The 93,432-nt window shown below is 36.4% G+C and carries 79 protein-coding genes, 3 tRNA genes, 2 rRNA genes and 1 other RNA gene (1 of these 85 cut by a window edge); 21 read left to right on the forward strand and 64 right to left on the reverse strand.

Annotated elements, in window-relative coordinates; all coding sequences use genetic code 11:
• From F3D3_RS01515 to F3D3_RS01540, 6 genes are all read right to left on the reverse strand, one after another.
• Positions 1-395: the 5' portion of an L-threonylcarbamoyladenylate synthase gene (locus F3D3_RS01515; protein ID WP_069870523.1), read on the reverse strand. It extends 709 nt beyond the left edge of the window; 395 of the gene's 1,104 nt are visible here — the first part of the coding sequence; its start codon is at positions 393-395; its stop codon lies off the left edge, out of view.
• 301 nt (positions 396-696) lie between these two features.
• Entirely contained in the window at positions 697-1,869 is a 1,173-nt protein-coding gene (locus tag F3D3_RS01520; protein ID WP_084388751.1) for a cation:proton antiporter, read from the reverse strand.
• Positions 1,870-1,978: 109 nt separating this feature from the next.
• Complete coding sequence (gene prfA, locus F3D3_RS01525) at positions 1,979-3,049, reverse strand: peptide chain release factor 1 (protein WP_069870525.1); 1,071 nt, start codon at positions 3,047-3,049, stop codon at positions 1,979-1,981.
• Positions 3,050-3,061: 12 nt separating this feature from the next.
• The gene (gene prmC / locus F3D3_RS01530; protein ID WP_069870527.1) at positions 3,062-3,925 is read right to left on the reverse strand and encodes a peptide chain release factor N(5)-glutamine methyltransferase; all 864 of its coding nucleotides are present in this window, start codon (positions 3,923-3,925) and stop codon (positions 3,062-3,064) included.
• Positions 3,926-3,935: 10 nt separating this feature from the next.
• The gene (locus F3D3_RS01535; RefSeq protein ID WP_069870529.1) at positions 3,936-4,868 is read right to left on the reverse strand and encodes a DUF1385 domain-containing protein; all 933 of its coding nucleotides are present in this window, start codon (positions 4,866-4,868) and stop codon (positions 3,936-3,938) included.
• A 182-nt stretch (positions 4,869-5,050) separates the two neighbouring features.
• Positions 5,051-5,647 (reverse strand): thymidine kinase, encoded by a 597-nt coding sequence (locus tag F3D3_RS01540; protein ID WP_069870530.1) that lies wholly within the window; start codon positions 5,645-5,647, stop codon positions 5,051-5,053.
• A gap of 102 nt (positions 5,648-5,749) precedes the next feature.
• Here F3D3_RS01540 and F3D3_RS01545 point away from each other — a divergent pair, with 102 nt between their 5' ends.
• Positions 5,750-6,703: a helix-turn-helix transcriptional regulator gene (locus tag F3D3_RS01545; RefSeq protein ID WP_175438257.1), complete on the forward strand. Its 954-nt coding sequence runs from the start codon at positions 5,750-5,752 to the stop codon at positions 6,701-6,703.
• Between the two features lie 49 nt (positions 6,704-6,752).
• On the opposite strand, the gene uxaC is transcribed toward F3D3_RS01545, so the two are convergent.
• From uxaC to rho, 21 genes are all read right to left on the reverse strand, one after another.
• Positions 6,753-8,180, reverse strand: a complete 1,428-nt coding sequence (gene uxaC, locus F3D3_RS01550) for a glucuronate isomerase (RefSeq protein WP_069870534.1) — start codon at positions 8,178-8,180, stop codon at positions 6,753-6,755.
• A gap of 18 nt (positions 8,181-8,198) precedes the next feature.
• The gene (locus F3D3_RS01555; RefSeq protein WP_069870536.1) at positions 8,199-9,689 is read right to left on the reverse strand and encodes a UxaA family hydrolase; all 1,491 of its coding nucleotides are present in this window, start codon (positions 9,687-9,689) and stop codon (positions 8,199-8,201) included.
• A gap of 25 nt (positions 9,690-9,714) precedes the next feature.
• Positions 9,715-11,166 (reverse strand): tagaturonate reductase, encoded by a 1,452-nt coding sequence (locus F3D3_RS01560; protein ID WP_069870538.1) that lies wholly within the window; start codon positions 11,164-11,166, stop codon positions 9,715-9,717.
• 61 nt (positions 11,167-11,227) lie between these two features.
• Positions 11,228-12,202, reverse strand: coding sequence for a LacI family DNA-binding transcriptional regulator (locus tag F3D3_RS01565; protein ID WP_069870540.1), 975 nt, complete (start codon positions 12,200-12,202; stop codon positions 11,228-11,230).
• 64 nt (positions 12,203-12,266) lie between these two features.
• Positions 12,267-13,646: an MATE family efflux transporter gene (locus F3D3_RS01570; protein ID WP_069870542.1), complete on the reverse strand. Its 1,380-nt coding sequence runs from the start codon at positions 13,644-13,646 to the stop codon at positions 12,267-12,269.
• A gap of 12 nt (positions 13,647-13,658) precedes the next feature.
• Positions 13,659-14,318 (reverse strand): rhamnogalacturonan acetylesterase, encoded by a 660-nt coding sequence (locus F3D3_RS01575; protein WP_069870544.1) that lies wholly within the window; start codon positions 14,316-14,318, stop codon positions 13,659-13,661.
• Positions 14,315-16,228, reverse strand: a complete 1,914-nt coding sequence (locus F3D3_RS01580) for a family 43 glycosylhydrolase (protein ID WP_069870547.1) — start codon at positions 16,226-16,228, stop codon at positions 14,315-14,317. Before F3D3_RS01580 ends, F3D3_RS01575 begins: the two co-directional genes overlap by 4 nt.
• A gap of 24 nt (positions 16,229-16,252) precedes the next feature.
• A complete protein-coding gene (locus tag F3D3_RS01585) occupies positions 16,253-17,374 on the reverse strand; it encodes a glycoside hydrolase family 105 protein (RefSeq protein ID WP_069870549.1) in 1,122 nt (373 codons plus the stop codon).
• A 29-nt stretch (positions 17,375-17,403) separates the two neighbouring features.
• Positions 17,404-18,969: a glycoside hydrolase family 28 protein gene (locus F3D3_RS01590; protein WP_069870551.1), complete on the reverse strand. Its 1,566-nt coding sequence runs from the start codon at positions 18,967-18,969 to the stop codon at positions 17,404-17,406.
• Positions 18,959-19,519 carry a hypothetical protein gene (locus F3D3_RS01595; protein WP_069870553.1) on the reverse strand — a complete coding sequence of 187 codons (561 nt, stop codon included), beginning with the start codon at positions 19,517-19,519 and terminating at the stop codon, positions 18,959-18,961. The genes F3D3_RS01590 and F3D3_RS01595 overlap by 11 nt, the downstream gene beginning before the upstream one ends.
• A 91-nt stretch (positions 19,520-19,610) precedes the next feature.
• Complete coding sequence (locus F3D3_RS01600; RefSeq protein WP_069870555.1) at positions 19,611-21,695, reverse strand: hypothetical protein; 2,085 nt, start codon at positions 21,693-21,695, stop codon at positions 19,611-19,613.
• Positions 21,696-21,726: 31 nt separating this feature from the next.
• A complete protein-coding gene (locus tag F3D3_RS01605) occupies positions 21,727-22,248 on the reverse strand; it encodes a hypothetical protein (protein WP_069870557.1) in 522 nt (173 codons plus the stop codon).
• Between the two features lie 10 nt (positions 22,249-22,258).
• Positions 22,259-22,696 (reverse strand): hypothetical protein, encoded by a 438-nt coding sequence (locus tag F3D3_RS01610; protein ID WP_069870559.1) that lies wholly within the window; start codon positions 22,694-22,696, stop codon positions 22,259-22,261.
• 17 nt (positions 22,697-22,713) lie between these two features.
• Positions 22,714-23,811, reverse strand: a complete 1,098-nt coding sequence (locus F3D3_RS01615) for an ABC transporter ATP-binding protein (RefSeq protein ID WP_069870561.1) — start codon at positions 23,809-23,811, stop codon at positions 22,714-22,716.
• Between the two features lie 14 nt (positions 23,812-23,825).
• Positions 23,826-24,296, reverse strand: a complete 471-nt coding sequence (locus F3D3_RS01620; RefSeq protein WP_069870563.1) for a hypothetical protein — start codon at positions 24,294-24,296, stop codon at positions 23,826-23,828.
• A gap of 3 nt (positions 24,297-24,299) precedes the next feature.
• Positions 24,300-24,785: a hypothetical protein gene (locus tag F3D3_RS01625; RefSeq protein ID WP_069870565.1), complete on the reverse strand. Its 486-nt coding sequence runs from the start codon at positions 24,783-24,785 to the stop codon at positions 24,300-24,302.
• Between the two features lie 27 nt (positions 24,786-24,812).
• Positions 24,813-25,679: a carbohydrate ABC transporter permease gene (locus F3D3_RS01630; RefSeq protein WP_069870567.1), complete on the reverse strand. Its 867-nt coding sequence runs from the start codon at positions 25,677-25,679 to the stop codon at positions 24,813-24,815.
• A 10-nt stretch (positions 25,680-25,689) separates the two neighbouring features.
• The gene (locus tag F3D3_RS01635; RefSeq protein WP_069870569.1) at positions 25,690-26,655 is read right to left on the reverse strand and encodes a sugar ABC transporter permease; all 966 of its coding nucleotides are present in this window, start codon (positions 26,653-26,655) and stop codon (positions 25,690-25,692) included.
• A 575-nt stretch (positions 26,656-27,230) separates the two neighbouring features.
• Positions 27,231-27,842 carry a copper homeostasis protein CutC gene (locus tag F3D3_RS01640; RefSeq protein WP_069870571.1) on the reverse strand — a complete coding sequence of 204 codons (612 nt, stop codon included), beginning with the start codon at positions 27,840-27,842 and terminating at the stop codon, positions 27,231-27,233.
• A 71-nt stretch (positions 27,843-27,913) separates the two neighbouring features.
• Positions 27,914-28,114 carry a 50S ribosomal protein L31 gene (gene rpmE, locus F3D3_RS01645; RefSeq protein WP_069870574.1) on the reverse strand — a complete coding sequence of 67 codons (201 nt, stop codon included), beginning with the start codon at positions 28,112-28,114 and terminating at the stop codon, positions 27,914-27,916.
• 101 nt (positions 28,115-28,215) lie between these two features.
• The gene (gene rho / locus F3D3_RS01650; RefSeq protein ID WP_069870576.1) at positions 28,216-29,703 is read right to left on the reverse strand and encodes a transcription termination factor Rho; all 1,488 of its coding nucleotides are present in this window, start codon (positions 29,701-29,703) and stop codon (positions 28,216-28,218) included.
• A gap of 267 nt (positions 29,704-29,970) precedes the next feature.
• Here rho and F3D3_RS01655 point away from each other — a divergent pair, with 267 nt between their 5' ends.
• Complete coding sequence (locus tag F3D3_RS01655; RefSeq protein ID WP_069870578.1) at positions 29,971-31,782, forward strand: stalk domain-containing protein; 1,812 nt, start codon at positions 29,971-29,973, stop codon at positions 31,780-31,782.
• Positions 31,783-32,079: 297 nt separating this feature from the next.
• Here the strand turns inward: F3D3_RS01655 and F3D3_RS01660 are convergent, their stop codons facing one another.
• The 7 genes from F3D3_RS01660 to F3D3_RS01690 form a co-directional block, all read right to left on the reverse strand.
• Positions 32,080-32,892 (reverse strand): 3-keto-5-aminohexanoate cleavage protein, encoded by an 813-nt coding sequence (locus tag F3D3_RS01660; protein ID WP_069870580.1) that lies wholly within the window; start codon positions 32,890-32,892, stop codon positions 32,080-32,082.
• An 8-nt stretch (positions 32,893-32,900) separates the two neighbouring features.
• Positions 32,901-33,290, reverse strand: coding sequence for a hotdog domain-containing protein (locus F3D3_RS01665; protein ID WP_069870583.1), 390 nt, complete (start codon positions 33,288-33,290; stop codon positions 32,901-32,903).
• Between the two features lie 51 nt (positions 33,291-33,341).
• Entirely contained in the window at positions 33,342-34,769 is a 1,428-nt protein-coding gene (locus F3D3_RS01670) for a glycosyltransferase family 39 protein (RefSeq protein ID WP_069870585.1), read from the reverse strand.
• Positions 34,747-35,172 (reverse strand): GtrA family protein, encoded by a 426-nt coding sequence (locus F3D3_RS01675; RefSeq protein ID WP_069870587.1) that lies wholly within the window; start codon positions 35,170-35,172, stop codon positions 34,747-34,749. The genes F3D3_RS01670 and F3D3_RS01675 overlap by 23 nt, the downstream gene beginning before the upstream one ends.
• Complete coding sequence (locus tag F3D3_RS01680; RefSeq protein ID WP_069870589.1) at positions 35,162-36,154, reverse strand: glycosyltransferase family 2 protein; 993 nt, start codon at positions 36,152-36,154, stop codon at positions 35,162-35,164. The genes F3D3_RS01675 and F3D3_RS01680 overlap by 11 nt, the downstream gene beginning before the upstream one ends.
• Positions 36,155-36,340: 186 nt before the next feature.
• On the reverse strand, positions 36,341-37,945 hold the full coding sequence (locus F3D3_RS01685; RefSeq protein ID WP_069870591.1) for a CTP synthase: 1,605 nt from the start codon (positions 37,943-37,945) through the stop codon (positions 36,341-36,343).
• 261 nt (positions 37,946-38,206) lie between these two features.
• Entirely contained in the window at positions 38,207-40,123 is a 1,917-nt protein-coding gene (locus F3D3_RS01690) for an S-layer homology domain-containing protein (RefSeq protein ID WP_069870593.1), read from the reverse strand.
• A gap of 242 nt (positions 40,124-40,365) precedes the next feature.
• Here F3D3_RS01690 and F3D3_RS01695 point away from each other — a divergent pair, with 242 nt between their 5' ends.
• From F3D3_RS01695 to F3D3_RS01725, 7 genes are all read left to right on the forward strand, one after another.
• The gene (locus F3D3_RS01695; RefSeq protein ID WP_069870595.1) at positions 40,366-41,124 is read left to right on the forward strand and encodes an alpha/beta fold hydrolase; all 759 of its coding nucleotides are present in this window, start codon (positions 40,366-40,368) and stop codon (positions 41,122-41,124) included.
• 3 nt (positions 41,125-41,127) lie between these two features.
• Positions 41,128-42,729, forward strand: coding sequence for a UDP-N-acetylmuramoyl-tripeptide--D-alanyl-D-alanine ligase (locus F3D3_RS01700; RefSeq protein ID WP_069870597.1), 1,602 nt, complete (start codon positions 41,128-41,130; stop codon positions 42,727-42,729).
• Between the two features lie 67 nt (positions 42,730-42,796).
• Positions 42,797-43,963 carry a D-alanine--D-alanine ligase family protein gene (locus F3D3_RS01705; protein WP_069870598.1) on the forward strand — a complete coding sequence of 389 codons (1,167 nt, stop codon included), beginning with the start codon at positions 42,797-42,799 and terminating at the stop codon, positions 43,961-43,963.
• 37 nt (positions 43,964-44,000) lie between these two features.
• Positions 44,001-44,684: a response regulator transcription factor gene (locus F3D3_RS01710; protein ID WP_069870601.1), complete on the forward strand. Its 684-nt coding sequence runs from the start codon at positions 44,001-44,003 to the stop codon at positions 44,682-44,684.
• 65 nt (positions 44,685-44,749) lie between these two features.
• Positions 44,750-45,760, forward strand: a complete 1,011-nt coding sequence (locus F3D3_RS01715; protein ID WP_175438258.1) for a HAMP domain-containing sensor histidine kinase — start codon at positions 44,750-44,752, stop codon at positions 45,758-45,760.
• Between the two features lie 15 nt (positions 45,761-45,775).
• Positions 45,776-47,437 (forward strand): hypothetical protein, encoded by a 1,662-nt coding sequence (locus F3D3_RS01720; protein ID WP_069870605.1) that lies wholly within the window; start codon positions 45,776-45,778, stop codon positions 47,435-47,437.
• A gap of 115 nt (positions 47,438-47,552) precedes the next feature.
• Positions 47,553-48,014, forward strand: coding sequence for a hypothetical protein (locus tag F3D3_RS01725; RefSeq protein WP_069870607.1), 462 nt, complete (start codon positions 47,553-47,555; stop codon positions 48,012-48,014).
• A gap of 188 nt (positions 48,015-48,202) precedes the next feature.
• On the opposite strand, the gene F3D3_RS01730 is transcribed toward F3D3_RS01725, so the two are convergent.
• From F3D3_RS01730 to rpmH, 28 genes are all read right to left on the reverse strand, one after another.
• Complete coding sequence (locus F3D3_RS01730) at positions 48,203-49,885, reverse strand: IS1634 family transposase (RefSeq protein ID WP_069870609.1); 1,683 nt, start codon at positions 49,883-49,885, stop codon at positions 48,203-48,205.
• 278 nt (positions 49,886-50,163) lie between these two features.
• A complete protein-coding gene (locus F3D3_RS01735) occupies positions 50,164-51,354 on the reverse strand; it encodes an ROK family transcriptional regulator (RefSeq protein ID WP_069870611.1) in 1,191 nt (396 codons plus the stop codon).
• 129 nt (positions 51,355-51,483) lie between these two features.
• A complete protein-coding gene (gene recR, locus F3D3_RS01740; RefSeq protein WP_069870613.1) occupies positions 51,484-52,083 on the reverse strand; it encodes a recombination mediator RecR in 600 nt (199 codons plus the stop codon).
• Entirely contained in the window at positions 52,084-52,422 is a 339-nt protein-coding gene (locus F3D3_RS01745; RefSeq protein WP_069870615.1) for a YbaB/EbfC family nucleoid-associated protein, read from the reverse strand.
• A 22-nt stretch (positions 52,423-52,444) separates the two neighbouring features.
• Complete coding sequence (dnaX, locus tag F3D3_RS01750; RefSeq protein WP_069870617.1) at positions 52,445-54,085, reverse strand: DNA polymerase III subunit gamma/tau; 1,641 nt, start codon at positions 54,083-54,085, stop codon at positions 52,445-52,447.
• 76 nt (positions 54,086-54,161) lie between these two features.
• The gene (locus tag F3D3_RS01755; protein WP_069870619.1) at positions 54,162-56,456 is read right to left on the reverse strand and encodes an HD-GYP domain-containing protein; all 2,295 of its coding nucleotides are present in this window, start codon (positions 56,454-56,456) and stop codon (positions 54,162-54,164) included.
• Entirely contained in the window at positions 56,446-58,824 is a 2,379-nt protein-coding gene (locus F3D3_RS01760; RefSeq protein ID WP_069870621.1) for an HD domain-containing protein, read from the reverse strand. The genes F3D3_RS01755 and F3D3_RS01760 overlap by 11 nt, the downstream gene beginning before the upstream one ends.
• Positions 58,825-59,017: 193 nt before the next feature.
• Positions 59,018-59,281: signal recognition particle sRNA large type (ffs, locus tag F3D3_RS01765), an RNA gene on the reverse strand.
• A gap of 12 nt (positions 59,282-59,293) precedes the next feature.
• A tRNA-Ser gene (locus tag F3D3_RS01770) sits at positions 59,294-59,383 on the reverse strand.
• 1 nt (position 59,384) lies between these two features.
• Complete coding sequence (gene tadA, locus F3D3_RS01775; RefSeq protein WP_306455899.1) at positions 59,385-59,840, reverse strand: tRNA adenosine(34) deaminase TadA; 456 nt, start codon at positions 59,838-59,840, stop codon at positions 59,385-59,387.
• 18 nt (positions 59,841-59,858) lie between these two features.
• On the reverse strand, positions 59,859-60,644 hold the full coding sequence (locus tag F3D3_RS01780) for a bifunctional 2-polyprenyl-6-hydroxyphenol methylase/3-demethylubiquinol 3-O-methyltransferase UbiG (RefSeq protein ID WP_069870623.1): 786 nt from the start codon (positions 60,642-60,644) through the stop codon (positions 59,859-59,861).
• A 90-nt stretch (positions 60,645-60,734) separates the two neighbouring features.
• A tRNA-Arg gene (locus F3D3_RS01785) sits at positions 60,735-60,810 on the reverse strand.
• A 2-nt stretch (positions 60,811-60,812) separates the two neighbouring features.
• Positions 60,813-61,544 carry an OmpA family protein gene (locus tag F3D3_RS01790; protein WP_069870625.1) on the reverse strand — a complete coding sequence of 244 codons (732 nt, stop codon included), beginning with the start codon at positions 61,542-61,544 and terminating at the stop codon, positions 60,813-60,815.
• A gap of 6 nt (positions 61,545-61,550) precedes the next feature.
• Positions 61,551-62,288 (reverse strand): hypothetical protein, encoded by a 738-nt coding sequence (locus F3D3_RS01795; protein ID WP_139131983.1) that lies wholly within the window; start codon positions 62,286-62,288, stop codon positions 61,551-61,553.
• A gap of 19 nt (positions 62,289-62,307) precedes the next feature.
• Entirely contained in the window at positions 62,308-62,703 is a 396-nt protein-coding gene (locus F3D3_RS01800; RefSeq protein ID WP_139131984.1) for a hypothetical protein, read from the reverse strand.
• Positions 62,696-63,136 (reverse strand): hypothetical protein, encoded by a 441-nt coding sequence (locus F3D3_RS01805; protein WP_069870631.1) that lies wholly within the window; start codon positions 63,134-63,136, stop codon positions 62,696-62,698. Before F3D3_RS01805 ends, F3D3_RS01800 begins: the two co-directional genes overlap by 8 nt.
• 436 nt (positions 63,137-63,572) lie before the next feature.
• Positions 63,573-64,997, reverse strand: coding sequence for a helix-turn-helix domain-containing protein (locus tag F3D3_RS01810; protein ID WP_069870632.1), 1,425 nt, complete (start codon positions 64,995-64,997; stop codon positions 63,573-63,575).
• Between the two features lie 140 nt (positions 64,998-65,137).
• The gene (locus F3D3_RS01815; RefSeq protein ID WP_069870634.1) at positions 65,138-66,031 is read right to left on the reverse strand and encodes a diacylglycerol kinase family protein; all 894 of its coding nucleotides are present in this window, start codon (positions 66,029-66,031) and stop codon (positions 65,138-65,140) included.
• 798 nt (positions 66,032-66,829) lie between these two features.
• A complete protein-coding gene (locus F3D3_RS01820) occupies positions 66,830-67,714 on the reverse strand; it encodes a ParB/RepB/Spo0J family partition protein (protein ID WP_069870636.1) in 885 nt (294 codons plus the stop codon).
• Positions 67,707-68,483, reverse strand: a complete 777-nt coding sequence (locus tag F3D3_RS01825) for a ParA family protein (RefSeq protein WP_069870638.1) — start codon at positions 68,481-68,483, stop codon at positions 67,707-67,709. Before F3D3_RS01825 ends, F3D3_RS01820 begins: the two co-directional genes overlap by 8 nt.
• A 163-nt stretch (positions 68,484-68,646) precedes the next feature.
• The gene (gene rsmG, locus F3D3_RS01830; protein WP_069870640.1) at positions 68,647-69,348 is read right to left on the reverse strand and encodes a 16S rRNA (guanine(527)-N(7))-methyltransferase RsmG; all 702 of its coding nucleotides are present in this window, start codon (positions 69,346-69,348) and stop codon (positions 68,647-68,649) included.
• Entirely contained in the window at positions 69,345-71,231 is a 1,887-nt protein-coding gene (gene mnmG / locus F3D3_RS01835; protein WP_069870642.1) for a tRNA uridine-5-carboxymethylaminomethyl(34) synthesis enzyme MnmG, read from the reverse strand. The genes rsmG and mnmG overlap by 4 nt, the downstream gene beginning before the upstream one ends.
• A 10-nt stretch (positions 71,232-71,241) precedes the next feature.
• Complete coding sequence (gene mnmE, locus F3D3_RS01840) at positions 71,242-72,615, reverse strand: tRNA uridine-5-carboxymethylaminomethyl(34) synthesis GTPase MnmE (protein ID WP_139131985.1); 1,374 nt, start codon at positions 72,613-72,615, stop codon at positions 71,242-71,244.
• A gap of 59 nt (positions 72,616-72,674) precedes the next feature.
• Positions 72,675-73,310 (reverse strand): RNA-binding cell elongation regulator Jag/EloR, encoded by a 636-nt coding sequence (gene jag / locus F3D3_RS01845; protein ID WP_069870646.1) that lies wholly within the window; start codon positions 73,308-73,310, stop codon positions 72,675-72,677.
• Between the two features lie 3 nt (positions 73,311-73,313).
• A complete protein-coding gene (locus F3D3_RS01850; RefSeq protein WP_069870648.1) occupies positions 73,314-74,030 on the reverse strand; it encodes a YidC/Oxa1 family membrane protein insertase in 717 nt (238 codons plus the stop codon).
• A gap of 19 nt (positions 74,031-74,049) precedes the next feature.
• Entirely contained in the window at positions 74,050-74,259 is a 210-nt protein-coding gene (yidD, locus tag F3D3_RS01855) for a membrane protein insertion efficiency factor YidD (RefSeq protein WP_069870650.1), read from the reverse strand.
• 1 nt (position 74,260) lies between these two features.
• On the reverse strand, positions 74,261-74,593 hold the full coding sequence (gene rnpA / locus F3D3_RS01860) for a ribonuclease P protein component (protein WP_069870652.1): 333 nt from the start codon (positions 74,591-74,593) through the stop codon (positions 74,261-74,263).
• A 105-nt stretch (positions 74,594-74,698) separates the two neighbouring features.
• On the reverse strand, positions 74,699-74,833 hold the full coding sequence (rpmH, locus tag F3D3_RS01865; protein ID WP_069870654.1) for a 50S ribosomal protein L34: 135 nt from the start codon (positions 74,831-74,833) through the stop codon (positions 74,699-74,701).
• A gap of 617 nt (positions 74,834-75,450) precedes the next feature.
• Between rpmH and dnaA the strand changes: the two genes are divergently transcribed.
• The 6 genes from dnaA (at position 75,451) to gyrA (ending at position 83,974) form a co-directional block, all read left to right on the forward strand.
• Positions 75,451-76,785: a chromosomal replication initiator protein DnaA gene (gene dnaA, locus F3D3_RS01870; protein WP_069870656.1), complete on the forward strand. Its 1,335-nt coding sequence runs from the start codon at positions 75,451-75,453 to the stop codon at positions 76,783-76,785.
• 226 nt (positions 76,786-77,011) lie between these two features.
• A complete protein-coding gene (gene dnaN / locus F3D3_RS01875) occupies positions 77,012-78,118 on the forward strand; it encodes a DNA polymerase III subunit beta (RefSeq protein ID WP_069870657.1) in 1,107 nt (368 codons plus the stop codon).
• Positions 78,119-78,128: 10 nt separating this feature from the next.
• Positions 78,129-78,374 (forward strand): RNA-binding S4 domain-containing protein, encoded by a 246-nt coding sequence (locus F3D3_RS01880; RefSeq protein ID WP_069870659.1) that lies wholly within the window; start codon positions 78,129-78,131, stop codon positions 78,372-78,374.
• 10 nt (positions 78,375-78,384) lie between these two features.
• Entirely contained in the window at positions 78,385-79,491 is a 1,107-nt protein-coding gene (gene recF / locus F3D3_RS01885) for a DNA replication/repair protein RecF (RefSeq protein WP_069870661.1), read from the forward strand.
• A 12-nt stretch (positions 79,492-79,503) separates the two neighbouring features.
• Complete coding sequence (gyrB, locus tag F3D3_RS01890; RefSeq protein ID WP_069870663.1) at positions 79,504-81,417, forward strand: DNA topoisomerase (ATP-hydrolyzing) subunit B; 1,914 nt, start codon at positions 79,504-79,506, stop codon at positions 81,415-81,417.
• Positions 81,418-81,478: 61 nt separating this feature from the next.
• Positions 81,479-83,974 (forward strand): DNA gyrase subunit A, encoded by a 2,496-nt coding sequence (gene gyrA / locus F3D3_RS01895; RefSeq protein WP_084388762.1) that lies wholly within the window; start codon positions 81,479-81,481, stop codon positions 83,972-83,974.
• 61 nt (positions 83,975-84,035) lie between these two features.
• On the opposite strand, the gene F3D3_RS01900 is transcribed toward gyrA, so the two are convergent.
• The gene (locus F3D3_RS01900; protein ID WP_069870665.1) at positions 84,036-85,679 is read right to left on the reverse strand and encodes a hypothetical protein; all 1,644 of its coding nucleotides are present in this window, start codon (positions 85,677-85,679) and stop codon (positions 84,036-84,038) included.
• Between the two features lie 371 nt (positions 85,680-86,050).
• Here F3D3_RS01900 and F3D3_RS01905 point away from each other — a divergent pair, with 371 nt between their 5' ends.
• From F3D3_RS01905 to F3D3_RS01915, 3 genes are read left to right on the forward strand one after another with little or no spacing between them, the layout of a single operon-like run.
• Positions 86,051-86,368 carry an STAS domain-containing protein gene (locus F3D3_RS01905; protein WP_069870667.1) on the forward strand — a complete coding sequence of 106 codons (318 nt, stop codon included), beginning with the start codon at positions 86,051-86,053 and terminating at the stop codon, positions 86,366-86,368.
• A gap of 22 nt (positions 86,369-86,390) precedes the next feature.
• A complete protein-coding gene (locus tag F3D3_RS01910) occupies positions 86,391-86,789 on the forward strand; it encodes an ATP-binding protein (RefSeq protein ID WP_069870669.1) in 399 nt (132 codons plus the stop codon).
• A gap of 28 nt (positions 86,790-86,817) precedes the next feature.
• Entirely contained in the window at positions 86,818-87,621 is an 804-nt protein-coding gene (locus F3D3_RS01915; RefSeq protein WP_069870671.1) for a SigB/SigF/SigG family RNA polymerase sigma factor, read from the forward strand.
• 153 nt (positions 87,622-87,774) lie between these two features.
• Here F3D3_RS01915 and trpS read toward each other — a convergent pair whose 3' ends face one another.
• Entirely contained in the window at positions 87,775-88,761 is a 987-nt protein-coding gene (trpS, locus tag F3D3_RS01920) for a tryptophan--tRNA ligase (protein WP_069870672.1), read from the reverse strand.
• Positions 88,762-89,615: 854 nt separating this feature from the next.
• Between trpS and F3D3_RS01925 the strand changes: the two genes are divergently transcribed.
• The 3 genes from F3D3_RS01925 to F3D3_RS01935 form a co-directional block, all read left to right on the forward strand.
• A 16S ribosomal RNA gene (locus F3D3_RS01925) occupies positions 89,616-91,150 on the forward strand.
• A gap of 159 nt (positions 91,151-91,309) precedes the next feature.
• Positions 91,310-91,385 (forward strand) — tRNA-Ala (locus F3D3_RS01930).
• Positions 91,386-91,962: 577 nt separating this feature from the next.
• Positions 91,963-93,432: ribosomal RNA gene (locus F3D3_RS01935) — 23S ribosomal RNA — on the forward strand; the annotation flags it as partial.

Raw genomic sequence — 93,432 nt, forward strand, 5'->3', positions numbered from 1 at the left:
ATAACATGGTCTGGCATTCTAATGGCAACTGTATCCAGTCCTCCCGTGACCTTACTTGGCACAAGCGCATTTTTACGAAAAACAAACGTGATTGGCCCAGGCCAAAATGCTGACATCAACTCTAATGCATACGGCTTTATATCCAAAACGAGTTCATTGAGTTGAGCTATTTTTGAAATATGAACAATCAAAGGATTATCTGAGGGTCTACCCTTTGCTTCATATATTTTAAAAACCGCCTCCTCACTGAGTGCGTTGGCGCCTAAACCATAGACTGTCTCAGTTGGAAATGCCACCGTTCCGTTTGCACTCAATACTTGAGCTGGGTCAAGTAACAAACGATCCAGCTCACTCGAATCCATATTCATATCTTCTATTTTTATCAATCTAGTCATGAAACACTCCACTTTTCAATATTCTAATCATTGTCCATCTAAACGCAAGGCGCAGGCTACACATTCCTGCTCTTTGCTGGACGAAAACTAATGATTCTAATCATTGTCCGTCAAAACTCCGTTTTGCCCGATACGTTCTCGTCTAAACGCAAAGCGCAGGTTGAACATTCCTGCTCTTTGCTGGACGAAAACTAATGATTTATCTAAGAAAAAGCAGTTCCTTGATGAGAACTGCTTCAGCGTATATTTGAGTTAAATCGTCGTTAGAGTGTCCCGAGTTGAGAAACCCTCTAACCCTTTATTAATCGGCATTAATTTCATGCAATTTTTCATTCCTATGAAAAGTCCACTTTAAGAGTGATGGTGTGATCAAAGTGGTCACAAGTACCATCAGGATCGTCGCTGCCATATCCTTCTGTGTCAAAATCGACATTTTAAGACCGAGATTGGCCACAATAATGGCAACCTCTGCTCTTGGCACCATTCCGACACCGATTTGAAGTGACTCCGCACTATTAAACCCAGTGAGTTTCGCCCCAACACCACAGCCGATGATTTTCCCAATAGATCCTAATACGATGAGAATCGAACCGACGCCCATGGCTGAAAGTGCTTCCATAATGTTGATATCCATGCCTATACCTACAAAGAATACCGGTGTAAACATGAAACCAGAAATCTTGCCAACTTCATGCGCGATTTGATGTTGATGTTTAGTCATCGAGAATATAAGACCTGCAAAATAGGCCCCTGTAATCGCTGCAACACCAAACTCTTCAGATAAAAAGGCCAAAATCAAGCAAATGACAATTGCCCATATAATCACTTTATCTTCAACTATGAATTTAGCATCCATTTTCTTTAATATTTTTACGACGGCAAATCCCACGCCGTATACAACAACAAAAAAAGCAACAATTTTAAAAATGACAACAAAGATAGAACTCGTGGCATTTGGACTCACCATACCCACTAAAAGGGTCAAAAGAACAATGCCCACCACATCATCTATAATCGCTGCACCTAAGATCATAACCCCTTGTTTCGTCCGAAGCTTCCCAATTTCTCTCAGAGTCTGTACAGATATACTCACTGATGTTGCCGTGGCAACGATTCCTAAAAAGAGGGCTACCGTTTTATCATGTGAGGGGATAATCAACATCATGCCGACAAAAACAAGTACAGCAGGGACCACGATACCCCCAAAGGCAATAATCGACGAAGATTTCCCAGACTCTAAAAGTTCTTTTACATCTGTTTCCAGTCCCGCAATGAACATTAAAAACACGACCCCAATTTCTGCAAATTGGTTGATAAGTTCTGTCTTTTCCATGAGACCAGCACCTAGGATTAACCCAATAATAATCTGTCCAAGTACTGCTGGTTGCTTTAGTCTTTCACTAATAAGGCCCGCCACATGTGCTGCCAAAAGAATTGCCGCTAATTGAAGTAAAAACATATATTTCGATTCCATACTAACCCACCCCATTGGATTTTGTCCACTGAATTAGTATACTCCTTAAAAAAAGACACTTCAAGGGATTTAACGGAACTTTAAAGTTTGGCATAAATGAATGTAAAACTTATTCCTCTAACGATTTCATCGCTTCTGCTTGGAAAAAGGTCACGAGTTCATCGATCATCTCATCAATTTCACCTTGCATATAACTGTCGAGTTTATACATCGTCACAGGAACTCTATGATCTGTAATGCGACCTTGTGGGAAGTTGTAAGTTCTGATCTTCGCACTCCTGTCTCCAGTGCCCACTTGACTTCTTCTCTCTTCTGCAATTTCCTCATTTTGTTTGTTTTGCTCAATTTCAAAGAGTCTCGCTTTCAAGACTTGCATAGCCTTCTCTTTATTGCTGAGCTGTGACTTGCCATCTTGGCAACTCACCACTAGCCCAGAAGGCATATGCGTGATCCTAACCGCAGAGTCTGTAGTATTAACACTCTGTCCACCATTTCCAGAAGATCTAAAGACATCTACTCTGATATCGTTTAGTTTAATTTCAACTTCTACATCATCCACTTCGGCAAGGACTGCGATCGTCGCTGTTGAAGTATGAATTCTCCCACCCGACTCTGTTTGGGGAATTCTCTGTACACGATGTGTACCGCTTTCAAATTTAAGTCTAGAGTATGCACCCTGTCCCTTAATCATAACAGAAGCTTCTTTGATGCCTCCCACGCCAGTTTCATTTGTGTTGAGTAGTTCAACCTTCCAGCGACGCCTCTCAGCATACCGGATGTAAAGTCTTAAGAGTTCAGCTGCAAACAAACCCGCTTCATCACCACCCGCGCCAGCTCTCACCTCTAAAATAACATTTCGATCATCATTAGGGTCCTTTGGTAAAAGAAGTTTTTTAAGGTCTACCTCAATTGCTTCAATTGAGACTTCCAGTTCAGAGAGTTCCATCTTTGCAAGCTCTCTCATCTCTTCATCATTGCTCTCTTGAAGCATTTCTTTGGCTTCATCAATCCCCTGTTTTGCTTCTTTGTATTCTTTATACTTCTCAACGATTTGAGCCATTTCCGAATGCTCTTTCATGAGTTTTTGCCAAAGCGTCTGATCATTGATTACTTCTGGATCGGATATTTTTAGTCCCAACTCTTCAAATCGCTCTTCAATAAATTCTAACTTGTCAAACATAACTTCCTCCAATTATCCGTTCGTTTTATCTGCGTCATTTACAAAATGACCATATATAAATCGTGGTATCCCACGTAAATCACTAAATACGCCAATATCATCATAACCCTGTGCCTCGAAGAGCTTTATTATTTCTACAGATTGGTCGTAACCCGCCTCAAAAATTAATAATCCCTTTGCTTTTAAATAAGGCTTTGCCTGAGGTATAATACGTCTGTAAAAATCTAGGCCATCAAGTCCACCAAGGAGTGCAAGCTCTGGTTCATGATCTTTAACTTCAGGCTCAAGTGCTCTTAAATCCTTTTCTGAAATATAGGGCGGATTCGAAACAATAATATCAAACACCTCTGACCCAACACTTTCAAATAAATCACTTTTTAAAAGCGTCACGCGTGCTTCAACACCGTTGAGTCTTACATTCTCTCCTGCAATTTCGAGTGCGTCTTCTGAAATATCCACAGTGGTCACTTCAGCGTATTTTAAAAAACGTGCCAAAGAAACAGCTATGGCACCACTTCCAGTCCCAATATCCAATATTTTTGTAGGTTGTCCTGCGACATACTGAATGATGTATTCCACAAGTGACTCCGTATCTTGTCTTGGGATGAGGACACCTCTCCCCACTTTAAAAGGTAACCCCATAAATTCATGAACGCCCAATATATATTGTATAGGTTCTCTTAGGATACGTCTTCTCACCATTTCTAAAAGTTCATTATATGCTTTTTCTGTAATATCCTGTTGCTTATAAATAATCAAATCCAACACAGAGCAATCCAACACCTGACAAAGCATCCACTTAGATTCAATTTCCCATTCTGAAGTAATAGGTTCCAATTTTTCTTTTAACCAAACTTGAATCTCTTGCAGTGTCATAAGACCTCCGTTATAAATCTGAACCCATGCGCTCTAAAACGCTTTTAAAAGCAACAATTGCCACCTCAAGTTGTTGGTCATCTGGTTCCTTGGTGGTTAACTTTTGCATCCATAAACCCGGCTGATTAATCACTTTAACCCAACCCGCTTGAGACTTGCCTGCTATTTTTATAAACTCATACGAAAGTCCTGCCACAAGCGGCAATAATATGATTTTCGTCAATATTCGAATCATTAAATTGGACCAGCCAATAAAAGTAAATAGGATAATACTGATCATCAAAACTAAAAATATGAAGCTGGTGCCACATCTTGGGTGTAAAGTTGTAAATTTACGTGCATTTTCAACAGTAACCTCTTCACCACTTTCAAAACAATGTATCGTCTTATGCTCTGCCCCATGATATTGAAAGACTCTTTTAATATCTTTCATTTGAGAAATAATGACAATGTAGGCCACAAACACCACAATTTTTAAAACACCTTCGATGGCACTCAGAATAATCTGATTGGATATAACACCTTTTAAAAGCCCCACCGAAAAAGTAGGCACAATGCCGAAGAGCACCAGCGCAAAGGCAAAAGCCGTCAAAATTGAAAATCCCATCATAATATCATCTGCATGCTTACCAAGCTTTGAATACATAAACTTCTCAAATTTTGATTGCTCATAATTTTCGTCTGTTTCAGCATAAAACTCTGCTGAATACGTCAGTGCCTTTATTCCCACCATCATTGAGGCCACAAGATTGAACACCCCTCTAAGAATTGGCGTTCTAGCAATCTTCCACTTTTCAATCGGACTGCCTTTTTCCATTTTGACGACGATACTGCCATCTTGCTTTCTCACTGCAATGGCAATGTCCTCTTTGCCACGCATCATGACCCCTTCAATTAGAGCTTGTCCACCAATGCTTGTATATTTAACGTTTTTATCTGACATACGACTTCCTTTCAAGCGTAAAATTTTAAAAAGTTCTTTTTTTATCATAGCATAACATTATGTCTATTCCATTAAACGACTGTTAACTATTTTATCATATTTGCAAGTAAAATTATAGTCATTAATTCCCACACTCAAGCAGTGTGTGGAAAGACTTTCCGAAGGTGGAAAATGTCCAATACTCACGACTGCTGTATTCCATCTCTAAACTCAAAATAGCAAGTCGCGCAGAGTGATTCATACTCCACTTGATTCTCACCATCAATTGCCACTTGATCCCCTTCAAAGACAAACTTACCATTGACCTTTCGACCATTTAAAATAGCTTTTCGACCACACCTACAGATCGTTTTAAGTTCTTCTAAACTATGTGCAAGTAACAACAAGCGCTCCGAGCCTTCAAAACCCTTCATGGAGAAATCCGTCCTAAGCCCATAACAAATCACAGGGATATCGCGCTTAACAGCAATTTCAAAAAAATGATCTATATGATGACGCTTAAAAAACTGCGCTTCATCCACTAAGATACAATCTACTTTGCCCTGAGCACTGAGATAGTGATCTACACACCTGTTGACATCGTCCTCTGGTCTGATTAAAATATCCACAGTCTTAGAGATCCCCAGCCTTGAAACGACTTGATCGCCTCCTTTTGTATCCGTATACGGCTTGATAATAATGGCTTGCATCCCGCGTTCTTCATAATTATACACCACTTGCATCAACGCTGTTGACTTTCCACAATTCATTGCGCCATATCTAAAATAGAGTTTTGCCATATTGATTGCCTCCAGTTTACTTCATCTTCATCTTTATCTTCATTTTCATTTTACCATTGATCAACATGAAATTGAATGTCTAATTATAGGCTAACCCCTTCTTTGAAATTCTGTTTCACAATGCAAAACGATGTTTCAAATTCGTTTTTATCTGCTATAATAGACTTAAGATATGGCGGTGAATTTATGAACTCAAAAGAGGGTATCCAAGTTAATAATTGTCTCAATATTGTTTACATGAAAAAAGATGACTTCAATAAAGTCAAAAATAAACCTAAAAAAAAGGGATATGAATTAATCTATCTCATTACCGGAGAACGTAAGTACTTGGTTAACGATACCCTCTATAAGATATCGCCAGGAACTGTGGTTCTATTTGATAATGCCACAAATGTGAAAACGGTTATCTATGATACAGCCTATTATGAACAAATTGTATTACATTTTTATCAAAGTGATTTAGATGATTTAAATGACATCATCGTCAAATATAATCTGCTCCATTGTTTTAACGATGGTATAAAAATGGTCACATTGGATTATCAACACAAAGAAATTATAGAGAATAACTTTACTGCCCTTATGAATTACATTCCAACGAAGTCACTTTTTGACGAATCCACTGCTAAACTGACAATCGTTCAAATATTGTCTTTACTCAACACTCAAATCCAAAATTCAACGCTCAATGAGGGGGCAATGCTCGGTGCCATCAATTCAAAAATTGCAGAAGTCATTATGTACATCAATAAAAATTTTCACGAAGACCTCACCCTCAATGATATGGCCCAAAAGTTCTACATCAGCCCTTTTTATTTGGCTAAGAAATTTAAGCAGGCGACCAATGCCACTTTCGTTCAATACATTAACGCTTTAAGGATAAAAAAATCCAAACAGCTTTTGGTTCAATCCGATTTCAAGATCATTGATATCGCCTATACCGTTGGATTTAATAGTCACACACACTTCACTCGGATATTCACTCAATTTTGTAACGAAACCCCAACTCAGTTTAGAAAAGAACACCTTGGCAATGATCACTCTAATGCGCTATAACACGCTCAAAAATGACCCTCCGATTACTGGAGGGTCATTTTATTGGGGTCTATACATTGAGTTGATTTTGAACGTCGCCCATGTTAAAGTATCTCACTGCATTGTAGTATGCAATGTTTTGAACTGTCATTTTTAACAGATCCCAATCTTGTGGAATTAAACCCCCTTCGACCATCTCACCGATCACTTTAGCGACTATTCTTCTAAAGTAGTCATGACGCGTGTAAGATAAGAAACTTCTTGAATCTGTGGTCATGCCCACAAAACGCCCTAAAAGACCTAAATTCGCAAGATCTTTGATTTGTCTCTCCATGCCCTCAATGTGATCATTGAACCACCATGCACTCCCAAATTGAATCTTACCCGCACAGTCATCCCCTTGAAAACAGCCCATAATTGTTCCAAGAGAGAAATTGTCCTTTGGATTTAAGTTGTAGAGCATTATTTTAGGGAGACCTGAGTTTGAATTCATCGCATTGAGTACCGCCACTAAATCGTTCGCAAATTGCCAATCCCCCACGGCATCAAATCCTGTATCACTTCCAAGCTTTTTAAACAGCTCTTGGTTTACATTGCGAATGGTGCCAATGTGAAGTTGCATAACCCAATTTCTCTTTCGATATTGCTCTGCGTAGAACACAAGCATCGCACATATAAACGCATTTGCTTCTAGGGACGAGATTTCAACCGCACTAATGGCTTTTGTAAAAGTGGCTTCTAAACTGGCTTCAGTTGCATCCACATAGCAAATAGGATCCAGTGCGTGATCTGAAAGCCGACAACCCATGCTGTGGAAGAAGTCAATTCTGGATTCAATCGCTTTTTTATATTCGGCGAACGTCTTGATTTCCATACCCGTCACTTTTTTAAGTTCTGTAAACCAGCTTACGAATGTGTCTTTGTGAATTAAAAACGATTTATCGGGTCTAAACGCTGGTAACACATCTACGCCCTCTACTGGATTTGCGTTTATTTTTTCGTGGTATTCTAAACGATCGATTGGATCGTCCGTCGTGCAGATTAATTTAACGTAAGAACTCTTGATAATATCCTGTGGTGCCATTTGGGTATCTGCGAAATGCTTTTCAGTTGTTTTCCAGATTACTTCTGCATTTTTTGGAGAAAGGATCAAATCCGTGTGGAAATACTTTTTAAGCTCTAAATGACTCCAATGATAAAGCGGGTTACCAAGTGCATACGGCATCGTATCACACCATTTTTCAAACTTTTCATAAGGTGATTTGTCCCCTGTGATATAGGCTTCTGGAACACCATTTGAACGCATTTGACGCCACTTGTAATGGTCTCCCCCAAGCCATACCTCAGTAATGTTATTGTAGGGCTTATTTTCATAAATTTCTTTAGGATTGATATGACAATGATAATCATACACTGGCAAATCCGCCATGTATTCATGATAGAGCTTTTTGGATGTTTCATTATTTAATAGATAATCTTTATTTAAAAACATTTCGATTCTCCTTACTTCTTGACATTAAAGTGTAACACCTGTTTTGAATATGGCGATTTCTGCATAGCCACTTACTTCATTTTTAGATTTCTCACCATTTGCGATCTCTACAATTAAATCCACAAATGAGGGCAACACTGTTTCTAATGTTTCCACTTCATCCATTAGTAATTTGCCTGCGTCAAAATCAATCCAGTGCGGTTTATTGTTTGCAAGTTCTGAATTGCTGGAGATTTTAAGCGTCGGTACAAACGTCCCAAACGGTGTGCCTCTTCCCGTTGTGAACAGCACCATGTGACAGCCAGAAGCTGCCAGTGCAGTGGATGCCACGAGATCATTCCCAGGACCTTCTAGTAAAGACAAGCCTTTAACTTTTAATCTTTCTCCATATTTTAGAACATCTTGAATTTCAGAATGCCCTCCTTTTTGGATACAGCCCAAGGATTTATCTTCAAGCGTGGTAATCCCCCCTTCTTTGTTACCCGGTGAAGGATTTTCATAGATCGGTTGATGATGCGATTCATAATAGCCCTTAAAATCTTCGATTAGATTTACGATGTTATCGAAAACCCCTTTATCTCTTGCTCGTGCCATCAATACGGTTTCCGCACCGAACATCTCCGGCACCTCTGTTAAGATCGTAGAGGCGCCTTGTGCCACCATATAATCTGAAAAAATCCCCACAAGCGGATTTGCCGTGATGCCAGAGAGCCCATCCGACCCCCCACATTTCAATCCAATATTGAGTGCGGATAAGGGTAATTCTATTCTTTGATCTCCACTTGCAATTTTCACAAGTTTATCTAGTAAAGCAATCCCTTCATGGATCTCATTTGAAACTTTTTGCGCTTCAAGGAAGAGGATTCTCGTTTCATCAATTTCACCTAAACGCTCTTTTAATTGGCTGATGTGATTGTTCTCACAGCCTAGTCCAAGAACCAAAACACCACCTGCATTGGGATGCTTAATCATATCTGCAATGATGGTTTGTGTGTTTAAATGATCTTCTCCAAGTTGAGAGCATCCAAAAGGATGTGTCCAAACTTTGATTTCAACAGGTGTCAATGGATTTGAGAAACGGTAAGAATTCATAATACTTGTTGCTGTACCATTCACACATCCCACTGTGGGAATAATCCAAACTTCATTTCGAATCCCCACTTCACCTGTCGCTCTTTTATAGCCCATAAAGGTTCTATTTTCATTTTTAAAAACGGGTGCAGGTATACTTGGATTGTATGCGTAAGATTCATGCGCACCTAGAGAGGTTCTCGTATTGTGTACATGCACGCGTTCTCCTAGAGCAATCGCTTCTTTAGCAATACCGAAGGTATGACCATACTTTGTAATAGTTGCCCCTTCTTCAATCGACTTAAGGGCAAATTTGTGGCCTCTTGGTATCTCTTCTTTAATAAGCACTGCCTTAGTGTCAACGATTACGGTTTCACCCTTCTCAAGGTTATCAAGTGCAACAGCAACGTCGTCTTTACTGTGGATTTTGATCCATCTTTTCATTTCTATCACTCCTTAAAGGTGTCCACTATTTAAAATCATCTGACATTAACTTTTTGAGGATTTCTGGATAATCGCCACCTGCAATTAATTCGAAATAGGCTATAACTTGCGTTTTTATAGCATCGTTAGCGCTGAGATCTAGACCCCATAATTTTTGATTGGAAAGGATGGCGGTGATCATCTGAGCTGCGGACACCTGACCTGAGTTGTACGCTGCCCATTGCGCTGCAAAGTATTCAAGAACATCCTTATCGTCACTGATTTCAATTGTCTTACCTTCATATAGCTTAATCAAACTCGCTAGCGAAAAGAGCATTCTCTTCGGTAATATCGATTTACACTCAATACAAGTTAAAAGCGATGGCAATACTCTCGTCTTAAATTTCGAAGTTGAATTGAGTGAAATACTCTTAAGATAATGCTTGACATACGGATTTCTAAAGCGCTCAAGCACGTCATCTCTAAACTGATTGAGTTCTGCAACATCCATATCAATCGTCGGTATGACCTCTTCATTTAAGGCATCGAATATAAACTTTCCAACAACACCATCTTCTATACTCTCTCTCACTTGGTCAATGCCATAGAGCAAGCCAACGGGTACAAGCAAAGTATGCGCGCCATTTAAAATTCTAACTTTTCTTGTTCTGTACGGCGTCATATCCTCTGTAACGATGACGTTTAATCCCGCTTGTTTGAAAGGTAATTTAGTTTCAATTACCTTTGGACCTTCAATAACCCAAAGATGAAATCGCTCTGATTCACAGACCACTTGGTCTTCACATTGAATGCGATCATAAACTTCGTCGATGATCGCTCTTGGGAAACCTGGAACAATTCTATCCACTAATGTGTTCGTAAAAGTATTGGCATTTTCAATCCATCCCTCAAACGCTGATCCCAATGACCACAGTTTAGAATACTGAACCACCGTTTCTTTGAGTTTTTCGCCATTTTTATCGATGAGTTCACACGGTAAAATAATCGTCCCTTTTTGAGGATTGCCATTAAAATGCTGGAATCTTTTATAGAGCCATGCCGTCAATTTGCCTGGAAAACTGTTTTGTGGCACTTCTAGAGTATCACTTCCGTCAAATGCGATCCCCGCTTCCGTTGTATTTGAAACGATGTATTCTATGGTATCAAGTTCGGCCAGTTTGAGATATGCCTCGTAATCTTCAAACGGATTCACAAATTGCTTTAATACATCAATTAAAGTCACATCGCTTTTGGGTTCACCCTTTTCAAGACCGTTCATAATGTGATGGTATAGTCCATCTTGTTCAATAAACATGTCGATCATGCCTTGCGGCATTGGCTGAACAACGGCAACAGCTGTTTCAAAGTTTGCTTTTTCATTCATTGAATAAACCATCCAGTCAACAAATGCTCTTAAAAAATTGCCTTCTCCAAACTGAAGTATTCTAATGGGATAATCTTTTATTGCCTTCAAATGTTTGTTGCTTAATCTTTCCATAACAACCTCCTGTTAACGTTAACATTTCCTGTTTAATAAAAAACCCAAATTGGGTTTTTGGTTACAATGACTCTCGTTCAATAATAACTTGGTCATATAAATATGTTTTATGATCCGTTTGAACCCCTTCAATCATCATGAGGAGTAACTCAATTGACTTTTCAGCGATAATCTTGATGGGCCGTTTTACCGTGGTCAAACTTGGATTGACATACTCTGTCATAATGGACCCATCGAAACCCATTACCTTAATCTCCGTTAAGCCTTGGCTTATTAAATAACGCTGTAATGCGATGGCCATATCATCATTATAGCAAAATACAGCGGTGGGCTTATCCACGAGGTTTTCAATTTGAAGACCTGCTTTATAGCCACTATCAAAAGAATAATCTCCCATCAAAAATTCAGAAAACTCAACTTGATTTTTGAATTCATCGAGTGCCGTTTTAATGCCTTTTCGGCGTAGTGCTGTGGCAACATTTTTGGCGCTACCCTCTACAAAAGCCAATTTGCGATGTCCTTTTTCGATCATATATCGGCAAGCTTTGTATGCGCCAATAACATCATTACTGGAAACACTCATAAGGCCCTTGTACTGCCGATTCATAATGACAATTGGAATGCCTTTATGCTTAACACTTTCTATAAAAAGATCATCCTCTTTAGATTGACTGACGATGATCATCCCATCAAAATTTTGATGATTTAAGCTCTCGAAATTAGGTGAATCTTGTATGGACCCAATGATTAAACTGTAATTTCCTCTAATCGAAGAATAGATACAAGTGATGACCTCATTTAAAAATTGTGGTGATGTGCCTTCTACTAAAGAAGTGATATAGAGCCCTATATTAAAAAATCGATTCAGTGCTAAGTTTCTACCGTTTATATTCTTTGTATAATTAAGTTCCTGTGCAATTGCCTGAATTTTTTCTCTCGTTTCTGGTTTGACCGCTTCATTGTTATTTAACGCTCTAGAGACAGTCATATGAGAAACACCGGCAATTCTTGCAATATCTTTAATGGTTACGCTCATATTACCGCCCTCCTATAGCATAAGATTACAATAAAACATTGCATTCGTCAATTACTTCGCACTTCTAAATAAAATCTGCATGATAACCTTTGTTTTTAACTTTATAGACGATATAAAAAGCCATTGCGGAAGCCGCGATACCCACGAGCCCGTTACTGATCATCATCGCAATACCCACGCTTTCACTGCCTAAATTTGTAAAGGTTTTCATCACGTAAAGCGAGGGAATTCTGAAAGCAAACAATCTCATTATGCTTAAGTAAAGCGCCATTTTAGTGTAACCAAAACCATAAAGCAGCCCATTTACAGACGAGGTAATCGCCAAAGTAATCGCCGCTATACGCTCATAATAGTAAATACTGTGAATATTCGCTGCAAACGCAGCATTGTCTTTTGCAAAAATACTGATGATTTGATCCATAAAGAGCGTCATCAAGATAAAGCCCACCGATCCAATGATCAGATTGACCATAAGTGTTTTCCTAAAGGCATCTAAGGCCCGATCCACGTTTTTATTGCCTAAGTTTTGACTGATGATTGAAGCTTCACCATCGCCAAACCCGTTAGTCGGATTGGTAATAATACCCCCTAAGGTATTTGAAATGCCTAACGCTCCGACTACATTCGCACCGTAACTGGCACTCATGGAATTGACAATAACCTTTCCGAAGCTGAATAAAAATTTCTCCATAAAAATAGGAAATGACAACGTCCCCACTGGCATAATAAAGCTTTTATTAAAGCGCACATCCTTTAGAGCAAAGCGCATTTCATTATTTTTATTAAACAAAACCCTTACGGCATAAATCGTAATGATCAGATGCGAGCAAAGCGAGGCTATCGCCATCATCTCTATCCCAAAGTGCATCACTTCAACAAATACTAGCGTCATACAAAGTTTAACACTCAACACGACAAAGTTTAGATAAAAGATACTCTTTGTGTTCCCTTTAGCCTTTTCAGTTGCGATGAAAACATTGTTGATAAAAATAACAACAATCATAACAATCTGTATCATAAAATATATTTTGCCGACACCTATTAACGATTCTGGCGTCTTAGAAAATCTCAATATTTGCTCTGCAAATGGCACCACAGCAACGATGATGACCATTCCCAATAAGAAAACCGTCGCAAATAAGGTGCTGATAAATCGCCTAGCCGTTTCAATATTATTGGCCCCGATAAATCTGGCAATTAAAATACTGCCCCCGATTGCAAGTGCACTTCCAATAGAATTCACCATGATCTGAATCTGGTTGAGATAAGCAATTGCAGACACCGAATCGCTACTTATTCGAGATGCAATAACGGTATCAAACACCCCAAAGAGTTGTCCAAAACTGTTGTAAAGTGCTAACGGCAGTGAAATTAAGATAACGACTCTCCACATGTTGCCTTCTAATATAAATTGTCTACGTTCTTGCTCACCCGTCATTTTCATTTATGCCTCTTCTCAAATTACAAAATCATATCCTATCCGCTTTAACCCATTTGCAATAATGCCTGCAAACTCAACAGCACCTTTCATACTCAGATGCGAATTGTCTTCAAGTCCCTCAGGCGCCCTTTCATATTGCTTCGGTGATAGGTGTAAATACAATGCTTTTGAATCTTCTTCTCCATAGTATTCAATCCGCTGACGACTCTCAACATACAAATCAATAAGCGGCACTTCCAATGCTTTCGAAAGTTCAATCATCGCCTCTGGAAAGTCCAAATGAATGCCTACCTTTAACGCACCCTCCTTAAAATGTCGCCTGCAAAGAGGCGTGATCAAAATGGGGATCGCCCCTTTAGAGCGCGCTACTTCAATATAATGCGTTAAAAAAATCTTGTACGTGGTATGCGCATCGGTCTTTCTCGCTTCATCTTCTTTTTGATCATTGTGTCCAAATTGGATGAGCAGCAAATCGCCTGATGTCATGCTTTCTGCCACGGGTTCGAATAAACCTGTTTCAAAAAAACTTTTGCTACTCGTCCCATTTTTTGCATGATTACAAATTTCAATTTGAGGTTCCACATAAAGGTGCAGAACTTGACCCCAACCCATTTGAGGATATGTTTTAATGTTGTTGTATTGTAAGGTTGAATCACCAATTAGGTAAATCTTCATAGCCACTCCATTTCAAGCAAATCATAAGAAAAATCCACATTAGATTTTGTGCCTTTGCCATATATCCCAAAAGTCGCTCCAGTGAATCTCTTGCCAAACTTAATGCCTTCATCACATAAATAATAGACATTTTCAAGTTCAAACGCTTTAATCCACTTAGACTCTACACTTCTTACATAGAAAACCCGATTAAGGCATTCTGTCTTCATTCTCATATCAATAATTTCAGGGGCTATTTCAATGGGCGAGACTTTTTTCACTTCAGTTTCACCGATTCTCTCTTCTATGAATACATGCAATTTTGCATCTTGCATTTCAACCGCAAACTTCACATAGGTATTTGTATCATAGTACCCCGTAATACCAAATTCACAGCCATCCGTCATATGCTGATGTCTAAATGAAAAATACACATCAAAATTGAATTCATCTTGTCTCATGACCATTGTATTGCATTTTTGACGCTCACAAAGCGCATGCGCATCTGGATAGAATCTAATAAATTGATTGTGATGATTATTGATGATTTTCGCCATATCTGGCGTTCTTACAAAGATCCAATCTTGATTGAAGATGTCATTTTCTTTCACTTTAGGCAATACTACTTTACAAAAATCTGGTGTTTTCTGAATGCTACTTGGGCCTCTATTTTCGTTGACAATCGGCCATCCTTCTAAGGTCCACTGAACAGGATCCAAGCAAGTTTCCCTGCCTAAAATCGTATACTGATCCTTATAAATTCTACCGCACAGATACACCAGCCACCAATTGTCTTGATGATCTTTTACAAATTTAGCATGTCCAGATCTTTGAATTGGATCCAATGGATTATTTTGCTTTAATATCGGATTCATCGGGCATGGTTCATATGGGCCGAGCAATGCTTTTGATCTGGCAATACTCACTTGATGATTGGTCCCTGTGCCCCCTTCCGCCAAGAGACAATAATAGTAACCCTTGCGCTTAAAAAGATGTGGCGCTTCTGGTGCACGTTTATTGGAGCCATACCAAATCAATTTAGAGTCTGAAAGTTTCTCCGAACCCTCTGCGTTGATTTCAAAAATCCGCGCACCTCTGTTGAGCAACATGTACCGTCTGCCGTCATCATCTGTAAAAATAGAGGGATCTATACCATCCTCTTCAATATAAGTAGGTCTTGAATAAGGGCCTGATGGGCAACCGGAATGTACCACGAGTTGTTTTCTCAAGAGAGGCGCATCATCATTCATTCTCAGGGTTGCCGTGATGTAAAATTGACCCTCATTATAAGAAATATCGGGCGCCCAAATGCCTCTGCCGTCATCAATTTCACTTAAATCTAAATACTCGGGATTGCTCACCGCATGACCGATCAACTTCCAGTTCACCAAATCTTTAGAGTGAAAAATCGGAATGGCAGGGAAAAATACGAAAGTTGACGTTACCATGTAGTAGTCTTCACCCACACAGACTATAGAGGGATCTGGATGAAACCCTTCTAAGATCGGGTTTCTGTAGTATTGTCCTGACTTAAAGCCATAGCGCTCCTCATAAAATGCCACTAAATTCTGGTTGCCCCGCTTTAGGGCGATATCAAACGGAATCTCCCCCGCTTTATTCGCTCTAAAAGGATCTTCTGTCACGTAGTCGATCAGGTATTCTGTAAGTGCTACAGCATCTGATTGAGCTGCATAGTGCAATACCGTTTGATTATGGCTGTCCGAAATATTCATACTGCATCTTGAATATTCTACAAAATACTTTACCATTTCAAAATACCCATGACTTGCCGCTATAAAAACAGGGTAGCGGTCTTCATCTATCTTTTTTTCAGCCCAAGTTGGATCTAAAACCAATTGAGCGATTAACGTTTCCATATTGCCTGTTTGAACTGCATCAACTGCTTTTTCAAACGAAAATTTATCTGCCATCATTTTTCTCTCACTTTTATTTTTTTAATCTCTCAGTGTCTCTGTATATGCAAATAAAAACGGTCCCACACCCTTAGCGTCATTTTCAACTACGGGCTCTGAAATATAGTATTCAAAACTCCCATCTCTCATGGAATCCCCTCCTAATCCAGCGACTAAACAAATGCCCCCCAGATTAATGCCCGCTTCACTTGTGGTCAAATACCGATCCATTATACCCTTGTAGGCTTTCTGCCCGTGTCCCTTATAACGTTCAGGTAAGAATTCTAATCTCACCCCTTTTAGAATCGCATAGCTGATCATTGCTGAGCCACTCGTTTCAAGATAGTTGCCTTGAATTTCACCTTTGTCAATCACTTGATACCACATCCCAGTCTCTTCATCTTGAAATTTGAGAAGTGTCTCTATCGCCTCTTTAAAATAAGACATTAACGTTCTATACTCATAAAACATGAGTTCACTCATCTCCTCAAGGGTATCCACAAGTGCCATCACATACCACCCCATGGATCTTGACCAAAAGTTAGGCGAAAGGCCAGTGGTTTTATCGCACCAGTGCATTGCTCTGGATTCATCGTAACCGTGATAGTAAAGTCCCGTTTTATCGTCTCTCATCAGTTTGTGAACCGTCTCAAATTGTTTGAAAATATCCCTATATTTACCTAGGTTATTAAATTTCGTCTCATAGGCCATGTAAAAAGGTTGGGCCATGTAGAGCCCATCAAGCCACACCTGATTTGGGTAAATCCCCTTGTGCCAAAAGTTTCCAGCTTCTGTTCTCGGATGCGACTGCAAGAGGTCATATAAAAATTCAATGCCCTTTCTGTATTTTGCTTTACCTGTGAATGCATAAAGTTCAAAGAGTACTTTACCCGCATTGATGTTATCAATGTTGTATACAGCCACATCAAGCCCTAATATAACACCCTCTTCAGAAACAAATTTATCAATAAAGGCATCTGCAAAATTTAGATAAGTCTTTTCTTCAGTTATTTTATACATTTCAAGGATTGCTTTGATCATACAGCCGTCCACATAATTCCATTTAGCAACCCCATTGTCCAGTTTAACTTCAACATTCCATGCGGGTTGTTCTGCTGTGGAGGTCTCCATTAATTTCTTAATAAATAATTGTATCTGATCCATCATTGCCTCATTTCTCAGAATTGATTTTTTTATAGAGTGCCTGTGTATTGCTTAACACTTTCAAGAATCACAGGTTCACCCACATGATTTTCCAATTTGACATTATTCATGATGACTTCATCTACATTCATAAAATAGAATCCCAACTTTGAAACCGCGTCAATATAGTCCATCATCGCTGGTCTTCCTCTTTGAGCCTCTTCTTTAAAATCCACCACAATGTTTTCAAATTCAATACTTCTAATAGGCATTTCAGGAAGTCCTGTAAAATAGCCAGCAGCGACTTCAGAATCTCTGCAAATAATATTTTTAAATTTAAAAGCCCCTAAACTCGGTGTCCAGTCATCCACAGGATGTATCGCGCGACTGTATACATATTCACTTTTGCCATCTGGATCGCAAAAGTAGAACATGTTTATCACAAACGGTGTTAGTACACGCTCCATCACAATGCGATCAAAATTGATGTTTTCAATGACAGCGTATTTGCCACGACCTCTTCGAGTCTTGATTCTCAGACCGCGATCCGTTTCCTGAAAGACACATTTTTCTACATTGATGTTTTTCACGCCACCCGACATTTCACTGCCAATAACCACCGCACCATGTCCATGTTTCATAATGCAATTTCTGATGTTAAAGTTCTCAGAAGGCTTTTGGTATCGCATCCCCATATATAATTTCCCAGATTTTATAGCGATACAGTCATCTCCAACAGAAAAATCGACCCCTATGATATCCACACGATTACATGACTCTGGATCAATTCCATCCGTATTTGCAGAATCTTTTGGATTTCGAACCTTAAGATCTATAAATTTCAAATCTTCAGAAAGATAGGGATGAATCGTCCAGCACGGTGAATTTTGAACCGTTATCCCTTGTAAGGTGATGTTCTTACACCCTTTTAGAAAGACCATTCTCGGTCTAAAAGCGCCATCAGGCTTCGTTCTAGGTTCTCCCCACCACGGGCCATTTTGTGCATCACCATCAAGCGTGCCTTCCCCAATGATGCGCACATTTTCCACACCAATACCTGTGATCAGGCTCGCAAACATATCTAGGGGATTGCCTTCCCAGGTGCCTAATAAATACTCATCCACTTCATTATTCGCAAGCGAATAGCCTGGCAAAATGGGAAATGATTTTCTGTCAGTGCTGAGTTTTAGTGTGGCCCCTTTGGATAATTCTAAGGTCATATGACTCTTTAAGAAAAGTGGTCTTGTCAAATAAGTCCCTTTTGGTATTAAAAGGGTAGCGCCTTCAGGTGCTGCTAGAATAGCGGCTTGTATTTTCGCCGTGTCATCCGCAATACCGTCTCCTTTTGCGCCAAATTTTTTAACATTGAGCCGTATCCATTCTTCTAAAGTTTTCACTTTTACTTTTTCGCTTTTTTGCCCTACAAAAACAATTTCTATATCATATAATGCGTTAGGTTCAAGATTGAACAAGCTAATTACATTTTTATTTTCATTTTCAATGCGCTTTTGACCATTTACAAAAACATCATAACGGCCTTCTGAATAATAACTGCTTTCATTTTCGATTTCAAGCGTGATACTTCTTGATGTTATCAATAATGGATTAATGTTCATCCTTCACCTCTTCTTGCTCATATAATGCTTTTAAATGGATCATAATCGATTTTTGTTTCATCAAAAGTGTGACAAAGAGCGTCACCGCTATGATGTTTAACATCTCGTTTGATAAAACGAGAAAACACGCGCTTAATAAATCTTCCCCTAATAGTGCCATTATGACCCCTCTCAAAACGACGATGGTCATATAACCTGATAGAACAAATGGAAGACATAAACCCGTTTGTTGTTTAACCTCATCTGTGGTTTGCCATTTCAAAAACAAATAGCTACTGACAATACCCATGTTGCCAAAAATATAAATCAATGCCGTCTCTAAATGCGTTTCTCCCATAAAGAGATAGGTCACTAAACCCGACAGCATCGCAAAAGGAATGCCATAGGCGCCCCATCTAAAAATCATGATAAAGGAGACAATCAAAGTGACTGAAAAGTAGTAGCCCGAATAAAAATCCGAAAGCGCTCTACTGTTAATGAATTCTCCCAAAACCACAATGATCATAAAAAAGATTAAATCAAATAAGAGTGCTCTGTTTTTTTGGCTCATTATTCTTCCTTCTTTTTAAGAAGATGAGTAAATGCCTAAGCATTTACTCATCTCATTATTTTAAACCTTTGACTCATTGTAGAACTTGAATCTACTTAACGGTATCGTAAGCTTGATTCATAAGTTTTACATCAATTTCAATACCTTTATCTTTTAATTCTTGTACAAACTGTTCTCTAGTAGGAACCACATCAGCACTGTTTGGAATTTTAGCGCCAAAACCATACTTGATGATTCTCGTTTGCCACTCTGTATAGTAAGTGCCATAAGTGTTGACGCTCTTCGCTTCAAGTTGATCTTCATTTAAAGGCAGAAGCGTTGGCATAATTCTTCTTTCAGGTGCCACATCTGAAGACAATGATGCTAAAGCTGTTGTAGAAGCGCCTAATCTCTCAATACCAATAGCATAGTGCGCGTTGCTGACTTGAGTTTCTAGTGCAATGGTCTGTTTAACATGGCCCACACCAAAAGTAGCCCCAATGAAACCTCTCATAAAGTTTGACCAGTTACCATTTGCATAGGTGTCACGATCTGCCATAAATTGTGCCTCTAATTTAGGCACTTGCTTGCCGTTAAATTCCATATAATCATTCCAGTAAAGTCCTTTAGGACCAAAAGACATCACTTCAAGACCTTCTTTGCTATACGGATAATCCATTAATCTTAGCGCTGCATCTAACTCTGCGCCTTTTGTATGAACCGTAACACCCCAACCGCCTTCAGTTTTAAGCGAACGGTTAGACTCTGCATAGTGTTCGAACTCTGTACCAAACCATTGAGCTGCTGGTGACACTACGGGTTCAAAGATCGTTCCATATTTTTCTTTATCTTCTACTGGAATGAGATCGTGAAGCGCCACAGTTGAAGCTGCATAGTCATAAGTTAAGAAACCATCATTGGTTTGGAAACTAAGGGATCTAAAATCAGAAGTTTGACCTTTAGCTTGATCGAAGTCCGCCAAAAGAAGACCCTCTTGATAAAGTTTATTGAGATTTTCAAGCCCCGTTAAGTACGCATCATCCGTTCTCGCATCAACGACTTGGTTATTGCTATCAAGGTAGTAGTAACCATTTTTAGAATCTACACCTCTCACGCCCCACATCGCTGCTATGAATCTGATTTTTTCGAAATCCTTAACTTTTCTTGAGTATGCAATCATAAGATCTTTGTCTTCTCCAGTCAAGTAAACTGAATTTGTCTTAACAGCTCTCATGAGTGCGATGAGTTCATCTGCATCGTAAGCCGCATTAGAAGATGTAAACAGTTCAGAACGCTTTGTGTAGCCCGTTTCAGCATTCATGTAATTGGCATCAATGTAATCTCTTAAAGATTGTGCCAAAGTTTCACCATTTAAAGTAGAGAGCTCATTTTGAATATTGATGATATTTTTAGAAATTGGAAAACTTTTCAAGTTATCTTTGCCAATTTGGATGGCTTTGCCACCTGCATAATCAAAAACAGGTTTGTATACAGGTTTAATCGTTCTTGTTTTATCAAACGCTGGTGCCTCTTCATCTAAGATTTTTTGAACCCAGTCAATTCTCATAAGGAACATTCTTTCAAGTTCATCGAGATCGTCAAAATAAGGTGTTAAGTAAATATTGCCATCTGCTTGTGTTAAAGCCACTTCAACCGATGGGTTTTCATCTAAAAACTTTTTAAAGTTTGGCATTTTATCGAAGTGATCATTCAATGGAAGGAAATAACCATCAATACCATACTCGCTGAGCTTTCTAGGTGATCCAAGGAATAAGTTAGCATCCTCAAATTTTGTAGAAGCCGCTTGTTCTAATAAAAGTTTCTCATCAGATCCCGACTTAGGCGTTTTATCCACCACCGATAGGTTTAATGCTTTTTCAATATGGGTCCAAGTGGGTAAAAGGTCTCCCTTTTTGTACGTGATCCCATCTGGCGCTGTGAAAGGTGTTGATTCGTTAAAAGAGATGAATTTCTCCCCTGCAGAAGTCACATAAACACTTACATTCGCATGTTCTAAAGTGGATGGATCTACTGCTACAATTTCTGTTGCCGCTGGTTCTGTCGCTACTGGTTCTGTTGCCGCCGGTTCTGCTGCTGGCTCATTGTTGATTGCCGCTTCCATGCCCTTGTCGCTTGAGCAGCCCGCCATTGTGAACATCATCATAAATACTAGCAATAAAGAAACTAATTTTTTCATCATTACCCTCCTAAATAGTTTGACCCTGTCATTAACCTCTACTCTGCTTCTTTCTAAATGTCTTTTTACTAAACGCCTTGATAAAAAGTGTATCGTAGATTAGTAATAAAATTCCGAACAATACGGGTTCAACTCCCAATACCACAACACCTTCTTCGTATCCATACATCGAACTCAGCACAGTATTAAAAATTTGATACGTCATCGCAATTAATACAATTAGAACCCAACTGTATAAAACCTGAACAACAATCCGAAAGGGGCTTGTCATCCTAATTGCCAAATACTTGTTAAAAACCTCTTCTTTGCCGCAAATGCCTTTCACCACAAAGTTCACCACAAATGTTTGCACAAGGCCTAAAACTAATCCCAAGACAAAAATAGAATCTATCACGCTGTGCATGAGCATCGGCATACCGAAACCTATAAAATAGTATGTCGCTGCATAGCACCACCATTTGGACACCCCAACTTGAATCGGTATTGGGATAGACGACAGTAGATCAATTTTGTATGGATCTAGCCTTTTCTTTTCCTTTGCTTTCTTTTTCATAAATCCCTCCCTAGAAGTAGATTGAGATGTCCTGATCTTTTTTGAAGTTATAAAGCGTCGCAAGCACTAACGCGAGCACTGTCAACCCAACCGAGACACCCACAAAACTAAGTGAAGTCATCATGTTCTTAGTTATTGTAATTTCAGGATAGAGTGCAACTTCATTTAAAGTCTCTTTTACGAATAAAAAAGCAAAACCCATTTGTACAAGGGACACAATGTAGGTGGTCACTAATGTGGCTACGGATTTTTTAGCGGCATAATTGACACCATTTAAAATGTTAATTATTGTAAACAACACAAACGCAAACATGTAAAACCCAATTATTGTGGAATATAACCCTGTAATCATGTTTATATGTGTTGTAATTACTATCATTTGGAACAAACCACTGAATAAAAGCATTCTACTCGCCCAAACGCCTTTACTTGTTTTCATTTTTTTCATTGGGACCTCCAAATACTTTATCTAATGCGTTCTTCTGTTTCCATATCAAAGAAATGAATCTTGTCCATATTGAGTGCGACTTCTATGTGATCACCCATCTTAATTTGATGCTTGGACTCCGTATTAATTAAAATCTTTGAGTCTCCAATCTGTGCATAAATAATGATTTCTTTGCCCAAAAGTTCAAAGACTTCAATTTCCACCTTTGTCTTAGACGCCTTTACAGCGTTAAAAACATCTCCATCTAAATGAATGTTTTCAGGTCTAATCCCCAGTGTAATCTCTTTGCCTTCATAACCTCGCTTTTGAAGATCCGCATATTGATTTGCTTCAATTTTGAATTTATCCGCTTTAACACAGAAATAGCCATTTTCTATTTTGCCATTTATAAAATTCATAGGCGGTGTTCCAATAAAACCTGCAACAAATTTATTGTTTGGAAAATCATAGACATCCTTCGGCGAACCAATTTGCTGAATATAGCCCATGCTCATAACGACGATTCGATCTGCCATGGTCATCGCTTCAATTTGGTCATGCGTCACATAAATCGTTGTGGCATTCATGGCTTTATGAAGTTTGATCAGTTCTGTTCTCATTTGAACTCTAAGTTTTGCATCTAGGTTTGAAAGGGGTTCATCCATTAGAAAAACCTTAGGATTTCTAACAATCGCGCGGCCGAGTGCAACCCTTTGTCTCTGACCACCCGAGAGCTCTTTAGGCTTTCTCGTGAGATATTCATCTAAGCTTAAAATTTTAGAAGCGTTCATTACTTTTTCATGAATCACATCGGAATCTTCCTTTTTAAGGAGTAAACTAAAAGCCATATTATGATACACCGTCATATGCGGATAAAGTGCATATGACTGAAATACCATGGCAATATCTCTTTCCTTAGGCGCTAAATTATTGATTTCTTTTTCATCGAGAATGAGCGACCCACTTGAAATTTCTTCAAGACCAGCGATCATCCTTAACGTTGTAGATTTTCCGCATCCAGAGGGACCTACAAAAGCAACAAATTCACCATCTTTAATTTCCAAATTGAAATCATAAACAGCTTGAACACCATTTGGATATATTTTATTGACATTTTTAAGCGACATGTTAGCCATTACAGTATTTCCTCCTATTTAGTCCCATAATATTTTTTGAGTGCACTTGCTTTCCGATAGCCAATTATGCCACTGATCAAAATGAGTATACTCATGACGATTAAGGCTCCTGCGGATTTATAACCTGCAAGCAGTATTGACTTTCCCGTTTCTATACTGATGGTATCACCCGTTTGAATCAATTCATTTGCCTGCACAAATAACATTCTCGGCATATATAGAATCCGAACGATATCAAATCCAGCAAGTCCCATAAAGTACTTACTCCATTTTTCGTCATGATCTTTAACGCGCTCCATCCCTAAAAACATGAACATAAACGTCATCAGATTGATGGCAATTTCAATTCCAATGTGATAGGTAATCGCTAAGCTGTTCAGGGATGTTACCAAATAGTATTGATTGATCAAGAATGCCACTAAAGCTAAATTATAAGAACTTTTATTTTCTTGATATCGCATTTTCTCAATTTTTATATTTCTCATCACTTAAGCCTCCGTTCCTTTTCTTAAAAAAGTACTCGCAATAAGCAATACAGAAAAAATAACAAGTACGCTATAAATGACATAACCATAACTAAAAGTCATCGTTGATAATTGATATTCTGGAAAGTACATGTGCACATCTTCAATATTGAGCTTTAAATATGCATTTTTAAAGAAAGGCAAATATTTTAAGCCAAAAAAACACGACCAAATACTTCCAAGTCCACTTAAACATGCAAATCCTTTGCTGATAATGTGGTTTGATCCATTTTGATAACCAAACATAAACATCACGCCTGAAGCGAGCATTACATACAAAGAGTAGGCGAATATTTTGTGATTAAAGAGTTGTAATAAATCATATAATTTTCGGTCCGCGCCGCTGATCTGTACAAAATTCGTAAAAAAACCAAGCGCATATACAAACGAGATGATCGTCATGATGAAATAAATCAATATCATCCACTTGAGTATCTTATTTTTTTTCATTTTTTCCTCCTGAGTCATTACTGAGCTTTATCCTTTTACACCACCAACATTAACACCTTTGACAAAGTATTTCTGTAGATATGGATAAATGATGATAATTGGAATAATTGAGCACACAAGCATGCCGTAAATAATGGCTTCAATAGAATAGTTGAGTGCTAACCCACCTATTTCATCCGATATCTGTTCTAACATCTCAAATTTAGTTCTAAGATAAACCTGCAACGGTACATCGTTTGTATCATTTAATAAAATTCTTGACCAGAAGAAACCATTCCATCTACCAAGGCCCGAAAACAAAGTGACTGTAGCAATAGAGGCTTTTGACATCGGGATATAAATCGTTTTTAATATATTGAACTCACTTGCACCATCCATAGTGGCCGCTTCCTCAATCTCACTAGGAATACTTTCAAAGTAATTTCTGAGTAGAATAACATTGAACGCTTGAACACCAAAAGCGACGACAATCCCCCATCTGTTGTTTACACCCATTTCCACGTAATTGATGTACGTAGGAATCATGCCTGCCGAAAACCACATTGTAAACACCAGTAAGAAATTGAGTTGTCTTCTAAACATTAAACGTTTTTTAGAAAGTGCATAGGCACCTGTAATCGCTATAAACATGGAATACAACGTCCCGTAGAACGTATAAAAAAGTGTATTCGTATAGGTGATCCAAAATGTTTTATCGTTAAAAATATACTGATAGGCACCGAAAGTGATTTCTTTTGGCAACAAAAATACTTCGCCACGCTCAAAGGCAATCCGACCACTTATGGATGCTGAAACTGTATAAATAAAAGGATATATTGCCATAATCGCAAATACACCTACTAGAATGTGCGCTATAACAGTAAAGATCAACTCTGACTTATCTAACCTTTTCATCTATTTCTCCTTAAAATAATGATGTTTCTGAAATTTTACGACTGATGTAATTTGCACCGAGTACGAGAACCATTGCCACCAAAGAGTTAAACAATCCAGCCGCTGTTGCAATCGATGGATTTACAGCAGTTTCTCCCATTCCCAATCTGTATATAAAGGTTTCAAGCACATCTGCGGTCTCATAAATGCTGGCATTGTAAAGTAAGAATACTTTTTCAAAACCCACCGCCAACATACTTCCAATTCGTAAAATCAACATGATCGTCAACGTGGATGCCATCCCTGGCATGGTAATATACCGAATTTGATCAAATTTGGATGCCCCATCCACTCTCGCCGCCTCATAATTGCTCGGTGGAATTCCCATGATTGCGGCAAAGTAAACGATAGAACCGTAACCTGCACCGACCCATATATCAGACACGATATAAATCGCCCTAAAGTAACCTGGTTCATAGAGCAGTTTTGCATCCGGACCAATCACACCAATCATTTGGAGTAAATGCGCTACAATACCCACTTGCCCATGACTGTTGGAAACTAACATAGCAATCAAAGTGGTGATGATAACTTCAGAAATAAATTTTGGTAAATAAGAAAAGGTTTGCGTGACACTTCTATAGGCAACATTTTTAATTTCACTGAACAAGAGTGCTAAAATAATAGGCGCTGGGAATCCAAATAAAATGCCATATATATTGAGCATAAAAGTGTTTCTAAGCGCTCTCCAAAACTCTCTACTCGCACTGCCGAACATAAGCTCTCTGATATAATAGAATCCCGCAAAATCACTTCCCAGAACCCCATCAATGACCTTGTACTTTTTAAATGCCACAAGGACACCGCCCATCGGTTTATATCGCCACATCACAAAGAAGACAATAATCGGGATTAACAAAACATAAAGGGCCCAATCTCTCCTCAACGTTTCTAAAAAACGTTTCAACTTACTATTCTGATTTACTCTAAAGTCCATCTTTTCCTCCTGAACATTTTAAAATTCATTCTCAAAATTACTTGATGCAATCGCTGAAGCACTTAATGTTAACGTAATCATTTTAATTATTTTGTAATTACAAAATTTAAAAAAGAGCTTTAAACGTTAGTTTTTCAAGTGTAGTTACCTTTAAAATCAGAAAAACATACTCTGATTATTTATCAACGTGTCCATTTTAACCGCCACTTTAAAATGTTTTCGTCCACAATCAATGTTAGCGTTAACATTTTAAGGCGAAAATTAAGTTCATCTAGTACTTCTAGTAAGAATAACCTAACTTCTTATTTAGAAAACGACCTTAAATGAACACACCTCAAAGAAAAAATACTTGTATTTGATGCTCTATATATAATAGAACTTATCACAGATTAAATACATCTTTTTTTACATTGTAACAGAAAATAATTCATAATAATATACAATTCTTGCCCTAATCTATACAAATCTTGTTCTTTGTTAAAAATTTAGCTTAACGCAATAGCGTCTAATTGTAAATAATATGGTCTCAATTTTACATCAACTTTACAATCAACTGCGCTCATTCGCATACCTGTTTAAACAATTTTAGTCCCATGCACTTCAAAAACCCCTGTTTTTTCGATCAACTCCAAATAATTATCTTTTGTCACGCCACCGCCAGGCATGATGATAATTTCATCCTTACTCGCCAGATTAAGCGTCCGTATTTGATCTATATTTTTAAAGGCAGAAAGCTTTCCACCTTTTGTCAATATTCTTTTAACACCGATCTCTTTGAGAAAATCCATGGATTCAAACATATCCTTACATGCATCAAAAGCCATATGGAAGGTTACTTCCATCCCCTCGGTTGCCTCCATAACAGCTTTCATATACGATTTATCAATCTCCCCATGACGGGTTAAAGTGCCTACAGCAATACCGTTATAGCTTAAAACTTTGCATCTTTCAATCCTTTTTAGCATGCCGTCAAATTCACTTGGTGTATAAATAAAGTCGCCACCTCTAGGTCTGATAATCGCTACCAAAGGGATTTTGATTTTTTGACGTGTCATGATGAGCATTTCTAAACTCGGCGTTACGCCTCCTATGTCTAACCGCTCACAGACTTCAAGACGATCTGCACCGTTTTGCTCAGCGATACAAGCCATTTCAAAACTGCCTATACAAGCTTCTCTTATAATCATATAAACTCCTTTATGCTCTCAAAACACAAAAAAGACTGGGAACATCTCTCCCAGCCTCAGCAATCTCAAATTTATTTAAGACCATATTTCTCTTTGAATTTATCTGCTCTACCGCCACGTTCTACTTGCTTAACTTGACCAGTAAAGAACGGATGACACTCAGAACAAATCTCAATTCTTATCTCTTCTTTTGTTGATTTAGTCGTAAAATTGTTTCCACATGCACAGTGTACATTAATCTCATGATAATCTGGATGAATTCCTTGTTTCATTATTGTTCACCTCTTTCTTTCTAAAATTTATATCAATAAACGATAATCTAATTTCAAGCCTTATCATTATAACACAGTTGATCTATACTTTCAATCACTTTTTATGAAAAATCACGATTTATGAGTTTAACAAATTCTTCATTATTGCGTGTACTGATTAGTGTATCAATTAACTTTTCTGTGCTTTCAGCACTATTGCTCTTATCTAGGTGTCTTCTTATACGCCATATAGCTTCAACCTCATTTTTATTAAATAGAAATTCTTCTCGACGTGTACCCGATTTTTTAATGTCCACTGAAGGGAAAATGCGCTTTTCAGAAAGTCTTCGGTCAAGGATGAGTTCCATGTTGCCCGTTCCTTTAAATTCCTCAAAAATAACATCATCCATCCGAGAACCCGTCTCAACCAATGCTGTAGCAAGAATTGTAAGAGATCCCCCTTCTTCAATATTACGCGCTGCACCAAAAAAACGCTTAGGTTTGTGAAGCGCATTAGGGTCAAGACCACCTGATAACGTTTTACCACTAGAAGGCATCACCAAGTTGTACGCCCTTGCAAGCCTTGTGATGCTATCGAGTAAAATAACCACATCTTTTTTTTGTTCTACAAGTGCTTTTGCACGGTTGAGCACCATTTCTGCCACCTTCACATGATGAGATGGCAATTCATCAAAGGTGCTGTATACAACATCTGCATTAATAGAACGCTTCATATCTGTAACTTCTTCTGGTCTCTCGTCAATAAGCAGTACAATCAATTCCACTTCAGGATAATTTTTAGAGATGCTCTTTGCAATTTTTTGAAGTAAAATAGTCTTCCCAGATTTAGGAGGCGCTACAATTAAACCTCTTTGTCCTTTCCCAATTGGCGATACAATGTCTATAATCCTCATGGCAAGTTCTCTAGAATCCCCTTCAAGTTTAAACCTCGACGTTGGATACATAGGGGTCAATTCATCAAATTTAGGGCGTTTTCCATTTGACTCTGGCTTAAGTCCGTTAATTTGCTTTACATATAAGAGCGCTCTAAAGCGTTCCCCAGGATTCGGGGTACGCGTAACACCCATGATCTTATCACCCGTTCTCATAGAAAATTTTCTAATTTGAGAAGGCGACACATAAACGTCTTGTTCACTGGATAAAAAGTTCTGAAATCTCAAAAATCCATATCCCTGTTCAATGATTTCCAGTACACCCTCTACATCTTGCTTGCCATCATTACTTTCTCTTTTTTTTCGCACTGTGCCTTCGTCAAGGCTTTCCTCAGAATTTCCGTCTAGGTTTTCTTCAGCTATGCGATCCGCGCCTAAATCGTTATCTTCAACTTCAACTTCTTCATCTTCATCATCTTCTTCATCTTCTTCATCATCTTCTTCATCATCATTAGAATCGTCGGCATCATCAGAGAAATCGTCCTCAACAAACTCGATTGTTTCATCATTTTCATTTTCTGAAGACTCTTGATTCCCATTAATAATCAAGTCAATTAAATCATCCTTCCTACGCCTAGTCAGATCCTCAAATCCCATTACCTTCGCAATCTCTCTCAAATCCTGAACTTTTTTCAAGCGTAACGTCCTAATATCCATGCTTCCTCCATTTACAACATTATTATGTAATTTTTAATTTTTAATGAACAAACAAAATAATTGATAAACTATCGTTTAAAAGTCATCAAATTGTGATATATTAAAGAAGATATTCTTCTATTACTCTGGGGAAATTTAGGTTGACATCAAAAAGAGTGGTTCTAAGAAAATTCACACAAAGAGTTGATACGCGTTAGAATAAATAGAATTGTTGCTACAGATAATACTAACATACTTTTGTAGACAAATCAAATGAAGGTGGTTCCAATGATTAAAAAGATACTTATATGTCTACTCATTATAAATTTAGCCATTCCCACACTCGCTTTTGCAAATACGCCCATTATGGACGGCACACCGCTTGTGGCTAAAGTTTATTTAGATGATTTTGAAATCACATTTACCAATCCTCCCCTCTACCTTCAAAATAAGATCATGGTCCCTGCACGTGCTGTTTTTGAAAAATTAGGGGTCCAAATTTATTGGATTGATAAAACCCAAGAGCTTTTAGCTTACAGAGATAATGTCTTTGTGAAAATTCAAATCGACAATCCTGTTGCCCATGTAAACGGCAAAGCAACGTCTATGGGGATTACACCTCTCGTTCGATCTGGAGAAATCTTTATTCCAGCATCTTTTATTGCAAATGCATTCGATCTCAATTATACTTTGGACTCGAAAATGCACAGTATAAATTTAGATTTCAGAGAAAATTTGTATGAGTACGAACAATTTAACGATCAACATTATAAAAAAATAAATACCCTCAACTGGGGCATCAGTTTTTTCATTCCTGAATACTGGGAAAAGCTTGATGGCACCTATGCTTCCTATGGTTATTCAAGCGATTACGAATATTATAAATTTGAACCTAGAGTTATACCACTTGATAGTGATTTCAATAGAGTTATTTTGTCAAACGCCTTAATAAACAACTTGAAATATGAATATGGTCTTCAAATTTCAAATGTAAAAAACACAGAACGCCTCTATAATGATTTTCTATGTCGAGTGACCACTTATGACTTTAAAGACGATCAAGTGCTGAAGAAAAGATTTATCTACGTTTTTTTTGAAAATAATAACGGTTACATTTTCGAAGGTGAGGTCAATACTACCGTCGATTCAAGTGATGCAAGAAATGTATTTGATACCATTGCAAATACATTTCAAATTAGTAAACTGACTGTAGACGACAACAGTGAACACTATATTGAACTCGCTAAGTTTTTCGAAATGGAGATGCACCTTGATATGCAGCTTTACTCTAATATGACCGTTGAAAATCAATTTTTATTCAGTGGTACATTTCCAGAAGATACCGCTTTAAAAGGGCTACACATAATCGTCTCTAAAGGCTCTGAAACAACTGAATACTATGCACCTCTTATTTCGGGAGCGTTTAAAGCAAATATTTTTACGCCTTTTGGCCTTGGCAAGCACAATATCACTGTCATGGTTGATGACGCAGGTAGCAAACCCCCTTTAAGCGAACGCATTAGCCTCGGACCCACACTTGACGATATTGTCAACAATGCCATTTCGCTTGAAATGCCTATTGACTCTAAGAAAATAGTTATGAAATTCAGCATACTCAACACTTCCGATGATGCTATAAAATTCTTGTTGCCATCTGATTATATTGATTATGATGCTCATAGTGTTTACCAAACCGCCAATGGATTGACGTATAACCTCACAAATGACTATGCAAAATCAAAAATGATCTACGAATGGATTGTGGACAACTACACTTATGAGCCTATCTTGGAAAGCACCACGCTCTCTAGCACCACCAGTATGATTTCAAAAACAAGTGGTACCGAAGTCGACCTCAGCATTTTATACGCGGGTCTTATGCGCTCCATGAATGTGCCTTCACGAATCGTGAGAGGTACCAACGAACAAGTTTCCCACTACTGGGTCGAAAACTTCATTAACGGTAAATGGCAACTTTCCGACATTGCTTGGGAAATAAAATATAAAGACGACCAATCACAAAAGAAACTTCAATATTTTAATATCAATATGATGGGACATTACTCACAGTACAAGAAGACAGAATTTTTACCGTTCTGATTTTCATCAAGTCCTAACAAAAGCCCCCCATACAATCCTCTCTGGGAAGAGTCCTCGGCTGCGCCTGCGGATTCCCGCCTAGGATTGTATGGGGGGCTTTGTCATAGGATAGTTTCAAAACCACAAAAGCAGCACACCTACATCCGCAGGCTTTAGCCGAGGACTCTTGCTCGTAGGATGTAGGTGTGCTACCTTATTACTGTTCAAACCACACAGGTTGCACGTTGACATTCGAAGGGCAATCCGCAGGCCAACGGCCGAGGACTCTTGCCCGTAGAATGCCAACGTGCAACCGCTCTATTTTAGTCCCAAAATCGCTCTAGCCTCATCAGGTGTCGCCACTTCTCTGCCAATCTCTTTAGCGAGTCTGACGATTCTTTCCACAAGCTCAGCATTGGACTTTGCAAGTCTGCCTTTTGAGTAGTAAACATTGTCTTCGAAACCAACGCGCACATGGCCTCCCATGACAATTGCCATAACAGCCAGTGGTGTTTCAGCGCGTCCAATACCAGCTACCGTCCATGTCCAATCTTCTGGAATTTGGTTTACCATGAACATAAGATCCTCTGGGGTTCCTGGGCAAGCCCCTGGTACGCCAAGTACGAAATCCACATGAAGTGGCGCTTTTATAAGACCTTTTTTCACAAGACTCTTAGCATTCTCAATCATGCCTCTTTCAAACACTTCTATTTCAGGCTTAACACCCATTTCTTGCATTTTTGTTGCAAAACGTACTATATATTCTTCTGAGTTCATAAACACATCTGGTCCAAAGTTGCAAGTCCCACAACTCAACGTTGCCATTTCTGGTTTTAGATCTACAGGTTGTAATCTTTGTTCTGGCGTATGCCATACAGCACCACCTGTTGAGGGTTGAAAAATAATCGGACATTTTGCTTCTACTTTCTCTTTAATCTCTTTGTAGACTTCAAAATCTTGAGTCGGATTCCCCTCTGCATCTCTTGCGTGTACATGAACAACAGAAGCGCCGGCTTGGTAACACTCATATGCCGCTTCTGCGATTTCATCTGGTGTTAAAGGTAAGCTTGGTTGTTGCGCTCTTGTGACTTCTGCACCTGTTAAAGCTGCCGTTATAATCAATTTTTCCATATCATCACCTACTTGTTTCTCTGTTTGTCTTTAGTGACGACACAGGTGCCCACAGCCCTACAAACAATAATAGGCTCTTCGAGCACATCACATGCTGACGCGTTGATATCAGGTCTTGGGATAATCACTTTACGTGCTTCAAAAGTCATCTTGCGAGAAGAGTTACCCATTTTTGTAATTTCACCTACTGCTTCGATATAGTCGCCCGCATAAACCGGTGCTAAAAACTCAACACTCTCATATGCGGCGAAAAGACCCTCATCGCCATCTTGTCGAATTAAAAGCTCAGTCGCTACATCGCCAAATAAGTTCAACATTTTAGCGCCATCCACAAGGTTTCCACCATAGTGTGCATCATGCATACTCATTCTCATTCTAATCATTGCTTTTTCAGACATTTTATGTCCCTCCAAATTATTTAAAATTTGATCCCTAGTTCCTATTTTACATCATCTTTCATCAATTTTGAAGGTATTTCCCTCAACCTCTAAAAATTTATCCCGAATGATGTCAAAACCAATGGCAAAAGTTATGATCAATAAGAATAGTACAATGAAATTATAACGGGGTTGTCCTTCATATACGAAAAAAACCATAGAGACAAAAGCTAAGTTAATCACTGGAATTACAACAAAAGATTCCAAATTAAGCTTCTGATTATAGAGTGATTTAACCATTCTAAAAATATTCATAAAGACAAAGACAACTCCAAACCCACTTATGATCCCTAGAACAATATCCGACAAGGCCCTAAAGAAATTCATAAATCTAGTATAAGTGAATTCATCCACATCTTTAAAACTTGGCAATACTGTCGCCAACTGATCATAAGAAATTTCATTCATCGTCCAAGCATCCAGATCCCATGCCCCATTAAAATAAGTCGCATGAATGCGAATAACGCCTAACTTGAAAAATTCAATAGGATGAGCTTTAATATAATCCACGGCATACGGCTTTAAAAGCACCTCTAAATTAGGCGACGTCTTCACCGAGGCACCATGGCTTTGAACTTCAGCTTCAATGGCTTGTTCAAGTGCATACGGTTTTTCGATTTCACGATAGTCCATCCAGCCACCATGAACGTTTTGTGCATTATTATTAATATATAAGTTAAACCCAGAATTGTAGGAAACAGGAATCCACCGGTCATATTTCTCAAGGTTTCTTAAAGACCACGGTAAAATCACCAGCATCATCACCACATAAACGGATGCAAAATAAAGCAAAGACTGTTTCCATTTGTGCGTCATCATATAATGCGCTATCGCCAAAATCATAGGATAAGCCAGAAAGAAAGGTTTTGATAAGGATAAAAAGCCACATAAAACGCCAAGTCCCAAGACCTTATAAATCATTTTCACACGACATAAACTCAGGCATATGGCAGCACTTAAAAAGAAAGCCGTTATAATTTCAGTCCCTATGACATTACAATACATAATTTGATGCGGCATAAAGGTCATTAAAAAAACACTGATCCAAACGGCCCAAGGCTTATTATAAATTCGCCTCATAATCATATAAACAAATACAATCGTCATCTCTGATAGGAATACATTGATCACTTTAGGAATGATTTCAGAAGTATTGCCTAAAATCTTGTAAATCACACCCAGTCCGGTAGAATAAAGCATGCCCTGCCACGCCACAGGATATCCCCCTAGTGTATAACCTTGACCTGTGGCAATATTCACCGCAAGTTGCTGATAGGTTTCAAAATCAAACATTTGCTGCGTTGGAATTGTCAAAACGAAGGTTAATCTAAGGCATAAGCCCACTAATAAAAAAAGACTTAAGAGGATCACTGTCCTAAAGTGCGCTTTAAAAATTGCCTCAAAGGTTGCTTTTAAATTACACCTCTCCATCTTCTTCACGTTTCCCTCCTTTAAATATCCAAAATTTGCTAATCATATAATTCAGTAAAATCACAATAATGTTCATGACCAGTTTAGCGATCATTTCCTGCACGGCTAAACCACTAATCAGTATGAGGAGACCAACCGTCTCCATTGAAAAAGTTGACAGTCGACTTCCAGCGAACATCACGAGCTCTTGACTTGTAGCGTTTTGAGTCACCACTTTAAAAACAAAATACTTATTGGCGAAAAAGGCAAACACCACCGATAATACAAAAGCAATCGTCGTTGCCACCAGATACTCCATTTCGAACCACAATCCCATTTGATACACGCCAAGATTGATTAAAGTCGTCAATCCACCTACCACTAAATACCGAAAGCCCTCACTTGCATGATGTCTTAAAGGATTAAGCCTCATGGTCTATACCATAGTTTTTGATTTCATTTTTTTCAGACACCCGGTCTGGGTCCACACCTTCTGATCGCCCGACAATATAAAGAGGTCTCTCTCTTACTTCTTCATAAATTCGAGCGATATATTCACCCACCACCGATATCTGCATCATGATAATCCCAAAGAAAAATAGAATAATCGTCACAGTAGAAGTCCAACCATCTGTGGGATTGCCAAAGAGCATTTTCTTTATAATCCAGTATAACATCAACAAGAATCCAAACCCTGCCGAACAAAATCCAAACAAAGTAAACAATTTTAAAGGTTTATATGAAAAGGATATAATCGCATCGACTGCGAGCTTCATAAGTTTAATGTAGCTGTACTTTGTCTCGCCTGCGTGGCGCTCATCTCGGTCGAAATAAACATAAGTGACATTAAATCCAATCCAGTGTGTAAGGCCTCTAAAAAATCGGTTTTTTTCGCTAAAACGATTGAGCTCGTCCACAGCACGTCTGCTGAGCAATCTATAATCACCGGTGTCAAGGGGAATTTCCGTATCGCTCATAAATTTGAGCACACGATAAAACCACTTTGACGTACTCTTTTTGATAAAACTCTCTTTCTTTCGCGTTTTGCGCTTGGCATATATGACATCAAAGCCTTCTTTATACTTTTCATACATGTCGATAATGAGCTCTGGCGGATCTTGTAAATCTGCATCAATGATGACAACTGCTTGCCCTAATGCTGTTCTAAATCCAGCAGTATTCGCCATTTCATGTCCAAAATTACGTGAAAAAGACACGAGCTTAACGCGTTCATCAAGCGCTCTCATTTTTAAAACTTCTGCCACCGTCTCATCATGACTGCCGTCATCTATAAAAACGATTTCAAAATAAGGACTTATTTTCGCTAAAACGCTTAACAATCTATCATAAAGTGGCTTTATATTCATTTCTTCATTATATGCAGGTACAACAACGCTGATCTCCGGCCTGTTCATAAATGCCTCCTAATCTTTAATTTTCTCTCTGTTTATTATAAAACAATATTCATATCATGTCTTGTCTTTATTCTTAGATAGGATCTATCTCTTATTTTTAACACCTTAATTCTTTACAAGATGAAAAATCAGAGCCTAACAATTAGACTCTGATCTATAAGGGTTGCCTGTATGATCTTTTTCGTTTTATAAAGAATAGGTCTTCGCTGCTTTAATAAAATCTCTAAAAAGTGGATGCGATCTGGTTGGTCTCGATTTGAATTCCGGATGAAATTGGACTGCCAAGAACCAAGGATGATCCGAAAGTTCAATAATCTCCACTAATCTCTCATCAGGAGACAGACCTGATATGATGAGCCCTTTTTCAAGCATTTCTTCTCTATAAGTGTTATTGAACTCATATCTATGGCGATGTCTTTCATATATGAGTTCTTCATCATAAGCTTTAAAGGCCAATGAATCAGGCTTAATCTTACATGGATAAAGCCCCAATCTCATGGTCCCCCCCATGTCTTCAACATCGTGTTGTTCAGGCATGAGATCAATCACAGGAACAGGTGTCAATCCATTGAGTTCAGCGCTGTGCGCTTCTTTATAGCCTAAAATCTGACGTGCAAAGTCAATCACTGCCATTTGCATTCCCAAACAGATTCCGAAAAAGGGAATGTTATTTTCTCTGGCGTATTTAACCGCTTCAATTTTGCCTTCAACACCTCTAAAGCCAAATCCACCAGGCACTAAAACGCCATGAGTGCCCTTTAAAATTTCAGCGACACGCTCAGGTGTGACGTGCTCTGACTGCACCCAATCGATTTCAATAGCCACTTCATTTGCAAGTCCTGCATGTTTAAGGGCTTCTGCCACGGATAGATAAGCATCTTTAAGCTCCACATACTTGCCCACCAATGCGATTTTCACCGTCTTTGTGAGATTTTTTTCTATTTCAACAATGCGTTCCCACTCTGAAAATTCTGGTGCTGGGCATTCAATTTTGAAGAACTCACAAACTTTACTTGCCAAGCCCTCTTTTTCAAGTGTCATTGGCACTGAATACAACGTCTCAGCATCTAAGTTCTGAATGACATTTTTCGGACTAACACTACAGAAAAGCGCAATTTTATCTTTCATCTCTTGAGAAATTTCTTTTTCTGTTCTACAGACGATCAAATCCGGTTGAATCCCAATCCCTCTAAGTTCTTTAACCGAGTGTTGAGTGGGTTTTGTTTTGATTTCGCCTGCTTTACTTAAATAAGGGAGTAATGTCAAATGAATGTACATTACATTCTCACGACCTACATCGTATTTCATCTGACGAATCGCCTCTAAAAAAGGCAATGATTCGATATCCCCAACTGTTCCTCCAATTTCCGTGATGACCACATCTGCACTTGTTTCCTTTGCAGAACGTGTTAATCTTTCTTTAATTTCATTCGTAATATGTGGAATCACTTGAATCGTTGCGCCCAAATAATCCCCACGTCTCTCTTTCGTAAGCACTGACCAGTATATTTTGCCTGTTGTTACATTGCTGTTCTTTGATAAGTTAATATCAATAAATCTTTCGTAGTGTCCTAAATCGAGGTCTGTTTCTGCACCGTCATCTGTTACGAAAACCTCTCCATGTTGATACGGGCTCATCGTGCCTGGATCCACATTGATGTAAGGGTCAAATTTTTGGATCGTCACTTTGAGACCCCTTGCTTTTAAGAGTTGTCCTAAGGATGCGGCTGTTATGCCCTTGCCCAGCGACGAAACAACGCCTCCTGTTACAAAAATATACTTTGTGCTCATTGATTAACTCCTTTCAAAAATTGGAAAAACTCTATGTCGATCCACGCTTTCCAGTGTTTAACCTACTCACAAGGTCCTAATTTCACAAAAAAAGAGTGAGAAGTCACCCCTTAAGGATGACTAAACACTCTTGTTCCTAAGGCTCAAGTAGCCACCCGAAAGGGTGTCACTATACCGATTCAATTCATAAATCTTAATAATACTTAGATAGTATATCCACAATCGATTTTAAAGTCAACTCTTTTTACTTTGAACTTAGCCTCATTTTTTCGTAATGACGATTGACTCAGCTTCAAAGAGTACATCTGTCAATTGAGTGCCTTTTATTAAGAGCTCATCTCCAATTTTATAGTCCGTAATTTTAAGGCCCGAAGCTTGAGCAAATCCTACCGTTTTAGTGATGCCAGCACCATCTTTTACCACGAGAAGGTTTGTAGTTGAAAATACATTTGTCACGGTGCCATTAAAGCCGACAGCTTCTTTCTGATAACTGAAATCAATGCGATCAATACCGCCGATACCTACATGTATTCTTACGCTTTGATTCAATTTTAAATCATATATCGTCAGCACCTCGTTGCCAATTTCATCCACTATCTTAGCAGCATCTGAAAGTGTATATTTTTCTATAGTGCCTGCTTCTACTTTAATGGCAATTTCAGGCGTTTTAGTAATGTGAATTTCTTCTATGGTGCCCATGAGATCTTTAGATTGTCCTAAATATTCAACATTGGATACAACGCCATATTTTAAAGTTACTTTTACAATGTCATTTTTAGCAAGTACTTTCACAGGATCTCCAAAAGAAACCGAAGTGGTTAATGCTTGCTTAAAAGTCACGCCATCTTCTTTAGTCATCTCTAGAGTCATAGGTGCTTTTGGATCAATAGGTTGATTGAGCATCCCTGTAAATTGATACTGATCCGAATAAGCCGCAATACTTTTAGCATCATAACCATCATATGATACAACAACTTTATAGCCCGCTTTTAAATCAAGGACCGTTTTTTGAACGCCATCTATGGTTATCGGTGTACTGTCATATACACGTTTGAAATCAAACGATTTATTTTCAAGTTGAAATTTTAAAGATCTAAATTTAAGCGTCTCTCCCATAGGCTCTGTTACTTGAGCAAAAGTACCTTCCACTTTTTGATAAACTTTATCAAGTACCACGGTTGTCACGATCTCTTTGCTGAGCGTTAACTTTACATAGGCCCCTTTTTCTAAACTGTCAAAATCAATCATAGCTTGTTCTGCATAAATTTTAGCTTGCTTTAAGTCATAAACGGTGGTCTTTCCAGTTGTCTCTTTAATTTCGATCAATTTCAAATCTTTAAAGATATCTGTTATCGAACCCGTTACAACAACATCATTCGCGTTTGCTTCGGATCCTGTATTCGCATTGGCGCTGCCTGGAATAGTCGTCTGAGCTTTGTCACTTGTAGGGGTTCCGGCTGGATCCATTGGCGTCGTCACTTCATTTTTAATCGCCTTATAGTACCAATTTACATAAACTGCCAGCACAGATCGATTGATGATGCTTTTGGGATTAAAATTACCGCTGCTATCCCCTTTATTGGAAATGATATCGTATTCAATTAAAAGGTTGACATATTTAAGTGCTCCTAATGATATATCAAATGCATCTTTATAGGAAAGTGATATGATCTTATTCAAATTTTCATTTTTATAAACATTGAGTGCCTTGCCAAAAAAAACAGATACATCCACTTTTTTAGCTTCAGTGAGTTTATCCTTACTGATAAAGTATTTCACTTCATCCATCACTAAAATCTTATTTTCAAGTGCATAAGCAAGCGCTGGGTACACATCCCCACCATAAGGTGCAAGCATTACAGGTATATTAAGCGCTTTTAAATCGCTTTCATACTTACTGGTCAAGGTATTGAGATTAACTTCCTGTAAATAGCCCGCTGCCTTCGCTGCTCGATAAAGGACAATAATCGCCTCTACATTTGTCACATTGGCATTGGGTTTAAAACTACCGTCTTCATTTAAAAGCATAATTTCCTTTTCCACAACGTTTTGAACATAATCATTGGCCCAATGTGAAGAGGTCACATCTGTGATTGCCACCACACCGAAAGACAAATTACTCATCATTAACAAGATTAATACCATTGCCGTTATTTTAGAAAATTTATTTTTAGTCATCATCTACCTCCGAATTTTTGTTTATACCGTTCCTTTTTTCTTTAATTCTATACCTATTATAACATGCGTTTTAAAATTGTTTATTACATTTCAAAAACAGTATTGAATAAGTAGCTTATTTCATCACGCGTTTTATGGTAAAATGTAGAGTGAAATCATATATCTAATCGGCTGTAGAATTCAAAGTCACGTTGAGAATGCACGTAATTAAAATTTATTCAGCGTTTATAAGGGGTTAAAACATGAGTTTTTTCGATTATAAATCCAAAAAGGTCCATTATGTACAACGTGGTCATGGTAAATCTGTCCTCATTCTCCACGGATGGGGCACTAATATTGAAAGTTTCAATCTCATCATTGAAGACCTTTCAGCACATTATCAAGTCACCGCACTTGATTTTCCAGGGTTTGGATTATCAGAAGAACCTGTAGAACCCTTTACACTTTTACAGTACGCAGAGTTAGTGGAGGCTTTTACAACCCATTTAAATCTGGAAAATCCAGTCGTCATAGGGCATTCCTTTGGGGGGCGTGTCGCCATTAAACTGGCGCCAAAAAACATCTATGATAAGCTCATTTTAGTAAATAGTGCGGGCATAAAACCGAAACGAAAATTCAATTATTATTTTAAAGTATACGGCTTTAAGGGTATTCGAGCTCTTGGTAAATTGCCGCTTTTTTCATATGTATTGGCCGAACCTATCAAGGCATATTCTGAGAAATACGCCAGTCAAGATTACAAGCAAGCCTCACCAATGATGAAAATGGTTTTATCCAAAGTGGTCAATGAGGACCTTAGAAACTTTTTACCTAAAATTGTCTCACCAACACTCCTCATTTGGGGGGATCAAGATACGGCAACGCCGCTACAAGATGCACAGCTCATGTCATCCCTTATTCCTGATTCTGGATTGGTTGTATTTGAAGGTGCTGGCCACTTTACGTATTTAGAGCAACCCACTCGATTTTTGACCATTATAAAAACTTTTATTGGAGGCTAATCCATGTTCATAGGGATTTTATTAATACTCGTGCTCATCTTTTTAAGATCCAAAGATGATTTACAAAAGTTCCAACAAAATTCATATCGAATCAAACGTTATTCAAAATGGCTCATGAGTAAACACAATTCATTTTTGAGACCTCACGAATGGCTCTATGTCCTCGGCGCTATTTTATTGCTCTATACAAATGCCTTTTATTTTAAAATTTTAGGCTTACTTTTAATACTTTTGGATTATTATTTCTTTTGGCTCATTAAAACCGCTACCAAAACAAAACTTAAACTCAACATGACCGCACGTGTAAAGCGCATGATGTTTACCAACGGCTTGTTATTATCACTTTTATTCGCCATTTGGTTTTACGCCTCAGATTCTGCAAAAACACTTGTTTCGACACTTATTGCGGTGCTTTATCTCGGATCCTTTTTACTGACCATGATCAGCAATCTGATCAACATGCCCATTGAAACACAAATTAACAACTACTTTTTTGCGGATGCGCAAAAAATCATGGCTAAAAATCCAAACTTAACAGTTATCGGCATCACCGGAAGTTATGGTAAAACCAGCACTAAAAATGTACTCTATCAAATGCTCTCAAAAGATTTTAATGTCTTGATGACACCTGAGAGTTTTAATACCAAGATGGGATTGACCAGAACCATAAGAACATATCTCAAGCCCACACATCAAATTTTAATCGCTGAAATGGGCGCGAAAGAGATTGGTGACATCAAAGAACTCTGCGATTTTGTCCACCCCAAAATGGGGATCATCACTTCAATCGGACCTCAACATTTAGAAACTTTTAAAACGCTTGAAAATGTCATTGCTACCAAAGGCGAACTCTTTGAGTGTCTTTTGCCAAACGGCACTGCCTTTGTCAATGTGGATGATGAAAACATTTTGAAATTACCCAAACGTGAAGATTTGAAATATGTGCATTTTTCTACAAATACGGATTATAAAGCACTCATACCACTACCCGATTATGCGATCGAAGATGTTCATCTCTCTGGGAAAGGTTCTAGCTTTACGCTGGTTCATATCCCGAGCAAAAAGAAAGTGCGTCTCAATACCAAACTGCTCGGGCGTCACAATCTGGCGAACATCGTTTCAGGCGTGGCGGTCGCACTTGAACTGGGTGTCAGTATGGAAAGACTTAATACCCTTATCGTTGATATCAACCCAATTGAGCATCGACTATCCTATAGACGCGTCAACGACACTTATACCTTGCTAGATGATGCTTTTAACGCCAATCCGATTGGTTCCAAAATGGCCCTTGAAGTTTTAGACCGATTTGAGGGCAATTCTAAGATCATCATCACCCCTGGGATGGTAGAGCTGGGTTCAGCTTCTTTTACACTCAACAAGCAATTGGGCGAACAAATCTCTAGAGTATGTGATTTCACAATTCTAGTGGGCAAAAAACAAACAGAACCCATTCAAGAAGGTCTAAAAGAAAATCACTATCCCTCTTCTAAACTCTATATTGCAAGCGATCTTTCTGATGCCTTTAGAAAACGGGATGAAATTATAGCTAAAGATGATGTGGTTCTAATTGAAAACGATCTTCCGGATACCTTTAATGAAATTTAGGCTTATGGATTGGCCTTAAAATCCAAATCTGTTTTTTAGGAGAGTATGGCATACCATACAATATCTTATGATTAATATTGGCGTTTTTTTTGGGGGAACCAGCGTAGAACACGAAGTATCCATTATCACTGCACAACAAGCAATTAGTCAGCTCCTTGACATGAAACATTATAAAATCGTACCGATTTACATTTCCAAAGACAACAATTGGTACACTGGGGACTACCTTCTAGAAATTGAACATTTTAAAGATTTAAAAAAAGTGATTGCATCAAGTCATCGCTGTCATATGGTCAAAGCGGATAAATGCGCACACCTCATTCATGCAGAGATGAAACTTTTCAAAAAAACTTATATCTGCGACATCGATCTCGCCTTTCCAATCATACATGGCACAGGCGGCGAGGATGGCAACCTTCAAGGGTTTCTAGAGCATATGGCAATTCCATATGTAGGGTGTAATGTCCTTGCAGCATCGCTCACAATGGATAAAATTGCCTCGAAACTCTTTTTACAGAATTCAGGTATTCGGGTCGTTGAAGGCGAATGGTTCTACTCGCACCACTGGAATCAATACGCCTCTTCCATTATAGAGGATCTTGAAAAAAAGCTCTCCTATCCTCTGATCGTCAAACCCGCCGACATTGGTTCGAGTGTAGGCGTAAAACCTGTGAAGACAAGAAGTGCACTCATCGAAGCTATTGATTTTGCAAAACAGTTCTCCACTCGCATTCTCATTGAAAAGATGCTAGATGATATGCGAGAAATCAATATTGCCGTGCTCGGCGATAGCGAAAAATTGAAATTATCCGTTTGTGAAGAACCCCTTACCGCTTCTGATTTTTTAACCTACGAAGACAAATATGTCAACGAAGCGGGAAGCAAAGGCATGTCTTCTGCAAAGAGACAAATTCCTGCAAAACTGAGTGACTCTTTAAAAAATGAAATTGAATGCATGGCAGCAGAGGCTTTTATTGCACTTGACTGTGCTGGCGTTTCAAGAATTGATTTTATGATTGATCGAAAAACGAATTTACCTTATATAAATGAATTCAATACCATTCCAGGATCACTTTCATTCTATTTATGGGAGGCCACTGGTGTAACGTTCAAGCAAATGCTCGAAGAAATGATTGAGGCAGCTTATAGAAGTCACCGTCGAAAAAGTAGTTTGATTCGCTCGAACAGCATCAATATTCTTTCAAAGGCAGACTTAAGTGGCATTAAAAAATAAATTTTAACCCTTAACGATAACAGGAGGCAATTTAAGTATGGAAAAAATACTCATCGTTGAAGATGATCTTCAGATCCAAACCTTGATCAGAGATTATGTTAATGCTTCTGGCTATATTGCAGTCACCGCATCTGATGGCGAAGAAGCCCTTCAAAAATTCGAATCTGAAAAACCAAGTCTTGCGTTGCTCGATATCATCGTGCCCAAGATTGATGGTTTTGAAATCTGTCGTAAGATTCGCAACGAATCCAATATCCCCATTATCATGCTCAGTTCAAAGAAAGAAGATACCGATAAGATTTTAGCGCTAGGTCTTGGTGCTGATGATTACATCGAAAAACCTTTTAGTCCACGTGTTCTCGTTGCAAAAATTCAATCGCAGTTTAGACGTGTGAACGAACTTTCAGGCACGCCTGTAACGGATACACTTAAAATCAACGATCTTGAAATTGATATCAAAGCTAGAACCGTCACTGTTAACGGTGTGAACATGCCTTTTTCGGTGAAGGAGTTTGAAATTCTAAATTATTTGATGGTCAATAAAAATCAAGCACTCTCTCGCGAGAAAATATTTGATGAAATCTGGGGCTATAACGAATACGGTGACATTAATACAGTCACTGTACATGTTCGCAAAATTAGAGAAAAGATTGAAAAAAATCCATCAGAGCCCGAATACATTGAAACCGTTTGGGGTATCGGTTATAAATTTAAAGGATAGATCACATGAAACTTCTAAAAATATCTTTACGTATGAAAATCATCTTTTTTCTCTCCAATATGATTATGTTCACGACTATCTTTGTCTTTTATATCTTCTTTACTTATAAGATTGATAAAATTCAACAAGTTTCCTTGTTTAAAAGTCCTTACCTGCTCTTAGCGGTTCTCGTCACCGTGTTGATCGTCTACTTTATGGTCATGATCATGTTGATTACAAAGTATATCTTCGAACCCATTTCTGAGATGAAAAAAGCAGCTGAGCAGATTAAAACAGGCAATCTCAATTACCCCATTCAATTCACTGAGGGCAATGAAATCGGCGAGTTTTGTAAAGAATTTGATAAAATGAGAATTCGTTTAAAAGACACGATTCTGGAACAACACGAACTTGAAAAAAGACGGAAAAGGCTCATTGCAAGCATTACACATGATTTAAGAACGCCGCTCACCTCTATAAAAGGTTATGTGGAAGCGCTTCAAGATGGTATCGTTAAGGACAAAGAAACCTATGACAAGTACCTTGCAACCATAAATGAAAAGTCTGACCTCTTAAATCACCTGATTGATGACCTTTCCGTTTATACCAAGCAAGAATTGGGTGAATTCACTCTTAATATCGAGCGTATCCATTCAGGGCGCCTTCTTAATAACTATTTTAATCACAAGCAATACGATTTTAAATACTCTGATATTGAGCTCGTTTTAAAAAAACCTTTTATTTCAACCTATATTAACGTAGATCCCTATCGGATGACACAGATCCTAGATAACCTTTTAAGCAACGCCAAAAAATATGCGCGCACTCAAATCATCGTATCAACAAAGGTTATTCAATACCATCTTCGAATTTCAGTACAAGATGATGGCGAAGGCATTCCCGAGGATTTTATCCAAAATCTCTTTGATCCCTTTTTTATGGTCAATAAGAAAAAAGATCAAAAAGAAAAAGGTGGCTCGGGACTTGGTCTTGCCATTGTCAAACAACTTACTGAAGCCCATGATGGCGAAATACTCGTTGAGAGTGTTCTGGATCACGGGACTACTTTTACCATTGAAATTCCAATAGATCGATAATCAAAGGAGGTCTCCATGAAATGTCCAAATTGTAGTTTTATGAACCCCGACCAAAGTGTCATGTGTAAAATTTGCGGTTATGAATTTGATACAAATCCAGCCCCAAAAGGCACTCATAAACACGATCATGCTGCCGTATCAAGTGATGACGATTCTGAAATGGAAGTCACCTTTGATACTTTGTTTGGTGTTCGCTCTAATCCACGTAAAATCAAAAATCCTTTAGATAAATCCAAGGATAAAAAACGCAGTCTTGATGCAACAGATGCGCTCTCTGAAGAATCCGATTCTCAAAATCAAGACTCACCGTCTGAACCTAACCCTCACGAGGATTCAGCTTATGTTAATTCAGCTTATAATCATACATCCAGTGTGCTCCGACCTCACATCCCCGTATACGATTACGATACAGATGAATTCGATAACAGCCTTGAACCAAGCGCTTCTAGAGAAACGCATGCAGATGAAAGTGAAGAAGAGGCAACCGAATGCGCCACTGAGAATGCAAACGAAGCCGTTTCAAGTCATGTATTCCTTGACGAGAATGGCGATGTTATTGATATTGAGCTTGTTCAAACGGGAGATATTCAAAATGATTTTTATACTTTAGATGAAGCAATTTTAGATGAAGATGATCAACAAACCAACAATAGAAAAGTTACGATTATTTTGTTGGTTGTGGTGGTTTTATTAATCGCTCTTGTCTTTGCACTTGCCAGTTCAAAATTGAAATTTAACCCATTTGCCTCTGAACCAGCCGCACCCATTTCAGAACCTGTGGATAACACACCCGCTGATGTTAATAATCCACAAACTGACGCTGTTATCAACATCGGTCCTGACAATACAGTCAACGCTTTCTTTAATGAACTCCCAGGATATGTGAATGATAACAACATTTCATTTTCAATGTATTTTAAAACGCCTCAATCTGCACTTGAAATTCTAACCGCCTTTAAAAATAAAGGCCACATTGACAAAATAGAATTTGATATCTCAGATACGACCTTAAGCGATGAAAATACAGCCTCAGTCAATGTCATTAGCAGCATTGATCGCACGAGCGAAAACAAACACCTCATCAGTCAAGATCAGTGGCAATTTACACTTACATTAGAAGGGGATGCATGGTTAATTCAAGATTTTTCGCTTAACGATCAAGACTCCAGCGCTAATAGTTCAAACAACGCTACATCTAATGCTCCGACTGCATCCACTGAAAACTCAGCTACAACTTCAACGACGACTTCAACCCCGCCTATTAAGCCTGAAGGCTTCGTAAAATCGGGCGGTTTTAAGGGTGGCATCATCACGGATGGACAAGATATCAGTGGTATTCGATATGGCAATCACGATCAGTACGAACGTCTTGTAATCGATCTTACAGAATGGCATACAGATGGCTCTGCTGTTAAAGTCAGTGAGGCCTGTCATTATGAAACGACCATTTCCGAAAACGGCCTTGAGGTCAACATCGTCTTATCAGGCGCTCGTGCAGCCTCAGCTGCTGCACCCGTTTTTGCAGATACCAGCAATATAAAAGCCGTAGACATCTACTATCCTTCTGATGATTCTGTAATTGGTTTATCTATAAAACTTAAAAAGCCAAGCAGCTATAAAGTGTTTTCACTAAAAGAGCCTGGCCGAATTGTAATGGATTTTATGCCCGAATCATAATAACTGAAGTATAAAATTGAATAGATTCTTACCCAATTCTAATCACAGACTAATGCATCTTATATCTATACTTGCTAAACTGTATTTAATAAGTTTATATGAGGAGGTGTATTAAATGCTATTTTCACTAATTACTATGGCAATCGTAGGCAAACTACTCCACAACAAAGGTTACGAGATTGAAAAACTCATCCCCTTTGTTTTAATCGCAGGTTTAGTTGCTTATTTCATTCCAATTGGCGCCATTATTATATGGCCTTTTAAAGTACTGTTTGGTATTATAGGCGGTATTTTGGGGTTTGTTGGTGGTATTTTTGGATCCACCATTGGCGGAATCGGTGGTATTACAGGTGGTGTTGTCGGTGGCATCGGTGGTCTTATCGGCGGGGTCTTAAGTGTCGTTTTCGGCATCATTGGTGTGATTCTTGGCATTATCGGTATTGCCATTGGTTTAGCCTTTGGACTTGTTGGGCTTGTACTGGGACTTGTCTTCCTATTCTTTATTCCCGCGACCATCCTATTCGTCGTTATTAAAGTGCTCCATTCAGAAACAAAAATAGCTCCTGACAGACGTTAACCAATATCTATATCTATTCACACTAAAAAAGCGTTCCATTAGGCTTTCATGTCCTCCTATAGAGGGTGGAAAAGCCTTATTGAACGCTTGTACTATTTTACTGCTATGTTTGCTGATTGGAACAAATAACCTACATTCCGCTGAATAGGTTACAAAAATCCAACATTTAAATCCAACTATTTTTAACCTCAACTAGAACCTTTGATAAAGGTCTCAAGTGGTATATCTAAATAGTTTAATATTTTTATAAGAGATTCGTCTAAATTATTGGCATAACTACGCTCCCACGGTTTGTTTGGGTGTTTTATAACACGCACACGAACGGAATAGAACATGTCGTATATTGCTCTTTGAGTAGGTTTTTTCATTTTTACCTGACCTGGTCCAACAACTTGATCTTGATCTGCACACAAGCCTCTGCGGACAACATACTCAGCTGTGGATAGCAACAACATGCAAATGAGCATCAAATATGAAAATGCTTCAATGCGTTCTGGTGATTCCAAATAGATTGAATTTACAAACTGTGGTGATTTCAACTGTTTGAACTTCTTTTCAACACTGTCTTGAGTTTTGTATTCTTTTAGAATTTCTTCACCATTGATTACAAGATCATTTGAACAGAGTACAAAACAACATTCTCTCTGTATTTCATAATGAATGAATGCTTCATCTTGAGAGCTATTTAGTTTTAAAAAGTACTCATAGCCAACAAGGTCAGCTTTTGGATCCAATGAAGGTCGACCACGTCTACGTTTGAGTTTGGATTCTATTGTAAAATCTATCTTATGGTATTTGAAATTTTTGAGATCTTTCAATTTGAGTTTTTCAATCTCCAAATTTGAATCTTCTTCACAGGCGAATGCTCGTTTTGAAAGCACTTTTGATAGTTTATCTAAGGCATCTAATTCTTTACTTACTTTTTTCCGAATGGTTTTTTCTTTTTGTGTTTTATATTTTGTGCTGTAATAGGTTGCAATTTTTAATGCGTGTCCTTTATAATCACAGGTTTTTTCAAGGACTTTATAATCATAGGATTGACCCTTGTAATCTTTAATTGTAATCGTATCAAGGCCATCAAGATGTGTTACAACCTCATCAATTGCATCTTTGGCAAGGAGCACGTTATCTGGCATGCGTGTAATTAACTTAATTGAACGGTCAGCTGCCATATCTAAATTTTTTTCAGAAAACAGGGCACTATCAGCTATATAGTAAAAATCAGACTTTTCAACTTGAAGATTTTCAAGAACATCATTCAAACGTTCAAGTGTATCTGTGTTGTATGTTTTGTCGTCTTTGTTACCTGAAAGAACAATTGCATCAACGACAATTCCATTGGCACAGCCTATACCGTATTTGATTTGTTTTTTATCCTGGCGTTTGTCTTTACTATGACCAAAATCAATTTGAATACTGCCCAAGATACCTTCGGCTGTTTCATATGAACCCCACATGACTTTCGAAGTTGTATCAAAGTTAATGTTTTTGATCTGTACACCATAGGTTATCAGTGCATTTGCCGATGCTTTAGCAAATATTTTTTGACATCCTGCTTTGTAGAATAGATCTAAAAATCCACCAAATCTATCATCATTTATTTGATCAAGGGCGACCGACTGATGAAATATGCCTTCAAGATCTTTATATTTGTAGTATTCATTAAGACGATATAGTGGATGATGATCGTCACACATATTTACCATCATCATCATTGCCAGCACCCCATACGATATTTCGGGCGGACGACCAGCAGGACTTTCAAGAGCACTGTCGATAAGTCTAGGAATACCAATAGCTTCACAGAGTGCTACAATAAAACCTTCTTTTCCGCAACTATATGTTTCAACTATATTTGGATCTACTAACATACGATAACCTCCATTTTAAAGTCTTCTTATGTTAGTATTCGCTATAAATTCATAAAATCCTTTTTGGAATTTTATGGATTTTTTAATCATTTACTTTCATTTTAGTTCAGCGGAATGTAGGTAACTAAGTAAATGATATCACCAAATAAATTGACCGTCAATATCAGTATCCAAAGGAGGGGATACGCGTTGAAGGTAGAAATCAAAAAGAGTTCACTTTGAAAAACGATTTTCATAATGAACTCTTCTGACCATGGACTTAACTATAATCTCTTCTTTTAACCCTGTTCTGCCACAACCACAGATTTAAAGGTTTCATTGACCACAAGAGCAACACTGCCCAGACCACTTGCGCTCATTTCTATTTCACTGAGTACAATCTCAGTTTCAACTGCAGCATTAGAAAAGATGGATTGATTCACCTCGTGAAAAAGCACATTTGTAAACACTTTGCTGTTTATAGGCACAATTCCTCCAATAACAACCATTTGAGGATTGAAAATATTGATCAGATTTGCTATGCCTACTGAAAGTACTTTCGCACTTTTAATCAAAATGGCATTGGCCTCATCCTCATTTTCGTAAGCCATTACCTCTCTAAACGTCATTTTCTTATTTGGATTTAGTTTAAGTGTCTCAGAAATTTCAGAAATAATGGCCCCTGCAGAAACATACATCTCAATGCAACCTCGATTGCCACAGTAACATTCTCTACCATGATATTCGATGACCGAGTGACCGAATTCACCTGCCACACCATTAGCACCTTCATAGATCGCTGAATTGCTGACAATTCCACAGCCCACACCTTGATCCACAAACACATATATAAAATGCTTTACTTCTCTCCCTCTGCCAAACCAAAGTTCACTTAAAGTGCGCGTTCTTGCAACATTGTCAATATATACAGGACAATCAAACTTGTCTTTAAACCAAGCTTTGACATCTATAGATTCCCAACCTTTAAGGATTGCATACGATTTTGATTTATGATGTTTAAAATTAGTGCCTGGGGTTCCTATACCGATTCCAGCAATTTTATCCCTAGGTATATTGTATTTTTGAATCAATTTAGTAATAACGCTATTGATCTCTTCTAGCATCTTCGTGGGCGTATCATACGCCATCTGTGGCGATTCCCAACGTTCAATCGTGCATCCAGAAAGATCGGTCAACACAACAAGGGTATTAATCGCAATTTCCACACCTAAAATATAGAGGTGATCACGATTTAAGCAAATTAAATTTGGCTTTCTGCCACCACTTGAATCCCCTTTTCCAACATCTATTACTAACCCCTCTTCTGTTAATCCATCCACAATCCTCATAACACTTGGAAGTGTCAGTTTTGTGATTTTTGCAATTTCTGATCTGCTTATATTACCCTGTTTAAAGATCAACTTTATGATCGAGTTTCGGTTTATTCGCTTTAAAAGTTCTGGCTTTCCAATCACTATTTTAGAATTCATCATTGAACGTCCTTAGTTGAGTTTATGCGTTGCTATTCATAAATTCTACTCTAATGGGTTGACCACTGTCAACTTTTGTATGATATCGACGATTTCAAAAAAAACTTTGGCATAAGCCAAAGTCATTTTTTACAGTATTCTTCTGCCTTCAATTGCTTTTGCAAGCGTAATTTCATCAGCATATTCCAAATCGCCTCCCACAGGGATGCCGTGAGCAAGGCGCGTCACCTTGATATCGGTTCCTTTTAAAAGCTTTGAAATATACATTGCAGTTGCTTCACCCTCAATCGTTGGATTCGTTGCAATAATAATCTCGTTGGTATCATCTTCTTGAAGCCTCAATATGAGTTCTCTGATCTTAACCTCATTAGGCCCAATGCCATCCATTGGTGATATTGCACCATGAAGGACATGATAATAGCCATGAAACTCTTTTGTGTTCTCAATAGCAATTAAATCTCTTGGTGATTCAACAACACAAATTAAGGTCTTATCACGCTTCTGATCAGAGCAAATATCACACAATTCACTTTCAGTGATATTAAAACATTTTTCGCAGTATTTGATTTTTCGCTTCACTTCCAGTATGGATTCCGCAAAACTATAAGCCTCTGACTGCTCCATATTGATCACATAAAACGCAAGTCGTTGTGCCGATTTTTTACCAATTCCAGGTAATCTAGAAAATTCATCAATCAATTTATTGATAGAAGGAATAAATTTTGACATCTAGAACAACCCTGGTATGTTCATGCCACCAGTAAACTTGCCCAGTGATTTGCTCATGGTCTCTTCAGCTGTTTTAAGCGCCTCGTTCACTGCGACAATAATTAAGTCTTGAAGCATTTCAATATCATCTGGATCAACCACTTCAGGTTTTAAATCAATTGAAATGACTTCTTTTTTACCACTAACCGTTACTTTAATTGCACCACCACCCGCTGTTGCTTCAAATACTTCAGATTCAATTTTTTCTTGTGCTTCCTGCATATCTCTTTGCATCTTTTGAACTTGCTTCATCATGTTATTCATATTACCAGGCACAGCTGGTCCTCTACCTTTAGCCATAATTGAAAATCCTCCTAAAATCTTATTTTATCTCAAGCACATCTTTATAATCCCTAAAGTAGTCTTTTACCTGCTCTTCTGGATCTAGTGCTTCTTTATGTTCTTCTTCCTTAATTTCAAACTGAAGTGAAATAAGCTTCTTTAAAAGCCGAGACATCAAAGCTTCTAAATACCTTAAGTTTACTGCATTTTGAACGATATTAATAAAAAGTTTATCTTCTGGTGCTATACCAATTGTAATCCTATTTCCATTAAGAGTCAAAGGGGTTGCATTCTCAAAAACAGGCATAATCCCCTTCTTTTCAGTTTTTATGGCCTCCTTAAATTTTCCCCACACGGCATTGACATGATCAAAATCAATTTCAGATTCAGTAAATTCAATGAACGGTTCAATATCATCCTTCTGCACAACTGGAGGTGTTTTTAAAGGGCTCTCGTTGAGCCTGCTCTTTGAAGATACAGAAGACCTTGCCGGCGCCAATGGATGCGCTCCTTTAGGGACATTGCCACCTTCGTAAACAATTTTTTCTAACCTAGTGATGCGTTCTACAAGACCCTCAATGGTTTGATCTGCTTTCACATTCATAATTTTAACGAGTGTTGCTTCAAATAAAATGCGTTTATTTTGAGAATATTTGATGCTCTTTGAAAGCTCAATAAAGAGGTTTAAAGCCCTAGAAATCTCAATTTGAGTAAACTGAGTTGCTAAAGATTTTACGGTCTCCATGTATTCATTTGAGGCGTTGATCAAAAGATCGTAATTTTCCTTTACCGATAAAACAATTAATAAATCTCTATAGACCTCTATAATTGCATTAATAAATTGATTGAGATCCTTCCCATTTTTTATAATATCGTCCACTTGTATAAAGATTTGATTCGCATCTTGATTCACTAAATGTTCTATAAGCTTCAAAATGACTGTGTTCTCCACAAGACCTAGTAAATCGACCACATCTTCAACCAACAAGCGATTTGTACCTACACTTAGACATTGATCTAAACTGCTGATGGAGTCTCTCACAGCACCATCACTTTTTTCAATAATAAGTTTTAACGCCTCAATATCATAAGTTACAGCAGTCTGATCACAAATATACTTTAATCTAAAGAGCAACTCTTCATAAGAGACTCTTTTGAAATCAAAGCGCTGACATCTTGAAAGAATCGTTGCTGGAATTTTATGCGATTCTGTAGTCGCTAAAATAAAAAGCACATATTCAGGCGGTTCCTCAAGCGTCTTTAATAGTGCATTAAAAGCACCTTGAGATAGCATGTGTACCTCATCTATTATATACACCTTAAATCGACCCTTTGAAGGTGAAAATTTAACGTGTTCTCTCAACTCTCTAATATCGTCAACACTATTGTTAGAAGCAGCATCCATTTCCACAACATCAATAAACTGGTCTTCTAAAATGCTTTTGCAATTTTCACATGCGTTGCAAGGATTGCCATCTGAATTATTTAAACAGTTTACAGCTCTTGCGAAAACCTTTGCTGTTGTGGTTTTCCCAGTGCCTCTAGTGCCTGAAAAAAGATAAGCATGGCCTATACTGTTGTTAACAATTTGATTTTTAATAGGCAATATAATATGATTTTGTCCAATAATTTCATCAAAGTTAAGGGGTCGCCATTTTCGATACAATGCTTGATAAGCCATTTCTTACTCCTTTATTTGTAAAAAGATATTTGTAAACTACATACTGTTTTATGTTTAAATCCTTTAAATTAATAAATTATAGATCATCAATTATACTCTGCAACCTATCTGGAGATTGCATCACAATTTTTTCAAATGCATCTATGATAACAGGGATAAATTGAGTTCCTTTATTTCTGATCAATTCTTCGAGACCTTCATATATGGTCTCTGCTTGAGAATAAGATCTTTCGGAAGTTATCGCATCAAACGCATCCGCAACACCTATAATGCCAGCATATTCAGGCAATTCTTGCAAAGTTTGTACCCTTGGATAACCCTTTAGATCATATCTCACATGATGGTATAAAATACCCTCCATAATTTGAGGATTTAGTTTAATGGATTTTAATATTTGAATGCCCTTTTCAGGATGCTGTTTTATAATCTCATATTCTTCTAAGCTCAATTCACCTTGTTTTGTAAGGATGGATTGGTGTATGCCCACTTTCCCAACATCGTGAAGGAGACCTGCAATTTCTATATTTTCAAGTTCTTCATTACTATAGCCCATTTCTAGCGCAATTTCAACAGAAAATCTTGATACTCTTCTTGAATGTCCTTCAGTATATTTGTCCTTGGCTTCAATGACATTTACAAGTGCATGTATTGTATTGAAGTATTGCTTCCTCAATTGATCATATAACAAAGCTCTTTGGATAACGACTGAGGCTTGGTTTTTAAACATTTTTAGAATATTGATATCATTTGAATTCAAATCCCGCTCAATCCCAAGTGCTAAAATAGATATAATTTCACCTTCAGTCTCCATAGGCGCAATCAATATCTGCTTTAAATTATCAGAATAATGATGCTCTTTGCGATAAACCTCATCCACTTCAATAATTTTTATCTCTGAATCCATTATAATGTCACTTTCGTAATACGTGTTTACATCCTCAATATACAGATCATGGTAAAATTCGCCTTTCTCTGTTTGAGCTTTTAACTCCCAAAATCCATTATCATTTTTGATTCGAATTGTTCCAAAAATAATATTGAAAAGAGAATCAATTCTATTGATTATATTGATCAGTAATTCATTAAGGCCCCAATTGCTAATCAGTGCGGAATTGATTTGATTAATGTACTCCAGTTCCCTATTCTTTCTTAGAATTCGACTTTGAAGTGTAATTTCATCATTAATGGACTTACCAATGTATAAATAACATCCGTTCGTTAATGCCTCAATCTTGACGTTCAAAAACTGGGACACTTTAGAATCAAAACTGCTCATTCTAAAATTTAAAAACAAAGGTTCTGAACAATGAGTGGTCAGTTCTTTAAGGGTTTTGGATTTATCAATCATTATTGATCGTATTGATTTCCCAACAATTTCATCTTTTTTAAAGCCCAATGTGTTCTCAAAAGTACGGTTGACCTCTAAAATATCGCCTTCTCTATTGATCAAAAAAACAATTTCATTTACTGTATCAAAGAGGATATCGTTCATCTCTTCTTTTGTTGCCATCTCAGTAAAGTATTGATCATGTTCTCTTTTTAAGGCTTTGCTGTTCTCAATTACAGATTCACTATCTTGTCTGTATTTCTCACATGAAATAATCAATGCTTTTATTTGTTCATCCAAATGCACTTCAACCTCACATATTTCACTGATTAGATCCTCTAAAGGTTGATCAACATTATTTTTTATCATATTGTCACGCTTATATTGACCCGTTTTAATGAGATTTAGTGTTTCTATGAGATTATTTAATAGATATTGTTTCTTTTTCAATACAATGTTGAATAGAGCAAAAATGCCTATGTTTATTAAAATTACAACAACACACCACAATATATAGGGAATACTGTGGCGGTCTTTAACAGGCATTATAATCACCATTTCAAGATTTAAACTTTCATTGTAAACGGCCTTGTAGTAGTCATTGTCAATCATCTGTAGTACATTTGATTTTAGCTGCAAATTCGAATTAGAGGTGATTTCAAATGCATAATTTGATAGATTGAGGTCCTCAAAACCAACATATTGAACTAAAGAACTCACCCCATCTCGCTTAATGTAGATCGCAAATCTATTATGGTTTGAATCCATACTGACAACATATTCGAAAAGAGCTTGATCTTCTTCTACAGGTGTTTTACCTAACCGGTCTATCTTTTGAATAAACTTTAATTGATTTAAGTGATTCTCTAAATTCAAATAGATTTGATCTGCTAATCGGTCTATCTCTAAATTAACTTTTGTAAGTGCTCTCTCTTTTATAGATTCATCCAAATAGAAAAAAGCACTTAAACTCCATAATATCATTGGAATCAAAATGATCACAAAAATTAACCATTTTTGAAAATTATAATATTTAATTCTCATAATGTTCCCCCGGTATTTTCGAATCATAAAGTGCATCTAAAGCATCGTTTCTATTATCAATCAAATCCTCTAATATTTTCAACAGTTGTGGTGAATAGACCGTTCCAGATTCCGCAGTCATTTTTGTTACAAAATGATTGCGGTCAGATTCTCCACTATTATAATTCATAAAAAGATCAAAATCATTTGCCAATCTAATAATCTGTGCATAATAGGGTTGCTCTTGAAGTTCAATAGGCTTATTTGACAAATCATAATTGAGATGATGGAATTCAATACCGTTAAGAATTTCCCTATTAAAGCCTACATGCTCTATCATTTTTCTGCCCATAGCCCCATGTTCATCTATGTCAAAAAAATACTCCAAAGAATTATCTGCGAAGCCTAATTTTCCGATATCGTGCAGTAACCCTGCAATATAAATATCATCAATTTCACTGTCCTTTAAATAAAGTCTTTGAGCAATTAAGCTACAAATCTTAGCAACTCGTCTTGAATGCCCACTAAATCTTTCTTGCTTAATTTCTGCTGCTGTGACAAACGCTTCAACTGTTTTAAAGTAATTTGCCTTTAACTGATCATATAACAAAACCTTTTCAAGGGAAATAGTGACATTAATCGATATCGATTCTAACAAAATGATATCGTCGGTTTTAAATTTGAAATCGCTAATGATTGACATAACGCCAAAGCTCTTTTGGTAATTGGCCAACGGTATATAGGCAATTGATCGTCCTTCTTTTAGTAACTGCTCTAAAATAGGTTCGTGAAACCGTAAATCTTCTTCATGATTAATTAAAATAATCTTATTTTCTTTAAAACAATACCCCATATGTCTCCCTTCAATTGGGATTTCTTCACTTAAAACATACGCCGTACTATAACCCGAAATTGTTTTGAGTTCAAGTTTTTGATCTTCATTTACAAGTCTAATTGTACTTGAATTTAAATTTGCCAAAAAAGCAACCTTGTCCAGTATATCTTGTAAAGTTACATCTATATTGTTATTAACACTTACTATTTTGCCGATTTCATTGATAAAATGCAAATCCCTGCTCTTTTTAAGGTAATTTTGATTCATTTTATTTTCAAAATTATTTTTTGAACAAAAACATAGTATACAATTTACTTGATGAAATGTTTTTATTCTTACGGAACTCCCATTAAGTGATTCGTTGAATATATGGTTTTTAAACGTGAACTTAATGGATTTGTAATCTCGCTCTAATAAAAGGCCTAAGTCTTCATCAAAGCCTTCTATAAATGCACTCATGCGATCACATGGCGTTGTCATATTTTCCATTTTTAGGTTTTTTTCAAGCGCTTGATTAACGTAAATAATATGTCCACTTGCATCCATTAACCAGATCATCTGATCTATATTATTAGCCACCGCATCAAAGAATGAGGTGAGATATAATGCCTTATTTTTAAGAACCACATGATTTTTATAAAGCGCTTCAAACTGTTTCGTCTTATACCGGATATCCTGTATCAACTCATTCTCAACGACCTTAAGTTCGCTAATTTTAAGCATTTTTTGATCAATATCTTCTTTTATTTCATCTAAGCTTGCCCTAATCACATGATATTCCTCTATTAAATAAGATCCGCCAATATTTTTTCTATAGTTTGTATCCAAAGCCACTACTAATTGATTCAAAGTCTCATAACTCTTACTTACGAAAACATAGCACGACACTAATAAAAGTAATATCATCAATATGATTTGCGTAAATCGATTTCTAAATATTTCTGGAAGATATTTAAAATGATTTGATTGATCGACAATTATGTATCGAGAATCATCACTATAAAGCAGTTGTACACGATCTGATTCATTCATTGTTGCCAAAACGGACGCTTTAAAAGCTTCATATTGGTAGTTCATTATAAGATTTCCTCGCCACTCTCCTTTAGAATTTATAACATTTTTGCTAAATGTTACATATTCAACGTCCAGAGTGGGATCTTGTTTGGGCTCAGAAATACTGATTTCATCCGATTTTGATGAATTGATTTTTAAATCTTCATCTTCTACTGTATAATGAACACTCAATATATTAGAATCTGAACTCACAAGTGCCTCTAAAAACAACTTATTTTCATGTTCATCCTGTATTAGATTGCTTTCTTGATGTTTTATGAGGATATCTGATAAAAGCTCTAATTCATCCAATATAACCTTTATAGGCGTATTTCTTACGTCTAATGGCACTGACTCTTTATCTTCAATCACATGACTCACATCACAAAAAACGCTAAAGAACGCTATATTGGCGCCTAATAGCACAAACACTAACAACGCTATATATTTTATTAAAAAATGTAGTGTTGATCTTTTTATCGAATCTCTTTTATGATTCACTCAAATTCCCCACGATCTGATCCATTGATGTATTAAGTAAATTATATTAGAAAAAGCATTAAAAATAAAGCAGAATACCACCTTTGAAGTTAAACATCCCTGAAAACCCTATCCACTCAATTTGATTTGATTTGCATAACAAATTTTAGATACTAAAAAAAGTTGTCTATAAGACAACTCTTTCTTATGTAAGCCGTGCATCCAACTTCGAAATACTACTACGGACGTTACCACAACAGTTAGCTCAAACCAGGAACCCCTGCGGCACATAAACTTTCTCACTTACCGCTGCTTCCTTCCAGATCTGACGGAGTTCATAAGTGTCTATTGCGCAGGACCCAATTATCAACACCACTTTTCATGGGCAGACTCAACAATGGTATCCCTTAGATGGACTTCAATCTTGCTACAGCGGATTGCAAGTTACAAGGCACCGCTACCTCCCCATCTAGCACGGCATATATTTTATTGGCGGAGAGAGCGGGACTCGAACCCGCGGGGCCATGACAGCCTTACACGCTTTCCAGGCGTGCCCCTTAGCCAACTCGGACATCTCTCCACTATCTTAACCTTTTAAAAAAACGCTTCATTACGTCCGAGCATTCTCGACTTAATACGCCTTCAACGATCTGACAATAATGATTCAATCCTTGAAAATCAAATAAGTTGAATACTGAACCACAAGCGCCCCCTTTAGGGTCTCTTGAACCAAAGTAAACCGTCTTAATTCTGGACTGATAAATAGCCCCAACACACATAGGGCAGGGCTCAATTGTAACATATAGCACACAGTCTGTCAATCTCCAATGCCCCATATTTTGACACGCGTCTTGTATCGCATTGATCTCAGCATGAGCAATGGCACTTTCGGATAATTCCCTTGTATTATGCCCTTTTCCAATCACCTTTCCATTTTTTACAATGACTGCACCTATCGGCACTTCTCCAAGATCAAAAGCTTTCTCAGCTTCAACTAGCGCTAACTTCATAAAACGACAATGCATTGTTTCATCCACAACAATATCTCTCCTCTGTTATAATTTACTGCATACCACTGTAAAGGTCTTAGGAATTCCCTGATCAAATACTTCTGAGGATAAATTTTGTTCTTCTTTGAGTTCATTGATCAAAAATCCAGCTTGTGCAAGTGCCGTTATCACTTCTCCTAGAGTCCATTTTCTGAGGCGGACTTTTTCAAGAACCACTTCATCTGAATACTTAGAAAAAGCCACTTCCTGCTCTTCCAATTCCGTACTAAAATAATTCCCTGTCACTTTATGTTTTCTAACTTTTGCAGTGGAACCTCTAGAGGTTATAAGTTTTGTCGACACAGGGTGAAAGTCTCTTAAAATAAATTTTCCATTTTGACCGAGTAATTTCAAAGCCATTTGAAAAAAAGGTTTTAAATCTTGAAAATAATGGATGATCCCCATCTCCGCGAACACAATATCCGCTGTACCCTCATATTTTTCAAGGTCTACTTTGAGTACGTCACCTATTATATACTCGATCTCACAGTCACATGCCTCTGCCAGTTCCGTAGCGTACTGTTTATTACCTGGAGAAATATCAATCACAGTGACATGCGCACCTAATAAACTTAAAGCGACCGCTTTCTGCCCCATAGAACCCATCAAATTAACAATCTTCTTCTCCCTTACATTTTCAAAGTAAGGATAGATCGGGTGCAAAATCTTTTCTGGTGACTTCATAATTTTTTGTGCAGCTTCAGTCGGTACACCGTATTTATTGACATAAGCATTATATGTCTCTTTTTGCCATAAGGCATTATTTATATCTTCATTGCTTTCGGATTTCATCGTTACCTCCAATTGCTCTGGATGTTAAATCAAAACTAACAATCTATAACAAACCCCTGTGACCTACTGATCACAAGGGTTCTAATGTCGTGGCGCACCCGAGAAGATTTGAACTTCCGACCTACCGCTTAGGAGGCGGTTGCTCTATCCACTGAGCTACGAGTGCATTTATTTTCCATTGATGTTCTTTATAACATAATCTCTAAAATATATTTCCACATAATCATTTTTTTGACGTTCTTCTTTTTTAACAGAAATAGGATTTGAAGAACCCGCATTTATAGTCACAAATTTGCTTTGATCCAAACCATTTGCGGTCATGATCGTGTACACTGCTTTAACTCTATTAGAAGATAATTCAACTTCCATAGCGGTATTCATAAAATTAGGGTATCCATCAGCGTGACCTTCTATGACAATTGACTCATCAGGATATGCTTTTACCACATCTATAAAAGATTCTAAGGATGCTTTGGCTTCATCGCTAACTGCAAATGACTGAAAATCAAAATAAATGTTTATATGTGCTTCTTTCAAGATTTTTAGATCTTCTATTGAGTACGTTCCGTTTCCATCACGCTCAGGACCCTCTGTTACTTCAGTGTCCTGTTCTTCAATAGGATCATCAATAGTATTTTGAGTAGGTATGTCTTCTGGTACATCTTCTGGTATTTTTTCTGGAACATCTTCTGGTACATCTTCTGGTTCGGTTTTTTCTACACCATTTGCTAAATCTATCGGCTCATCTACATTATCTAAGTTCGTATGAGCAACCGGTTCGGGTTGATCCGCTACGTAACCAAAAATATAACTACTACTTATAATAACGATTGTCAGTAAAGAAATCAAGTAAATTCCAATTATTATTTTACCTTTTTGAGTGTATTTTTTAGGAAACATTGTACCCTACTTCTTAGGCTTAACAAATTCAACAAGATTAATAATCTTCTGAATTTCATATTCAATTAAAGTATTTTGGTCTTCTTGGAATTTTTTTCTACTCTTATTGATTTCTTTTAAATCTTCAATCCGTTTTTCTAATTCTCTAATCGTTGCATCGTTTCTATTAAAAATTTCTTGAGTAGTAGAAACCGTTTCTTCCAGCACTGTATTAAGCGAATCAATTCTCTTATATGCATCGTTTAAAAGTTCGTCTAAACTTATATTAGAAACGTTCATTATATTTAAAACAGTTTCTCTTTTGAGATCCATTGGTAAATTTTCTGGAATTGCTTTTAAATAAACATCAGCCATAAAAATTGACTTTTTTAAATCTGTTTCTAAATGAGAATTTCTGTAAATCTCATCAATTGTCAACATTTTATTTTTTTCATAAGCATTGATCAACAAGTCGAGTTTGTCACCAATATCTTTTGGAATATCGTTCATTTTCCCAGCTTTTTCTCTTTCCAAATCTTTTTCTTTAAATCTTGCACTTTCTTTTTCAATACGAACAGCAGCCTCATCAACTGATGCTGATACTAAATGTGATAAATCAGGGATATTTTCTAAATCTGGAACCTGATTTACATCTAATTCAGGTTCTTTGGATTCTTCTATCATTTCGAATTTTGATTCATCGCCTTCCGCTGAGTTTGTTTCCACAAGTCCCATTCTTTCAAATAACGTTTTTTTAGGTACCACGTCAATGCCCTCCCTATACTTATAATTCATTTAGTCTACTTTCCAAATATTGAATTTTGCCTCTATTACTCTTTAGTATACTCTTATAAGATTCAATAATTTCATCTTTTCGATTGATTTGAAGCTTTTTAATCTCAATTTGATGACTCAAGAGATCAATGACTTCATTTAAATCTTCTAAGCTATTTCTCTTAAACTCAGCTAAATCAGTATCTTCATTTAGTAAATAGGGTGTTATAACTTCAATACTATCTTTTATAATTTGAACACCTTCATCATCAATATAAGTAATGTTACTTCTCGTATGAATATGAGCTTTCAACACTTTTTTATTCTTATTTATTTTTTTGTAGATCGTCACTTTACTGACACCTAGCATTCGAGCTACTTCAATCACTCTATACATATTACTCAACTGACCTTTCAAGCTTTTTTAGTAAACCATACTGTAATTTGCTGATCACGTCTAGATCTTCTAACAGTTTAAACTGATATTTTGCCATCAATTCATCTTTAATTTCTAATTCTTGATCTAAATTTGTCAATTCATCTGTTATTATCTCTAGCTTCCTTCTCAAGATATCATACTCTTTATCTTGCCTAGACTTTATTTTGTTTTGCTTTACATCTTTAATATGATCCATATCATCTGAAGTAGAACTCTGGTTCAGATCCAAACTTGTGTGAAATAATGTCTTTAATATCTCTAATCCCCGTTCATCAAAGTAAGTAACACCATCTTGCTTTGAAATATTAGGATCAAGTAAAGCTTTATGTGTGATCATTTTTTCAAATATTTCCACTTTCTCAACACCAATTATATCTGCTGCTTCACTGACTTTATACATTAATTCACCTCCTTCAGTTTACTGTTAATTAACTGTTAATCATATAATTCGCTTATTAACTGACTTCACATGCATATATTAATTTTACATAATTAAATTCATAATTACAATTCATTTTTTATATATCTTTTTTTTATATGTATCAGTTTATTTTCAGTGTATTAAGCTTAAAACAGTAAGTACTCACACATTTTATTTTCGAATTTTTAAACTGTAAACCTGTTTACATTTATCATCTAAATCTTTATTTTTCAATATCTTGATCCTTTTTATATTTTTAAAATGCAGTTTAATTTTTTAGAACTTATTTTAATTGGGACAGCGTCATACAACTTTCACGCCTATTGTCTTCATAATTTGATATGTATACAAAACTGAGAAAGGTTGAAAGCGTTTCAATACAGAACGTTCTCAACCTATGTTTTATAATGAGATTTTATTTTTTTTTGATTTTTGTTTCAATTTGATACTTTTCGAGTTTACGATATAAAGTACTTCTTCCAATTCCAATGATTTCTGCTGCCAGTGTAAGATTATAATCTACTTTAGTGAGCACTTTCTGAATATACTTGGCCTCCATTTCATCTAAGCTCAGAAGATTCTCATCTTGAAGATGTGACAAGTGTTCCACACTGTAAACACTTACATTTCTATTATTTAGCTCTGATAATTGAACATCTAGAACAATTTCTTTAAAGTTCTTCATTTCACTTTTATTTATGAGTTTATCAATATACTCTGGTGTACAATTTACGTCATTGTTATCAATGATCTTTTTAACCAGTTTACAATAGTCATCTGTGAAATCGTAAAGATTCTTAAGCACAATTGAATTTTGTTTAATTCTTGATAGCAATCTTTGATTTATATTGAGTTCAGCAAGCGCATTAACCGATGTGTAAACTGTTGTCAAGATTATATTATAGCATTTGAAATCACTATATTTATATCCTAAGTTTGCAATTATTTTTTCTTCAGTGTAAACGATTAACAATGCAATACTTTTTGAATCTAGCAATTCAAAATTTTCTATTATGACCGTATCAAATTGATACAATCCTGTTAAAAGTTCATCATATCTAGCCTTTCTAGGAATGTCCACTACATTTATTAATATTCTAGATTTTGAAATTTGCTCTGCTAAATAAAGTGCTAAAGTTGTCTTCCCACTTCCTTTAGACCCCATGATAAAGATGGGCATTCTATATTCCAAGAGTCTTTTAATATTCATTTCAAAATTAGCCAAATAGGATTCTGGATATGCAAACAATTTATCTACTCTATAATTCGTTTTATTTTCTTTGTGCACAATAAGTTTAGAATCTATTTTCATTTTTTTAAGTGATTCTTGAAATCGATGCACATCATATTCTGACAAATTGACATCACTGATGATCATACAGACACCATAAAAAATATCTTTTAATGAGATCGGCATTGCCACCGTATATAAATTGCTAAAGACATTTAAATAGTGCTCTTCTAAAGACACTTTCGTATATTTTTCTGTTCTCAATGAAATCGCAGCAGCATTGGTTCCAATCAAAGTTTCATCTACATGATTGATCACATCATACACATCATGAATTATATTCTTGAATAGGACATCACCATTGGTATCACAAATCAGGTAATCGTAGTTATGATCTACAAGCCTAGATATATTTTCTATCATCTCATTACTCATAGTGGTTTCTAATGAGTCCTTTTGACTTTTAGATCTTATTGGCTCATCCGAATTTAGATGTGTGATAAAACATCTATACCATGATTTTGAAATTTCTTCGTTGACTATTTTTTTATTTAAACGGCCTGTCTTTATAAAATGCATTTTTGCTTCTTTTACTTGAATATTATACATATCACTTCCTCAACTTAATCACATGTGGTTTAAACCTCTAAATTTTCGCTATATCACGTTTTATCCGTATATCGATATTTTATATAAAAAATATAATTTCTTTCTTTATAGAGTCATTGTTTTTAACATATATATCCATTTTAATAAAATTTCAATGCATTTTCGAGCATGGAAATTTTAGCTGGTGTTTTTCCAACTAAGTTACCATCTGCATTGATATAATACTGTCCTTTATCATCATGTATTTCAATATCTTTTCCTTTAAGATAACTCACTTCATTTACTTGATCCAATTTCCCACTGTAAATTTTAGAAAGTTCTTTTGCAAATAAAATTTTGCTAACTGCATTAACCATACAGATATCAAAGACACCATCTTGTGGCGAAGCATCTGGACAGACATTCATTCCACCACCAATATATTTTCCGTTTCCAACAGCAATCAAAATTAATGGTTTATCTATTTTTTGCTGATCTATATTTAGTAAAACTCTATTGGCTTTAAAAAACAAACCCGACTTCAAGGTGCTTAAAAAATAAGCTGTTGATCCTGGAATTATTTTTTTAAGTTTATCCGTATCTTTAATAATAGGACCATCAATTCCAAATGAACACACATTAATAAAATAGAACTGATTCACTTTCCCCACATCAATGAGCAATGACTCTTCATTTTCTATTCTAGATAATATGGAATCAATATCTGCTGGTCTATCAAAACATCGAACAAAATCATTTCCTGTTCCACATGGGATGATTCCCACTTTAATTTTATTTTCACTTTCATATTCAAGCCCATTGATTATTTCTGATAAAGTACCATCACCACCAACACCAATAAATTCTTCATACCCATCCGCATAATAGGATTTAACAATTTCAGTTATATTGCCTTTGTATCTTGAAACTTGAATGCTGTATTTTATATTTATCATTTTATCTAATTTTGCTTTAATGGTCGGTAGTAGCTTAATTGTATTACCTCTACCAGCGACAGGATTTATAATAAAGACAATTTTTCTTTCTTTCACCATGCAAACCTCAATCTAAGTTTTATTTACGTCTTCTTATATTATACTCTATTTTCACTTTTTTTGTATTAACTATATTCATGCCATGAAGTATAACTCTTATCCTAATTGTAATTTTGATGTGCTTTTTAATTATGAACTATGATCAACCCAATAGAATTGATTTACTTCATATTTTTTTCATTTTTATTTCATATAAACTTAATTTCGATTTTTAAAGTGTTGATATTTCAACGGTTTGAACGCGTATCGCTTTCTTAGTTAATTGTAACGTCTCTTTTCGCTCCCCTTGATACAGTTGTCGTCGCGTCTTTAAAACATCTCACAGCTCAAATTTAAGCCATCCAGAGTGCGTTATATTAAAAGAAGCCTGAAATCGGCATTGTTTCACGTGAAACATCCTATTTCAAGCTTCATTATTATACCCCTTGGGGAGATGTCCCCCACTTCTCAAAGTGGGGGTTCATATTCCTAATTCAGTGGGAGTCCAAACTCCCACTGAATACAATCCGATAGGATTGCAAGGGTTACGAAGGTAGCGAAGCGGACTGAGTATATGTTTTGATTCCTTGGGGAGATGTCCCCCACTTCTCAAAGTGGGGGACATCTTCCTAATTCAGTGGGAGTCCAAACTCCCACTGAATACAATCCGATAGGATTGCAAGGGTTACGAAGGTAGCGAAGTGGACTGAGTATAAGCTTTGATTATTAGCTAAAGGGTTTAAATAAATATTCAATTCCATTACGTAGAACATTTCAAATAGAGATTATCCAATAAGAATTTCAATGTTTCACGTGAAACTATTTTTGATTTATTAATTCCAAAATTCTATTCAGATCATCAATGTTGTAAAAGTCTATCAGTATTTTTCCTCTTCCATTAGATTCTTTAATAGTTACCTTTGTTCCAATCGAAACCGCTAACTCTTCTTCAATGTTGATGATTTCAGGTAATTTTTTATTGGGTTTATGTGTCCGTTGCAAAGGTTGTTTATTAAAAAAAAGATCATAATGCTTTACAAGTTCCTCAGTTTTTCTGACACTTAAACCTTCTTTAACGATATATTCATAAGCAATTCTACGCTTTTTATCCGTGTCAAGGGATAACAGTGAACGCCCATGTCCATTTGTAATCGTATTATCTGCTATTCCCAGTTGAATAAATTCTTCGAGTTTTAAAAGTCTAATTGTATTCGTAATATAAGATCTACTCTTTCCAACAATTTTACTTAAACTCTCTTGTGTAATTTTAAATTCATCAATTAACTTGTGATAAGCAACAGCTTCCTCAATAGCATTTAAATCCTCACGTTGAATGTTCTCCACTAGAGATAATTGAGCAACCGTGAACTCATCAACATCCTTTATAATAGAAGGAATCTTTTTTAATCCAACCTCTTTACAAGCTCTCCACCGTCTTTCACCTGCAATGATTTCATAGTAGCTACCTTTCCTCTTAAGAACAATAGGTTGTAATAATCCCAATTCCTTTATAGAATCGCCCAATGCTATAATTTTGGAATCGTCAAAATCTTTTCTGGGTTGATCTCTGTTAGGGATAATTAGATTTATATCAATTTGATCGATCATCTCCCCATCTTCATTAATTTTTGATTTTTTCTCTACTGTAATATCGTTAGGTATTAAAGCGCCAAGCCCTCTCCCCAATCCACTCTTCTTATTCATATCTTGACTCCTCAAGTTCAATAAACTCTACAGCTAAATCCATATAGGCCTCAGATCCTTTAGATTTAGAATCATAATGCATAATAGGCAAACCAAAACTAGGTGCCTCAGCCAATCTGATATTTCTCGGTATAATAGTAGAATAAACCAACGCCTTAAAATGCTTCTTTACTTCTTCAACAACTTGAATTGATAAATTTGTTCTACCATCAAACATACTTAAGAGAACACCCTGTATTTCAATTTCAGGATTAATACTCTGCTTTATCAAATTAAAAGTATTTAAAAGTTGACTAACACCTTCAAGTGCATAATATTCACACTGAATAGGGATCACAACACTATCTACAGCTACAAGTGCATTTATCGTCAGCATCCCTAACGAAGGTGGGCAATCAATAATAAGATAATCATAAGATTCTTTTACTTCACTCAAGCATCTCTTTAATAATGTTTCTCTATTATCAAGTTCAATAATCTCTATTTCAGCACCTGCTAGGTCCACACTTCCTGGCAAAATCGATAAATTATCAAATTTAGTTTGTACGATTGCTGATTTGATTGGAACATTATTAATCAGAACCTCATAAATGGAGTATTCCACATTATACTTATCTACACCCACACCACTCGTTAAGTTTCCTTGTGGGTCATTGTCAATGAGTAATACACTACGTCCTAATTGTGCAAGACCTGCTGCCAAATTTACAGCCGTTGTTGTTTTACCAACACCACCTTTTTGATTGAATATAGCAATCGATTTTCCCATGTATTCCTCCTATTTAAGATACTATATTCATTATACTAAAAAAACATAAAATAAAAAAGAAATAAGAATCCAATATTCAAGATTGGGCTCTTATTTCTTTTAAAGCAAGCAATATAAATTTAAACTAAAATTATTAATTGTCATATTTAAATCAATTCGTTAATTAAAGGGGATTTTTTTTAGGCACGCCTGGTTTTCTAGGATATTTCTTTTCGATTTTACCTCTCTTTTGAATAATTAAAAGATCTCTTTCACCATAGCCATCTGGTAATATGACTTTTTGAACCTCTACTAATTCAGATTTCATACATTGAAATGCATTTTGTGCATCATCTAATTCCGTTTTAGTTTTAATACTCTTATAGGCGATAAAATAACCATTTATTTTTACAAAGGGCATCACAAGTTCCAGCAGCAATCTAAGCTCTGCAACCGCTCTCGAAACAGCTATATCATACCCTTCTCTGTATTGGCTATCCTGACCAAAATCCTCAGCTCTTCCATGGATAAAAGCGCAATGATCTAATTCAAGTACCTGTACCAATTGATTCAAAAAAGTAATTCTTTTATTCAATGAATCAAGTCCCGTTACTTTTATACTCGGTTCTAATATTTTAATGGGAATAGAAGGAAATCCAGCACCAATTCCAATATCAATAATAGTTTTATGAGCCACTTCAACCCCACTATTTTTAATGAGCATAGAGTCTAAAAAATGCTTGATAAATACATCTTTGCGCTCTGTAATTGCAGTTAAATTATATTTCTCATTTTCATCTATTAAGAAAGAATAGTATTTTTCGAGTTTATCATACTGTGACATTGAAAGCGCTATATTCATAGATTCAAATAAATTATTCATCATTTATTTTTTCTCCTCTGTTGCTCTAAATAGACAAGTAACACAGATATATCAGATGGCGATACACCCGATATTCTTGATGCTTGACCTATTGAATCAGGCTTTATTTTCATCAATTTTTGTCTCGCTTCTAATCTCAAACTCTCTATTTCATTATAATTAATATTATAAGATAATTTTTTTTCTTCAAGTGCTTTAAATTTTTCAATTTGTTGCATTTGTTTTTTGATATAGCCTTCATATTTGACGGAAACTTCTATTTGTTTTATAACATCTTTTGTCAGTTCATTGGGTCTCGTTTCATCAACAGCTATAAGATGCTTATAAAAAACTTCAGGTCTTCTTAAAATATCTATCAATTTAGTACCTTGTGTTACAGGACTGCTCTCAATAGACGCTAAAGCGTTGTTTAAAGACTCCATTTTTAAATTTACCGATTGAATGCGCATATATTCTTTATCAATCATCTCTAATTTCTTTTGAAATCTTAAATAGCGATCTTCTTTTACAAGTCCAATATCATAGCCTTTTTGCGTTAATCTCAAATCTGCATTATCTTGTCTTAAGACCAATCTATACTCTGCCCTTGAAGTCATCATCCTATAGGGCTCATCAGTCCCCTTAGTGACAAGATCATCTATCAGTACACCAATATAAGCTTCTGATCTATCCAGTATAAGCGGTTCTTCACCCTTGAACTTTAGCGCTGCATTAATGCCAGCAATTAACCCCTGCGCAGCAGCTTCTTCATAACCTGATGTCCCATTGAATTGACCCGCTGAAAAAAGACCCTTCACGGATTTAAGCTCTAAAGAAAGATTTAACATCAATGGATTTATGCAATCATACTCAATTGCATATGCCGGTCTCATAATTTCACATTGCGCCATACCCGGTATAGATCTCATAAAAGCTAATTGCACATCCTCTGATAAACTTGTAGACATGCCCTGAACATACATCTCATTAGTATCTCTACCTTCAGGTTCTATAAAGAGCTGATGTCTCGGTTTATCTGTAAATCTCTGTAATTTAGTTTCAATAGATGGACAATATCTTGGGCCAGTACCTTCAATGGCGCCAGTAAAAAGACCAGATTTATCCAAATTACTCAGTATAATCTCATGCGTCACATTATTTGTGTAGGTTAACCAACAAGGTAATTCATCAAGCCTTAATTCATCATTCATAAAAGAAAATAACTCATAGTCTTGATCACCCCATTGTACTTCCATTTTGTCAAAATTAAGAGACCTTTTATCCACACGAGCAGGTGTACCTGTTTTAAATCTTCTTAAGTCAAACTCATACTGATTTAAACTGTCCACTAATTCATAAGAACCTGAAAGTCCGTTTGGACCGCTTCGTAGTTCGGCATCACCTATAAAAATAGTACTTCCCAAATAAGTACCTGTAGAGAGTACCGCAACGTCACAAGTATATTTAGAACCTATGCTCGTAATAACGCCTTTGATCATATGATCTTCGATGATTAAAGAAGTCACTTCTGCCTGTTTCACATAGAGATTATTTGTGTTCTCAAGTACTTTTTTCATTTCAGTATGATACTGATGTTTATCCGCTTGGGCACGTAGTGAATGAACAGCAGGTCCTTTAGAACTATTGAGCATCTTACTTTGAACGAAAGATTTATCAATATTAAGACCCATTTCACCACCGAGTGCATCAATTTCTTTTACGAGATGTCCTTTCCCTGTGCCACCGATAGAAGGATTACAAGGCATCATCGCAATTGAATCTAAATTAATCGATAAAATCAAAGTCTTAACACCCATCCGAGCACTTGCGAGCGCAGCTTCACATCCTGCATGTCCTGCACCAATCACTATACATTCAAAATATCCTGCATCAAAAGTTCTAACCATTTTGATTCCTCTACTTTCCTAAACAAAAATTACTAAAAATCGTGTTCATTAAATCTTCCTCAACACTTTCCCCAGTGACATGCCCTAAATTTAAAATTGCATTTTTGACATCAACTTCAATAAAATCATAAGGCATTCCAGAGCGTACCGCACTTAAGGCTTCTAAAATATTCTTTTCTGCATCTTTGACCAGTTGAATATGCCGCGTATTGCTTATAATATCCGTATGATTCATATCCACTTCATTTCCAAATACCATGGTTTTGATTTCATTTTCTAAAGCTTCAATACCAAGATCGTTATGGACTGAAGCTTTTATAATCGCTTTATCCACCAACACCGCGTTAATATAGGCCATCTCTATTTTGCTTTCCAAATCCGTTTTATTGATAATCACAATGGCATGCTTGTTTTTTACAAGTTCCATGAGATCATGATCTTCCTTAGTCAACACTTCAGAAGCATCCAAAACAAAAATAATAAGGTCCGCTTCATTAAAATAATGCTTCGATTTTTGCACACCAATTTTTTCAACCACATCTTCTGTTTCTCTTATGCCAGCTGTATCAATCAATTTAATCGGTATACCCGAAATATTCATATATTCTTCAATAACATCTCTTGTGGTTCCTGGAATTTCAGTCACAATTGCCCTTGAATCCTTAAGTAAAGCATTCATCAAACTCGATTTTCCAACATTAGGTTTTCCAACGATAACTGTTTTTAAACCTTCTCTTATAATTTTACCAGACTTTGATTTCTCAATAAGCACACTCAAATGCTCTTTTAAATCAGTAAGCGTAGATTCAATCTTAGAATACGTAATTTCTTCAATATCTTCTTCAGGATAATCTATAGAAACTTCAATTTCAGCCATTAAGGCAATCAAAATATCTCGATATTTCGTAATCTTTTCAGACAGATGTCCCTTGAGCTGATGCATTGCAATATCAAATCCAATTTCAGTTTTTGCGCTGATGAGATCCATTACCGACTCAGCTTGTGCAAGATCAATTCTGCCGTTCAAAAAAGCACGTTTTGTAAATTCACCTTTATCAGCAATTCTTGCCCCTTTTGTTAAAATTAATGCAAGAATTTCTCTAAGTGGCATCAGTCCCCCATGACAATTGATCTCAACGATATCTTCCATCGTATAAGAACCGCTTGAAGGTAATTTAACAACCATCACTTCATCCATTATTTTTTCATCACTTACGATATGTCCATAATACATTTTTCTATTTTCTAAAATGCCACTAGAACTTCTAATAGGTTTAAAAATTTCAGATAATATTGGAAAGGCATCCGGACCACTTATACGCACAATACCAATAGCACCTTCTCCTATCGGTGTTGAAATAGCTGTAATTGTATCAAATAACAATTTAATCACTCCTAAATTACAAATTAAAATATAACCCAGTGGTTAACTGGGTTATTGGATTAGTTAGCTCTATTCTTTTTATAATCGTAATATATAACGACTTTTCTAAAAGGCTCATCACCCTCCGATTTTGTACTGACAAAAGGATTGTTTTGAAGTGCCGAATGAATAATACGTCTTTCATAAGGATTCATTGGTTCTAAAATAACATTCTTTCTAGATTTTTTAACCTTAAAAGCAAGTTTTCCAGCTAAATTTTCAAGTGTCTCTTTTCGCTTCATTCTATAATTTTCTGTATCCAGTACAACTCTTACATATTCATCACGATTTTTATTGACCACTAAGCTGATAAGATATTGCAAAGAATCAAGTGTTTGACCTCTTTTTCCAATTAAAATGGCCATATCCTCACCAGCCATATTAATAGAAAGATTATCATCAAATAATTCAGCACTAATACTTGCTGAAATATTCATCTCTCTTAACAAACTCGCTAAAAACGTCTGTGCTATATCAGCAGCATTGTGCTTTTTACTCACTTTAATTTTAGTTTCCTTAGCACCAAAACCTAAAAAGCCTTTAGAACCTTCTTCAATAATTTCGTATTCAACTTCATCTCGGCTGGCATCAAGTTCAATTAATGCTAGTCTTAGTGCTTCTTCAACACTCTTACCATATTTTTCGACAAATTTCATGTACTATGCATCCCCCTTAACTTGTCTATTCATAATATATTGTTGACCAATTTGGAATAAATTACCAATCGTCCAATATAAAATCAGACCAGCGGACAAATTTTTACCCCAAAATAGAATCATTACTGGGAAAATGGTTTGCATTACTTTCATTTGAGTATTTGCAGCACCATTTGCAGCAGGTGCAGTGCTCATTGTTGCCATTTGAAAATAAGTTAATGCTGCCGAAGTTATAGGTAAAAGTCCTGGTAATGCAATTAACCAATCCGGACCATTTGGCACAATATTTCCAATTAAATCAGGCAACGCTAAATTTGGAACCCATAAAAATGCATCTTGTGTTGCACTGATCAGCAATTCTGGGTTTCCGGCAAAAACATACAACTCCGGTTGTCTTAAAGCAGTAAAAAGACCAATAATAACTGGAAACTGAATTAAGATCGGCAAACAACCACTTAATGGATTATAATTATGTTCTTTATAAAGTTCCATTGTAAGTTGTTGTATTTTTTCTTGATTGCCTTTGTATTTCTCTTGAATTTCTTTTATCTTAGGTTGAATTGCTGCCATTTCCTTCGAAGATTTTAACTGCTTGATCGTAAGTGGCAACAAAATCAATTTTGTTATCAATGTAAATATGATGATTGCAATACCATAATCTTGTACTAAATTAAAAATTAACCCCAATAAGTAACCAAAAATTTGCGCAAATATCGTCAATGAATTCTCCTCCTATTTACTATTCTAATGGATCATACCCACCTGGATGAAAAGGATGACATTTTGAAATTCTTTTCACACTAAGGAAGCCACCCTTAATTGCCCCATATTTTTCTATTGCCTCAACTGAATATTGAGAACAAGTAGGAAGAAATCTACAATTACTACCTAATAGAGGGGATATAAACTTTTGATATAATTTTATCATAAATATCATAACATATTTCATTTTAATCACGCTTACTAATCATTTTATTTAATAAAAATTTCATAGATTTTTCAATTTTAGCATAATCTGCATCATTTGATCTCACACGTGCTATAAAAACTATATCATAATTGCCATTACTCAGATAATTCAAACGAAACGCTTCTCTGATCAATCTCTTTATTCTATTGCGTCTAACACTGTTCCCAACTTTTTTACTTACCGATAAACCTACACGTGTAAATCCGAGTTTGTTAGGTAGAATATACATCACCAAATACTTATCTGCAAAAGATTTTCCTCTTTTATATACCTTACTGAACTCTGAAGGTTTCTTCAAACTTTCATAAGTCATAAGACCTCCAACTTAAATCCTATAAACGAGCGACACTCGCTTTTCTAAACTAAAAGTGAAAATTACATTGCAAAAAAAGACCACTGACTGCGGTCTTTTCATCCATTAAGCAGATAATTTTTTTCTACCTTTTCTTCTTCTTGATTTAAGAATATTTCTACCTGAGCTTGATTTCATTCTCTTTCTAAATCCATGCTCAACTTTTCTTTGTCTCTTCTTAGGTTGAAAAGTTTGCTTCATTATCAGACACCTCCTTAATTGTGAACAAATTATATATGTTAACAAATTTTCTACACAAGTCCGCTAAAATATTATAACTTGAAGGGCTTCACCTGTCAAGTTATAACATCAAGTAATTCATATTATACCGGATGAAACCGTTTTCTACTATATATAGTAATGCATGCTGAAGCAATAAACTTATGTGGTATATTCTAAAAAATGTTGTGGAGAAAAAAATAGACTTATCCACAATATATTTTGCAAAATTATTTTTAGAATTCATCAAAAAGATATCCACATGTTTAAAATCATAAATAAATTAATATTTTTTGTGGATAAGTTTGAAAAAAGCCTTAATCTTTGGTAAAATAATTTGTACTAACAATTTACCGTTTTCTTTGAGATGAAGTTGTGGATAAGTATGATATGTTGATTATTTATCGATTTTTTTTTGACTTTTTGCATATTCCACTGTTGATACTGTTGATAAACTAGGCTATTTTCTGTTGATAAGTCTATTTTGATCGTATTTATCCACAATTTTATACATTAGAAATTCGTAATGCCACTTTTTAAACTATCAACAATATTAACATTTATTTGTGGATAACTATCAGCAATTAGGAGGATAACACATGGATAATTACTTGCAGACCATTTGGGATCAAGCCAGGGAAATTATGAGAAATGAATTAATGACCGTTAGTTTCAATACTTGGATTGAAACAATCGATCCAGTCACCATCGAGGGCAGTACGATTATATTGCAAACTTTAAGTGTTTTAAATAGAAGTGTTTTAGAAACAAGATACAATGATTTGATTAAAAATACAATCAAACATGTGACGAATCAAGATTTTGTTGTAAAATACATCATTCCTGAAGAAAATACACTTGATAAGAATAAAGCTGCAATGGCACAAGAAGTCAACGATATCTTAGAGTCTACAAATTTAAATCCAAGATATGTTTTTAATGAATTTGTCGTTGGCAACAGCAATCGATTTGCACACGCTGCATCTCTTGCAGTTGCAGAATCTCCAGCAAGAGCTTATAACCCACTTTTTATATATGGAGGCGTTGGTCTTGGTAAAACACATTTAATGCATGCCATTGGACACTACATTCTGTCCCAAAATAAAAATGCCAAAATCTACTATGTCTCAAGTGAAAAATTTACAAATGAACTCATCAATTCTATTAAAGATGATAAGAATGAAGAATTCAGAAATAAATACAGAACTGTTGATGTTCTACTCGTGGATGATATTCAATTTATTGCAGGTAAGGAACGTACTCAAGAAGAGTTTTTCCATACATTTAACGCACTTTATGAAGATAATAAGCAAATCATCGTTTCATCTGATAGACCCCCTAAAGAAATTCCCACACTTGAAGATCGATTGAGATCGCGTTTTGAATGGGGTTTAATATCAGATATTCAAGCACCAGATTTTGAAACGAGAATCGCTATATTGAGGAAAAAATCTGAAAGAGATCGCGCAGATGTTCCAAATGAAGTCTTTGAATTTATTGCTTCCAAAATAAAATCTAATATTAGAGAACTTGAAGGTGCTTTAAACAGAGTTGTTGCATATTCCACACTTACAAAGAGAGAAGTTGACATTTCACTTGCCAATGAAGCACTTAAAGATCTAATTGCTTCCTCTAAAGCCAGAAAAATTGATGTTGATTTGATTAAAGCGACTGTGGCTGAATACTTTAATATGAAGATAGATGATTTTGAATCCAAAAAAAGAACACGCCAAATTGCATACCCTAGACAAATAGCGATGTACATTTCAAGAGAACTTACGGATCTTTCATTACCAAAGATTGGTGAAGAGTTTGGTGGTCGTGATCATACAACCGTTATTCATGCTTGCGAAAAAATAAACAACGATATGAGCAATGATTTTGACTTAAAACATCGAATAGAGGGCATTATTAAAGAAATTAAAGGGGATTGATACCCCTGTGTACATGTGTATAACTTTTTTGTGCATAACTTATTTTTTTTTCGCTTTTATGCACAGTGGACAACTTAGCCAGTTTACCTCTTTTTATACACAGGCTAACCAGAGTGATTTTGGCTCTATTGCATGTCTAGAAGTGGTTTTCCACAAATCAACAGCCCCTATTACTATTACTAGTAAAATAATTATCTAATTTATATTTATAAAAGGAGGATCACCCATGAAATTTTCATGTAATCAGCAAGAATTATCAACAGCTATTAATTTAGTTTCAAAAGCTGTTTCTAGCAAGACAACTTTACCTATATTATCTGGTATCTTTTTTGAAACTGTAGGTGATCAATTAAGAATAATTGGAAACGATTTAAATCTAAGCATAGAAACATTTATGAATGTAACGGTTTATGAAGAGGGGAATATTGTAATTCCATCTAGACTACTAACTGAACTTATTAAAAAATTACCGAATAATACAATCGAAATTGAAGTAAGTGACAATAATGTGATCGCTATTAATTGTCTAGAGTCTAGTTTTAAAATAGTGGGTCTTCCTGGTAATGAGTATCCCGAACTCCCTAACATTGAAGATCAAAATTCTTTTGAAATTGATAAGGAACTTTTTTCAAATATGATCAAACAAACCAGTTTTGCTATTTCTCAAGATGAATCCAGACCGATACTTACAGGTGCTCTTCTTGAAATTGAAAACGGCAAATTTAATATGGTGGCATTAGATGGATTTAGAATGGCCATTAAACGCGCTAACATAAAAACAAATTTAAGCAACAAAGCAGTTGTACCCGGTAGAACTTTAAACGAAATCAATAAAATTATGATGCAGGTGGAATCCAAGGGTGATCTTAAAATTTCATTTGACGATAAACAAGTTTTATTTACTTTTGAATCCTTGAAAGTGTATTCAAGATTACTTGCAGGTGAATTTATTAATTACACTCAAATACTACCAAGTGATTTTAAATCGGTCGCTAAAGTGAATACAAATGAATTTTTAACATGTATTGATCGTTCTTTCCTAATGGCTAGAGAAAATAAAAATGTAGCCATCAAATTAGAAATAAAAGATGATCTTATTAAAATATCTTCTAGTTCTGAAATGGGAAGTTCTATGGAAAAACTCAATGTAGAACTAGAAGGTAATGATCTTGAAATTGGTTTTAATCCCAAATACCTCATTGATGCGCTCAAAGTAATCGATAGTGAAGAAATTTATTTGGAACTTATTAACAATGTAAGTCCATGTATTATTAGACCTATAGATCATGAAAGTTATACGTATTTAGTATTACCTTGTAGAATATCTAGATAAGGGTGGTCAAATGAAAAAAATAGAGATCAAAACGGATTTTATTAAACTAGATCAATTGCTTAAATATGCAGCTATTGTAGACTCAGGCGGTGTTTCTAAATTGTTAATTCAAGAAGGTTTTGTAAAAGTGAATGGTGAAGTCTGTATGATGCGCGGTAAAAAGATTCATGATCAAGATGAAGTAGAAGTGATTATACCTGATGAAATGGGTCACCCTCAGGAAAAATTTATATTAAAGGTCTTTAAAAACAAGTAGAGGTGCGCTATTGAAAATTAAGTCTATTGCGCTTAAAAATTTCAGAAACTATAATTATGTTAAATTAGGTTTTGATGAACATCTCAATATTATTGTGGGTGATAATGCTCAAGGCAAGACAAATTTACTGGAGGCATTATATGTATGTGGGTTTGGCAAGTCTTTTAGAACTTCTAAAGATTCTGATCTTGTCAATTTTAACGAAGAGATTACTTCTGTAAAAATTGAGATAGAACATGAAAATGGCTATGAAGAGGTCATTGAATACAGAATTAATCACAAAAACAAAAAAGAATTTTTAGTCAATGGTGTTAACATCACTAAAATTTCGGATTTGCTAGGAACGATTAATTTGGTCCTTTTTTATCCAGACGATTTAAAACTCATAAAAGATAGCCCAAGTGAGCGCAGAAAATTCATCAATAGAGAGCTTTCACATATCAGTAAAATTTACTGCCTTGATATCATCGAGTACAATCGAATTCTAATACAAAGAAATGAATTGCTAAAGAAAATATTTTATAAACCGGCCTATAAAGAGACTTTAGATATTTGGGATGAGCAATTAGCAGCTAAAGGGTCTAAGATCATTATGAAAAGAATGCATTTCATAGAAAGTCTTGGCGAGATCAGCAGAGAAATTCATAGTAATATAACAAATCATAGTGAAAATTTATCAATTAATTATATTACATCTGTTAAGAACCTAACAAATTATGATACAATAAAGGATGACTTAATAGCGGGATTTAAAAAAAATCAAGAGAGTGATATCAAAAGAGGTTTTACTTCTATTGGACCTCATCGAGATGACATAGATATAAAAATAAATGATATCAATATCAAATCTTTTGGTTCTCAAGGGCAACAGAGAACTGCGGCATTATCATTAAAGCTTTCAGAAATTGAAATTATCAAAAAGGAAGTGGGTGAGTATCCTATTTTACTACTTGATGATGTCATGAGTGAGCTCGATTATAAACGTCAAAAAGATCTCATATATACTTTAAAAAATGTTCAAACGATCATCACAACAACAGATGTAAAAAATCTATTAGATGATTATATAAATGCTTCTAAATTAATAAAAGTGAAAAATGGAAGTATTAAATGCTAGTAGGAGGTAGAAATGTCAAATCAAGAGTACAATGCTGATCAGATACAGGTACTTGAAGGACTCGAAGCGGTAAGAAAACGTCCAGGAATGTATATTGGATCTACAAGTTTAAGAGGTCTTCACCACTTGGTATATGAAATCATTGATAACAGTATTGATGAAGCTTTGGCGGGGTATTGTAATAAAATAAGTGTGTCAATAGAGCCTGATAATATCATTACTGTGGAAGATGATGGTAGAGGAATGCCTATAGATATGCATCACAAAATGGGTATACCTGCTGTGGAAGTTATTCATACGATTTTACATGCCGGTGGTAAATTTGGCGGTGGTGGATACAAGGTTTCAGGGGGGCTTCACGGTGTTGGTGCATCTGTTGTAAATGCACTTTCTGAATGGTTTCACGTTGAAGTAAAAAGAAATGGTCAAATCTACAAAATTGGCTTTGAAAGAGGTCACACAAACGAAAAACTTCATGTGATTGGTGAACTTGAAAACGATTCAATTACCGGGACGAAAACTTCTTTTAAAGCAGATTATCTCATATTTGAGGAAATAGATTATGACTTTACAGTACTTGAATCCAGAATAAGAGAATTGGCATTTTTAAATAAGGGTATAGAAATTTCAATTTCAGACAAGCGCGTTGGAAAAGAAAAAGTTTCTAAATTTTTCTATGAAGGCGGTATTAAGGAATTTGTTTCTTACTTGAACGTCAACAGAAATCCTATTCATGAAGATATCATATATGCTGAACAGACAAGTGAGGGTAGCACTGTTGAAATTGCAATGCAATATACAGATGGTTACTCAGAAAATCTGTTTACATTTGCCAATAATATCAGTACGCATGAAGGTGGTACGCATTTAGTTGGTTTTAAATCAGCGCTCACACGCGTTATAAACGATTATGGTAGACGTAAGGGTATCATTAAAGAAAAAGATGAAAATCTCACTGGAGAAGACGTTAGAGAGGGATTAACGGCTATTATTTCGGTTAAGATGGAGAATCCTCAATTTGAAGGACAAACTAAAACAAAACTCGGTAATAGTGAAATAAGAGGTATTGTAGAATCCATTTGTTCTGAAATGATTCAAGTTTTTCTGGAAGAGAATCCATCTCAAGCAAAAGTGGTTATAGATAAGTGTTTAACTTCTGCTAAGGCAAGAGAAGCGGCTAGAAAAGCGAGAGAACTAACCCGAAGAAAAGGGGCCCTCGATGGTCTCACTTTACCAGGTAAACTTGCGGATTGTTCAGAAAGAGATCCTTCTAAATGTGAAATTTACCTAGTGGAAGGGGACTCTGCAGGAGGCTCTGCAAAACTGGGAAGAGATCGTTCTATACAAGCGATCTTACCCCTTAGAGGTAAGATCATGAATGTTGAAAAATCTAACTTTTCCAGAATATTCAACTCAGCTGAAATCAGAGCGATGATCACAGCCTTTGGATGCGGCATAGGAGAAGATTTTGATATCGAAAAATTACGCTATGATAAAATATTTATTATGACGGATGCCGATGTCGATGGTGCACATATTAGAACCCTTATTTTGACATTCTTCTTTAGATTCATGAGACCATTAATTGAACAAGGACATGTTTACATTGCAATGCCACCACTTTTCAAGGTTAAGAAGAGTAAGAGTATTTATTATGTTTATTCAGATAAAGAACTTAATAAACTATTAAGTGAAATTGGTAGAACAGGAATTAGTATGCAAAGATATAAAGGTCTTGGTGAAATGAATGCTGAACAACTTTGGTCCACGACAATGGATCCATCAGTCAGAACCATTATGAATGTCAATATAGATGATGCAGTAGAAGCAGACTTAATATTCTCGACTTTGATGGGTGAAAAAGTAGAACCAAGAAGAGATTTTATCGAAGCAAATGCACGTTATGTTACGAATCTAGATGTCTAGGAGGAAATAGAAGTTGAGTGATTTTAAAAATGATGACGTCAATGATGAAATCAATGAAAGTATAAATGAATCTGAGACGATTATTCAAGTAGACATCATGGATGAAATGAAGAAATCGTATATGGATTACGCAATGAGTGTCATTGTCAGTAGAGCATTACCAGATGCAAGAGATGGTTTAAAACCTGTTCATAGACGTATTTTATATGCGATGAACGAAATTAATTTTACGCATGATAAACCACATCGTAAATCTGCGCGTATCGTTGGAGAAGTTATTGGTAAATACCATCCACATGGTGATTCATCGATTTATGGTGCTATGGTAAGATTTGCACAAGATTTTTCCATGAGATATCTACTTGTTGATGGTCAAGGTAACTTTGGTTCTATCGATGGCGATGGTGCAGCTGCCATGCGTTATACAGAAGCAAGAATGACACGTCTTTCTGGAGAACTTTTAAGAGATATAGAAAAAAATACAGTTGATTTTATGCCAAACTTTGATGAGACAGAAACACAACCGGTGGTATTACCGAGTCGTTTTCCTAATCTTCTTGTAAATGGTTCAAATGGTATCGCCGTTGGTATGGCCACTTCTATTCCACCCCATAATTTAGGTGAAGTTATAGATGCGGTTGTAAAAATGATGGATGATCCTGAAACAGATGTCTATGATCTTATGGAATGTGTTAAAGGACCTGATTTTCCAACCGGCGCTGAAATTATGGGTATTGAGGGCATTAAACGTGCATACAGAACGGGCAGAGGCAGAGTTATTCTCAGGTCAAAAGCTGAAATAGAAGAGATGAAAAATGGTAAGACACGTATAATTGTTTCAGAAATTCCTTATCAAGTTAATAAATCTAAAATGATTGAGGGGATTGCCGAACTTGTAAAATCCAAAAGACTTGAAGGCATTACGGATTTAAGAGATGAAAGTAATCGAAATGGTATTCGTGTCGTCATTGAACTTCGTCGAGATGTAAATGCTAATATCATGCTCAATCAGCTTTATAAAAATTCACAGCTTCAAGTTTCTTACAGTATTATTTTACTTGCGCTTGTGGGCGGCGAACCTAAAGTTATGAACTTAAGGGAAATAATTTCCGTTTATATTGATCACCAAATTGAAGTTGAAACAAGAAGAGTTGTTTTTGATCTTCAGAAGGCAAGAGATCGTGCTCATATCCTTGAAGGCCTTAGAACAGCCATTGATAACATTGATGAAGTCATTAGAATCATCAGATCTGCTTACAATGATGCTGAACAAAAATTGATGGAGCGCTTCAATCTATCAGAAATTCAATCGAAAACAATTGTAGACATGAGATTGAGAAGACTACAGGGACTTGAACGTGAAAAAATTGAAAATGAATATACTGAAATATTAAAAACAATTGATTATTTAATATCCTTATTAAATGACAAAGAATTGCTTTTAAGCATTATCAAAGAAGATTTATTGCGTATTAAAAAACAATATAACGATGAAAGAAGAACCGATATCAGCATTAATCCAGATGAAATTGATTACGAGGATCTCATTGAAGAAGATGAAGTCATTATCACTTTAACACACGCCGGTTATATCAAACGTGTTTCTACTGGGGAGTACGTTTCTCAAAAAAGAGGTGGTAGGGGTAAAACTGGATTGTCTACGAGAGAAGAGGATTTTGTCAAAGATATCTTTACAACTTCAACTCATGATTATTTATTGTTTTTTACTAATTTTGGTAAAGTTTACAGAATGAAAGCTTATAGAATTCCTGATGGTTCAAGAATTTCTAAAGGAACAGCCATTGTAAACTTATTACCACTTGAACCGGAAGAACGTGTTAATGCCATTGTGCCAATTAAAGATTTTGACAATGGTTATTTGACATTGTGTACAAAGCAAGGTGTCATAAAGAAAACGACGCTTGATCAATTTGATACATCTCGTAAAACGGGTTTGATTGCCATTAACCTCAACGAGGATGATCAGCTTATTTCTGTTAAACGTACAGATGGTAACAATGAAATGATCGTGATAACTGCCAAAGGAAAATCGATTAGATTTAGTGAAAATGATGTACGTCCGATGGGTAGAACTGCCACAGGTGTAAGAGCTATTAAACTTGCAAGCTATGATCATGTTATTGAAATGGATATTGTTACAGAAAATGGGAAAATGTTAATTGTTTCTGAAAATGGCTACGGTAAAAGAACACCACTGACAGAATATAGACAACAAACCAGAGGTGGAAAAGGCATTATCACTTATAACATTAATAGCAAGACGGGTAGTGTTATTGGCGCTAAAGTTGTTGAAGATTCAGATGATTTGATGATTATCAATGATAACGGTGTGCTCATTCGAATTAAAGTAGATGAAATTTCAGTAACGGGTAGAATTACATCCGGTGTTCGTCTGATGAAAGTTAATGATGAAACGAACTTAGTTTCAATTGCTTTAATAAAAGATGTTGATTCAGAGGATATTGCTTCTGAAGGATCAGAAAAGACATTGATAGAAAATACTTTAGGCGAAATTACTGAGACTGAAGAAGAATAGAATAAAATTAAAGAGCCAATCTCAAGTGAATTTTCAATTACTTGAAATTGGCTCTCTTTAATTACATATACATGACAGCATAGGTTGTGATGTAAAACAGATATTGGATCATTTCAAATACAAAGAAAAAGAAAAAGGCTGTAATGAAATGTGTTTGAGGTTTATTCTTAAGAAAAAGATGAATACATAATAAACTTATTCCAGTTGTAAAAATAAAAGTCAAACTCGATAAGAAAACTGAACTTAGATGGAATGGTGGCGTTCCCATTGAAGTATTTGAAAACAATAGTAAATCAAAATTTGAAAAAACATAATAAATTTTTACAAGCAAATAAGCCAATATAGCAGAATACAACATTTTAATAGGATTTCTTTCAACCCAATTCATTTTAATAATTGCGATTGGAATGACTACAAAAATGACTGGAAATAGTAATCCAATGATGACCATCCAAGAGGTCATAAGCGATGCTGGAATATAAGTCAAAGCACCAAAAAAGATATTTTGATAATCCGTTAGCGCTAATTTTGTACTTTGTTTAATGATGTTTGGTTCATTACTAGAAATATAAAGGACATTTTGGCCATGATCAATTTCATTTGTAATGAGATAATCCAATTTATCAACGGTAATAAATTTAAAGTTTGGCGCATAATTTTGAGACTTTGTTAAAATTTTAAAAGGCAATTGTTCAATTTCTTGACCTTTAGTAATGGGTCTTAAAAAAACATTTGTATATGTTTTAAACTGAGATCCTATTTCTAATTTACCAATAAAACTTTTGTCATTATAAGCAATGTAAACTTGATCATTGTAGCTTACAAATTGGGTATTCGGATCATAACTCATATTTGAAGAATCAACACTTTCTATAATATCTAATGTGTTTTTATCTACAATTAGATTCGTTTCAAAATTTTGTCCATATTTTGTATTTTTCAAAATCATACAATTGTAAAGGTGATCCTCTTTAATAAATAAATCTGTATCCAATGAAATAGTGCCTGAGATTGCATTTACTTTCTGCATATTCTCTTTATAAAAGAGCTCATCATGATTGATATCATAACGGTATAAGCTGAAATAGTAACCGCCTAAATTGTATTCAAGTAAATTGATAAAGAGTTTATTTTGATCCAATTGAAAATCAAATTGCTCGACTTTTGAATTCTCGCTTACAAAATTCAAATTTGTACCATTAAAAAAGTAAAAAGTATCATCAACATAAACAACCGCATTTTTTCCATCTAGCTTGACACTTTCAAAATGATTTGTGATTTCAGCTTGAGCATTTAATGTAAAATCACTTAGGTTAAAATTATATTGATTAAGTGTAGTCTCTGTTGCAATTAAAACAGTTAAGACATTTAAATTGATCTCAGTACTTATTTTTTTTACGTTGGTATTCAAATCATAAGTAAAAGATTTTTGTATTTCACCAGATAAATTTAGAATATTAAAATGCAACTTTTGCTTATCACTAAAAGTTAATAGAAGTTGATGGTCATAATCGACAACATCAAAAATGTCATCGTAATAGTTCTGAGTTTGGTCAGTAACATCGGATTGATATAATGTTATGTATTTTGACCAGTTTTCACTTGGTAATGTAACAAAATCAGCATAGAGTACAGATGATAAAAGTAATAATGCAATAAAAACACTCATAAACAATGCAAACTTCCAATTATACAGTTTTTTCATAAAGCGCCCCCTTTAAATGTGCAAAAAATGTTGTTATGTCATTATCTCTTTAATAATCAAAAATGTGAATATAAAAAGAATCAAAAAGATATTAACAAATATTAATAAATCAGATAAAATAGGAAATATCATAGAATCAGGTCAATAGAAATCATTTATTAGATCCATTGAGTGTTTACTCTAAATTAGTTTACAGTCTCCTGTTGCAGGAGAGTCAAATTAATTAGAAATAATTTTATTATAACGTAAAATTATTTTATATTCTAATTTTATATACGAAATACTTTAAAATCAAATGATGGTTTAAAATCAGAAATATAGTATAATAGAAATAGAGTTTATAATGATGAGCGATACAAGGGGGTTATTAGATGTCTTTAAGATTAAATACAAGTTTTAGTGATGAAAATAGTAGTTGGGAAGTCGAATTGATTGGAGAAGTGGATATTAACTCTAAATCAATGCTTAAAGAAGAATTAGTTCAACTCAATGAAAAGAGACAAGCAGATTTTATTTTTAAGTGTGAAAACCTAGATTACATTGATAGTACGGGATTAGGAGTTTTGATTAGTTTTTACAAAAATGTCAAAATGGGCAATAAATCTGTATATTTTGAAAAACTTAAGCCTAGCATATTTAAAATATTTTCGTTGACTGGCTTAGATAAGATTTTTTCTATTCGTCAATAAAAAGAAAAGGTGGATAAGTCGTATGAATGATACTGTAAATTTGTCTTTACCAAGTAAACCAGAGTATGTAAGTGTTGCACGTTTGACAGCGTCTTTTGTAGCAAATAAAATGGGATTTGATATAGAGGCTATTGAAGATATCAAATTAGCTGTTGGTGAAGCTTGTAATAATGCGGTTTTGCATTCTGGATCTAAAGATACTTATAATTTAGAGTTTAGACAAAATAATGAAACGCTATCTATTGAAATTAAAGATTTTGGAAATGGTTTTGATTTCAATAATTATCATGAGCCAATGTTAGAAGATCCACAAGAAAGTGGACTAGGACTTTTTATTATTAAAGCACTAATGGATGAAGTTAAAATTGATACAGAAGAAGGATTAGGAACTAAAATAATAATGAGTAAAATAGTGGAGTGATTTACTATTTGATTAGGGGCTGATGTTCATGAATAAAAAGCATATTATGAAGGAAAATGACTCTGCTTTAAAAAAGGATTTAAAAAGCATAGGGACTAAAGATCTGTTTGTTCTATATAGGGATGATAGGGACTTAGCAATAAGAAACGAACTCATAAAGCGTCATATGTATATCACTGAAATTTTGGCCAAAAAATATATCAATAAGGGTATTGAATATGAAGATATTTATCAAGTGGCTTCTCTGGGATTAATTTATGCAATAGAGCGATTTGATGTTGATAAGGGGTTTGAATTTTCTAGTTTTGCAACGCCGACAATCATTGGTGAAATTAAGAAATATTTTAGAGATAAAGGATGGTCTGTTAGAGTCCCTAGAAGAATCCAAGAATTATCTAAAAAGATTAACATGGCTAAAGCAAAATTACAACAGGATTTACAACGTATTCCTAAAGTCAGTGATATTGCAGTATACTTAAATGTATCCGAAGAGGAAGTTATTGAAGCTATGGAAGCTTCCCAAGTTTATACACCAAAATCGCTTGATGTGACTTATGATGCATCCGGAGATGATAAGGACATTCAACTTCAAGATATTATTGGTAGAGACGACAAGACTTTCGACACAATTGAAAATAAAGATTTTATAAATATGTGTTTGAAAAAATTAAATGAGGTCGAAATAAAAATTGTCAACGATCGATTTTTTGAAAATAAGACACAAATACAAGTAGCAGATGAATTAAATGTGTCCCAGATGACAGTATCTAGAATGGAAAAGAAAATTATTAAAAAATTTAGGAAAGAGCTTTCTAAATTGAATGAAATTTAGAAAATCGTAATAAAAAGCAAAATTGGGTAGAGGGTTGCTCAATTTTGGACATTCTAACGCTTAATTCATAAAAAAAACGGTCCAATTATCTTTTGATGATAGTTGAACCGTTTTTTTTATAAAAATGGAGTTTCAAAAACCATAATAGGTAAATTAAAAAGTTACAAAGCCAACTTGTTTTTTTACACGATCTAGGACTACCGTAGAGAGTTCAGTTGCACGGTCTCTGCCTTGCTTTAAGACGTCATAAACATCACCACTATCAATAATTTTTTGAAAGTCGGTTTGGACTTTATCAAGCTCACCTTGAACCACGTCTACCAAATCTTTTTTGAGTGAACCATAACCTTGACCTTCATACTTGGCAACAATTGCAGGAATGGATTCACCTGAAAATTGTGAATATATAGTCAAAAGATTGCTTACACCCGGTTTATGGATAAGATCGTATTGGATATTTGCTTCACTGTCTGTAGTAGATTTCATAATCGTTTTCTTAATTTTGCTTGGCGTTTCAAGTAGTGTAATCTTTGAATGTTCATTTGGATTACTTTTGCTCATTTTTTGTGTAGGATCATCAAAAGCCATGATGCGAGCACCATCTTCAACTTTAGCGATAATAGGTTCTGGTACTACAAAAGTATCTCCAAATCTATTGTTGAATCTAATAGCAATATCTCTCGTGAGTTCGAGGTGTTGCTTTTGGTCATTACCCACAGGCACATAATTGGTATCATATAGTAAAATATCAGAAGCCATTAACAAAGGATAAGTAAAGAGCCCTGTAGTAACGGCTTTTTTACCTTCGGATTTATCTTTAAATTGTGTCATACGATTCAATTCGCCCATGTAAGAGAAACAATTTAGAATCCAAGCCAACTCAGCATGTGCTGAGACTTGTGATTGAATAAATAGGGTTACTTTTTTAGGGTCTAAGCCAATTGCTAAATAAAGTGCAGCTAATTCAATGGTACTTTTTTTGAGCTGTTCTGGATCTTGTGGAACTGTAATTGAATGTAAATCAACAACGCAATACAGGCAATCCTTGTCATCTTGTTGTTTAACGAAGTTCTTCATTGTTATATAATTACCCAAATGAATTTGTCCTGTAGGCTGTACACCCGAAAATACTCTTTTCATCTTATGCCTCCTGATGAGTATGATTGATTTCAAAGCGTATACTCAGTCCGCTTCGCTACCTTCGTAACCCTTGCACAATCCTATCTCCTCAAGGGTTATATAAATCAAATAACATCTCTAATAATTTAATATTAGGATTATTATAATATTATTAAAAAGAAGCGTCAAGGCATTAGAAAAAGAGTAGTAAGCAACTTCTTTATAAAATTCTCGTTCAAAAAAGAATATTCTATATTATAAGAAATAGGATAGCTTCTATTATTTAATGGAGAGTAAGAGTGCATAGAATATTCAGGGCTATAACATAGATTATTCAGATATATATATGAAACAAAAATTTAAGTCTAAGAAAACAGATGAAAGTATTAGAATTTTCTGATTCATTACAGATAGTTAATGGTGAAAAAACATCAAAAAGGTGTTGACTCTGACCAGTATATTTAGTATTATGAATAAGTTGCCTCACAGCGAAGCAACAAACACAAAAGAGCTTCAAAAAAAAAGAATAAAAAAAGTGTTGACTTAGCACAGACGAGCTGATATACTGAATAAGCTGTCGTGTGAAACGACAACACACAGGACCTTGAAAATTGAATAGCGCAAATGAATTAAAACACGCAATTCTTTGAGCTTATGGAAACTACTAAGAGCAATCTTGGCAGAAGAAATTGCTTAATAGAAACAAAGTGATAAAGTCAAAATGGAAGCTTAGGTGGAAGTGGAGACAAACGGAAAAACAAAAGCCAAATAGACCTTTGGGTCGAAAATGGAAGTTAGCTCATTTATGAGTCCGGTTTACGTTTGCTAACAAACGTTAGATTGGATTTGTTTAACGAAGTTAAACAAAAAGGATTATAATTAAGAGTTTGATCCTGGCTCAGGATGAACGCTGGCGGCGTGCCTAACACATGCAAGTCGAGCGAGAATTAAGGGAGTGGAGACTTCGGTCAAAGCAAGCTTAAGGAAAGCGGCGGACGGGTGAGTAACGCGTGGGTAACCTGCCTCATACAAAGGGATAGCCACTGGAAACGGTGATTAATACCCTATAAGACTACGAGATCGCATGATCTAGTAGCCAAAGATTTATCGGTATGAGATGGACCCGCGTCTGATTAGCTAGTTGGTGAGGTAATGGCTCACCAAGGCGACGATCAGTAGCCGACCTGAGAGGGTGATCGGCCACACTGGAACTGAGACACGGTCCAGACTCCTACGGGAGGCAGCAGTGGGGAATATTGCACAATGGGCGCAAGCCTGATGCAGCAACGCCGTGTGAGTGATGAAGGTCTTCGGATTGTAAAACTCTGTCCTAGGGGAAGAAAAAAATGACGGTACCCTAGGAGGAAGCCCCGGCTAACTACGTGCCAGCAGCCGCGGTAATACGTAGGGGGCAAGCGTTATCCGGAATCACTGGGCGTAAAGGGTGCGTAGGCGGCCTAACAAGTCAGAGGTGAAAGGCATTGGCTCAACCAATGTAAGCCTTTGAAACTGTTGGGCTTGAGTGCAGGAGAGGTAAGTGGAATTCCTAGTGTAGAGGTGAAATTCGTAGATATTAGGAGGAACACCAGTGGCGAAGGCGACTTACTGGACTGTAACTGACGCTGAGGCACGAAAGCGTGGGGAGCGAACAGGATTAGATACCCTGGTAGTCCACGCCGTAAACGATGAATACTAGGTGTCGGGGGTCAAACCTCGGTGCCGCAGCTAACGCAATAAGTATTCCGCCTGGGGAGTACGCACGCAAGTGTGAAACTCAAAGGAATTGACGGGGACCCGCACAAGCAGCGGAGCATGTGGTTTAATTCGAAGCAACGCGAAGAACCTTACCAGGTCTTGACATCCTCCTGAATACACCCTAGCCGGTGTAGGCCTTCGGGACAGGAGAGACAGGTGGTGCATGGTTGTCGTCAGCTCGTGTCGTGAGATGTTGGGTTAAGTCCCGCAACGAGCGCAACCCTTATGTTTAGTTGTTAACAGGTCAAGCTGAACCCTCTAGACAGACTGCCGAGGATAACTCGGAGGAAGGCGGGGATGACGTCAAATCATCATGCCCCTTATGATCTGGGCTACACACGTGCTACAATGGCTGGTACAACGGGCAGCGAAAGAGCGATCTGGAGCGAATCCTAAAAAGCCAGTCCCAGTTCGGATTGCAGGCTGAAACTCGCCTACATGAAGTTGGAGTTGCTAGTAATCGCGGATCAGAATGCCGCGGTGAATGCGTTCCCGGGTCTTGTACACACCGCCCGTCACACCATGGAAGTTGGGGGCGCCCGAAGCCAGTGGTCCAACCCTTTTAGGGAGGAAGCTGTCGAAGGTGAAATCAATGACTGGGGTGAAGTCGTAACAAGGTAGCCGTATCGGAAGGTGCGGCTGGATCACCTCCTTTCTAAGGAGAATTAGACGTTTGCGCTATTCAATTTTGAGGGTCTTGCAATTTTCTGTTTGTCAGAAAAAAGTGATGTGGCATTTAGCAAAAAATGCTAGAATTAAGTCTTTAGACTATAGTTCAACACAAAACGCTGTAAGAAACTCAAACCAAAACACTGGGGGTTTAGCTCAGTTGGGAGAGCACCTGCCTTGCACGCAGGGGGTCAAGAGTTCAAGTCTCTTAATCTCCACCAGTTGCTTTTATTTTTTAAAAGCAAGCAAAGTGAATTTAATAAAGTAGATTCGAGCAATCGAATATCAAAGTCTTACACGACAGTAACAACATCGGCGTTAAGGCTTAAAAAAACACTTTGGTTCACAAAGTTGTAGAGATGAAGTTCCTCGTTTTCTAGCGAAAACTACGTCACTACAAAGTGCATTACAAAATGTTTCAAAGTAACCTCATCATTTTCTATGAAAATGATTCGTTACAAGAAGTTGCGATTACATCGCAAGGGAAGCTAGCGCTTCTCAAACAATGCATCAATATTAACAAACCGTAGAGATGAAGTTCCTCGTTTTCTAACGAAAACTACGTCACTACAAAGTGATGACTTCGTCATTAAGAGGCTAACGCCTCACAAATTTTGATTTCATCAAAACTTGCACTTTGAAAATTGCATATAAACGAGAAACCGACGAGTTTCAACGAAAGTTGGAATTCAAAAAACGTATAAAACGTGTCAGATCGTTTTATACAAAACATATTTAGTATGGCCCTCGCTTATGCGAACATATTAAATGTGCGACTAAACTTGTAAAAAAGTCAATGGTCAAGTTACTAAGAGCATAGGGTGAATGCCTTGGTACCAGGAGCCGAAGAAGGACGTGGTAAGCTGCGAAAAGTTACGGGAAGCTGCAAGCAAGCATTGATCCGTAAATGTCCGAATGGGGAAACCCGGCTGGAGTAATGTCCAGTCATCCATAACTGAATAAATAGGTTATAGGAAGGGAACTCGGGGAACTGAAACATCTAAGTACCCGAAGGAAGAGAAAACAATAGTGATTTCCTAAGTAGCGGCGAGCGAACGGGAAAGAGCCCAAACCTAAGTCTACGGACGAGGGGGTGTGGACAGTCGATAAAGGTAGCCTGAATTTTAGCAGAATCGTTTGGGAAAACGAGCCGAAGAGTGTGAGAGCCACGTAAGCGAAAAGAGGAAGGCGTCGAGACTGATCCGGAGTACCACGGAGCACGTGAAACTTTGTGGGAAGCAGGCAGGACCATCTGCCAAGGCTAAATACTACCTGGTGACCGATAGTGAATAGTACCGTGAGGGAAAGGTGAAAAGAACCCCGGAAGGGGAGTGAAAAAGAACCTGAAACCCTATGTTTACAAGCAATGGAAGTTCGTTAAAGAACGACCATGTACTTTTTGTAGAACGGGCCAACGAGTTACGTTATGCAGCAAGGTTAAGTGCTTAAGGTACGGAGCCGTAGCGAAAGCGAGTCTGAAAAGGGCGAAATAGTTGTGTGGCGTAGACCCGAAACCAGGTGACCTATCCATGTGCAGGTTGAAGCTGAAGTAAAATTCAGTGGAGGACCGAACCCATATCTGTTGAAAAAGGTTGGGATGACATGTGGATAGCGGAGAAATTCCAATCGAACCTGGAGATAGCTGGTTCTCCTCGAAATAGCTTTAGGGCTAGCCTTGAGATAGAGAGATACGGGGGTAGAGCACTGACTGTCCTAGGGGCCTTCACCGGCTACCGAAGACTATCAAACTCCGAATACCGATATCTTATGCTCAGGAGTCAGACTGTGTGTGATAAGATTCATAGTCAAAAGGGAAACAGCCCAGACCATCAGCTAAGGTCCCAAAATGTAAGTTAAGTGGAAAAGGATGTGGAATTGCACAGACAACTAGGATGTTGGCTTAGAAGCAGCCATACATTTAAAGAGTGCGTAATAGCTCACTAGTCGAGTGATTCTGCGCCGAAAATTACCGGGGCTAAAACTTACTACCGAAGCTATGGAATTATACTAWGTATAATTGGTAGAGGAGCATTGTGTGAGGGGTGAAGTAGGATCGTAAGGACCTATGGACATCACACAAGAGAGAATGTTGGCATGAGTAACGAGAGACGGGTGAGAATCCCGTCCGCCGAAAACCCAAGGTTTCCTGAGGAAGGTTCGTCCGCTCAGGGTAAGTCAGGGCCTAAGCCGAGGACGAAAGTCGTAGGCGATGGACAACAGGTAAAGATTCCTGTACCACCGAGAACCGTTTGAGAGAGGGAATGACAC

It is taken from the genome of Fusibacter sp. 3D3, from assembly GCF_001748365.1.
Classification (GTDB): domain Bacteria; phylum Bacillota; class Clostridia; order Peptostreptococcales; family Acidaminobacteraceae; genus Fusibacter_A.

Bases quoted from the DNA above. Each gene is read 5' to 3' on its own strand.
- F3D3_RS01565 (WP_069870540.1), bottom strand. From the start codon at position 12,202: ATGAGCGTAACCATTAAAGATATTGCAAGAATTGCCGGTGTTTCTCAT.
- F3D3_RS01900 (WP_069870665.1), bottom strand. From the start codon at position 85,679: ATGAAAAAACTGTATAATTGGAAGTTTGCATTGTTTATGAGTGTTTTT.
- yidD (WP_069870650.1), bottom strand. From the start codon at position 74,259: ATGAAATATGTTATGATATTTATGATAAAATTATATCAAAAGTTTATA.
- F3D3_RS01915 (WP_069870671.1), top strand. From the start codon at position 86,818: ATGAATAAAAAGCATATTATGAAGGAAAATGACTCTGCTTTAAAAAAG.
- F3D3_RS01700 (WP_069870597.1), top strand. From the start codon at position 41,128: ATGTTCATAGGGATTTTATTAATACTCGTGCTCATCTTTTTAAGATCC.
- mnmG (WP_069870642.1), bottom strand. From the start codon at position 71,231: ATGGTTAGAACTTTTGATGCAGGATATTTTGAATGTATAGTGATTGGT.
- F3D3_RS01590 (WP_069870551.1), bottom strand. From the start codon at position 18,969: ATGAACATTAATCCATTATTGATAACATCAAGAAGTATCACGCTTGAA.
- rpmH (WP_069870654.1), bottom strand. From the start codon at position 74,833: ATGAAGCAAACTTTTCAACCTAAGAAGAGACAAAGAAAAGTTGAGCAT.
- F3D3_RS01605 (WP_069870557.1), bottom strand. From the start codon at position 22,248: ATGAAAAAGAAAGCAAAGGAAAAGAAAAGGCTAGATCCATACAAAATT.
- trpS (WP_069870672.1), bottom strand. From the start codon at position 88,761: ATGAAAAGAGTATTTTCGGGTGTACAGCCTACAGGACAAATTCATTTG.
- F3D3_RS01635 (WP_069870569.1), bottom strand. From the start codon at position 26,655: ATGGACTTTAGAGTAAATCAGAATAGTAAGTTGAAACGTTTTTTAGAA.
- dnaN (WP_069870657.1), top strand. From the start codon at position 77,012: ATGAAATTTTCATGTAATCAGCAAGAATTATCAACAGCTATTAATTTA.
- F3D3_RS01675 (WP_069870587.1), bottom strand. From the start codon at position 35,172: ATGAGGCTTAATCCTTTAAGACATCATGCAAGTGAGGGCTTTCGGTAT.
- F3D3_RS01825 (WP_069870638.1), bottom strand. From the start codon at position 68,483: ATGGGAAAATCGATTGCTATATTCAATCAAAAAGGTGGTGTTGGTAAA.
- dnaX (WP_069870617.1), bottom strand. From the start codon at position 54,085: ATGGCTTATCAAGCATTGTATCGAAAATGGCGACCCCTTAACTTTGAT.
- rsmG (WP_069870640.1), bottom strand. From the start codon at position 69,348: ATGATGAATAATTTATTTGAATCTATGAATATAGCGCTTTCAATGTCA.
- F3D3_RS01620 (WP_069870563.1), bottom strand. From the start codon at position 24,296: ATGAGAAATATAAAAATTGAGAAAATGCGATATCAAGAAAATAAAAGT.
- F3D3_RS01610 (WP_069870559.1), bottom strand. From the start codon at position 22,696: ATGAAAAAAATGAAAACAAGTAAAGGCGTTTGGGCGAGTAGAATGCTT.
- F3D3_RS01730 (WP_069870609.1), bottom strand. From the start codon at position 49,885: ATGTTAGTAGATCCAAATATAGTTGAAACATATAGTTGCGGAAAAGAA.
- F3D3_RS01715 (WP_175438258.1), top strand. From the start codon at position 44,750: ATGTTCACGACTATCTTTGTCTTTTATATCTTCTTTACTTATAAGATT.
- F3D3_RS01720 (WP_069870605.1), top strand. From the start codon at position 45,776: ATGAAATGTCCAAATTGTAGTTTTATGAACCCCGACCAAAGTGTCATG.
- F3D3_RS01880 (WP_069870659.1), top strand. From the start codon at position 78,129: ATGAAAAAAATAGAGATCAAAACGGATTTTATTAAACTAGATCAATTG.
- F3D3_RS01630 (WP_069870567.1), bottom strand. From the start codon at position 25,679: ATGAAAAGGTTAGATAAGTCAGAGTTGATCTTTACTGTTATAGCGCAC.
- F3D3_RS01735 (WP_069870611.1), bottom strand. From the start codon at position 51,354: ATGAATTCTAAAATAGTGATTGGAAAGCCAGAACTTTTAAAGCGAATA.
- rpmE (WP_069870574.1), bottom strand. From the start codon at position 28,114: ATGAAACAAGGAATTCATCCAGATTATCATGAGATTAATGTACACTGT.
- F3D3_RS01685 (WP_069870591.1), bottom strand. From the start codon at position 37,945: ATGAGCACAAAGTATATTTTTGTAACAGGAGGCGTTGTTTCGTCGCTG.
- F3D3_RS01745 (WP_069870615.1), bottom strand. From the start codon at position 52,422: ATGGCTAAAGGTAGAGGACCAGCTGTGCCTGGTAATATGAATAACATG.
- F3D3_RS01690 (WP_069870593.1), bottom strand. From the start codon at position 40,123: ATGACTAAAAATAAATTTTCTAAAATAACGGCAATGGTATTAATCTTG.
- F3D3_RS01520 (WP_084388751.1), bottom strand. From the start codon at position 1,869: ATGGAATCGAAATATATGTTTTTACTTCAATTAGCGGCAATTCTTTTG.
- rho (WP_069870576.1), bottom strand. From the start codon at position 29,703: ATGGATATTAGGACGTTACGCTTGAAAAAAGTTCAGGATTTGAGAGAG.
- F3D3_RS01615 (WP_069870561.1), bottom strand. From the start codon at position 23,811: ATGGCTAACATGTCGCTTAAAAATGTCAATAAAATATATCCAAATGGT.
- F3D3_RS01810 (WP_069870632.1), bottom strand. From the start codon at position 64,997: ATGTATAATATTCAAGTAAAAGAAGCAAAAATGCATTTTATAAAGACA.
- dnaA (WP_069870656.1), top strand. From the start codon at position 75,451: ATGGATAATTACTTGCAGACCATTTGGGATCAAGCCAGGGAAATTATG.
- prmC (WP_069870527.1), bottom strand. From the start codon at position 3,925: ATGACACTGCAAGAGATTCAAGTTTGGTTAAAAGAAAAATTGGAACCT.
- F3D3_RS01780 (WP_069870623.1), bottom strand. From the start codon at position 60,644: ATGAAATCCGAAAGCAATGAAGATATAAATAATGCCTTATGGCAAAAA.
- F3D3_RS01640 (WP_069870571.1), bottom strand. From the start codon at position 27,842: ATGATTATAAGAGAAGCTTGTATAGGCAGTTTTGAAATGGCTTGTATC.
- F3D3_RS01585 (WP_069870549.1), bottom strand. From the start codon at position 17,374: ATGGATCAGATACAATTATTTATTAAGAAATTAATGGAGACCTCCACA.
- F3D3_RS01905 (WP_069870667.1), top strand. From the start codon at position 86,051: ATGTCTTTAAGATTAAATACAAGTTTTAGTGATGAAAATAGTAGTTGG.
- F3D3_RS01555 (WP_069870536.1), bottom strand. From the start codon at position 9,689: ATGAAAAGATGGATCAAAATCCACAGTAAAGACGACGTTGCTGTTGCA.
- F3D3_RS01535 (WP_069870529.1), bottom strand. From the start codon at position 4,868: ATGTCAGATAAAAACGTTAAATATACAAGCATTGGTGGACAAGCTCTA.
- prfA (WP_069870525.1), bottom strand. From the start codon at position 3,049: ATGTTTGACAAGTTAGAATTTATTGAAGAGCGATTTGAAGAGTTGGGA.
- F3D3_RS01805 (WP_069870631.1), bottom strand. From the start codon at position 63,136: ATGTATAAAGTCAGTGAAGCAGCAGATATAATTGGTGTTGAGAAAGTG.
- F3D3_RS01540 (WP_069870530.1), bottom strand. From the start codon at position 5,647: ATGGCAAAACTCTATTTTAGATATGGCGCAATGAATTGTGGAAAGTCA.
- rnpA (WP_069870652.1), bottom strand. From the start codon at position 74,593: ATGACTTATGAAAGTTTGAAGAAACCTTCAGAGTTCAGTAAGGTATAT.
- F3D3_RS01575 (WP_069870544.1), bottom strand. From the start codon at position 14,318: ATGAAGATTTACCTAATTGGTGATTCAACCTTACAATACAACAACATT.
- F3D3_RS01600 (WP_069870555.1), bottom strand. From the start codon at position 21,695: ATGAAAAAATTAGTTTCTTTATTGCTAGTATTTATGATGATGTTCACA.
- F3D3_RS01595 (WP_069870553.1), bottom strand. From the start codon at position 19,519: ATGAGCCAAAAAAACAGAGCACTCTTATTTGATTTAATCTTTTTTATG.
- F3D3_RS01820 (WP_069870636.1), bottom strand. From the start codon at position 67,714: ATGAATAAGAAGAGTGGATTGGGGAGAGGGCTTGGCGCTTTAATACCT.
- F3D3_RS01625 (WP_069870565.1), bottom strand. From the start codon at position 24,785: ATGAAAAAAAATAAGATACTCAAGTGGATGATATTGATTTATTTCATC.
- recR (WP_069870613.1), bottom strand. From the start codon at position 52,083: ATGTCAAAATTTATTCCTTCTATCAATAAATTGATTGATGAATTTTCT.
- F3D3_RS01790 (WP_069870625.1), bottom strand. From the start codon at position 61,544: ATGTTTCCTAAAAAATACACTCAAAAAGGTAAAATAATAATTGGAATT.
- F3D3_RS01660 (WP_069870580.1), bottom strand. From the start codon at position 32,892: ATGGAAAAATTGATTATAACGGCAGCTTTAACAGGTGCAGAAGTCACA.
- F3D3_RS01580 (WP_069870547.1), bottom strand. From the start codon at position 16,228: ATGGCAGATAAATTTTCGTTTGAAAAAGCAGTTGATGCAGTTCAAACA.
- gyrB (WP_069870663.1), top strand. From the start codon at position 79,504: ATGTCAAATCAAGAGTACAATGCTGATCAGATACAGGTACTTGAAGGA.
- jag (WP_069870646.1), bottom strand. From the start codon at position 73,310: ATGAAATTTGTCGAAAAATATGGTAAGAGTGTTGAAGAAGCACTAAGA.
- F3D3_RS01755 (WP_069870619.1), bottom strand. From the start codon at position 56,456: ATGAGAATTAAATATTATAATTTTCAAAAATGGTTAATTTTTGTGATC.
- F3D3_RS01710 (WP_069870601.1), top strand. From the start codon at position 44,001: ATGGAAAAAATACTCATCGTTGAAGATGATCTTCAGATCCAAACCTTG.
- F3D3_RS01695 (WP_069870595.1), top strand. From the start codon at position 40,366: ATGAGTTTTTTCGATTATAAATCCAAAAAGGTCCATTATGTACAACGT.
- F3D3_RS01705 (WP_069870598.1), top strand. From the start codon at position 42,797: ATGATTAATATTGGCGTTTTTTTTGGGGGAACCAGCGTAGAACACGAA.
- F3D3_RS01910 (WP_069870669.1), top strand. From the start codon at position 86,391: ATGAATGATACTGTAAATTTGTCTTTACCAAGTAAACCAGAGTATGTA.
- F3D3_RS01725 (WP_069870607.1), top strand. From the start codon at position 47,553: ATGCTATTTTCACTAATTACTATGGCAATCGTAGGCAAACTACTCCAC.
- F3D3_RS01665 (WP_069870583.1), bottom strand. From the start codon at position 33,290: ATGTCTGAAAAAGCAATGATTAGAATGAGAATGAGTATGCATGATGCA.
- F3D3_RS01655 (WP_069870578.1), top strand. From the start codon at position 29,971: ATGATTAAAAAGATACTTATATGTCTACTCATTATAAATTTAGCCATT.
- F3D3_RS01815 (WP_069870634.1), bottom strand. From the start codon at position 66,031: ATGGTGAAAGAAAGAAAAATTGTCTTTATTATAAATCCTGTCGCTGGT.
- F3D3_RS01680 (WP_069870589.1), bottom strand. From the start codon at position 36,154: ATGAACAGGCCGGAGATCAGCGTTGTTGTACCTGCATATAATGAAGAA.
- F3D3_RS01570 (WP_069870542.1), bottom strand. From the start codon at position 13,646: ATGAAAATGACGGGTGAGCAAGAACGTAGACAATTTATATTAGAAGGC.
- F3D3_RS01560 (WP_069870538.1), bottom strand. From the start codon at position 11,166: ATGGAAAGATTAAGCAACAAACATTTGAAGGCAATAAAAGATTATCCC.